This window comes from Aquisphaera insulae (assembly GCF_011064615.1).
Taxonomy (GTDB): Bacteria; Planctomycetota; Planctomycetia; order Isosphaerales; family Isosphaeraceae; genus Aquisphaera; species Aquisphaera insulae.
The window spans coordinates 1-95,363 of the sequence record NZ_JAALJH010000029.1 but is presented as its reverse complement, the minus strand read 5'-3'; the positions used below and the strand labels follow the sequence as shown (position 1 = coordinate 95,363).

The following is a 95,363-nucleotide window of genomic DNA, read 5'->3' as shown; positions in this document are numbered from 1 at the left end:
CCTTGGAAATCACGATGGCTCCCCTCTTGGGCAAGCCATGCGAGCATGGGCTCGCCCGCTCGTATCCCATGAATCGGCGGTCCGGTGCGTCTGCGCTTCGCTTGACACACCCTACAAAAGATGCGCATGTCCACGCCCGTGGATGGCGGATTTCCGAGCCCGGCGCGCGCTTCGGCCGGATGAGCCTCTTTTTTGCCATCCCCGCCGATCCCGCGGCCTGACGCGACGAGCCTGCGGTCACGCGAGACGCCTTGCCGCCAAGGCCCGGCGAATTCGCGTGGAGGTTCGCGGCATCGCGGCCCTCGACCGTCCGATCGAAAAGCGGTCACCTCGTCGAGATTCCTCTGGTCATCGCGGAGTCTCGCGCGGTATGGATTGAGTCGCTTTCCCGTGTCGGGTCGTGATCTCACATCCATGATGCTCTGCGTCGACTCCGGAGGTCCGAGGATGAAATCCCTTGCGCCGTCATCCGCGGAGGATGAAGCCCCGGTGGCTCCGGAGACGTTGCAGCTCGACGCGCAGGTGATCGACCGGATCGTCCAGCGCATGGGGGGAGTCCGGAGGATCCTCTTCATCACCGGCGCGGGGATCTCGGCGGATTCCGGATTGCCGACCTATCGCGGCCGGGACGGCATCTACCGGTCCGGGCGGTCGACCCCGGACGGCCTGACCATCGAGGAGGCCCTGTCCGGCCCGATGTTCCGGATGCGGCCCGAGCTGACGTGGCATTACCTGCTGCAACTGGAGCAGTCGACCCGAGGCGCCAGCCCGAATCGCGGCCATCGCGTGATCGCCGAGATGGACGGATATTTCGACGCCGTCTGGGTCCTGACCCAGAATGTCGACGGCCTCCATCAGCGGGCGGGTTCCCGGAACGTCCTGGACATCCACGGGAGCCTTCACGAGCTGCTCTGCCCCCACTGCGGCCATCGCCGGACCGTGACCGACTACGCCGGGCTCGAGATGCCCCCGCGCTGCCCCGATTGCGGCCGGATCGTCCGGCCCCGGGTCGTCCTCTTCGACGAGGAGCTCCCCGGCGACAAGCTCGCGCGGCTCTGGCAGGAGATCCGCGCGGGCTTCGACATGATCTTCACCATCGGCACCAGCAGCCTCTTCGATTACATCCTGGAGCCGATCCGGAGGGGTCGCGAGGCGGGCATCCCCACGGTGGAGATCAATCCGGAGACCACCTCGGCCACGCACCTCGTCGATTACAAGGTCCACGCGGGTGCCGCCGCGGCCCTCGACCAGATCTGGGAACGCTATCTCGCCTGGTGGCCGTGGACCTGACCTCGACCCCTCGGGCGGCCGATCCCGCCTGGCCTCAACCTCCCGGCGCTTCCTGGCCCGGGGGCTGGTCGAACTTCACGTCGCCGGGCTCCCTCCGCCTCGACTTGGCGGCCGTTTCGACCATCAGGTCAGCGTCGTCCTCCACCTCCGGGGCGGAGATGCCTTCTGGTTCCGGGGCGGTATCGGCCTCGGCCTTCGCGACCGTCCGCTCGGCCGGTTCCCGCGTCTCCGGATACTCGTAGTTGAGGATCGTCTGCACGAGCAGCGTGCCGAAAGTCGGGAGGTTCCCGGACTCGATCCCGGCGTGCTTCTTGAGCGTCTCGAGCAGCTCCTCCTTGCCGCGCTGGGTGGTGAGGAGCTCCCTCAACTCGTCCTCGCGTTGTTGTCGGTCCATGGCATGATCCCTGCGGAGAGGTTGTGCCTCGCGGTCGAGGCGGGATCCGGAATTCGCTTCGCCCGGGCCCTCGCAACGCAATTCCCGGGCCGGCGACCGCTCGCCGGCCAACCATCGCGGGAGAACTCCGATGATCCCAGTCGGGAACGCACCATGATCCGCTTCGGCCTCTGCTGCATCTTCCGCGAACAGCCCATCAAGTTCTTCACGACCACCGCCGCGGCCCTCTCCCGGCTCGATCGGCCGGCGGCCCTGAGGAAGATCCAGGCCCTCTGCCTGGCGAACGCGGAGTCGCTCCGGGCCGCGCTCGGATACTGCCAGGCGTCCGGGATCGGCTGCTTCCGGATCCAGAGCCAGATCATGCCGGTGAAGACCCATCCGACCCAGGGGTATGAGGTGGTCGACCTTCCCGAGGCCGCCGCGATCGAGGCCGCCTTCCGCGCCTGCGGTGCCTTCGCCCGCGACGCCGGCCTGCGGACCTGCTTCCATCCCGATCAGTTCGTGGTGCTGAACTCGCCGCGGCCGGAGGTGGTGGCGTCCTCGGTCCGCGAGCTGGAATACCAGGCGGAGGTCGCCGAGTGGGTCGGCGCCGACGTCATCAACATCCATTGCGGCGGGGCCTATGGCGACAGGCCGCGGGCGATGGCGGATTTCGCCCGCGGCCTGGAGCGGCTCTCCCCGCGCGTCCGGTCTCGGCTCACGATCGAGAACGACGACCGCACCTTCACCCCGGCCGATCTCCTGCCGCTCTGCCGGGCGGAAGGGATCCCGCTGGTCTACGACGCCCATCACCACCGCTGCAACCGCGACGGTCTCTCCGTCGAGGAGGCCACGGCGGCGGCCCTCGGCACCTGGGACCGGGAGCCGCTCTTCCACATCTCCAGCCCGATCGACGGCTGGGACGGCAAGGGGCCCCAGCGTCATCACGACTACGTGGACCCGGCCGACTTCCCCGCCTGCTGGGAGGGGCTGGACCTGACCGTCGAGGTGGAGGCGAAGGCCAAGGAGCTGGCCGTGCTGCGGCTGATGACGGACATCCGCCGCCGCGGAGACGAGCCCGCTCCGGGCAAGGGCAAGGTCAGGGCTGGGACTCGAGGACGAAGTACATCTTCAGGGTCGGCTGGGGGGTCGTCCGGGCGTACATGAGGCCCAGGTACAGCCCCGGCCCGATCTCGCGGATCTCGTCGCGGTTGCGGGCATACACGCGCGAGGTCTCGCTGTAGTCGAGGATCAGGCTGGGTGCGCCGTCGAGCCAGCTCTCCGCCTGGTAGACGCGGGCCTTGATGACGGGCAGGCCGAAGAACCGGTTGGTGGCGATCCCCGCCGCGGGGTCGTACGTCTTGCCCTGCCAGACGAGCCGCGTGCCGGCCGCCATCGCCTCGTTCCGGCGCGTGCCGGGAGCGAGGATCGCCGTCCCCTTGACGCGGCCGGCGGGGAGGCCGACGGAGCGTCCCTGGCGATAGAGCGCATCCAGCTCCGGCCCGCTCAGTTCCAGCAGCCGGGCCGGTGTGAGGGCCGGCTCCTGCGCCCCTGATTCAGCCGGGACGGCCGCGAGGACGCCGAGGGCCAGGGCCTGGAACGCTCGTCGCGGAAGCATGAACATAGGGGCATCCCGTTCGCGATGGGGGGTGGATTGGATCGGGCCCGAGGGATTGGTATCCCCATTCGTCGGCCAATGCAGCCCGGCCCCTTGAGCGAAAGTCGAGTGCGAGAAGACCGAGGCGGTGCGAATCGACCCTTGCGCGAGGCGAGGCATCCGGTCCCCTCACCCAACCGGGAAAACTGGACTTTCGTGTCCTTCCCTACCATAGGCGGATTCAAGGGGTGCTTCCAGGACTGCCACTCAGGCGCGTCTCGGCGTCGATGAGGAAGGCACCGGCCGCCGCGATGCGTTCGCCGGAGACGAGTCCCGAGAGGACGGGGTAGCGGTCGCCCATGCGCACGCCGAGCGAGACGGAACGGCCCTCGAAGATCCCGGGGCTGGACTCGACGTAGACGACTCGGGCCGATCCCGTGTCGATGACCGCCGACGCGGGGACGCACAGGACCATGTCGTCGGACGATGGCTCCTGGCCCCTCAGGTACGCGGTCGGGTTGGACTTCAGCTTGGGGATGCAGCCGGCGCAGCAAACCCGGACGGTCCGCCCGTCCACATCGACATCCTGCGCGCGACCCATCGAGCCGAGGGCGAGTCCGGAGACCGGGCAGAGCAGACGCTCCCGCGAGTCGCCTCTTACCGGCGAGAGGCGGAGCGTGACGGCGGCGAACATCCCGGGCCGGAGGCGATACCCCGGGTTATCGATCTCGAAGCGGACCGCGGCCGTGCGCGTGACCGCGTCGAGTGCCGGCGCGATCATCGCGATCCGCCCCGCGAAGGTCTCGCCCGGGAACGCCGGCACCGTTGCCTCGATCCGCCGACCGACCTCGACGCGTCCGAGCTGGTCCTCGAACACCTGGGCGAGGATCCAGACCCGGCTCAGGTCGGCGATCTCGTAGAGGACCTCACCCTCCGCGACGTACTGGCCTTCGAGGGCGGCCTTGCGGACCAAGTGCCCGCCGATCGGGGCGAGCAGGGGGAGGGCCTCGGCGGCGGGATTCCCCGCCTCGAGCGCCCGGATCTGGTCCTGCCGGATCCCCAGGACCCTGAGGCCGTCGGCGGCGAGCCGGACGCGTTCCTCCGGGTCGCCGGCCGGCGCAGCAAGGGTGCCGTCGCGCTCGCCCGCCCCGGCCCGTCGCGCGGCGATCGCATCGAGGTAGAGCCGGATCGCCTGCGCCACGTCGTAACCGTAGAGCTCGGCGAGGCGCTCTCCCTGCTGCACGATCACCCCTTCGGACCGGGCGTGGAGCCGATCGACGCGGAGGTGGCCCCGCGTGTTCGAGGCGACCTGGAAGCGGCGGCTCTCGTCGTAGCCGACGTAGCCGACGGTGGACCATTCCTCCTCGCGTCGGCCGAGGCCCACCTCAACGGTCCTCACGCCCGCCTGCGCAACCTGGCCGGGCGTCAGGCGGACCCGCGACGGCGAGCCGTCCGGGACGGCGGCCTCCCTTGGCTCCCGTCGCGCCAGCGGCATCCCGCAGATCGGGCATGACGACGGCGCCTCGAGGACCACCGACGGATGCATCGGGCAGTAGTGCTCGACGCGCCTGGCCTCCCCGCGATCCTGCCGGGGCGGGCGGCTCCAGGCTTCGATGCGGTAGGCGAGCGTATCCCAGTAGCCGAAGGCCAGCCCGGTGACCGCCATCACGACGATCATCCGAAGCCGCATCTCGACGACCTTGACGATCGCCCAGAACGACCGCCGCGGACCGCTCATGGTTATTGTCCTCGATGGGAGCCCAGCGGAGAGCCTCTCACTTGGCCGCGATGCCGTGCGGACGGGCCGGGCCGCCGGGGAATGCCGTGTCGAAATCGAGCTTGAAGCGCGGATCGCGGGTCAGCTTCCAGCGCTGCACGTTGAGGACGTGGACCTTGTGATCTCCCTCGAGCTGAACCTTGCCGGGGCTCGCCAGGGGGAACATGTCCTGGACCAGGAAATAGTCCGCGACGATCAGCCGCCGGCTGTCGTGCGTGAGCATGAGATTGTGGGGCCCCGATCCGAGGCCCAGGTTCGCGGAGGCGATCGGCCGCGGCCTGCGGCGGTTGGTCAGGTCCAGCATCACGACCTTGCCCGCCTGGAAGAGGCCGGTGATCAGCCGGGAGCCGTCGGCGGTGATCTGGAGGATCTGCGGCATGGGACCTTCCGGCACGTCGACCCTCGGGATGAGGTTGGCGAAGTCGAGGACCCTCTCGGCCGTGCCGGCCCTGGGGTCGATCAGGTAGAGATAGCCGTCGAACATCCCGGCGCTGTAGGCGAGGCCGTGCCGGTCTCCGGGGATCAGGCGGACGTCCATCATCCCGGCCCCGCCGGGCGCCTCGATGGTCCTCACGATCCGCCGCCGTTGCAGGTCCCAGACGCGAACCGTGCTCCGCAGGACCGGCGGCCCGGGCACGACGTCGAGCGTCGAGGCCGGCAGGATGAAGTCGCTGGTCAGCATCAGGTTCATCTCGAATCGGGCCGAGATCCCGTGCGGGTTGAGGCCGTCGAGCGGCGGGCTGGCCGGCCACGAACCGACGCGACGCAGGCGGCCGTCGAACTCGACGACCCTGCCGGGGGCGCCGCCGTCGGACGAGCCCATCTGGGTCACGAGGAATCCACCGCCGGGGAGCGGCAGGAAGTCGTCGGTGATGCTCGAGTTCGGGTCGGCCGTCGAGAACAGGAAGCGCGGGCACCTGGGGTTGGTCGTGTCGAAGAAGAAGATGCCGGGCTGGCCGCTCAGCACGCTCAAGAGCCCGCCGCACGCCAGGACCTTCCCGTCGGCCGAGAGGTGCATGTGGTGGGGCTCGTTGAAGGTGGCCCCCGGCCCGGGGAGGGGCACCACGTTGATCACCTTCCCGTACCCCGGCGAGACCGGATCGAAGTCGATCACGGCGAGGAAATCCGGGATCGAATGGTCGACATGGCCAGCCCAGACGTAGAGGAATTTCTCCTCGTCGTGGGCCATGGACGGCCGGCCGGCCGCCAGGAGGAGGAAGCCCAGGGCGGCGAGAATTCCGCGGGCTCTCCGGCCGCAGGATGGCCGGGACCGTGGTCGTTTCATGGGTCGCATCCTCTCGAGCAAGGCCCGCTCCACCGCGATTTCCTCGATTCCTCCGCGACTGGTTCCCGGGCGGCGGGACAACGCCTTCGTCGCGGAGCTCAGCTATTCCGATGGATCGGCCACGGGTTACGATGAGATCGCCCGGGGACTCTGCGCGCGGACCGATCGCAGCGCGCCGGGCGGGCGGCGGTCAGCCGGGAGGGAATCCGAATTCCCCCGTCGGGCTACAAGATCATCTGAAAACGGCGCGTCCTCAGGCTCAGATCTCGTGGGTATTTTCCTCCGATGCCATCGAACGACGACGAGCCGCTCGAACCGAGACAGCCCGCGGCGGAGCTGCTGCCGATCCTCTACGCGGAGCTGCACCGCCTGGCCGCGGCGCTCACGTCCCGGCTGCCTCCCGGCCAGACCCTCCAGCCGACGGCCCTGGTCCATGAGGCGTACATCCGCCTGATGAGGGACCGCGATCCCGGCTGGGAGGGCCGTCGCCACTTCTTCGGCGCGGCGGCGCGGGCCATGCGAGAGATCCTCATCGAACAGGCCCGGCGCAAGGCGGGGTTGAAGCATGGTGGCCGGGCGCAACGCGTCGAGCTGGCCGAGGGCCTGGCCTGGATCGAACCGCCGGCCGGCGAGCTCCTGGCCCTGGACGAGGCCATCCAGCAGCTCCAGGCGGAGGATGCACACCTCGCGGAGATCGTCCTGCTCCGCTACTACGCCGGGCTGAGCGTCCAGGAGACGGCCAGCGTCATCGGCATCTCCGTCAGCACCTTGAAGCGCGACTGGCGGTTCGCACGAGCCTGGCTGGCCGAGCGCCTGGGCGAGGGCCCGCCATGAGCGGCGACGCGGCATCCGGAAGGCCACGATCGGGGGAGCCATGACCGAGGCGGATCGCCTGCGGGTCCGTGCCCTGTTCGCCCGGGTGGCGGACCTGCCGCCCGAGGAGCGAGGCGCCTTCCTGGATGAGGCCTGCCGCGGCGAGCCGGAAATCCGCGAGAGGGTCGACCGCCTCCTCGCGTTCGATGCCCGCTCCGGCCCGGACGAGGACGGCTTCCTGAAGAGCCCCGTGGTCCGCACCCTCGGCGGCCCGCCGTCGGCATTCTTCCCGCTGCCGCAGGCCCCCGAGCCCGAGCTGCCGTCCCACATCAGCCGTTATCGCATCCTGCGACGGCACGGCGAGGGGGGCATGGGGACGGTCTACGAGGCCGAACAGGCCAACCCGAGGCGCACCGTCGCCCTCAAGGTGCTCCGCCCGAGCCTGCTCTCGCCGGCGCACCTCCTCCGGTTCGGCCACGAGGCCGAGATCCTGGGCCGGCTACAGCACTCCGGGATCGCCCAGGTCTACGAGGCCGGGATGGTCGAGGACGGGCGGCCTTACTTCGCCATGGAGTTCATCCGCGGGATGCCGCTGGACGAGTTCGCCCGCGACCGCGGGCTGGACGCGACGGCCCGCCTCGAGTTGCTGGCGCTCGTCTGCGACGCGGTGCAGCACGCCCACGACAAGGGTGTCGTCCATCGCGACCTCAAGCCGGGGAACATCCTGGTTGACGAATCCGGCCAGCCCAAGGTGCTGGACTTCGGGGTCGCCCACGTCACCGCGTCCGACATGCTGACCACGTCGAACCGGACCCAGACCGGCGAGCTGCTCGGCACGCTCAATTACATGAGCCCGGAGCAGATCGCCGGCGACTCCGCCGGGCTCGACGGCCGCTCGGACGTCTACACCCTGGGGGTCATCCTCTTCGAGCTCCTGTCGGGACGCCTCCCGTACCGCGTCGAGCGGCTCCCGGTCCACGAGGTCGCCCGGGTGATTCAGGAGCAGGAGCCGTCCCGCCTGGGAGCCCTCGACACGGCCCTCCGCGGCGACGTCGACATCATCGTCGCCAAGGCCCTGGAGAAGGACAGGACGCGGCGTTACGCCTCGGCGGGAGACCTCGCATCGGACATCCGACGCCACCTGCGGGGGGACCTCGTCCTGGCCAGGCCCGCCTCGGCACTCTATCAGCTCCGAAAGCTGGCGAGGCGCCACAAGGCGCTGGTGGCTGGTGCGGCGGGGATCTTCGCGGCCCTGCTGGTGGGGACCATCGTGTCGGTCCTCTTCGCGCTGCGTGCCGCGGAGAATGCGCGGGTGGCGAACGAGCGAGAGCGCACCGCCACCTACCAGAGCTACCGCTCGCGGATCGCGGCCGCGGTCGCCGCGCTCTCCCATCACGACGTCGCGGACGCGGCCCGGCAGCTCGATGCCGCCCCGCCGGCCTGGCGCGACTGGGAATGGCGCCACCTGAGCAGTCGGCTCGACGACAGCACGTTCGCGTTCCCGGCGATCGCCGGGGGCGACCGGTTCCTCATCTCCGATCCGCAAGGGACCCGGATCGCGTCCTGGACGCCGGCCGGCCTGAGCCTGTCCGATCTGGCGGGGAACGAGATGCTGTCTCGTTCGTCGCGGCTCGACGAGCCGTCTGGGCGTCGCCCCCCCCTGCCGACACGGAATGGGCTACGGCTCGTGCTGGAGCGCGGAGATGTGTATCACGGTAAACAGGCCCTGAAGCGATCGTCGCACGGCCGAGCCGGCAACCTGGTCCTCCGGGATGACGAAGGACGCGAGCGGACGCGGCTGCGGGGGCCCGAAGGGGCGGACGCGTCGCTCGTCTCCGTCAGTCTCGACGGGACGCAGGTGGCCGTCGTCTGGGTGAGCGACTCGGGATGGTCCCTCGCCCTCTACGATCCGGATTCGGGCCGGCAACGGGCCGCGCTCGTCGGGAAAATCGGCTATACCTGGGCGATCGCCTTCAATCCCGACGGCACGCGTCTGGCAACCGCCGAGGAGGATGGCGTGGTGCGGGTCTGGGATACGTCCGACGGCCGAATGATCGCCGAATGTCGAGGCCACGCACGCAAGGCGCTCAGCGTCTCGTTCCGCGGCGACGGCAGGCGGCTCGTGACGACATCGGCGGACGGGACGGTTCGACGCTGGGATCCCGCCACGGGCATGGAGGACGGGGCGCCCTACGAGCAACACTCGGGAGAGACCCTCGCCGCCGTCTACAGCCCCAACGGCGACTGGGTCGCCTCCGGCGGCACGGACCGGACCGTCCGTGTCTGGCGGACAACGGACCTGCACGACGTCGCGGTCCTGCACGGCCATACCGGGGTCGTCAGACAACTCGCGTTTGCCCCGGACGGCCGCCGGCTGGCCTCCGCGAGCCAGTCGGGGCGAGCCGGCGACACCGGGGACGGCACGGTGCGGATCTGGGACGTGGACCGCCACGCGGGCATGTCCGTGCTCAGGGGCCACACCAGCTACGTCTATCCGGTGGCGTTCAGTCCGGACGGACGGTCGATCGCCTCGGGGAGCTGGGACGGGACCGTTCGGCTCTGGGACGCGGCCACAAGCAAGAGCCGCGAACCGCTCGCGGAGGCGGGAGTCGTGCGGGATCTGAGCTTCGGCCCGGACGGCACCTGGCTGGTCATCGGCTGTGCTCCCGGCTCGCCATTGAAGGTCCGTGACGTCTCGACCGGCCGCCTCCGGAAGGAGTTGAAGGCGCCCGGGGCGCTCGGGATCCTGGCGATCGCCGTGAGCCCGGACGGGGCTCGCGTCGCGGCCGGGGACGCCGACGGCAACGCGACGATCGTGGACGTCGCGACGAGTGCGGAAGTCTTCTCCTTCCGGATGGCGCCGCTATGGGTCAAGACGGCGCTCGCCTACAGCCCGGACGGGCGTCTCCTGGCCAGTACCAGCGAGGACGGCACGGGGATCGACCTCCGAGACGCGCGGACTCACGTCCTGACCGCCCGGCTGACGGGCCATTCGGGCCATGTCCACTCCGTGGCCTTTCGCGGCGACGGGCACCTGCTGGCCTCCACGGGCGACGATCGCACCGTCCGGATCTGGGATGTGGCGACCGCGACGTGCACCGCCGTCCTGACCGGGCACACCGACGAGGTCTTCGCGGTCGCATTCCACCCCGACGGCACGCGGCTGGCATCGGCCGGGCGCGACCGAGCCGTCTGGCTTTGGGACCTCTCGACCGGCGAGGAGGTCGCCCGCCTGGAGGGCCATACCAACTACGTCTTCTCCCTGGCCTTCAGCCCCGACGGCACGACCCTGGCGTCCGGATCCGGCGACGGCACGGTCCGGACCTGGGATACCCGTTCGCCTTCGCGACGGCCGCCGGCGGGCTGGCCCTGAGTGCGACCCGGCCCTGGCGGGATCGGCGGCGGCCGTGGTCACTTCACGGCACGCCCGATGGGCTCGAGGAGCGAGCCGATCCAGTAGCCCAGCGAGGGGAACGCGGTGAGGACGAAGCCGGCCGCCGGGACGATGTAGGGGAGCAGGTTCGAGATCATGTTCTGGTCGAGCCTCACGGCGTTGGGCGCCGTCCGCGAGACCCGGCTGACGAAGTCGTTCCGCTCGATCTGGAAGAGGACCAGGAGGGTCGCCAGCACGCCTCCGAGGATGAAGATCCAGATCATGATCGCCATGAGCTGCTGGGGGTGGAACGGATACCAGGCGATGGCCAGCAGGAGCAGGATCGGCCCGTAGATGAGCTGTGCGGACATGCTCCGCAATGGCGCCGCGAACTGGCTGACGAGGTAGACGATCCGGAGCGCCAGCAGCCCCTCCGCGGCCGAGAGCCACTGCAGGGTGGCCGGATCGAGGCCGGCGCTGGCCGCCTTCTCGTCCGCCTTCTCCTCGGTCGAGGCCGGCACCGCGGGGGCCGCCGGCCCGCCCATGGATCCGCCGTAGGACTGCTCGAGCGTGCGGTGCGGCCAGGCCATCGAGATCACCGGCCGGACGCAGCCCGCGGAGACGACCTCGAACCGCTCCGCCTCGGACCCCGGCTCGTGGATCGCCACCAGGGCCCGGAGCGCCTCCTGGGCCGACGACCCGCCCCCCGCCGGCGTGACCCCCGATGTCCCGAGGAGGAGCCGGCACTGCTGCAGGGGGATCTCCAGGTCGGCGTCGTCGTGGAGCGAGGTCCGGAGGAACCGGCCGAACTTGGCGGCGACGCGCGGCGGGATCGAGCCGAAGGCGTCCGCCATCGGCAGCAAGGACACCTGCTGGAAGAGCTGCATCAGCGACTTCCAGAGCCAGAGGTAGCGCACCTGCGAGTACACCAGGAGGAGCAGATACCCCATGAATCCGGACATCACCAGCAGGTCGAAGATCCGGCCGTCCGGGGTCGTGATGAACCGCGGCCAGACGACCCCCCAGACGAACCCTAGGATCGACCCGACGGCCGCGATCAGGAGGCCGGCCAGCGGCAGGTTCTTGGAGATCAGGATGCTGACCGGATACTCGAGCAGGTCCACGCAGAACCGGAACCGCGCGTTCATCCGGGGGATGATCTGCCGCCAGGGCGAATCCTGGCTGAACTTCACCCCCTCGAGCGAGAGCAGGTCCACCCCGCGGCGGAGCAGCGGGTACGAGTAGATCCGCTTCAGCTCCAGGTACGCCCACCAGAAGATCGCGGCCCCCAGGCAGCCGACCGGGACGATCGGCGAGATCCCCCCCAGCAGGTGCGCGCTGCGATCCAGCGCCATCCAGTCGTTGGGCATGCTCGGTCGGAGCACCAGGAACTGGTAGAGCCGGTAGAGGATGCAGACGATCCCGGCGGCCGCGACGACGAACGTCAGGCCCCGGTACGCCGCCCCCTCCGCGGTCAGCCACCGATCCCGCCTGGCCGAACGGGCCCCCCCGGGCGCGGGACCGCCGTCCGCCGGAGCCGGCGTCGGAGCAGGCGCCGGGCCGGAGGGCTGGCGGCGGATCAGGGCCTCGCCGGCACAGAGCGTCAGCGGGGCCAGCATGCCCAGCATGGTCAGCACCCCGGCGGCGGCCAGGACGTAGATGTCCTTGCCGACGACCAGCCGGGCCTCCCCCTCGCCGGCCGGGGCGATTCGCGGCGGCAGCGCCACGTCCACCGGCGCGGCCAGCAGGCAGTAGGGGATCGCGGCGGAGGTCATGGCCAGGGCCACCAGGAACCCGCGCTTCCTGGGCCGGTCGTCGCGGGCCGTGTCGAGTCGCTGGAGGAGCGGGTCGAAGAGGCTCGTCCGGCTCGGCGGCGTGCGCGAGCCCCGCGTATGCGTGTAGAGGAACAGGCCCACCATCGCATAGACCAGGAACGTCCCCGCGCAGAAGACGAGCTTCCAGACGAGCGGGAAGTCGTAGCCGAAGCGGAGGTCGATCTTGGCCTCGGCCGCCGGATCCAGGCTCACCACCGCCGGGATCAGGTCCTCCGCCTGCGCCCTGAGTGTGGTGTCGCACTGGCTCAGCGAGAGGACCTGGAGCGGCCAGACGTTGAACTGCCCCACCTGGTTGATCCAGACTTGCGGTCGGCGATTGACCGAGTCCATGAAAGTCGCGACGAACGGGCGACCGTAGATGAGCAGGTCCTCCGCCTTGCTCGAATCCACCACCAGCCGGCCCTCGTGATTGGGATCCTTGACGGCGTTGAGCAGCATCAACCCGGCGTTGTACCGGCCCAGGTCGAACTCGTTGGCGAAGAGCCTCCGCTCGCTGGCCCCCTCGAAGGGAAACGACCAGACCTGCGCCCGGGCGTCCAGCGGATAGGACGACGCGATGATCGTGCCGCGAAAGTCGAGCGTGAATTGCGGGTCGGTGTATCTCAGGTCGCTGCCGACCAGGAAGATCTGCACGTCCGGGCAGTTCTCGCGGATCAGGCGGGTCAGGTAGATCACGTCCAGGATGTCGGTGGCGACGATCCCCAGGTAGCGAATGTCCTCGCTGGCGATCGTGGCCAGGATGTTGGCCAGGATCAGGTTGTCGGTCGCGATCGTCATCCGCGGTGAGAGAGCCGGCAGGCGGTCGTTCTGGCGGCCGGTCGGGGGGTCGAACGGGATGCTCACGCGGCCCTTCGGGGCCGTGGCCGCGTCGGCGTTGGCCTGGTTGGCGCGGACCTGGGCGATCTGAGACGGGAATGGGATCGAGATGATCTGCTTCGACGCTTCGGCCTTGCCGTTGGTCCCGTATCCCTGCCCGATCGAGGTCCCATAGCCGGAGCCCGATTCGACCAGGAGCGCGATCCTCCCCTTCGGCAACGGGGGGGCGGTCGGGTCGTCGTGGCCCGAGGGGTGGGCCATGTACCGGAAGAGCGAACGGAGCAGGATCTCGTCGGGGATCACCGTGGAGGAATAGAGCACCTTCGCGGGGAGGCTGTTGCGCTCGAACGACTCCTTGTTGACGGCCGTGGCGGCGCCGGAGCAGGTCCAGATCCGGGCGGACTCGCGGCCGGGCCGGGTGGCCCAGGTGCGGAAGACGCGGGTCATGGAATCCGCCGAGCCGGAGAACGTCGGGGCCAGGATCCGGATGGCCGGGTCGCGGTCGAAGTCCTTGAGGTTCCGCTTGAAGTCGAGCTCCCAGGCGATGTCCAGGCTGGTCGCCATCGCCTGCTGCTGGATGCCCCAGGTGGGGGTTTCGCCCACCAGGAGCAGGAGGAGCAACTGCTGGGGCTCCTGCTTCTTGTCCGGCTCCGGGGCCGGCCGGTCGATCCGGAAGAGGATGACGCCGGGCTGCCGCTCGTACTTCGGCCCCTTCGCCGGGGCGGCCGGCGGCAGGATGATCGCCACCGGCGCGGCCGTCGCGGGTGCCGGTGTCGCCGCCGGCTTCGATCCGGTGGCCGGTGTCGAGGCCGGCGCCGGGGCCGGGGCCGGCGTGGGCGCGGCCGTCGTGACGGTCGCGGCGGGTGCCGGCGTGCCCGTGTCAAGCCAGGGGTAGCGGAAGCGGTCCATGCTGTAGCCTTCCGACTCGATGGCCCGCTGGATCGCCTCCGTGGCCATGTCGAAGTCGTAGCCGAGCCGCGAGTCCCTGGGATCGGAGAGCGTGGCGATGAGCGTCGTGACCTGGTAGCCGTCGAGCTCCTTCACCAGGGCTTCCATCGAGGCCGGCGTGGATTCCGGATTGAGGAACTTGATGAGGGGTTCCAGGGATTCCAGGGCGTCGGCGTCCGCGACGGGCGCGGCGGGTGCCGCGGTGGACGAGGCGGCCGGCGGGGCCTCGGCCGTCTGGGCCGCCGAGCCGGACGACGAGCCCCCGGGCTTGCCCGACGACAGGTTGAACACGCTGACCGTCGTGGCCAGGAGCAGGACCAGGGTCACCATGGGGGCCTGGCCGCCCCCCTTGAGGGCGTCGGTCAGCTTCTTCGAGTCGGGCTCGGCCATCGTTGTCGTGCGAGGATCCTGATCCCGAGCATCCGGGCCCGGGCGAGTCGTGGTGGGTCACAGGGCGGTCGCCGGGTCGCGGGCTCGCCGGCTACTTCTTCCGCTTGAGGTCGAACGCGAACGACTTGCCGAAGTCCGTCTTGAATTCCTTCGGCCGCCCGGCCTCGCCGTCGCTGAAGCAGATCTTGAGCGTCCCCTCGTCGAACTTGTAGATCCCCTGCGCCTTGTAGCCCTTGGCGTTCGGCGAGGTGTCGGAGACGTCGAAGTCGATCCGCTTCTCCGGCTTCGCCTCGGAGTCGACCTTGATCCGCATGTCGTACGACCGGGTCGGGGTCTTGAGGGTGACGTGCTCGCCGTCGAACTTCCAGACGCTCTCGCCCCCGGTCTTCTCGTCGGTCGTGATCCACTCCCCCTGCATCGCCTTCAGGTCGCCCTCGATCTTCAGCACCGGCGCCTGCTTCGGCTCGTCCGCCGCGGCGATGAGCGAGAGGCCCACGAAGGTGAGGATTCCAGCAAGCGTCGCGCCGGGGCGAGAGATCATGGCGTACATCCCTGAAGAGGACCGGGGCCGTCGAGCCGACCTGACGGAAAGGGGTGAAGGCGGCGAGGTGTCATCCTAGCAGAAGGCGGCGAGGGCGTCGAGGAAGCTCGCGACCGCCTCACGGGGCCGGGAATCACCCCCGCGACGAGGCACACCCGGATGTCCCCGAAGGATTTCGGAGATGTTCCCCGCGAACGGCGGGGCAGTCGGGTTGACAGGGGCGGGGATAAGGAGTTAAATCGGCCCCGATGCGGGGGAAGAGGCCCGGGGAGGCGGCATCGGAGCGATCCGCGACCCCCCGGCGAGGTGAGGAGACTGGCCCCGGCGAATCGGCCGCGGGCTCATCCTTCCGCACCCGGGGCAATCGCCCCCGGCCCGGGACTCGCCGCGTGCGAGGCCGGGCCATTCCGCTCGCGGATTCAGGACGAGACAAGGGACTTTCAGGCGTATCAGGGATGACGCGGCCGCGGCGGGGGACAGACCGGTTCAGGGACGGGCCGGTCCCCGCACTTTCCGCCCGATGGGCGAGACGACCCCCGGCTCCTCCGTCGCCCCTGGCGCCATCATCGCGATTCGATCCTGCGCCGGGCCATGGGCTCGCCCGGTCCGCCGATCGATCGGGACTCGCGGTGCAGATCGACCAGGAAAGGGCCGGCCCATGGGGACAGAAATCCGACGTCCTGCCTCGGCGAGGCGACCGCTCCACGAGCGGTTCGTCGCGCCCGGCCCGAGCGGCGGGGCCGAGGCCGAGGCCGCCGATCGTCGCGGCCTCTACGCGGGAGAGCCCGAGGCCTGCCGGCGGAGGCTGTTCCCCTTCCTCCGGTCGATGGCCCTGCTCGGGCTCCTGCTGGCGAACTTCCATTATTACGAGATCGAGGGCCGGGCGTTCCTCGCCCTGATGACCCTGGCGACGGCCGCCCTGCCGGTCCACTACCTGGCCCCCTACCGGTGGAAGAAGCGGCTCTTCATCGCGGCCTCGATCGGCGGGCTCTACTGGGTGCTGGGCACGGCGCCCGCGACGGCCGTGGTGGGGATCTCCGCCTCCCTGATCGGCGTCTGCTACCTGCCGATCCGCTGGGGGGCCCGCGCCGCGATCGTCGCGGTCATGGCGCTGGGGATGGCCGTCGCCAAGGCGCAGGGGATGCTCGCGTTCATCCCGGCCACGGCCTGGCCGATCGCGGGGACCATGCTCATGTTTCGGCTCATCATCTACATGTATGAGCTGAAGCACGCGAAGAAGCCCGAGGGCCTGGCCGACACGCTCGGCTATTTCTTCCTGCTGCCGAATTACTGCTTCCTGCATTTCCCGGTGGTCGACTACCGGACGCTCCAGCGGGGCTACTTCGCGGCCGACGTGCACGCGACCCAGCTCCGCGGGCTGATGATGATGTACCGGGGGATGGTCCACCTCCTCTGCTATCGGCTGATCTACCACGACTACCTGATCCCGCCGGGGGACGTTTCCGGCCCGCTGAGCCTGGCGGGATACCTGGCCTGCAACTACCTGCTCTACCTGCGGGTCTCGGGCCAGTTCCACGTGGCCTGCGGCGCGCTCCACCTCTTCGGCTACCAGCTCCCGGAGACGCACCACCACTACCTGCTGGCGGCGGGATTCACCGACTACTGGCGGCGGGTCAACATCTACTGGAAGGACTTCATGGTCCGGGTCTTCTTCAACCCGGTCGTCTTCCGGCTCAAGCGGTGGCCCCAGCCGGCGGCCCTGGCGGTCGCGACCGTGGTCGTCTTCCTGACGACCTGGATCCTCCACGCCTACCAGTCGTTCTGGCTCCGTGGGAGCTGGGGCTTCTCGGTGCAGGACGCCCTGTTCTGGGGGATCCTCGGGGTCCTGGTGGTGATCAACGTCCAGCTCGACGCCCGGCGCGGGCCGGCCCGGGGCCGGGCGTCCGCCCGCAAGGACGCCGCGGAGGACGCCGCCGGCGTCCGGCTCCTGCACGCGGCGATCCGGGGCCTGAAGACGGCCGGGACCCTGGTGACGCTCGCCCTGCTCTGGTCGCTCTGGTACAGCCCCTCGCTGCCGGCCTGGCTGGTCATGATGCGACGTGGGCTCCTCGGCGCCTGACCTGTCTAGGAGGCTCTCGCGATGGCGACCATCCGGCCCGTCTCGATCTGGACCATCCGGCTGACCTTCCTCCAGGGGCTGGCCCTGCTGGCGCTGGCCCTGATCCCGCTCCCGCCGGCCTGGACCCGGCTCCGCGCCGCCGTCGATTCGGCGAAGTCGCCGGAGCTGAACCGCGCCGAGCGCGAGGTCCACGCGGCGGGCTACTACGAGGGCCTGATCGGCGGCGGCGACGCGCCGGAGGGGGCCCGCGGCGAGCTGGCGCTGCTCCTGATGGGCAAGCCCAGCGGCTGGGTCCGATTCAGCGACGCCAACGTCTCCCGGGTGCTCCGGGGGGACTTCCTCCAGTTCGAGCTCCTGCCGGACATCCGGCGGATCCTCTTCGGCCAGCCGTTCGCCACCAACTCCCACGGCATGCACAGCCCGGAGGTCGCCCTCGAGAAGCCGCCCGGCACGTTCCGGATCGCCGTCCTCGGGGCCTCGATGGACATGGGCTGGGGCGTGACCTTCCAGGAGACCTACAGCCACCGGCTGGAACGCTGGCTGAACAACCACAACCGGCTGCACAACCTGGCGCCGGGGCGTCAGTTCGAGGTGCTCAACTTCGCCGTGGCGGCCTACAGCCCGCTCCAGAGGCTCGAGTCGCTCCGGCGCAAGGCCATGGCGTTCAAGCCGGACCTGGTGATCTACTCCGCGACGATGCTCGACCTGCGGCTGATGGAGATCCACCTCTGCGACGCCCTGCGGACCCGGTCCGACCTGACGTATGACTTCGTCCGCCAGACGCTCGACGAGGCGGGCGTCACCCCCGACGAGCTGGCCGTCGAGGGGGACCGGCTGATTTACAAGGACGCGATCAAGGCCAAGGTCCAGCCGCGGTACTGGGACCTCTACGACCGGACCCTGGAGCGGCTGGCGGCGGAGTGCCGCGGCGCCGGCGTGCCGCTCCTGGTGGTGATCGTCCCGCGGGTCGGCAAGGCGGACGCGCCGTCGGCGCGGGCCGAGCCGGTGGCCCGGCTCAAGGCCCTGGCCGCCCACCACGCGCTGCCGGCCTACGACCTCACCGCCAGCTTCGACCGCTACGACCCGGCGAGCCTGGAGATCGCCGCCTGGGACGACCACCCCAACGCCCTGGGACATCGCCGGCTCTTCCTGGCCCTGGCCCGCTCGCTGGCCGGCGACCCCGATCGCTACCGCCTGCTCTTCCCCGCCGCCGGCCAACGGCCGGCGGGGGGCGCCGCTACCGATGATGTCGTGAACGAATGATATTTCCTTACTGGCCGCCGTCCTCCCCGGCTCCGGGGACCGAGCCGGACGCGCAGGGTGCGACGAACATGATCCACAGCCATCTCAGCCAGCTCCTGGAGGCCGCCGCGGCGAGGCGGCCCGACCACCGGGCCGTCGAGGACGAGCGCGACGGCGTGCTGACGTACGCGGGCCTGCTGCGAGGGGCGGACCGGCTGGCGGCGCGGCTGGCCCGCTGGGGGGCCGGCCGGGGCGACCGCGTCGGCCTCTGGGTCCCGAAGGGGCTGGAGGCCGTGACGGCCATCCACGGCGTGCTCCGCTCCGGCGCCGCCTACGTGCCGGTGGACCCGACGGGCCCGGCGGCCCGCGCCGCGGCCATCTTCGCCGCGGCCGGGGTCAAGGCGGTCGTGGTGGCGGCCGCCCTGGCCGAGTCCCTCCGCCAGGCCTGGACCGCGCCCGGGCCCCTGCCCCGGCTGATCCTGGTCGGCGACGCGGACGGCCCCCCCGGCGCGACGGCCGCGGCGGCCGGCGACGCCTCGTGGGCCGACGTCATGGCGGACGACGCCACCGCCCCCCTGCCCCCGGAGCGGGACGCCGACGACCTCGCCTACATCCTCTTCACGTCCGGATCCACGGGCGTCCCGAAGGGGGTCATGCTCTCGCACCGGAACGCCTTCACCTTCGTCGATTGGTGCCTCGGCACGCTCGGCCCCTGGGGCGACGACGACCGGTTCTCCTCGCACGCCCCCTTCCATTTCGACCTGTCGATCTTCGACCTCTTCGTCTGCTGCGCGAACGCGGCGACGCTCGTCCTGATCGGCGAGTCCGAGGCCCGCGAGCCGGCCCTGCTGGGCGAGAAGATCGACGCCCGGCGGATCTCCGTCTGGTACTCGGCGCCGTCGATCCTGGCCCTCCTGACCGAGCACGGCGGGCTCGACCGGCCGGGGCGGACGCCGCCGAGGCTGGTGCTCTTCGCGGGCGAGGTCTTCCCGATCGCGCCGCTCCGCAAGCTCCGGCGGCTCTGGCCGGCGGCGAATCTCTGGAACCTCTACGGGCCGACCGAGACCAACGTCTGCACGGCCCTGGCCATCCCCGCGACCATCCCGGACGACCGCGACGAGCCCTACCCGATCGGCACCGTCTGCCCGCCGCTCTCCGCCCGGGTGGTGGACGAGGAGGGGCGCGACCTCCCGGCCGGGACGCTCGGCGAGCTCGTCATCGCCGGCCCCGGCGTGATGCGCGGCTATTTCGGCCGGCCGGACCTCACGGCGCTCGCGTTCTTCGAGGACGCCGCGGGGGGGCGATGGTATCGCACCGGGGACCTCGTCATCGACGACGGCACCGGCTGCTTCCGGTTCCACGGCCGCCGCGACCGGATGGTGAAGAAGCGAGGGTATCGGATCGAGCTCGGAGAGATCGAGTCCGCCCTCTACCGCCACGACGGCGTGGACCGCGCCGCGGTCGTCGCGAAGGCCGACGACGCCGGGCTCTCCATCGCCGCGTTCGTCGCGCTCAAGCCGGCGGCGAAGAAGTCGATCATCGCCATGAAGCGGCACTGCACCACCTACCTGCCGCATTACATGGTCCCGGACTCGATCACCTTCCTGAGCAGCCTGCCGGCGACCTCCACGGACAAGGTGGATTACCAGCGGCTGAAGACCCTCGCCGAGGGAGAAGGAGCGGCGCGTTGAGCACGGCCCTGCGATCCCTCTTCCACTGGAAGTTCGCGTTCTACGAGCTGCTCCTGCCGGCGCTCCGGCTGCTCGGCCCAAGGCGGGCCGACGCGGCGCTCGGTGCGCTCGGCAGGGCCCACGCCCGGCTCTGGCCCCCGCGTCGCGCCGCGCTCCGCGCGGCGATCGCGGAGGCGAGCGAGGCGCTCGACCTCGGCGACCGGAATCCGGACGAGGAGTGGCAGGCCCTGGCGGCGGGAGCCTGCCGGTTCCTGGCCCGCGACTACCTGCTCGAGACCCGCTCCGACGAGGAGGCCCTGGGCCGATTCGAGGTCCATGGGCTCGATGCCCTCCGACGCGCCGGGGACCGGGGCCGTGGCGTGCTCCTGGTCGGCAGCCACTTCGGGGCCCACATCGCGGGCCTGCACTGGATCTTCCGCGCCGGGCTCCCCGTCCGCGCCCTGGTGCAACGGCCGCCGCACGTCTCGCCGACGCTCGGCCGCTACTTCGACGACCTCCAGCGGCCGGGGGCCGAGGACGACCTCTTCCTCCGCCGCGGGCTGAAGCCGGACGCCGCGGTGACCATCCTGCTCCGCGCCCGCAGGGCGCTCCGCGAGGGCCGGATGGTCTACCTCTGCGGAGACATCCCGTGGGAGGGGGCCAACACCCGGGCCGGCCGGATCCTCGGCCGCAAGCATCGCCTCCTGTCGATCTGGACCGACCTCGCCTCGCTCCTGGACGTCCCGGTCTTCCACGTCTTCTGCAAGCACCTCCCCGGCGGCCGCTACCGGCTGGACCTGGACGAGATCGGCCGGGTCCGGCACGGAGAGGAAGACGACGCCCTGGCGGACTACCTGAAGAACCTGGAGGGGCACATCGCCGCCAGCCCGGACCAGGCCGCCGCCCATCTCCTCTGGCCCTGCTATCATCCGGCCGGGTGCATCCCCGGCGACGACGCAAGCCTGACTTCGACGCCAAGGGCGAGCCGAAAGCACGCCGTGCGCAATCGCTGAATGTCGGTCTCAGGAGTTCCTGGCAAGCTTCGCGTTGTCCAGTCATGGGGAAGATGGCATCGGGTCCCCTCCCCCCCGTGTGGGGGAGGGTTAGGGAGAGGGGGCTACGTTACCACCTTCGACATCCGGGCAAGCCTTCGCCCGAGACGAGCCCCTCTGGTCCCCTCCCCCCCGTGTGGGGGAAGGTTAGGGAGAGGAGGCATCGGCCGCTGACACGCGAATAGCCATTCGTCGCACGGGATGATCGGGATCTTCAAGCTCTTGCGAGGCCGATGATGAGAAGCGAATGGCCTAGGACTGGGGCAGTGCTGCCTGGCGAGAGCGGTCGCCCCCTCTCCCTGACCCTGGGGTGTTGGAAAGTTGGCCTGTACGACGGGCGAGGCCTATCCCGGATCTGTTGCGCGGGATCGAGGCCTCCTTGAACATCCGGAGCCTGCCCGGGGCTCGGCAGGAGCCTCGCCCTCCCGAAGGGAGGCGTCCCCGGCCCGGGAGGGCGAGGCTCCTGCCGAGCCCGGCGCGAGCTGCCGACCGCGCCCGGGCCGTGTTCCCAGCCGCATCACGGGCCTCGGAAGGCGCAACAGAAACGGCCGAGTCCCGACCCCACCTCCGGGCCGGCAAGGCCCACTTTCCAACATCCCACCCTAACCCTCCCCCACGGTGGGGGGAGGGGACCAGAAGGCTCGCTCGTCGCCAAGGTGGAATCGGCTGTCGGAGGTGATCGCCCCGACTCCCTCACTTTGCCCCACGCAGAATGATGACCCATCTGTCCGGAATCGTTGTCGCCAGCCTGCTCGCGGCCTGCTTCGTGGCCGTTGACGAGGGTGGCGGCGCGTCTCGCCCGAGCAAGCCTTCCCCCGCGTGGCCGGCGGAGATCCGGGCCGAGCTCGAGCGGGTCGACGCCATGCACACGTCGATCGTGAAGGGCGGCTCCGTGGAAGGCTGGCGGTTCGAGACGGTGCGCGCGGGCTACCAGGAGTTGCTCAAGAAGGCGAACGGCCAGCCCGGCCTGGAGGACGCCCTCCGCGATCGCCTCGCCCGCGTCTCCCGCGATGAGCAGGCCGCCCGCGCGGCCCGGGAGATCGAGGCCATCCTGGCGAAGAGCCGGCGGCGCGACGCCGACGTGGCGAAGGTCCGCCGCGACCTCAGCCGGCTCGACCAGGCCCGGGCCCGCAGCTTCGACGCCATCGGCTTCATCCAGCCGTCCTCCCGGATCGTGGACGGCCGCAAGCTCTTCGTCCTGATCGGCCGCCAGGGAAAGGCCGTCGCGTTCCTCGACATCCCCCCCGGCATCAACCCCGGCCCCTACTACGCCAGCCGTGCCGGCGTCCGCGGCCAGGTCCGCTTCAACGCGGACCTCGGCGCCCGCCTCATCATCGTCCGCGACCTGGTCCGGCTCGATCTCGATTGAGCGGAGAATCCTGTCTCCCGCCCCCGTCTCGGCTCCCGCCCCCTTTCGTTTTCATCCCCCCTCTCTCCTGTCCTCCATCCGTGCCATCCGTGCCATCCGTGGTAGCAACTCCCCCACCCCATCACGTCTTTCTTATCTTCCTCCGTCCGCGTCCGTCCCATCCGTGGTTGCTTCCGCCATCGAATTCCAGATCGTGGGTGGAACCGACTTCTTCGCGATCACCCCGCATGATAAAACCAATCCATGCAGTCCTCATGGACTCCGTCGTCCTGGCCTAACGCTCCGGTCCATCATGGTGAAGCTCGAAGAACTGAAACCCGGGCTGTCGCTCCTCGGCCTGGAGCCCGCGGTCGTGGCCACGCTGGTGGCCATGGTCCCCATCGGCGAGGGGGCCGTCCAGGTCTTCTATCGCACGCCGGACGGGGTCATGAAGGAACGGCTGCTCGGGCGGCTCGACGAGGAGGGACTGAGTGTCGCGACCGTCGAGCGGCCCTGGTCGTTCGACGGCGACGCCGCCGCCTTCCAGTTGACGTGCGAGGCGAAGCGGATCGACCTCGCCTTCCTCTTCGACCCGATGATGGCGGTCCACACGTCGAACGTGGAGCCGCTGCCCCACCAGATCACGGCCGTCTATGAGTCGATGCTCCCGCGCCAGCCGCTCCGGTTCGTCCTCGCCGACGACCCGGGCGCGGGCAAGACCATCATGGCCGGGCTCTACATCCGCGAGCTCATCATGCGGGCCGACGCCCGGCGGATCCTGATCGTCGCCCCGGGGAGCCTGGTCGAGCAGTGGCGGGATGAGCTCCACGCGAAGTTCGGGCTCGAGTTCCAGGTCTATTCCTCGCTCCTGGCCGCCACCACGCCCAGCGGCAACCCGTTCGACGACCACCATCAGCTCATCGTCCGGCTCGACCAACTGGCCCGGAACGAGGAGCTCCAGGAGCAACTCTGCAACGCCGGCTGGGATCTCGCCGTCTTCGACGAGGCCCACAAGCTCGCGGCCCACTACTTCGGCGTCAAGCTCGAGAAAACAGGCCGCTTCCGCTTCGCCGAGCGGCTCGGGGCGCACGCGCGGCACCTGCTGCTGATGACCGCCACGCCCCACAACGGCAAGGAGGAGGATTTCCAGCTCTTCCTCTCGCTGCTGGACTCCGACCGCTTCCACGGCAAGTTCCGCGACGGCGTCCACAAGGTGGATGCCGCCGACCTGATGCGGCGGATGGTCAAGGAAGAGCTCGTCAAGTTCGACGGCACGGCCCTGTTCCCGGAGCGTAAGGCCTACACGGTCAATTACACGCTCTCGGACATCGAGGCCGCCCTCTACGAGGCCGTGACCGAGTACGTGAAGACCGAGATGGGCAAGGCCGACCTGCTCCACGGCTCGCGCAAGGGCTCCGTCGGCTTCGCCCTCACGGCCCTCCAGCGCCGGCTGGCGTCGAGCCCGGAGGCCATCTACCAGTCGCTCAGCCGCCGCAAGCACCGGCTCGAGAAGCGGCTCCGGGACGAGAAGCTCGGTGCGCGCAACCGCGTGCCGCTCGCCGACGCAATGGCCTTCGTGCCCGATGACGACGACGACCTCGACGCCCAGGAGCAGGAGGAGCTGGAGGAAACCCTCATCGACGACGCGACCGCCGCCCAGACCATCAAGGAGCTCGAGGCCGAGATCCTGATCCTGGGCGAGCTGGAACGCCAGGCCCTGGAGGTGGTGGGATCCGGCCGGGACCGCAAGTGGGACGAGCTCTCGAAGCTCCTCCAGAACCGGCCCGAGATGCGCGACGCGTCCGGCCGCCAGCGCAAGCTCATCCTCTTCTCCGAGCATCGCGACACCCTGAACTACCTCCAGAAGAAGATCGCCGGGGTCCTCGGCAACCCGGAGGCCGTCATCGCGATCCACGGCGGCACCCATCGCGACGAGCGGCGGCGGTTGCAGGCCCTCTTCCGGTCCGATCCCGACGTCCGGATCCTGGTCGCCACCGACGCCGCGGGCGAGGGCGTGAACCTCCAGAACGCCAACCTGATGGTCAATTACGACCTGCCGTGGAACCCCAACCGGCTCGAGCAGCGATTCGGCCGGATCCACCGGATCGGCCAGGTGGAGGTCTGCCACCTCTGGAACCTGGTCGCCCGCGAGACCCGCGAGGGGGACGTCTATCACCGGCTCCTGGAGAAGCTCTCCGCCGAGAGCGACGCCCTCCAGGGCCGCGTCTTCGACATCCTGGGCGAGGTCTTCGAGGGCACCAGCCTGAAGGACCTGCTCATCCAGGCGATCCGCTACGGCGACCAGCCGGAGGTCCGGGCCCGGCTCAGCCGCCGGATCGACCAGGCCCTGGATCGCGACCACCTGAAGTCGCTGCTGGACCGCAATGCGCTCGCCCAGGAGAGCATGAGTCCCGACCGGCTCTTCGCCGTCAAGGAGGAGATGGAGAAGGCCGAGGCGCGTCGGCTCCAGCCGTATTTCGTCCGGTCCTTCTTCCTCAAGGCCTTCGAGCAGCTCGGCGGCTCGATCTACCCCCGCGAGCCGGGTCGGTACGAGATCACCCACGTGCCGGTCTCGGTCCGCGACCGCGACCGCCGGATCACCGGCCGGAACCGCCGCGAGATCGAGCCGGTCCTGAAGCGGTACGACCGCGTCTGCTTCGAGAAGGAGGCCGTGCAGCCGGTCGAGAAGCCGGGCCAGGCGCGGGCCGTGCTGATGCACCCGGGGCACCCGCTGATGCTCGCCGTCAGCGACCTGCTGCTGGAGGAGCACGCCAACCTCCTGCGGCGGGGCTGCGTGCTCGTGGACCCGGCCGACGACGGGCTCGACCCCTGGCTGATGTTCCTGCTCACGCACGAGATCCGGTCGGGGGACGGCCTGGTCCTCTCGAAACGGCTCCAGTTCATCCGGGTGAACCCCGACGGCTCCACCTCGTTCGCCGGCTGGGCGCCCCACCTGGATTTCGAGCCGCTCAACGAGGCCGAGCGCCCGCTCCTGAAGGGCGTCCTCGCCGACGACTGGATCGACGCCGGGCAGGAACAGCGGGCGGTCGCCCGGGCGGCGGAGACGCTCGTGCCCGAGCACGTCCGCGAGGTCTCGGGGCGGCGGCTCGACCACGTCGACCGGACGCTCGCCGCGGTCCACGACCGGCTGAGCAAGGAGATCGCCTTCTGGTCGGACCGCTGGCTCCGGCTCAAGGATGACGTCGCCGCCGGCAAGGACGTGCGGCTCAACCTCGAGAACGCCCGCCGGACGGTCAACGACCTGGAGGGACGGCTCGAGAACCGGCGCCGCGAGCTCCTGGCCATGCGGCACATCATCAGCGGCACGCCCGTCGTCCTGGGCGGAGCGCTCGTCGTCCCCGATGGCCTGATGCGGGCGCTTCGCGGCGACGAGAGCGCGAAGGGCTCCGCGTACCTGGCCGACGCCATCGCCCGCGCCCGGATCGAGCGGCTGGCGATGGAGGCCGTGCGGAAGGCCGAGGAGGCGCGGGGCTGCCGGGTGGTGGACGTCTCGGCGGCGAAATGCGGCTGGGATCTCACGTCACACCCGCCCGCGATCGACGCCAGGTCGCCCGAGCCGCGGCACATCGAGGTGAAGGGCCGGGTCAAGGGGGCCGCCACGGTCACCATCACCCGGAACGAGATGCTCTACGCCTTCAACCAGGGGGACAAGTTCGTCCTGGCGATCGTCCTGGTCGGCGACGAGGACCGCGTCGAGGGACCGTACTACATCCGAAACCCCTTCGACCGCGAGCCGGGCTGGGGCGTGTCGTCGATCAACTACAAGCTGAGCGAGCTGCTCCAGAGAGCCGAGGCATGACGCCGATGGACCATCCCGTGATCGCGCCCAAGAAGCTCATCGAGGTGGCCCTGCCGCTGGATGCGATCAATGACGCATGCAAGCGAGAGGGGTTTATCTACCGAGGAAATCCATCGGCCCTGCATAAATGGTGGGCTCAGCGACCACTGGCGGCGGCACGAGCCGTGATCTTCGCGCAGCTCGTCAACGACCCGTCATGGCGATGGGAGGTGGAGCACTCGGGCGAAGCCCCTCCGGGCCACCTGAAGGCGAGTTGGGCCTCGAGCCGAAAGCGTCTTTTCGGGATCATCGAAGAACTGGTGAAGTGGGAGAACACGACGAAGGAATCCGTTCTGGAGCTCGCTCGAGAGGAGATTCGCAAGGCGTGGTGTGAGACCTGCGAACTGAACAAGGACCACCCGCGGGCGAAGGAGCTATTCAATCCGGCAAAGATGCCCGTCCTACACGACCCATTCGCGGGAGGCGGCTCGATCCCACTGGAGGCCCAGCGCCTTGGGCTGGAGGCCTCTGCCAGCGACCTGAACCCGGTCGCGGTGCTGATCAACAAGGCAATGATCGAGATCCCGCCGAAGTTCGCCAACCTCCCTCCTGTCCATCCCGGCGCGAGCAACGCTCTGATGGCTTGGCAAGGCGTCGCGGGCCTAGCCGAGGATGTCCGCCGGTATGGCGCCTGGATGCGCGACGAGGCGTTCAAGCGCATCGGCCATTTCTACCCGAAGGTAGAGATCACGAAGGTGATGGTCAAAGAACGGCCCGACCTCGTGCCCTACCAGGGCCAGATGCTGACCGTGATTGCCTGGCTTTGGGCGCGGACGGTCAAGAGCCCGAACCCGGCGTTTTCGCACGTGGAGGTGCCACTGGCCAGCACCTTCATCCTGAGCAGCAAGGAGGGCAAGGAAGCGTACGTTGAGCCCGTGATTGGCAAGAATGGCTATGAGTTCAAGGTGAAAGTGGGGAAGCCGCCGGCGGTGGCGAAGGGGGGGACATCATTCGGCAAGCAGAAAGGCTTCCGTTGTCTAATGTCCGATGCACCAATGACCTTCGACTATCTTCGAGGCGAAGCGATGGCCGGACGGATGGGTCAGAAGTTGATGGCGATCGTCGCGGAAGGGGATCGTGGGCGGGTGTACCTTGCGCCGACCACCGCACAGGAAACGCTCGCAGCCGAAGCAGAGGCGGCGTGGAAGCCGGATCTCAAGATTCCCGATCAGGCCCTCGGTTTTCGCGTACAACTGTACGGCATGCTGACGTTTGGTGATCTCTTCACTCCTCGTCAGTTGGTGGCATTGACGACCTTCAGCGATCTGGTCGGCGAGGCTCGGAAACGGATATGTCGCGACGCTATTGCGGGCGGGCTCCCCAATGACGATCACGGCCTTGACGCGGGTGGCGCTGGAGCCAGAGCCTATGCCGAGGCTGTAAGCCTCTACTTGGCATTCTCCGCCGATAAGATGACTGAGTACGGTTGTATGATCGTCCCTTGGTATAGCAAGGAAGACCGCCCGAAAGGACTATTCTCCCGACAAGCAATTCCGATGCTCTGGGATTTTGCGGAAGTGAATTTCTTCTCTGACATCGGAGGCTCCTTCGAGGGATCTGTAAAGATTGTGGCCGGGTCCCTTGAAGGCTGTCCTACCAGTGGTAATCAGACTAGCACAGCATCCCAGGCAGACGCCGCTTCTCTCGAGTCCATACCTAATCATTGTTTTATTTCAACCGATCCTCCCTATTACGACAATATTGGATATGCTGATCTTTCTGATTTCTTCTACGTATGGCTGCGCAGATCAATACGCCCAATTTATTCGCATATATTAGCTACGATATCAGTGCCTAAGTCTCAGGAACTTGTTGCAAATACATTCCGCCATGGGAGCAAGGAGACTGCCGAGCGGTTTTTCCTCGACGGCATGACACAAGTGATGCACAACCTGGCACTTCGGTCTCATCGCTCCGCGCCCATTTCCATTTACTACGCATTCAAGCAGTCAGAAACAGAGCTGACCGGGACTAATAGCACTGGGTGGGAAACGTTTTTGGACGCCGTCCTAAGGTCCGGTTTGGCCGTCACCGGTACATGGCCAATGCGAACGGAGAGGGCAGGCCGCTCACGGGATCTGGATTCCAACGCCCTCGCCTCCTCCATCATCCTCGTCTGCCGCCCGCGCTCGAGGGACGCCGGCACGATCTCCCGCCGCCAGTTCGTCCGGATGCTCAACGAGGCCCTTCCCAAGGCCCTGGACGACATGACGCGGCAGAGCGAGGGCAAGCCCTCCCCCGTCGCTCCGGTGGACCTCTCGCAGGCGATCATCGGGCCGGGGATGGCGATCTTCAGCCGGTATGAGGCGGTGCTGGAGGCCGACGGGACGCCGATGAGCGTGAAGACGGCGCTTCAGCTCATCAACCGGTTCCTGGCCGAGGACGACTTCGACGCCGACACCCAGTTCTGCCTCCACTGGTTCGAGCAGCACGGCTGGGAGACCGGCAAGTTCGGCGAGGCGGACACCCTGGCGCGAGCCAAGGGGACGAGCGTCGGCGGCGTCCAGCAGTCGGGCGTGATCGAGGCCGGCGGCGGCAACGTCCGCCTCCGCAAGTGGCGGGAGTACCCGGCCGACTGGGACCCGGCCACGGACAAGCGGCTCCCCGTCTGGGAGGCCCTTCATCAGCTCATCCGGGCCTACAACGCCGACGGCGACGCCGGCGGGGCGGCCGTGCTCGCCGGCATCGGGGCCCGGGCCGAGGCCGCCCGCCAGCTCGCCTATCGCCTCTACACCCTCTCCGAACGCGCCGGTCGCGCCGAGGATGCCCGGGCGTACAATGAGGTCGTCACCGGCTGGTCCGGCATCGAGGTCGCCATGAGCCGGACCACCCCCAGAGACCAGCAGGGCCGACTCTTCGACGACCCGGGAGCCGATTGATGCTGACCCGACTCCACCTCAAGAACTTCACCGTCTTCGCCGACGCCGACTTCTCGTTCGCCCCCGGCCTGAACGTCGTCGTGGGGGAGAATGGGACGGGCAAGTCTCATCTGCTGAAGGCCGCTTACGCCCTTCAATCCGTGGTCGCGCCGACGAGGAAACAAGACGTTCCGGCTCATCCGACGCAGCGATACCTCGAGTCCGAGATCGCCCGAAAGCTCCGGGCCGTCTTTCGCCCCGACGAGCTCGGGCGACTGGTGCGACGGAGCCACGATTCGGAACCCTGCGAAGTCGAGGCCCTGTTCCGGCCCAATCGTCCTGTCCTCAAGTTCAAGCTCCAGTACAGGTCTCAGGATGAGGTCGCCGTCCAGTTTCACCCGTTCATGTGGGAGAGGAAGCCGCCGGTCTTCTTCCCGACCCGCGAGCTCATGACCATATACCCCGGATTCGTCTCTCTCTACGAGACGACCGAACTTCCTTTCGAGGAGACCTGGAGAGATACGTGCATCCTCCTCGGCGCCCCACTCGCTCGCGGTGCGAAGGTGGTAAGAATCCAGGAGCTGCTTCGTCCGCTCGAAGAGGCCATGGGCGGACCGGTCATCCTCGACCACGACCGCTTCTACGTGAGGGGCAGGTCCGGCGACCTGGAAGCTCACCTGGTCGCCGAAGGGATGCGCAAGCTGGCGATGCTCGCCCGCCTGATCGCGAACGGTTCCCTGGTCGAGTCCGGCTCCCTCTTCTGGGACGAGCCGGAAGCAAACCTGAACCCGAAAATCCTCAAGCGGATCGCCCGGACCATCCTCCAACTGAGCCTCTCCGGCATCCAGGTCGTTATCGCAACCCACAGCCTGTTCCTGATGCGCGAGCTCGATATCCTGCTCCGCGGTTCCGAGTTCGCCACCGTGTCCCGCCGCTTCTTCGGGCTCCATCCCGGAGAGGCAGGTGTGACCGTCCGACAAGGCGAAGCCATCGAAGATGTCGGTGACATCGCGGCCCTTGATGAGGAGCTGAACCAGTCGGATCGCTACCTGGAAGCGGAGGCCGCCCAGTGATATCGATCACCGAGGGGAGGCTGACCTTCGATTTCCCGGACGGCTGGAATGCCATGAAGTATGACGCGTGGACCTACTACATCCGGTCTTTCCAGAGCGTCGGCGGCGGTTGCAAGGGGGTCGATCTGGTCGCCTTTCCATCCTCATCCCGGGATTGCCTCTGGCTGATCGAGATCAAGGATTACGAGGTCGCGCCCCGGCAGAAGAACCTGGAGCTCGTCGAGGAGATCGTGATCAAGGTGCGCGACACGCTCGCCGGCCTGGCAGCCGCCAGATGGCGGGCGACGAAGGAAGACGAGGCTGGGTTCGCGTCCCTCGCGCTGCAATGCCGGGACGTGAAGGTGGTGCTGCACCTGGAGCAACCCCGCAACCCCACGAGGTTGCATCCGACGGAAGACGTCAGCAAGCTCGTCCTGAAACTCAAGGAACGACTCCGAGCCATCGACAACCACCCCCGCATCGCCAGCCTGAACGACGGTCGGAGTTTCGGCTGGACCGTGCGCCGGGCGTGAGGACACAGGCCATGCATCTGAAGCCCTGGCGTGAGGTCGCGGTCCCCCACGGCGACGTGCTCAAGGGGACCTTCCTCCAGGCGGAGTTCGCCGCCGATATCACGGCGGTGCATTCGGGCAAGGCGGCCGGCGAGTACCAGGACGCGCGGGCGTTCTTCGAGCGGACCTACATCACCGAGGGGATGCGGCTGCTGCTGACCCAGGTCGCCCAGCGGCTGAGCGGGCGCGGGGGCGAGCCGGTCATCCAGCTCCAGACCGCCTTCGGCGGCGGCAAGACGCACACGATGCTCGCCGCGCTCCACCTGGCCGCGCGGAAGTGCCCGATCTCGGAGCTTCAGGGCATCCCCACCCTGATCGAGCGGGCCGGGCTCATGGACCTGCCTCCCACCCGGGTCGCTGTCCTCGACGGCACCGCCCACGCCCCGGGCCAGCCGTGGAAGCACGGCAAGACCACCGTGAAGACGCTCTGGGGCGAGCTCGCCTGGCAGCTCGGCGGCGGCGACGGGCTGTCTCTCGTGAAGGAGGCCGACGACAACGGCACCTCGCCCGGCAAGGATGTCCTCCGGACGCTGCTGGAGACGTTCGCCCCCTGCGTCATCCTGATGGATGAGCTGGTCGCCTACATCCGCCAGTTCCCGGACCGCGTCCCCCTCTCCGGCGGCACGTACGACAGCAACCTCTCGTTCCTCCAGGCCCTGACCGAGGCGGCCAAGCTGGTCCCCACGGCCGTCCTGCTGGCGAGCCTGCCCGAGTCCGACATCGAGGCCGGCTCGACCCGCGGCGTGGCGGCGCTGCGGGCGCTCGAGAAGACCTTCGGCCGGGTCCAGGCCCTCTGGAAGCCGGTCGGCAGCGAGGAGGCGTTCGAGATCGTCCGCCGCCGCCTGTTCGAGCCGATCAAGGACCTGAAGGCCCGGGACGAGGTCTGCCGCGGCTTCGCCGACGCCTACGTCGCCGAGGGGGCGAAGCTCCCGAGCGAGACCCAGGAGGGCCGCTACCTGGACCGGCTGACGCAGGCGTACCCGATCCACCCCGAGGTCTTCGACCGGCTCTACGAGGACTGGTCCACGATCGACGGCTTCCAGCGCACCCGCGGCGTCCTGAAGCTGATGGCCAAGGTGATCGCCCGCCTCTGGAAGGCCGACAACAAGGACCTCCTGATCCTCCCCGGCAGCCTGCCGCTGGCCGACGGCGACGTCCGCAACGAGATGACCTATCTCCTCTCCCCGGCCTGGGACGCGGTCATCGAGAAGGACATCGACGGCGACCGCGCGGAGACCACCGAGCTCGAGGGCAAGGAGCCGCGGTTCGGCCAGGTGAACGCGGCCCGGCGGGTCGCCCGGACGCTCTTCCTCGGCTCCGCGCCGGCGAGCGTGGCGGCCAGGCCCGGGATCCGCGGCCTGGACCGGGGCCGGGTCCTGCTGGGCTGCCTCCAGCCGGGCCAGACCACGGCGGTCTACGCCGACGCCCTGGGCCGGCTGGCCGACCGGCTCCACTACCTGAACAGCTCCGGCGACAAGGCCGCCGCCGCGACCCGGTTCTGGTTCGACGTCCGCGCCAACCTCCGCCGCGAGATGGAGGACCGAAAGCAGCGGTTCGACCTCAAGACCGACGTCCGCAAGAAGATCGAGGAGACCACCCGCAAGCTCCTCGCCAATGCCTCCCCCTTCGAGGGCGTCCACGTCTTCACGCCCCATTCGGACGTGCCCGACGACGGCGCGCTTCGGCTCGTCGTGCTCCCCCCCGAGCAGCCGTTCCTCAAGGAAGATCCCTCCCAGGCCGTCGGCGGCCTGCTCGAGCACCTGCGGATGCACGGTTCCCAGCCCCGGCACCGGGCCAACCGGCTCCTCTTCCTGGCCGCGGACGGCGTCGTGCTGAACCGGCTCCGGGACGCCACCCGGGTGGCCCTGGCCTGGTCGAGCATCGTCAATGACGTGAACGAGGGCCGGCTCAACATCGACATGATCCAGCGCAAGCAGGCGGAGAAGGAGGCCGCGGCGGCGGCGGCCGTGCTCCCCCGGGCGGCCCGCGAGTGCTTCCGGTGGCTCCTCTGCCCGGTCCTGGACGACGCGACCGAGACCTCGCCCCGGGTCGAGTCGTTCCCGCTCAACACGACGAGCGGCCACGCGGCCGAGGAGATCGAGCGGACCTGCCGCGAGAACGAGCTGGTCATCGACGTCTGGTCGCCGATCCACCTCTGCTCGAAGCTGAAGGAGCTCTACTGGAAGGGGGGCAAGACCGCCGCCGGCGCCATGGCCTTCTGGGAGGACTCGCTGCGGTATCTCTACCTGCCAAGGCTCAAGCACCGGCAGACCCTCGCCCAGGCCATCCGCACCGGTGCCTCGTCCCGCGACTTCTTCGGCACGGCCCTCGGCCAGGACGGCGAGACCTACCTGGGATTCCAGTTCGGCGACGGCAACGTCCAGCTCGACGACACCCTCCTCCTCATCGAGCCCGAGGCCGCCCGGCGGTATGAGGCGAAGCTCAAGCCGCCGGAGGGTCCGGTCGGCGGCAAGGGAGGCGAGGGTCCCGGACCCATCCCCGGAAGCGGCCCGGGCCCCATCATCACGCCTCCGCCGCCCCCCCCCCCGCCTCCGTTGAAGAAGCCGCGGGCCTTCCACGGTTCGATCGAGATCAAGCCCGCGGGCGCCAAGGTGAAGCTCGTGGAGGTCGCCGACGAGATCATCAGCCTGCTTGCCGGCGATTCGAACGCCACCTTGAGCATCACCCTGGAAATCAGCGCCGAGTTCCCGGAGGGCGCGTCCGATCAGGTGCGTCGCGCGGTGAGCGAGAACGCGGCGAGCCTGGGCTTCAAGACGCGGTCATGGGAATAGCCCCCGACTCCGGGCCAGCCTCCGTCCTGGTCATGGGTGCAGAAGACTTGGCTCCCTGGCGAACTGGTCCGATTCTGACGATCCTGCGGCCTGCCATCGGCATCCGGCCCGAAAAATCATCAGGGAGGCGAACGAAAAGTCCGAAACATGGCGCACTCTCCTTGTAGGGACTTCATTCGCAAGGAGCGTGCGCGCCAAGGGCCACCGGGACGCAGAGGCCGGGGAGATCCGCCGCGATGACATGCGGCCGGGACGATCGATGGGGACGCGTCGAGTCGAGGCTGTCGCGAAGGGACGGAGCCGGGCGGGTTCGTTCCACGCGCGAGCGAGAAGGCCGGGGCCGGGCAAACGATCCCGACTGGCGTACGATGCGATCGCGTCGCTTTGCCACGATCCATTTAAGACTCCGAGTGCAAGCCCGGACGAAGTTTCATGTCCCGGCGGGGGGGGAGCGAAGCCAATCGAAAACCGAGACCAGGCCCTTGCGACGCAAGGACTTGCGGCGAGGCTTTCGAAGCAGTCCGGGTGACGACCGAAGCCAAGCCGCGGCCCTGGATCCGAGACCTCGAGTGGCCGGGCCACTCCTCACTCCCCAACCCGGCCGCGAATCGATAGATTCAGAGGTCCCGGCGCGGCGATGGATGACGTCGCCCTTTTTGCCGGGAATCGGAGAGTCATGGCGAGCCGGCAAGATCAGGTCGAGACCCCGAAGGCCCATGACCATGCGGCCGAGCTGATGGAGAGGATCCGCGCCGGGTCGGTCCGGGTCGGGATCATCGGCCTGGGCTACGTGGGGCTCCCCCTGGCGCGGGCGTTCACGGAGAAGAAGGTCGCGGTCCTCGGCTTCGACGTGGACGCGTCCAAGGTGGAGAAGCTCGCGGCCGGCCGGAGCTACATCGGCCACATCAGCGACGAGACCGTCCGCTCGATGCGCGAGCAGGGCTTCGAGGCCACCTCGGACTTCGGCCGGCTGGGCGAGCCCGACGCCGTCATCATCTGCGTCCCGACCCCGCTGACCGAGGCCCGCGAGCCGGACCTGACCTACATCATCAGGTCCGCCGAGGCCATCGCCGCGCGGCTCCGGCCCGGACAGCTCGTCGTCCTGGAGAGCACGACCTACCCGGGGACGACCCGCGAGGTCGTCCTGCCGATCCTCGAGGCGAGCGGCCTGAGTGCCGGCCGCGACTTCTTCCTGGCCTTCAGCCCGGAGCGCGAGGATCCCGGCAACCCGCAGTTCTCCGCACCCACCATCCCGAAGGTCGTGGGCGGCCTGGACCCCCCGGCGCTGGAGCTGGCCGCGACCCTGTACGGGAAGGTCGTGGTCCGGGTCGTGCCGGTCTCCAGCCCGGAGGTCGCGGAGGCCTGCAAGATCCTCGAGAACACCTACCGCGCGATCAACATCGCGCTGGTCAACGAGCTGAAGGTCCTTTACGACCGGATGGGCATCAACGTCTGGGAGGTGATCGAGGCCGCCCGCAGCAAGCCGTTCGGCTTCAGCGCGTTCTACCCCGGACCCGGCCTGGGGGGCCACTGCATCCCGATCGACCCCTTCTACCTCACCTGGGTGGCCCGCAAGCACGGGATGGCGACCCGGTTCATCGAGCTCGCCGGCGAGATCAACACGTCCATGCCCGCCTACGTCGTCGGGCGGATTGCCGACGCGCTCAACGACGCGGCGAAGCCCCTCAGGGGGAGCAAGATCACGCTCCTGGGCATGGCCTACAAGAAGGATGTGGATGACCCCCGCGAGTCCCCGGGGTTCGAGCTCCTGGACCGGCTCCGCAAGAAGGGTGCGGACGTGGACTACAACGACCCGCACATCCCGACTCTTCCCCCCATGCGTCATTACCCGAACCCGGCGATGTCGAGCCGCGAGCTGACGCCCGAGTACATCCGATCTCGGGATGTCCTGGTTGTCGTCACCGATCATTCGGCCTATGATTGGCCGAGCATCGCCGCCCACGCGAGCCTCATCGTCGACACCCGCAACGCCCTGCGGGGCCTCGAAAACCTGCGTGCAAGGATCGTGCGCGCCTAGGATCGCCCGAACTGCACAATGTGATTGCAAGCGGTGCCAACTCTCCGGGCTCAAGGAGAAATCCGCCCGTCGGTCGATCGCGGAAGCCCCGGAACCCGGCCGGATTTCTCAATCCCCGTCGGGGTCACGGATTTTCCGCCTCGAGGTCGTGTCTCAAACGATTGCGCGTCTTCCACTTTTGGTAGTGGCACGGCCATTGCTAAATCTCCCGCGCTGGTTCCCGGGACGTCGGTTCGTGCGAGCCGGGCCGTAGCGATTTCAGACCGCGAGGAGCGTTGACCCAACGACATGGATCATTTCGCGGATACCGCCCTGGCACCGGCCCACGAGAGCTCCCTGCTGCTGACCCTGGAAGAAGTCAGCCAGTTGATCTCGCACTCGCACAATCCTCACGAGACGCTCGATAACATCGTCCGGCTGATCCAGAAGCGATTCGCGACGGACGTGGCCTCGGTCTACCTGATCGAGCCGGAATCGGGGGACCTGGTGCTGGCGGCGACGGTCGGGCTGGACGCCTCGAGCGTGGGCCGGGTGAGGATGAAGCTCTCCGAGGGGCTGACGGGACTGGTGGCCGAGCGGATGAGCCCGATCATGGAGGCGGACGCCTTCACGCATCATCGATTCAAGTATTTCCCCGAGGCCGGGGAGGATCCGTACCACTCCTTCCTGGGCGTGCCGGTCATCGAATCGGCGAGCATCCAGGGGGTGCTGGTGGTCCAGACCGCGGAGAGGCGGCCGTTCTCGCCCAACGAGATCCGGATGCTGATCACGGTCGGTTCGCAGCTCGCCCCGCTCGTCTCCGGGGCCCGGATGCTGGAGAGCGTGGCCGCCGCGCACGTGGACGAGGCCGCGGCGGACGCCGAGGACCGCGCCCGGCCGCCCCGGCGGCTCGACGGGCTCCCCCTGTCGCCGGGCTCGGGACTGGGGCGGGCCTATGTGATCGGCCAGAAGGCGGAGCCGGCGGCGGCCGCCGGTGCGACCGGCTGCGACCTCGCGGTCGAGGGCCAGCGGCTCCGCCGGGCCATGGACGCCGCCCGGGAAGAGATCACCCGGCTCAGCCGCAAGATTTCGCTGCTCGTCGGCGAGGATCACGGCGCGATCCTCCAGGCCCAGCTCATGATCCTCCAGGACAGCACGGTGGAGCGGGACCTGGCCGCCTGCCTCGGCCCCGACGCCTCCGCCGAGAGCGCCGTCGTCCGGACGCTCGACAAGTACATCGCCACCTTCCAGAAGCTCTCCAATCCGTATTTCCGGGAGCGGATCTTCGACATCAAGGACGTCTTCCGCCGGATCCTCTGGCACCTCCGCCCCACCGAGGACGAGGCGACGGACCAGCCCGGCGAGGGGCGGCTGATCCTGGTGGCCCATGAGGCGTCCGTGCTCGACCTCTTCGCGGTCGATCTCGATCACCTGGACGGTGTGGTCGTGGAGCACGGCGGGCCGCAGAGCCACGCCGTGATCATCGCCCGCAGCCTGGGGATCCCGATGGTCGGCCGGATCGAGGGCCTGCTGGACTGCGTGGAGGATGGTCAGCTCCTCCAGATCGACGGCACGGCCGGACGCATCGTCATCGACCCGTCGACGGACGAACGGGGCGAAGGGCCCGACGCGCGTGAACCCCGGAGCGACGTCGGCCTCAACGGCACCGCCCCACTGAACGGCGACCTCGGGGAACGGGGGCACGCGCGGCAGGACGCCGATCAGGGCCTTCCCGGCCTGCCCCGGGTGGAGGCCAATGTCAACCTCCTGAGCGAGGCCGCCAGGGTCTGCGCCTACGGCGCGCAGGGGGTGGGCCTGTATCGGTCGGAGATGCTCTTCCTGGCGCGGCGGACGCTGCCGACGGAGGAGGAGCAGTTCGAGATCTACCGCAAGCTGGTGGAGTCGCTCCACGGCCGTCCGGCGACGATCCGGACGTTCGACCTCCGGCCGGACAAGCTGGGGCAAGGCGCGGCCTCGAGCCAGTCCGCCGCGCAGAAGCTCGACTGGCGGCTCGTGCTCGAGTCCCCGATCTTGCAGCGGCTGTTCAAGGAGCAGGTCCGGGCCATCCTGCGAGCCGGCGCCTGCGGCCCGGTCCGGCTCCTGGTCCCCCTGGTGACGCGTCCGCGCCTGCTCGAGTTCGCACTCGAGACCGTGGAGGAGGCCCGCCGCGAGCTCCAGGCCGAGGGCCTGCCGTTCGACAGCCAGGTCCCGCTGGGGATGATGATCGAGGTGGCGGCGGTCGCCCCGATGGTCGAGGAATGGTCAAGTCGCGTCGATTTCGTGGCCCTGGGGACGAATGACCTGATCGCGTCGGCGATGGGGATTGGCCGGGAAGATCCGGTGGGTGCGCAGGAAGACGACTTGCTTCACCCGGGACTCGTGCGAATGATAGGAGAGATGATCGCCTCGGCCCATCGTGCCGGGCGTCCGGTCTCCGTCTGCGGCGAGATGGCCTCTCATCACGAAGGGGCCGTGGTCCTCGCCGCCCTCGGGGTGGATTCGCTGAGCATGGCGGTTGACCGCGTACCGGCCATCCGCCGGCTGCTCGCGAAGCGAGATCCGGGGAGCCTCTCGGCGATCGGCCGCGAGCTGCTCGAGGCGAGGACGGCGGAGCAAGTTCGCCGGCTCGTCTCCTGATCCGCGGCCAGGACTGACCTCGTCCCGAAACCGGCCCGTCCGGGGGTGAGCCATGAGTGCAACCAGGGTGACGCGTGCTGTCCGCTTCGCGGCGTTCCTCGCCGGCCTGATCGCCGCCACCGGGTCATCGGCCTGGGCCCAGGCCGTGGGGTTTGCACCGGGAGTAGGCGTCGCGCCCAGCGGCGCGATGCTCGGGGTGACGCCGGCGGTGGTGCCCCCCGGGACGTACGTCCGGATGGGGCTGAACGTGGGCTTCAACGAGGTCACCGGATTCACGACCGTGCCGATCCCGGCCGCGGTCAGCGGCGGCGGCGCGGCCAGCCCGGCCGCCCTCGGCGGGCTCCTCGGACGACTCGGCGGGAACGCCTCCGGAGCCATGGGAAATGGGGGGGCGGCCATCCTCAACGGCGGTCCATTCGGGACCATCGGCGCCGTCAGCGGCGTGGGCACCTACGGCGGCTTTGGGTACAATCTCGACCCCTTCAACTCGATGGCCGGCCTGAATACCTTCGGAGGCTATGCCGGTCCCGGCGCGGTCAACGGGTTCGGCGAGGTCCAGGGGTTCAATGCAGCCGGCAACTACGTCGGCGGGGGCGGCAACTTCGGGCCGATGCCCGGCTACGGCACCAACAATCGGGGCGGGGCGGGGCTCAACGGCGTCCCCGGCAATTTCATCGGCAGCCCGCTCGGCTCGAAGGGACGCAAGGCGGAGCTCCCCGCCGTGGGCCCGGAGGCCGAGGCGGGCCCGGCGTCCGGTGACCCCTTCCAGATGGCGCTCGAGTCCTCCCCTCAGGCCCGGACGGTCGACCCAGGCCAGGGCGACGGCACGGCGCCGCGGCGGCGGTATCCGGCGAGGGGCGGAGCGCGGGCCAGGGGCCGGACCTCCGCTCGAGCACCGGTCGAGAGCAAGTCGCACCGCGGTCAGGACGGGACATCACCTCCGGCCACCGCCACGCGATCGCGGCCCTGAGCCTTGGCCAGATAGAGCGCCGCGTCCACCCGTCGGAGGAGGTCCGTCCGGCCCTCGTCGGGGAGCGACTGGGCCACTCCGAAGCTTGCCGTCAGGAGGCGACTCCCCATCTCCGGGGGGGTCGCTTCGGGCGTCGCCCGACGCAGTCGCTCGGCAATCTGGGCCGCCGCCTGCACCCTCGTCCCGGGCAGGAGCACGATGAACTCCTCCCCCCCGAACCGGGCGACCAGGTCCAGCGGCCGGGACTGCAAGCGAAGGACCGAGGCGAAACGGGTGAGCGCGATGTCTCCGACCTCATGACCGAACGTATCGTTGACCAGCTTGAAATGGTCGAGATCGGCCATGATCAGGGAGAATGGACTCCCCGATCGGCGGGCATTCTCGAGCTGGGCGGCCAGCGCCGGATCGAAGTAGCGGCGATTGGCCACCCCGGTCAAGGGGTCGCGGTCCGCCGCTTCGCGGACCTGGCGGAAGGCACTCTCCACCATGAGGCTGGAGGTGGCGTCGGTGAATACCTGGGCGGCCCCGAGGACCGCGCCCCCCTCGCCCAGGACGGGGAGGGATCGAACGTCCACGGAGATCCTGCGGCCGTCCTTGTGACGGAGGAAGGCGCGCTCCTGCGTGGTGGACTTGTCGGTGATCGCCTTGAGCAGCGGGCAGCCTCGATCGCAGAGCTGGCAGCCATCCTGGGCCTGGTGATCGAGGAGCCCGTCGCTGCATCGCCGGCCGATGACCTCGGCGGCCGAGTATCCCGTGAGCCGTTCGGCGGCCTCGTTCCAGTAGACGATGTGACGCGACCGATCGACGTAGAAGACGGCGTTGTGGAGCTGGTCGAGGAGCCGCCGCGCGAAGTCCGACTCGTTCGTCCGATTCCCCGTCCCGGCACCGACCCGGACCGGCGGGGCTGACGACGTCGCGGGCCGTTCGCCCGCCGGGTCGGTGCACGTCGCGGCGGCCTCCACCGGCGGCGTTGACGGCGGATCGGCCTCGATCGCCGTAGGCATCGGCGGCATCGCGTCGATGTGACGCCGCTTCACGAGGGTCACCTGGTTGCCCGCCCGGTTGAAGTAGACCTCGTCCATGAACGACTTCATGAGCAGGAGCCCGCGGCCGCTGCACCGAAGCAGGTCCTCCGGCTCGATCGTCCGGCTGCCCCGCGAGGTGTCGAATCCCGGGCCCTCGTCCCGGATGACGAACGTCGAGCGGTCCGGGTCGTGGGCGACTTCCAGCCGGACCGAGCGATCGCGGTACGGGGCCTCGCTCGCTCGCCTCCGCACCTCGGCCTCGAAGCGGCGTTCACCGCCGTCGCGGAGCTCGGAGCTGACCTCCAGGTTGCCGTGGCAGATGGCGTTGCGGAGGGCCTCGTCGATGGCGATGATCACTCGCATCAGCTCGGCGGAATCCCACCGTGCGAGCCGGACCAGGTCCTCGCGGAGGATCTCCAGCATCGCCGGCACGAGGTCCAGGTCGTTGCCGATCGCATAGGTGGATTCCTGCCGCGAGAGGGCCTGCAGGCAGGCCCGCCGCCGATGCCCCGCGGCCGCGGTGCGGAGGGGCCGGGAGAGGACCGATTGCAGCTCCTGGGCGAGCTTGTTCTTGAGCACGTAATCGGACGCCCCGACCCGCAGGGCCTCCATCGCGGCGCGCTCGCTGCCGTGGGCGGTCATCAGGATCACGGGGATCTCGGCGTGCTCGCGGCGGATCGCCCGGACCAGCTCCAGGCCGTCCATGCCCTCCATCTGGAGGTCGGTCAGGACCACCGAGATCGCGTGATCGGCCAGCCGATCCATCGCCTCGAGCCCGTTGGCGGCGAAGACGGCCCGGCACCTCGGATCTCGTTCGACCAGCCTGCCCACGCGGAGCCGATCGACCGGGTTGTCGTCCACCACCAGGATGCGGACCAACGGCGGCCGCTCGACGGTTGGATTCTGTGCCGCCCCCATCCCCACCACGTCCGCCGACGGCTCGGCAACTGCATTCATCGGGAATCTACCCCTTGTGCGCTACTTAAATAGGAATACGACTATCGGAAGTCCATGGCCCCTGCCGCCGCGGGCTCGGCCTCGCACCCGACCTCGCGGCGGATCTCGTCGAGGAGGGCCTCGAGGGTCGCCGCGATCCCCGGGAGGCGGCCCCGGGCCTCCTGAAGGCGGCCCTCCTTGCAGAGCGATTCCAGGCCCTCCAGCGGGGCGAGCGACCGCCGCGAGAGGCAGAAGCCGACCGAGCCCTTGAGCGTGTGGAGGCAGCGGGCCGCCTCCGCCGTGTCGCCGGCGGCGAGGGCATCGCCGGCCCGCTCGAGCTGCTCCGGGGCGCGGTCGACGATCATCCGCAGGAGGTCCCGCAGCAGGTCCTCGTCGCCGCCGGCCTGCTCGAGCGCCGTGGGGCGATCGAAGAGCCGCGGGGCGGCGTCCGGCGGCGGGCGGTCGTCCCGCGGCGCGACGCCGAGCAGGGCCGTCAGCTCGGGGACGCGGATCGGCTTGGAGAGGTATCCGTTGAATCCGGCGCCAAGGCAACGCTCCCGGTCCCCGCCCATGGCGTGGGCCGTCAGGGCCACGACCGGGATGCCGCCCGCCCGATGGCCCTCGATCTCTCGGATCGCCGCCAGGGCCTGGAATCCGTCCATGCCCGGCATCTGGATGTCCATCAGCACGAGGTCGAAGCCCCCCTCGCGGAACCGCTCGACGGCCGCCTCGCCGTCATCCGCCACGACGGCGACGTGGCCGTGCCGGACGATCAGCTCCAGCAGGACCCGCTGGTTGACCGGGTTGTCCTCCGCCACCAGGATCCGCTTGACGCGACCGCCCGGCCGCCCGGCGACGGCCACCGCCGCCCCGACGTCGGGGCCGACGCCCGCGGCGGGGGACTCCGCCTCGATGGTCCCCAGGATCGCTCGCCGCAGGTCCGCCTGGCGGACCGGCTTGGACAGGATCGACCGGATCCCGAGCTGGCGCAGCGGCACGTCGACGCTCAGGTCCCCTTCGGAGGTGAGGACGATGAGGGGGAGGTCCGCCCCGCCCGGCCGCTCCCGGATCCGCCGGGCCAGCTCCACGCCGTTCATGCCGGGCATGAGGAGGTCCAGGAGGGCGGCCGCGAACGGAGGCTCGCCGCACGCGGAGGCCCCCAGGAACTCCAGCGCCTCGGCACCGCTCCCCGCCAGGGTCGGGATGGACCGCCACGATCGGAGGACCTCGTCGAGGATCCGCCGGTTCGTGGCGTTGTCGTCCACCACCAGGATCCGCCTGCCGGCGAGGTCGTCCGGGCTCCCCGTCGATGCCGGATCGATGACGTCCTCGGTCCGGCCCAGGCGGACGGTGAAGCGAAAGGTGCTGCCGAGCCCGGGCCGACTCTCCACCGCGATCTTCCCGCCCATCAGCTCGATCAACTGGCTCGAGATCGCCAGTCCCAGGCCGGTGCCGCCGAATCGCCGGGTCGTCGTGCCGTCGGCCTGCTCGAAGGGCTCGAAGATCCGCGCCTGCTTCTCCTCGGGGATGCCCACCCCGGTGTCGGTCACCGCGACGGCGAGGTGGAGCGCCTCGGCATCCGCCTTGCCGGCCTCCTCTTCCACCGTGACCAGGACCTCGCCCCGTTCCGTGAACTTGATGGCGTTCCCGACCAGGTTGATGAGGATCTGCTGGAAGCGATGGGGGTCGCCGACCACCGTCATCGGCAGCCCCGGACAGACCCGGCAGGCGAGCTCCAGCCCCTTGGCATGGGCCCGCTCCGCGAGGATTCGGAGCGTCCCCTCCACCGTCTCACGGAGCGGGAAGGGTGACGGGTCCAGGACCAGCTTCTTGGCCTCCACCTTGGAGAAATCGAGGATGTCGTTGATCACGGTGAGCAGCGACTCGGCCGAGTGCTTCACGATCTCGATGTACTCGCGCTGGCGGGGGTCCAGCCGGGTGTCCAGGACCAGCTCGGTCATGCCGATCACGCCGTTCATCGGCGTCCGGATCTCGTGGCTCATGTTGGCGAGGAACTCGCTCTTGGCCCGGTTGGCCGACTCGGCGAGGAGCTTCGCCGCGTTGAGGTTGGCGATCAGTCGGATCCGGGTCAGGCCCAGGGCCAGCTCGCCGGCCGCCATCTCCAGGGCGGAGAGCGCCGCGGGGGAGAGAGCGCGGCCGGACGCGACGGTCAGCACCCCCCGGAGGATCCCGTCGGAGACCATGGGCAGGCCGACGATCCCCTCGCCCGTCGCGGGCCGCCGGTCGCCGGAGCCGTCCATCCCGGGCCAGGATAGCTCGCCGGCAAGCGCCTGGAGCATGGCCTCCGCGGAGGGACGGGAGGTTGGCGTCCCGACGTAGGCGTCCCCCTCGAAGCCCCGCTCTCGCGTCGAGGAGACTCGGTCCACGAGCCGGACCTCGGCGGCCCGGGCCCGAGCCTGGTTCGCGTCTCCCGAGGGCATCGGACGGCCGGACGCCTCCTCCACCAGCCAGAATCGGGCCCGCGAGTCCAGGTGCTTCGAGAGGATGGCCGCGGAGCCCTGGAGCAGCCCCTCGGCGGACGGCTCTCGGGTCAGGACACCGCCGAGCTCCGCCAGCATCAGGGACAGCCGGGCCCGCTCCATCAACTGGGCCTCGTACCACTTCCGGGCGCTGAGATCGCTCATGACCCCCACGACGTGGCGCCGCCCTTCCAGCCGGAAGGCGGACATGCTCAGCTCGACCGGGATCTCGCGGCCGTCCCGATGGAGGACGGCCAGCTCGATCATGGCGCCGTCACCGTCCCCCGACGCGCCCTCCAGCGGCGCCGGCAGTGCGGCGCGGTAGGCGTCGCGGAGGCCGGCGGGGATCAGGCGTTCCTGGAGGTCCGCGCCCACCGCCTCCTCGCGGCCGAAGCCCAGGGTCCGCGTCGCCGCGTCGTTCCAGTAGGTGATCCGGCCGGCGTCATCGGTCAGCACGATCGGCTGGAGCGCGGCCTGGGTGATGCCGCGGAACTTCTCCTCCGACGCCCGGGTCCGATCGGCGATCCGCGCCTCGTGGTGGAGATGCCGCCAGAGGAGGACGATGCCGATGAGGACGAGCGACACCAGCGCGGTGGCCAGCACCTCCTCCCGGGCCGCTCCCCCGACCCCGTCGTCCACGTCGCTCCGCACGCTGACGATCGCCGCCGACCGCCCCGGCAGCCGGAGCGGGGCGTAGGCGACGAAGGCACTGGACCCGTTCGGCCCGGAGAACGGCCCGCGCATGACGCTGGCATTGAGGTCGAAGAGGGAGCCGAGGGTGCCGTCGGTCTCGCCCAGGATCGCGGCCCGGAAGGCCCCGCCGGGCCCCTCCTCCGAGCTGGCCAGGGAGGTCACGACGCCGGCCTCGCGGCGGAGGATGTCGATCCGACACGATCCGTCGTAGATCGACCGCACGGTCCGCAGCCGCTCTCGGACGCGTTTCAGGTTCAGGTCGGCCGCCGAGGCGCGGTCGTCCCGGTCACGCTCGCCCGGCCGCGCGACCTGGGCGGGATCGATCAGGATGGCGAGCGACTCCGCCAGCCCCTGGATCTCGCGCCGACGACGACGCCCGTCCGCGTCCCGGACGTCGACGAGGAACAGCATCCCCCCCACGAGCGAGGCCGCCAGGAGGAATGTCATCCGATAGGTCAAACGCCTGTCCATCGTTCGCACCGCCTGGATCGTCGGATCGGGACAGGCCGGCACCCCTGCGCGCGACGCCTCGCCGCGGCGGCGGGCGCGCACGTTCGATGCCACCCCACTGTCGGGGGACGGACCATCGCCTCCCATGCCGCGTGATCCGGACCAGGCCGTCGTCGCCGGTGCGCGTGATCCCGCGGCACCAGAACCCTAGGTCACGACTCGGCCGGCCGCCCGGGAAATCTGCGAGGCGGCCCCGAGGGCGGCGTTCAGGACGACTCGAGGAACCGCTTGATGAGCGTGACCTCGTTGCCCTTCTTGTTGTAGTGGAACTCGTCGACGAGCCCCCGGGCCAGCATGATGCCGAAGCCCCCCTCCCGCTTCCCCATCTCGTTGCGGATCTCGACGTGGCCGATGGGATCCTCGTCGGAGGCGGCGTGGGGGAGATTCCTGGGGTCGAAGCCCGGCCCCTGGTCCTGGATGATCAGGGTGATCTTCTCGGCGTCGATCCGGTAGGTGATCCGCAGGACGAGCTCGGCGTTCTTGTTGTGGCCCCACTCGATCGCGTTGCCCCCCATCTCCATGATCGCCTGCTTCAGGTCCTTCACCTGACGCTCGGTCAGCGGCGTGTGGGCGAACATGTCCGCGAGCATGTCCTGGGCCTGCTGGAGGTAGGTCAGCTCGCTGCGGATGTCGAAGTTGATCTCCCCCCGGGTCCCGCGATTCAGGTGCTCGTCGTGCCAGGCCAGGGCCTCGTCGATGGCCGCATAGAGCTGCGCCGGGGAGAACGGCTTGTGGAGATAGCCGTTGGCCCCGACCCGGACCCCCGTGAGCTGATGGTCCTCGTTGTGCAGCGCCGTGACCATCACGATGGGGATCAGGTTGGTCTCGCGGTGCCGCTTCAGCTTGTCGCAGACCGCGAAGCCGTCCATGTCCGGCAGCATGAGGTCCAGGAGGATGATGTCCGGCTTCTTCTCCGCCACCGCGGCCCAGACGCGGCTACCCGAATAGACCTGGATCGGTTCGAATTCGCGAGCCCGAACGAGACTGGCCAAGATGTCGTTGGTGTCGCGCTCGTCATCGACGATCAAAACGGTCCGTGGCATGGGCAGAACTCGATGGAACTTCGAAGGCTCAATCGGCGCTCGTCTGTCGCCACGAAGAATAACGTGGGCCTGGCCATTCTCACGCGCCCGGGCGAGCCTGGCAAGGGATTGGAAGCGATCGGCTCCCCCCGCGCGGGCGTGTCGGCAGCCCGCAAACTGCGGCGCCGCCCCCCGCGGTGTGCTTCGCCCGGGCATCGGCCGCACCGGAGCCGGCGCGAGTCGATCCGGAGGGGACCACGAGACGTCCTCGAATGATTTCAGTGTAGCGCCCTCGTCGCTCGTCTGTCCACCCCTCCGCCGAGCGGCCCTCCGGCCGGGTCCCACGGAACCCGACGGCACGGGCCGTCGCCGGGGGGCGAATCGAGCCCAGGGCTCGGCCGGGCCCGCGACCGATCCGCCCGCGCCAAGCGGGACGGCTCGTCGCCGTAACCCTTGCGAGAGTCGCGCCCCGCTCGCAAGAATAAAGGCCGCGGACGGCCCCGAGGGTCCGTCCCAGACTCTCTTCGCGATGCGTCGCACTGGATTCTCGCCCCATGAATCTGACCATCCGAATCATCGATTCCTTCGGCTATGCCATCTACGGAGCCCTCGCCCTGCTGGCGGTCTGGGGGGTCTACAACGGGATCCTCCTCTACCGGACGCTCGGCAAGAAGACGCTCGCCGACCCTCGCCCCCTGATCTCGCAGGTGCAAGAACTCTGCCAGGCTCGCAAGTTCGACGCCGCGATCTCCGTCTGCCAGAGCCCCGCGTACTGGCACAAGGCCCTCGCCCAGCTCCTGGCCGTGGCCCTGCAGAATCGGGACAAGGGCCTGGCCAAGATCCGCCAGCTCGTGGTCAGCGAATTCCACACCGAGGTCATCGCCGGCATGGAGAACCGGCTGGCGAGCATCTCCACGATCGTCCGGATGGGCCCGCTCCTGGGGCTGCTGGGCACGGTCGCCAGCATGATCGCCGCCTTCAGCCGGATCGGCGGGGCGGAGCAGGTGAACCCCCGCCAGCTCGCCTCGGACATCAGCCTGGCGCTCTGGGCCACCGGCGCGGGGCTGCTGATCGCCAACCCGATGATGCTCATCGGCAACGACGTCCACGCGCGGCTACGCCGCCTTCGTGACCGGACCGAGCGGCAGCTCCAGGACGTGCTCGAGATCCTCGAGCCGGCCGACCGCAACGGGGCGGCGATGCCGCCGGCCCAGGCCACGGCGACGCAGCCGGCCCGGGGCGGGAGGCATGAGCCGGGGCCGTCGCGCACGGGCTCCTCGCGGTGACCCCGACGACGACGGACGCGACCTGACAACACCACCAGACTGGCCCGACCGACATGCTCCTCCGCCGCGAAGCGACCGAAGAACGCGACGAACACATCGACATGACCCCGATGGTCGACGTGGTCTTCCAGCTCATGACGTTCATGCTCTTCTCCGTCCAGATGACCGGCGGCGAGAAGGTGGACGTCCCCCCCGCCCGCCACGGCGTGGGCGTGGCCGAGTCCCAGGCGATCTTCCTCACGTTGCTGAAGCCCGCCGCGCCCGGCGGCGAGGCCCGGCTGCTCCTGGGCCACGGAGAGGGGCCCGTCATCGGCCTGGACCAGGCCCGCAAGGCCGCGGCCGACGCCGTCCGCGACGGCCGCCGCAAGGTCATCCTCCAGGCCGACGGCGACGTCCCCCACGGCGAGGTCCTCAAGGTCGCCGCCGCCGTCTCCGAGGTCGAGGGGGTCACCATCCACGTCGGCGTCCAGGAGCCCCTCGGCTCGAAGTGACCGGCCGGGTCCATGCGGAGGCAGCCACCGTGGCGAACTGGGACGTCTTCCACGCCGATCGGCTCGAGCTCCAGCGGGATCTCGACGACGAGTCCATCCGCGCCGCCTTCGCCCGCGGCGAGCTCCGCGACGACGACCTGGTCCGCCCCGCGGGGACCCCCACGCCGTGGGCGCGGCTCGCCGACTTCCCCGAGCTGCTCGCCCCGCCCGCCGCACCGACGCCACCGCCGGACTTCGAGGAGATCCAGCCCGGATTCGAGTCCGAGCCCCCCGCCTCGCCGCCTCCGCCCCGGCAGCCGACCGAGATCCCCGACGCCTCCACCTCGGATGTCGCCTTCCCGGTCCTCGACCAGGAGATCACCGCGCCGCCTCCCTCGGCCCCGCCCCCCGCGGACGACCGTCGCGCCGTCGCCGCCGCCACCGGCTGGATCTGGCACGACGACGATGCGGACGAGGATGACGACCTCGACGACTCGGAGCTGGAGGAAGACGACGCCGGGGACGAATCGGACCTCGAGATCCTCGCCGACGAGGCGGACCTGGCGGACCTGGACGAGGTCCCGCGACGGCCCGCGATCCCCGCGCCCCCCCCTGCCCCGACCCGCGAGGCCCCGGCCCCGATCGACCTCGACGCGCCGCCGGATCTCGGCCCGGATGACCTCGATCCCGACTTCGGACGGCGTCGCCGGTCGGACGGGGGCGAGGTCGGCTCCAGCTCCAGCCGGTTGGCACTCCCGGTCGTGGCGTCCCGGGACCGCGACCACCTGGTGGCAGCCCCGCCCGACGACGACGGGGACGATGAAGAGGAGGGAGCGAGCTTCTCCCTCACCAGGTCGGCGCCCCAGAAGATCGAGGAGCTGGACCTGGCCCCGATGGTGGACGTCGCCTTCCAGCTCGTCCTCTTCTTCATGGTCACGGCGACCACGGTCCTGTACAAGACGCTCGAGATCCCCAAGCCCTCGGCCGACTCGCCGGCCCCCGCGGTGGCCCAGGGCCGATCGCGGTCGCTCGACGACCTCAAGGACTCCTACATCCTCGTCGAGATCGACGCCGCCGGGGCCATGAAGCTCGACCGCGCGCCGATCGAGGCCAATCGCGAGCAGCTCATCGAGCTCCTCCGCCGCGCCCGCGAGAAGACGGACCGCAAGGCGATGCTCCTCTCCGCGGACTTCTCCACCATGCACCGCAACGCGGTCCTCGCCTACGACGCCGCCAACGAGATCGGCCTGAGCATCGCCATCGCCAAGCCGGCGGCCCCGCAGGGCCCGGCGCCGACCTTGCAGCCGGGCGGGCCTCGTCCGGCAGGCCCCTCGCCGAAGGGGGATCCGTCCGGCAGGCCCCGCGCCACCGGTTGATCGTGCCGGATTCAGATCACGGCGAGCGGCTCGAACGTCCCGCCGAGGATGCCGGCGGACGGCACCCCCAGCCACCGATCCAGGATGGTGGCGTAGATGCGGCGGAAATCGATCGTCCAGATGAGGTCGCCGTCGCGAAGCTCGCCGAGACGGGGCGTCCGGCCGATCAGGCCCGGCTTGACGGCGGGCCCGGCGAGGATGACCGGCCCGGCCGTGCCGTGGTCCGTGCCCAGGGAACCGTTCTCCTCCGGCCGGCGGCCGAACTCGCTGAAGGCCAGCACCAGGACGCGGTCCGCAAGGCCCGCGGCGGCCAGGTCGTCGAGGAACGCCCTGAGGGCGCCGGCAAGCTCGTCGAGGAGCCTGGCGTGCGTCGCCAACTGGACCGAGTGGGTGTCGTAACCGGGCTGGATCGCGTAGAAGACGCGCGCCGGCGAGCCCGCCTTGAGCGACCGCGAAATCAGCTCCAGCCGCTGCGCCAAGCTCGTCGCGGGATAGCGGACGGTCCCCTCCTTCCCCCGCCCCGCGGCGGCCTCGAGCTCGGCGGCCGTGGCATAGGCCGAGGTGACCGTCCGATGCACGAACGCGTCCAGGTCGTCGCCGGCCGGTCCGATGCTGGCGGAGGTCGGGACCGGCAACGCCAGGGCCAGGTCGGACGCATCGGCGAACGACGTCGCCTGGGCCCGCCGGGACCAGAGGGCTCGCGGCAGCGCCTGGTCGCCGACGAGGACCGCGGACGGTCCGCCGGCACGCGGGCGATGCTCCGCGACGGCCGCATCGAGTGCACGGCCCAGCCAGCCGACCGATTCCTCGCGGGCGCTCGCGCGGTCCGGACGCGCGGTCTGCCAGATGGCCATGCTCTCGAAGTGGGATCGATCGGGGTTCGGATAGCCGACCCCCTGGACGATCGCCAGACGGTGCGACTCCATCAGGTCCGCCGCGGGCTTCAGGGCCCGATGCAGGCCGACGCCGTCGGCGACCTTGCAGAGCGAGTCCGCCGGCAGCCTCAGCCCCTTGCGGAGCTTGCCGTACGCCTCATCCCCGAACGGCACGACGGTATTGATGCCGTCGTTGCCGCCGTCGAGCTGGATCACCACCAGCACCCGGCCGTCCACCTCCGCCGCGGCGGCCAGGCCCGTCCGCGCCAGGAACGCGGGCACCGCCGGGGACAGCGAGAGGAATGCCGACCGCCGGATCAGGTCTCGTCGCGTGAGCATCTTGTTCTCCCTCGAGCGATGTCTTCAGACCTTCCGCCTCGTCAATCAACCTGCAATTCCGCCCCGGCCAGGAGCATCGCCACGGCCCGATTGAGCCGCGATGCTTCCGAGCCCGAGGCCCCGGCCGCGTGCCAGATCCGATCCGTCGCGGCCGGATCGGGAGGACGTCCCCCCAGCAGCTCCGAGAGATGCCCGAACGCCTCGCGGTCTCCTCCGGGACGGCCATGCCGCGCAGCCAGGCTGCGGAGGTCCGGGACGGACGGCGAGGGATTCAGGTGCCCGTCCGCGAGCGCCGCGGCGAAGTTCGCCCGGGCCACGACGCCCCGCCCGGTCAGCCAGGCGCGGCCGCCCGGCCAGCCGCCGACATTCGGCGGGAAGAAGAGGTCCTGGCCCATCCGGACCAGCCACTCCGCCAGCAGCAGGGTGCTCGGGGGCGGGTCGAATCGCTCCAGGGCCCGCACCGTGCCGACGACGAAGCCGATCGGGTCAACCACCTTCGCGTGCAGGTTCCGCGGCGAGAAAAAGAGCCTCGACCGGAGGACCGTCGCGACGCCGCGCCCGACGTGCAGGCCGTCGGCCCGGAGGATCGCGGCGAGCTCGGCTCGCGCGGGGGGATCCGCCACCCCCTCGCCGAGGAAGGTCGCGCAGAGCCGCCAGGCCAGGCGGTCCGCCGCGGCAGGCTGCGCGACCAGGTGATCGACGAGGGCCTCGCCGTCGAACCGATCCGTCCTGCCGAGGATCGTCTTCGTGCCCTCGTCGCGGTCCATGTCGCGGACGCGGAAGGCCCCCTGGATCACGGTCCGGCCCGTGAGGGCCCGGGCGGCCTCCTTCACGTCGACCTCGGTGTAATTGCCCACGCCCAGGACGAACAGCTCCATCAGCTCGCGGGCGAGGTTCTCATTCGGCTTCCCCTTCTTGTTGGATGGCGCGTCCAGCCAGACCAGGAGGGCCGGATCCTTCGCCATCGCGCGGACGAGGTCGGCGAACGGCCCGCGGGCGAGTCGCCGCAGCGTCTCGTTCTGGGCCTTCATCGCCGCCACGTCCTCGACCTTGAGCTGGCTGGTGGCGAAGTGGTCGTGTCCCATCAGCGTCAGGCGCTCGCCCAGCGGGTCGGGCGTGAACAGGCATCGATAGATCCACCAGGCCTGGAGCCGGTGCGGATCCGACGAGCCGGCCGCCGCGTCGCCGATCAGGGCGGCCACGCGGTCGAATTCCGCCGGGACGCCGTCCCTGCGGCACTCTCCCGCGAGCACCCGATCCACGGCCGGCCCGGGTCCGTCGGCGACGTCCCGTCGCAGCTCTCCCCACGTCGCCGCGAACCCGGCGCGCCGGCGGAGCGTCCAGGCCCGCTCGAAGGTCCAGGGGGCCGAGGGGTCCGGTCGGTACGGTTCCCAGGGCGAGGTCTTCATGCGTCGGTTCCTCCTCCCGCTGCTCCCGCTCGGGACGTCAGTCCTTGCCGAACTTGATCTCGCCCACGTCGGTCGTCTCGCCGGGCCGTACGGACGCCTTCTTGCGGAAGGCGACCCTCATCCGCGTCATCGAACCCGATGACTCGACGACCATCCCGTATTCGCAGCCGACCGGCACGTCGGTGACGACGAACCTCCCGCGCTCGTCCGTCGGGACCTGCCCGAGGCTGAGGGAGTAATCTCCGCCGGGGAGCGGATCGGTCCGGACCCGCGCCCCCTGCACGGGCGCCCCCTCGGCGTCGGCCACGACGCCGGTCATCGTCGCCAGCGGCTCGAGCGTCACCACGACGGGGCCGCCGGCGTCATCCTTCTCGCGCACCCGCAGGGCCTTGCCGATCTTCCGGCCGGTGTGGCGAATCAGGACCGTCCTCTCCTCGCCGGGGATGAGGTTCTCGACCGTGATCTCGGGCGACGTGGCCGCGGCCGAGTCGTGGGCCCCCTTGCTCGTGCGACCGAGCGCGAGGCTGCCGATCACGGGCTTCCCCTCGGCGTCGACGACCCGGAGCCGGACCGACGGGCCGGTCGCCGCCTGGAGATCCACGCGGACGGACCTGGCCCCCTCGGGCGGGTTGATCTCCTTCATGACCGTCGGGAAGAGCCTCCCGGCCGGGACCGGGCTGAAGTAGGTCTCGAAGTGCCCGTTCTTGCTCAGGCCCGAGATCGCCTCGGAGCCGACGCCCTGGCGATAGACGTTGTGATGGACTATCGCGCCGACGATGGCGCGGCCCGGCAGGCCGACCAGCCGGAACGAGCCATCCGGCTTCGTGACGTAGCGGTCCTGGATCAGGGAGTTCGTGCTGTTCCGGTCCGGCCCGAAGGAGGGATGCCCCTGAGCGAACGAGTTCTCCAGGAAGGGCAGGTAATGCAGCCAGGCCCCCGGCACCGGTTTGCCCGTGGCCTTCTCCGTGACCGTCCCCTCGATGAACACTCCCGCTGGCAGCGCCGCGTCGACGGAAACCGGCTTCGTCCCGGACGGATCGGGGATCGCCACGACCTGGACGAGATAGGGTTGATCGTCGTTCGGGACGATCACGATCCGATTCCCTTTCCCCCTGGGCATGCCGTTCAGGCGGAACCGGCCGCCCGCGTCGGTCACCGTCCGCTCCGCCATCGTCCCCACGAAGTCGGAGCCGGCGAACCGATCGCTCCGAACTCCCACCCCGGGCAAGGGCTTGCCCGTGGCCCTGTCCGTGATGAGGCCGACGACCGGCCGGCTGGGCACGGCGGCGTACACGAAGTCCGCCCCGTAGATCGTCATCGAGCCTGCCCCATACTGGTTGGGGAATCCCGGGGCCGGCAAGGGAGCCATCTTCCGCGTCGCGACCTCGATCTTCGCCGTGGCAATCGCCTCGCCCCGAATGGTCAGCTCGACGACGCGGTCCGCGTTCAGGCCCTCCAGTCGGAACCGGCCGTCGGCGTCCGTGACGGCCTTCTTGCCCTCGGCAGACTGCCGGGCCTGCCCGTCCATCTGCCCGTAGGCGATCCACGGCGCCTGCCCCTGCTTCACCGCGTCAAGCCAGGCCGTCAGATTCCCGGCCTTCGGGACGCTGACTCTGCCCCCCTCGACCGATGCGCCCGCCACGGGGCGGCCTTCCAGGTCCACGATCCGGCCCGTGACCGGGGCCGCCGGGGCGGGTGGATCGGCCGTGACGATCTTCTTGCCGGTGGCGACGTTGAAGGTGCCGAGATCGAGGACCTGGCCGGGCTCGAGCGACAGCCCCTCGGCGAGCGCGAAGGGGGCGAACGGGTCGGACTTCATCCGGACGCGAGCCATGCCCCCTTCGCGATAGACCAGCCAGAGTTCATAGATGCCGCCGGGCGCGAGGTTCTCGTAGCGGAAGCGGCCGTCGGCCCCGACGGGTACGGAGCCGAGGATCCGGTTGCCGAATTCCCGCTTCACCAGCGGCGTCAGGCGGGCGTCCACCAGGCCCGAGGCCGGCTTCCCCGCCTCATCCACCAGCCGGCCGGTGACCGTCGCCGTCGGCCGGAGCGTGAGCGTGATCTCGTCGCCGTCCTTCGCCCCGTCGGGCGGGATCATCAGCATGGCGCCGAGCTTCCGATCGCGGTCGTGGGCCACGAACGGCCGCTTCTCGCCCGGCTCGAAACCGGAGACCGTCGCGACGCTCTCCCCGTACAGGTTGGTGTCCAGGTCGCCGCCGCCAGCCCGCCGGCCGTTCACCGCGGCGGTCGTCACCGGCCGGCCATCGGGATCGACGAGCCGCACCCGATACGTAGCGCCCCGATCGAGCGCGAGGTCGCAGGGGAAGGAGGCCGAATCGACGGGCACGTCGATCTCCTTCAGGCTGTTGTACATGGCTGCGAAGATATGATCGTACGTGTTGAGCTGGCCGGCCGATCCGTCTCCCTCGATCTCGGATGCCCCGATCCCGACGCGGTAGCCGCCGTTCTCCAGCCGGGCCGTGACCACGCCGCGGCCCGGGAGGACCGGGATCCGGAAGCGACCTTCGGCGTCGGCCCGATACACCGACTTGATCGCGACCGAGCCGGACGTCTGGGAATCGAAGTTCGGGTAGTCCTTCGCCCGCTCGTTCGAGACCATCGGGAAGTAGTCCAGGAAGGCCCCTTCGATGGGCTTCCCGGTCCTGGCGTCGCGGACGGTGCCCTCGGCCCAGGTGGCATGCTTGAGGGCGATATCGAACCGGACCGGGGCCAGGCCCGGCGTGACGGGCACGCTGAGATCCCCGGTCACGAAGTAGGGTCGATCGAGGGGCGGATACACCGCGAGCTGGTGGCCGTCCTTGCCGGACTTGGGGAGGCCGACGAGTCGGTAGCGTCCCCCCGGGTCGGTCGTCGTGCGGATCAGGCCATCGACGTTGCCTCCCTCGCCCGAGAGGCGATGCGCGGTCACGACCGCGCCTGGGATCGGCTCCTTCGTCTCGAGGTCACGGACGACCCCCTCGATCGGCCGGGACGGCTCGACGGGGATCGCGTCGCGAGCCCCATAGGTCGGCGAGACGACGGTCGTGCCGTCGAGCGACGTCTGCGCGACGCCCTCGATCGGGCCCCTGTCCCGGCTGATGATCCGCGTCCGCTTGAGTGCCACCGACGGGCCGGTGATCTCGACCAGGGCCATGACGTCCCGGCCCAGGCCCTCGATCCGGAATCGCCCCTCCGCGTCCGTGACGACCCCGCCCGGCAGGAGCGGCTCGCCGCTCACGGAGAGTGACTTCTCCCCGGGGAATCGGTACGGGCCGCCGCGCGCGTCGGCCTCGCGACGGGCCTCGGGATCGGGGAGCCAGACGTTGAGGATTCGCACGGTCGCCCCCGCGACGGCTTGCCCCTCGAGGTCCACGACGCGGCCGGCCACCGGCTGGTCGCCCTCGGACAGGCGGATCGGCCGGCCCTTCACATAGACGCCCACGCCGAGTCCCGGCGCCGTCGCGAGGATCGAGCTCCCTTCCCCCTTTCCGGGCCTGGATTCCGCGAACCCGGCGGGCACATCGAACCGGCCCTCGACGTCCGCGGTCGTCTTCGAATACTCATAGGGACCGTCGAGGTAGACCCCTTTCTGGAACCGCGCCAGCGCCGGATCCGGGTGCGATCGCCAGGCCGTGACCTTCGCCCCCGGCACGGGCTTGCCGTCGGGGCCGATCACCTGCCCCCTCGTGATCTTGCCGCCCGATTCGTCCTCCGTCGCGCCCTCGGCCGCCACTCCCCGCCCACCGACGCCGAGCATCCCGGCGAGCAGGGTCCCGCAGAGGCCGGCCGCGAGCATCGCGGCGATCGCGAGCGTGCCGACCCGGATCGAGAGGGAGCGGCGATCGTCGAGGATCCGCACGACGCGGCGGGAGAGCATCGACCGCAGGGAGATCATGCCGACGCCCGCGGGGGCGACCGGCAACAGGGTCCGCCCCGCGAGGTCCAGGAGGTGGCCGGCGTAGTGCGCGCGGTCGGCGCCGAGGTGGACCACGACGTCGTCGCAGACCTCCTCCGCGGCGGCCTCGATCCGCCTCGAGAGGAGCCCGAGCAGCGGCTGGACCCAGCCCGCGGCGACGGCGACGCGGCGGAGCAGGTTCCAGAGGCCGTCGCGTCGAGACAGGTGCGCCAGCTCATGCGCGAAGGTCTCGCGGAGCCCGACGTCGTCCTCCTCGGGGATCAGGATCGCCGGCCGCCGCAGGCCGTCGAGGCATGGGCTGGGGAGGAACGGGCTGCGGAGGACCTCCGGCGCGGCCACCGCGAGCCGGCCCGCCAGCTCCCGGCAGAGCCGATCCGCATCCCCGCCGGCCGGCACCGCGGCCGACCTCAGCCGGGCCATCCGGCGATGGCCGACGAGCAGTCGGATGCCCAGGATGGCGGAGCCGAGGAGCCAGAGCGGCAGGGCGACCGCGGGGACGATCGCGGTCATCGGGATCGGCGGCTCGGCGGGCCGGGGCGAGGCGACGGACCCGGCGATCGGGGCCGGCTCGACCCGGACCTCGGCGGGCGAAGGGGAAGGCGCCGCGGGATCGGCAAGGGGAGCCGGCGTCAGGGCCGCCGATTCGGGCTCGCGCTCGTCCGTTCTCCGGGCGAGGTCGGATCCGCCATGCGTCGATTCGGGACGTATCTCCGCGTCCGGAGCCGGCTGAGAGAGCCGGATCGTCAGGCCCTCGTAGCCCGCCGCGGCCAGCAGGGCCGAGGCGAGCGGGCAGACGAGGACCGCCGCCAGCGTCGTCCTGTAGACGGCCGACTGCACGGCGGGGCCGCACCTCCTGAGCAGGCGACCGGCCGCGAGCCCCACGGCCAGCAGGACCGTCGATTGCAGGAGCCAGGTCAAGGCCGGGCCCGCGAGGGCCGTCATCAGCGTGAAGACGCTCCGCGACATGCCATCACCCCTTCCTCTTCGTCTTGCCCGCCCCCGTGTCTTCCCCCCGCCGCTCGTCGATCAGTTGCCGGAGCTCATCGAGCTCCTCGCGCGAGACCTTCTCCGTCTTCAGCAGGTGCGCGACGAGGCCGCCGACGCTGCCGCCGAAGACCCGCTCCAGCAGGTCGCGGGTGGCCGTCCGCCTGGCCCGGTCCTCCTTGAGCTTCGCGAAGAAGACGAACGTCCGCCCCTCCGCCTCGTGCCCGACCGCCCCCTTCGCCTCGAGCTGGCGGAGCAGCGTCTGCACCGTGCTGTGCGCCAGCGGCTCCTCGCCCGACTCGTTGAGCGCGTCGGTGATCTCCCGGGCACTCGCCCGGCCCCGATCCCAGAGCACCTGCACGATCCGGAACTGAACCCGCCCAAGTTTCATCTCGCCCACGTCATGGCCCTCCTCGCCGATCATCGACTCGGGTAAATTTACCTGAGTAGACGACACGGGTCAAGGAGGTTCTCGACCGGGAGGCTTCATTTCCGGGCACGAGATGAGAGATCGCCTGGGCCACGAGCCTCGAGGGTGGTCGACCGGGGCTCAAGGAACGGGCCTTACAGCGGGAGGAACGTCACCAATCCCGCGAGTTCCTTGGAATCCGAGCAGGTCAGCACCATGTGCAGCTCGACGACAAGGACGCCCAGGCTCATGCACTTTTGTGGCGAGAATATGATGCCGGGGAAATCGCGCGCCTGCCCCTGCCAGGTCGAGGCGATCTTCAAGAAATCCCGATCTTGCGTGAAGAGGATGCGGCCCAGTGAAACCGCACGTTCGAGGAGGACTTCATCATCCTCGGTGGTAGTGCCGTCCTCCTGACTGGTCAGCACATCCAGGCCGCGTCGCCGCAGTCCCTCGCTGATGACGAGGGGAACATGCACGTCCATGTACAACGAGAGCGGCATCTTCAGGGCCTCCGAGCCGCCCACCGCGCCTCGAGAACAACCCGGGAGATCCTCGACTTCCTCAGGTCCTGACCGATCGGTTCAGGAGCTTCGGTCAACTCGTTGAGCATGGCCTCTTCGTGGTCGTAGAAGTAGGTGAGTACCGAGTAGACCTGCTCGGGACGAAGGTCCGGATGCTGGCGCAGGATCTCCTCTGCCGACCAGCCATAGTGGAAATGTTCCCCGGCGATCAAGAGCACCTTGTAGCGCGTCCCGTCAATCCGAACAACGCCATCGGCATCTTCGGAGAGATGAGGATACCGGGTCGTCGTGCTCATCGTGGTCGCTCCGCAGATGCTGGAAAATCGACGCCGGCCCGAGACAAGGGTATGGTCGGTGTCATGATGAAGGATAGCGGGAATCGTACTTCCCCGTCAAAACGACGGCTGCACACCGGGCGAGTTATGATTGTCCGAGGATGACATGCGCGGCCCGCCCGTCGAATTTCAACGCTTACGACCCACCGCGGCCGGCTTCACACGCGTTCTCGACCCGGACAACCGCCCTGCATCCTATCAAGTGAATGCCAACGAACCTGGAGAGAATCGTCTTGCTCCACGTCGAGCCTGCCGATATCCTCCTCCAGGTATTCAAACGAACAGGAGACCGCCATGAATCCGATCGAGTCCCTGAGCGCACGCGCCGGCAACTGGCGCGGCGTGAATACGCTGGAAGACCCGAACACGGGGAAGCCGGAGGAATCACCGTCCAAGCTGTCGGTGGTGCCGGTCCTCGGCGGCCGGTTCGTGCGGCTGGACTATGTCTGGTCGTACCAGGGGAAACCGCAGGAGGGCTCGCTGCTGGTGGGATTCGACCCGAAATCCGGCGAGATCTCCGGCCACTGGATCGACACCTGGCACAACGGCCGCAACGTCCTGGCCTGCAAGGGCAAGGCGACGCCGGAGTCCGATCCGGCGAGCTCCTTCGGCATGCTCGGCTCGTACCCCGCGCCGCCGGGCCCGGACTGGAACTGGCGGATCGAGATCGACACCGGCGAAGGCTCGTTGCGGATCAGGCACATCAACATCATCCCCGAGGGGACGCCCTATCCGGCGGGGGACTATCCGGCCGTCGAGGGGATCTACGAACCCGCATGAACGAGGGACGAAATCCATGGCCGTGAATCGGATCAGCGGATCGTTCGAGGTGAAGATGAGCCCCCAGGCCCCGGCCGAGGGCGTCGGCGACCCGACCGTGGGCCGGATGGCCCTCGACAAGGTCTACTCCGGAGACCTCGAGGCGACCGGCAAGGGGGAGATGCTGGCGACCCGGACCGACGTCCCGGGCTCGGCCGGGTATGTCGCGATGGAGCGCATCTCCGGGACCCTCTGCGGCAAGTCCGGCGCCTTCTCCGTCCAGCACGCCGGTCTCATGAACCGGGGCACGCCGAGCCTGACCATCACGGTCGTCCCCGACTCCGGCACCGGCGAGCTCGCCGGCCTCGCGGGGACCATGGCGATCCGGATCGAGGGCAAGGCGCACTTCTATGATTTCGAGTTCACCCTACCCCAGGACGACTGACCCGGGACCGAGGACCATGCCCGAGACGCTCCCCGCCTACTTCATCGGCCACGGCAATCCGATGAACGCCCTGCAGGACAATGCCTGGACGGAGGGCTGGGCGAAGATCGGCCGCCAGACGCCCCGGCCGCGGGCGATCCTGGCGATCTCGGCCCACTGGTTCGTGACGGGGACGGGCGTGACGATCAGCACGGCACCGCGGACGATCCACGACTTCGGCGGCTTCCCGCGCGATCTCTACCACGTCCAGTACCCCGCCCCCGGCGACCCGGACCTGGCCCGCCGGGTCGCGGCGATGCTCGCCCCCCTGCCCGTCGTACTCGATGAATCGTGGGGCCTCGACCACGGGACCTGGTCGATCCTGACGCACACCTACCCGAAGGCCGACGTCCCGGTCGTCCAGCTCAGCATCGACGCCACGCGACCGGCCTCGTTTCACCTGGAGGTCGGCCAGCGACTGGCCCCGCTCCGCGGCGAGAGGATCCTGATCCTGGGCAGCGGCAACCTCGTCCACAACCTTCGCGCGTACGCCTGGGGCGAGGCGACGGCCGGGCCCTACGACTGGGCCGCCCGGTTCGAGGAGGAGGCCAGGAAGGTCATCGTGGCCGGGGAATTCGACCCGCTCGTGCATTACGACAGGCTCGGCCGCGACGCCATGCTCTCGATCCCCACGCCCGAGCATTTCTTACCACTGCTCTACGTCCTGGGCACGAGGCAGGCGGGCGAGGCTGCGAGCTTCCCGATCGAGGGTGTGGACGGGGGGTCGATCTCGATGCTGTCAGTGCAGGTCGGCGGGCCGGCGTGAAGGCGAATCTCGTGTCAATCTCACGGCCTGATCCAGTCGTCGAGACGAAGGCCAGGGATATTGCGATAGTCAAAGGTGTTATGGGTGACCAGGGTCAGGTTGTGGACCAGGGCCCCTGAAGCGATCATCAAGTCCGCGGTCGGGACGGAAATCCCCTGGGTCTGTAGACTTCCTCGCACCTGCCCGAATGTCTCAGCGCACGCCGAGTCGAAGTCGATGACCCGGACTTCCTGGCGGAGGTCAGCGATCAGTCCCAGGAGGCGGTTGACCTGCGAGTGCTTGTATGCCCCCGCGTAGAGCTCAGCCAGGGTCACACTCGAAACGGCGAGCTGTCCGACGTGCTGGATGAAGCGATGCGCCAATTGCGCCGGCCGCCGCATGTGGGCCGAGCAGGTATCCGAGTCGAGGAGGAAGCTCATTCGTCCTCCAGCTCGAGCGACCGAGGCCGTCGGTCATCCTTCCGGGCCCGGTGGATTTCCTCCATGATGTCGTCCCATTCCTCGTCGTCGCGGAGGGCGCCTTCGGTCCGAAGGAGTCCGTCTCCCGGATGGTCTGAGACTCGAGGGACCATCCTCACATCCAACTCAACCTCTTGTCCCTCGACCATTCCGAGTGATTCGTGCAGTTCGATCGTCTGACCGCGGACCCTACCGCGGATGGTTCTCATCGTCATAACCCCCTCGATCACGTTGCTGGTGCCGGGCATCTGGCCGGGTGGAGATCGACCGAGAAACGGTATGCTTCCAGCTCAAGTACATACCAGGGGTAGGCTCCTCCGGCAACTCCCGCACGGCTTGACCGGGAGGCTCGACCATCGGACCGGATTCCCTGACTCGTGCTCGTTTTTTTTGAACCGCCCCGTTCCATGCCGCGACTGTAGGTCGGATGGCACGCACGACGCGACAGATTGAGGATGAGCGACTGGCCCTCCGGTGCCGGCTCGGCGAGCCGGCGGCGTTCGCGGAGCTGGTGGCGCGGATGGAACGGCCGCTGCTCTACTTCGCCCGGTCGATCGTCCGCGACGACGACGCGGCGCTGGACGTCCTCCAGGCGGTCTGGATGACGGCCTTCCGCGGGCTCCGCCGGCTGGAGGAGCCTTCCGCCCTGCGGACCTGGCTGTACCGGGTCACGCGCGGGCACGCCGTCAGCCACGTCCGCCGCGACGTCGCCAGGTCCTCGGCGGAGCGATCGCTGGCCGAGGAGGTCGAGGCGACCTCGGCCGCCGAGGACGATCGCTTCGACGCCGAGGATGCCGCCGCCGTGCACCGGGCCCTGGACGCCATCGACGTGAGGCACCGCGAGGTGCTGGTCCTCCATTTCCTGGAGGACATGTCCGTGGCCGATGTCGCGACGGTCGTCGGCTGCCCGCCGGGGACCGTCAAGTCGCGGATCTTCCACGCCAAGAGGGCCCTCCGGGAGGCGCTTCGGCGTCAAGGCCATGGGAACTGAGAGAACACCCGAACCCGAGCCCCTCGGCGACCGCCTCCTCGACCAGTGGGAGCCGCCGAGCGGCACCTACCTGTCCTACCGAAAGGAGATCGAGACCATGCTCGCGACCCAGGAAAAGGCGCTCCTCCGCGAGAGGCGCATGACCAGGGCGATCTGGATCTACATCGTGCTGCTGACGACCGTGCTCCTGACCGGCAGCGGCCTCCTGATGTTCCACAAGGTGGAGGGCACTTACGTCGCGGTGACGGCGGTGTTCTGGTTCCTGTTCGGCGCCGTCTTCCTGTTCCTCCACCAGATCAACCAGAGCCGCTTCGAGGTGATCAAGGAGATCAAGGGCGTGGAGCTGAGGCTGGCCGCCCTGGAGGAAACGCTGGCCGGGCGGGGCGAGGGTCGGGGCAGTCCGGGGGCGTGAGCTCACGGCCCGAGGCGTTTCCGCAGCGCCGCGAACTCTGGAGTGCTTCGGAAGGCGTCGAGGTCCGCGTCCTTTGCGAGCAGGTCCGCGAGCTCCTTGCGGGGGAACGCGGAGTCGGACGCGACCCGGTCCAATAGAGCAAATGCCAGGCGGCGGCATTCGGCAAGGGTCTCGTCCTTGCGGGGTGCGGCAAGGGCCGGGTCCTTCGCGGCGGAGGCGGCGATCAGGCCGAAGACGCAGGCGAGGTTGTAGAGCGACTCGCCGTCCAGGCCCTTGCTTCCTGCATTCGCGATCTCGCGGGCGGCGGCGATCGCGGGCTCGTGACGGCCGGAGCGAGCCAGGTACATCGCCCGCTGAAGCCTCATCGGGAGACGAGCCTTCTCGTCGCCGTCGCGGATCTGGGCATCGAGGTGGAGGATCGCCTCGTCGAAGCGATTCAGCGCGGCGAGGGTGCCGATCAGGTTGCTGCGAGATCCCTGGAGGATGTAGATCGTCTCCCTGTCATGGGGGACGATCCTGTCGGCGGCCTCGAGGGCCTGCACGCAGCGGACCCGAAGCGGGAGCGCGGCGGCCGGCCCGGACACGGCCGCCACCGTGTTGCTCTCGTTCAGGAGGATCACGCCCAGGCATTTCTGGGCCGAGCCATCGCCCGGTGACCGTTCGATGATGGGCTCGATGATGGCCCGGGCCTGCTCGAAGCCGGCGCGGGCCTCGGCAGTCTTCCCGACCTTGGACCGGGCGTCGGCGAGGTCGCCGTGGCCGTGGGCCAGGAGGATTTGCAGGGGCTGATGCTCCGGGAAATCGCGGGCGGCTGCCTCGATCTCGCGGAGTCCCCGCGCATAGGCCGCCTCCGCCTCCGGCCAGCGGTGGGCGAACCAGTAAAAGGACCCGAGGTTGCTCCAGGCCCGTGCCAGGCCTGAGCGCGGCTTGACCAGCCGGGGATGGCGGCGGACGAGCTCGGTATCGGAGTCCACGGCCTGGCGGAGCATGGCCTCGGCTTCCTTCAGGTCCTTCTCGGTGGCTCCCGGCCGATTCTGGATGGCCAGGCCCAGGGCGTTCTGGCAGGCGGCCAGCGCCTCCTGGTCCTGGTCGCCCCTGCGATCGGCCGGGACGGCCTTCCAGAGGTTCTCCGCGCGGCGGAAGTGCTCCATCGCCTGATCTTGGAGGCCGGCACGCCCGTCGGCCAGACCGAGGTTATGGTGCGCCCGGGCGAGGTCGGACCGGTATTTCTCCGGCTCTGAGGCGAAGAGCTCCTCGAGCATCGCGACGGCCTTCTCGCAGTAGCTTGCCCCCGAGGCGATGCCGAAGCCATCCTTCTGGGAGGCGACGCTGAAATAGACGGCGGCGAGCCGGCCGCGAATCGCCGGATCGGCGGCCGCCGCCGGCTCCCAGAGCTCCACGATCCGGAGGAAATTCGCCCGCCCCTCCTCGGGCGAGACCAGCTCCGCCAGCCCCATGTGGGCGCGCGCGAGCTCGTCCCGGATCGGGCTGGAGCCGGGCTCCGCGGCCAGGAGCCCCTCGAGGATCCCGATCGCCTCGCGGAACTGTCCCTGGGCCTGCGAGAACTCCCCGAGGGCCGCGTGGATGGCCGCGATACCGAGGTGGGCGCGACCCATCTCCTGGCGGATCGCCGGATCGGACGGATTCCGCCGCCGCAGCGGCTCGAGCCGGTCGATGGCGTCGCGGAGCAGGTCGCGGCGCACCGGCTCTGCCTCGGGGGTGCCGGAGAGCCGCTCGTCGGCCACGCGGACCAGGAGCAGGCTGATCGCGGCCAGGGCGTCGCGGGCGTTCGCCTCGGCCTCGGCGCGGGCCTCGAGCAGCTCCTCGTTGGTGCGTTCGAGCCTGCCGTTGAGGCGGCTGAGGACGACGTTGTGGACGACCCCGCCGGCGAGCAGGGCGATCGCGGCCAGGGCGACGAGCGCCACGCCCGCGGCCATGGCCTTCTGCCGCCGGGCCCAGAGCCACGCGCGTTCCCAGGCGGGTACCGGGCGGGCGACGATCGGACGCCCCTCGCGGTGGGCCTTCAGGTCGTTGGCCAGGGCCGTCGCCGTCGCGTATCGCCGCTTCGGGTCCTTCTCCAGGCACTTCAGGCAGATGGTCTCCAGGTCCCGGGGCAGGTCGGGCCGGAGCCGCCGCGGGGGGACGACGTCGGCGCCTCGGACCTGGAGCAGCGTCTCCACCGGGGACTCGCCGCGGAAGGGCGGCCGGCCGGTGAGCGCCTCGTAGAGGATCGCGCCCAGCGCGTAGATGTCGGTCGCCGGCCCGATCCGCCTCGGGCCGCCGTCCACCTGCTCGGGGGCCATGTAGCTGGGGGTCCCCACCATCGCGCCGCTGTCGGTCTGGTGGGAATCCCCGGCCACCAGCCGGGCCAGGCCGAAATCGGCGATCTTGGGCTCGCCCGCCGCCGTCAGGAGGACGTTCGCCGGCTTGAGGTCGCGGTGGACGACGCCTCGCTCGTGGGCATGGTTCACCGCCGGCGCGAGCGTCTCCACCAGGGCGGCGGCGCGATCGGCCGGCAGGGGCATGCCGCCCAAGGCGCGGTCCAGCGTCCCGCCCGGGACGTACTCGAGCGCCAGGAAGGGGCGGCCGTCGTGCTCGCCGACCTCGTGGATCTGGACGATCCCGGGATGCTGAAGCCGGGCGATCGCCTCGGCCTCGGCCCGGAACCGTTCGGCCTGCCGGGCGCTCGAGTGGGCGCCGTCGAGGATCATCTTCACGGCGACCGTCCGGTTCAGCGACCGCTGTCGCGCCTTGTAGACGACGCCGGTCCCCCCGCGGCCCAGGACCTCGAGCACCTCGTAGTCCGGCATGTCCGCCGGGCCGGGAGGGACGACGACCGGCGGACGCCCCGAGGTCTCGGTGTCCTCGAACGGGAGCGCGGAGTCGAGCTCGAACTGGTCGCGGATGTCGTCGGCCAGCTCGGGGAAGCGGCTGACGTACTCCGCGACGGTCGGGTTCTCGCCGTTGATCCGCCGGCGGAGCAAAACCTCGTGATAGATGAGGCTGAGGATGACCTCGCTGTCCCCCCGGCCCTCACCCTCGCGCGGCAGGTAGGCCTCCACGGGCGCGCGGACCCCGCGCTGCCAGTCCACGCTCTGGGAATCGAGCAGGATGGTGAGCTTCCAGGACGGGCCGTCGAGGGGATCGCGGGCCACGGCGGGCCGATCCCCGGAGGAGGGGGGATCCCAGGATCCGCTTCCCCCCTGACCGGGGGGGTGTTCTCGATCGCCGCTGCGAGCGGCATGCGCCCGCTCCGACTCGCCGCCGGTGCGGGGGAGAGTCGAATTCTCTCCGGGTCGCCGCGGGGGGAATTCCGGTCCGGCCACTCACCCCTCCCATCCGAGCTCGCGCGCGACCCGGTCGAAGGCCCTCTCCAGCCGCTTGCGGACCGCGTCCGGGCCGCCGTCGAGCCGGGCGGCGATCTCGGACCACTCGCAGCCCGCGGCCCTCATGTCGGAGATCGCCCGCTCGTCGTCGGAGAGGCGGACGCGGACCATCTCCACCATCTCCCTCCAGGCCACCTGCTCCGTGACCGAAGGGCCGGGCGCCGGCCGGTCCAGGACCGCGGACACGCCGCCGGGCGAGGCGACGGCCCCCACCTCCACCCGGCGGGTCACGTTCGCCTTCCGAGCCTCGGTGGCCAGCTTGTTCCGGGCCATGATCTCCAGCAGTCGGACGAGCTGTGCGGGGCTCTCCAGGTCGAATTGCCCCAGGCTCAGCCGCGCGAAGAAGCTGGCCAGCACCGACTGGCAGATGTCCGCGGAATCGTAGAGCCGCCGGAGCCGGCTGTCCCGGATCCGGAGGCGGATGATCCGCCTCAGGTGGGGCTCATAGGCCCTCACCAGCTCGATCGCCGCCCCCGCGTCGCCCGCCCGGAAGCGATCCAGCAACGCCACCAGCCCCGGCACGCGTTCATCGTTCATCGGCACCCCTCGGGAGGGAGGTAACGGCCGAACGGACCAGACGTCGGACTTGACCCTGGATGCAAATTAGGAACATCGATGTCCGGTCGCGCCACCCCGGCGCGTTTAGACCTGAGGAGCCAGGGTTCACCCCTTCGTTCTGGTCTTCGGACGGAAGGAGGGTTGACGGCCAGTCCGGATTCGCGGCGCACCCCTCGCCACGACCCCGGCGGTTGCCGCCGACCCTACAAGCCCTATTGTTCCCGCAATCATCCAAGCTTTCCAGCCCGGTCCGCGACGTTTTGCGGACGTCCCCCAAGGTGGCCACCATGTTGCGTCCGAACCACACGCGATCTCCTCGGCAAGGCGGTCTCCTCTCCCGGTCCGCCCGCCGGCCCCGCCGGCCCGCGATCGAGCACCTGGAAGACCGCCTGATGCTGGACGCAAGCTCCGCGACCTCGCTCCCCGCGTCGATCGTCGTCGGCCGTACTCTTTCCACGTACACCACCTCGGGGGTCGTCAACAACCAGGTCACCATCACCTATACGGTTTACAACCAGGAGGCCAAGGCCGAGTCCGGCGTCCTCCTGAGGACGAGCTTGCAGCCCGGGGTGACCTACTCGAGCGCCTCACGGCCGCCCGACCGCAGCGGCCAGGACCTCGCCTGGAGCCTGGGCACCCTTCAGCCCTACGGCCGGGCCAGCGTCTCCGTGACCGTCTCCCTCGCCGACTCCGGGACCCTCCAGCTCGACGGCGGCGCCTCCGCCTCCGCCACGGTGAACGGTGCCGGGGTCTCCGACGCCACCGCCGCGGCCGCGCTCACGGGCCGGACGATCGACGCGTCGCTGCTGGCGTCCACGCCCGACGCCAACACCTCCGACCCGTACGTCCAGGAGCAGGCCGCCAGGCTCGATTACGACCCGGCCCGGATCTTCGACTTCCTCCACACCCAGGTCGGGTACGAGTCCTATGCCGGCTCGCTCCGGGGCGCCCGCGGCACCCTCTGGTCGGGCGCGGGCAACTCGCTGGACGTCGCCAGCCTGGGCGTCGCCCTGATGCGGGCCTCCGGCATCCCCGCCCGCTATGCATCCGGGACGCTGCCGTACGCGCAGGCCCAGTCGCTGATCCTGTCGATGTTCCCGGCCTACTCCCAGACCGCGGGCTACCTGCCCGCCGGCACCACGACCGCGAACCCCGCCAACGACGGCACGCTCCTCTCCGAGACCACCAACCACACCTGGTTCCAGTACGACACCGGTTCCGGGATGAGCAACGCCGACCCGCTGATCGCCGGGGCTACGGCCGGCCAGTTCTTCACGTCGGCCTCGAGCATCTTCTCGGAGGTCGCGGACTCGCTCCGCCAGAAGGTCCAGGTCCAGGTCCAGGCCGAGACCCTCAACACCGCCAGCCAGGCCTTCGGCCTGTCCGGGCTGTCGACCTCGACGGTCCTCGACCTGACGTTCAACACGGTCGACCTGGTGGGGCATCCGCTGACGATCGGCAACCTGGTCAACTCGCAGTCGCTGGGGACGCCGGTCTTCACCAGCACGACGAACGTCTACACGCCCTACGTGATCGTCGCCGGGGACGGGATGGATCCGTCCTCCGACCGGGTGATCACCGGCACGTCGTTCCAGGAAGTCCGGACCAACTTCCCGCTCGGGAGCACGATCCTCACGGGCCTCTTCCTGACGCTCACGGCCACCACGCCGGGCGGATCGTCGCAGACCTTCAACCGGACGCTGGCGGACCTGATCGGCCCGGCGGCGCGGCGGAATGGTGGCTCGGCCTCGACGGCGGCCGGGGCCGATCCGCTGGTCTCGCCACTGGACCTCTGGACGATCGACGCGGAATCGAGCCTGTACAACCCGCACGCGATCCAGGCGGCGGCCCCCCAGCTCGCGGCCCTTCAGGCGGCCTTCACGGACTTCTCGGACCGGCTGGCCGCGACCCCAGCCGGCGCCGACCGCGACGCCCTCTCGGCCCAGGTGATCGACCGGTTCAAGGCCGTGCTGATCGCCATGCAGCGGAGCCGCCTGGCCGAGTTCCAGCAGGTGTCCGACACCTACACCCAGGCGATCGCCGCCGCCATGCACGTGCGGGCGTACCTGGATGCCCCGAAATTCATCATCGCCTCGAGCGAGACCTCGGCCGCCCAGGACGGCTCGGTGCGGCTGGAGCTGGGCCTCGACCTCCTGAAGGACGACCTCCGCGTGCTGGCCGCCCCGGGCAACGCCCAGGCCGCGACGATCGGATTCAATTACGACCGCGGGATCATGGAGAGCCAGGTGGAGAGCGACGTGCTGGGGGACGCGACCGCGGCGTCGACCGCCACGATCACGGTCGGCGTCCCGCTGGGGACGCCGGCGATCTTCGCCGCCGCCAAGGCGCAGGGGATCCCGCTGGTGACGCTGACCCCGGACAACCCCGGGGCGGTCGACAACCTGAACGTCCCGGCCGGCCCCAAGGCCCTGATCGCCGCGGCGCTCGAGGCCGGCAAGGTCGTCCTCGTCCCCGCTCAGCCGGTGGGCGTGGGCGGGACCGGCCGGCTGGCCTGGTATGAGATCGACCTCTCGACCGGCGAGACCTCGGGCGTCCTGGAGGACGGCAGCCACGGCGCGATCGCGGAGTTCGTCGCCAACCAGCTCTGGAACCCGACGAGCCAGAGCAATCAGTTCGCGGAAGGGGTCTTCGCCGGGGCCTCCGCCGGCACCTTCGTCAAATTCATCATCTTCCTGCTCAAGATCTACAACGGCTATGTCATCGACAACGCCCACATCCCCGCCGCCGACGTCCTGAGCAACCTCAAGAATTACCTGTCGATCGTGCTCCAGCTCATCACGAAGGAGCTGGAGATCGCCCTCCTCGGCAAGCCGCCGCTCTTCGTCGCCGGCTTCTCGGTCGCCTACCTGGCGGCGATCAAGTTCTCGTTCGACCCCGCGGCCGTCGGCTACCTGGGCGACGCCGCGCCTCGGCTGCTCCCCGCGAACCCGAACACCGCCACCGCGACGGCCACCCCGGGCCCGACCCTGGCCGCCGGGGCGGTCTCCGCGAGCCTGCCGACGAGCAGCCTCCAGGTCGTCGGCAACGCGACCGCGACCTGGCAGACCTCCAGCCTCGTCAGCCTGCCGGTCGCCTCGCTCCAGGCCGGTTCCGCCCAGGTGAAGGACGCGGCCGGGAACGTCGTCGGCTCCGGCGCGGCGGTCCTGGCGGCCGGTGCCGTGGTCGGGGCGACGGTCGCCGGATCGGTCGCCTACTCGCTCAGCGGCCTGGGCACCCTCTCCTTCTACGCGACCGACGCCGGGGGCCTCTCCGTGGCCGGCGAGTGGGGCTCGTACCAGGCGGCGCTCTCGGGCGCCGCGGCGATCACCCTCACGACGGACCGGCTGACGGTGGGGGGCGTGGCGCTCCCCGCCGGGACCTACACGATCGTGACCTCCGCGGCCCAGGTCGCCGGATCCGGCGCCGGGGGTTCGCCGGACTTCGCGGGCGCGGCGACCGTCCAGGCGACCGGCGCCGCGGTGACCGTCGATCCGGCCGGCGGCGGCACGCTCAACGTCGGCGGCAAGGCGCTCGACCCGGCGGGCGGCCTGGGCCTGTCGGGCTATAGCGGCTCGATCACGGTCGCGGACGGGAGCGGACCCGACGCCGTGACGATGAGCGGCACGGCCTCCGGCGTCCTCCAGCTTTCCGCCCCGACGACCCCGCTCCCCGCCGACCAGAACACGGCCGCCGTCATCCAGGCGGGCATCCCCACCAGCCTGGCCGGCAAGTTCGACCTCACCGCGACCGCTCCCGAGGGCTGGTCGGTCGCCGTGGACGACACCGGGCGGATCACCGCGACGCCCGCCGCGGGCCTCCAGTCGGGCACGGTCCCGATCCTGCTGATCGCGCGGTCGGTCGACGATCCCGGCCTGGTGGTCCGCCGGCTCGTGGACGTGACCGTCGCCGCGACCGCCCCGGGGATGACCCTGTCCGTGGCCGCCGACCCCCTCCTCAGCGTCCCGGTGGACACCGGCACGGGTGCCGGCGCGACCGCGCTCGGGTCGGCCTTCGCCGGCGTGCTCCTCCCCTCCGCCTACCGCGCGAGCCTCCACAACACGGGCTCCGCGGCCGACACCTACACGCTGAGCTTCGCCGACGTGCCGTCCGGCTTCAGCGTCGTCTCGAGCCTCGCGAGCGCGACGATCCCCGCCGGGGGGACCTCGATCGTCGGCGTCTACCTGATCCCGACCGCCGGCCAGCCACTCCCCGCGCCGGGGACCGTGCTGACCTTCCGCGTCACGGCGACCAGCAACACCGCGTCGTCGATCACCCAGACCCAGGTCGTGTCGTTCACCGTGCCGGCGGTCCACGACGTGGCCGTGGACGCGACCGCCACGAGCGTCGGCACGACGCCCGGCTCGCCGGTTACGGTCACCGTCACGGTCACCAATCGGGGCAACGTGGCGGAGTCGAACGTGACGCTCTCGTCGACCACGGCCGCCGGCCTCCAGCTCGACGGCCTGGCGCCGCTGACCGCCTCGCTGGCCCCCGGGGCCTCGATCACGCGGACGATCGCGCTGACGCCCGCCGCCGCCACGCCCCTGAACAGCTCGCTCGCCGCGACCGTCACCGCGACCTACGGCGACGCGGCGGCGCCCTCCGCGAGGTCGGTCGCCCTGACCGTGAAGACCGTCGTCCCGGGCGCCGATGCGATCTCGGCGGCCGCCAACGCCGCCGGCCAGCTCGGCAACAGCGGGCTGGCGAGCCGGCTGACCGACCTCGCCGCGGCGCTCACCGGCCTGGTCCAGGATCCCTCGAACGCGGTCGCGAAGGGGCAGGCGCTGGCGGCCCTGGACGCGGTCCAGGTCCTGGCCGCGGCCGACGCCTACCTGACCGCCAGCCTGGCGACCCTCGCCGCCGACCGCGCCGCCCTGGCCGCCGCGACGACGCCCCAGGCCACCGCCGCGGCCGTCGCGACGATCGGCCAGGACGTCGGTTCCTTCGCCAAGATCCTCAACGATGAGGCGTCCTACCGATTCACCCTCGGCTTCGTGACCAACACCCAGACGGCCCGGCCCCAGGTCCCGACCTCCTTCGAGATCGTCCTCCAGAACACCGGCAGCAAGACGACCACGTACGGCCTCTCGATCGCCGGCCTGCCCGCCGGCGTGACCGCGAGCTTCTCCCAGCCCTCGATCACCCTGGCCCCGGGGGCGGTCACGCCCGGGTCGGGCCAGCCGACCGTCACGGTCACCCTGACCTCCACGTCGACGACCGAGCTCGATCCGTTCACGTTCCAGGTCGTCGCGACGGTCGACGGGGCGACCGAGATCACGCGATCCGCGACCGGCTCGCTCACCGCCCGGCAGGAATCGGTGACGGTCGTCTCCGTGGATCCGGCGGTCGCGTACACGGAGCCCGGCGGCCGCGTGGAGATCACCGCGAGGGTCCTCAACGCGGTCAATCAGGCTCGCACCGCCAAGGCCTATTTCGTCGCCAGGGATTCCGGCGGCAACGTGCTCTTCACGTCGAGCCCGGTCAGCTTCTCCCTGACCGTGCTGACGACGCTCCAGACCGTGGACATGGGGGCGCTCGACACGACCGGATACGCGAAGGGGAACCTCACGATCCAGGTCGTCATCACGGACACGGCCGGCACCCCGATCGACGGCGCGACCGGGACCGGGACGCTGCTGGTCGGCAGCCCGGTCTCCCTGACGACGACCGCCACCCCGACCTCGCTGCCGGCCGGCGACGGCACGACCACGGTCACGCTCAACGTCACGGCGACGCCGGACGCATTCAGCCCCTTCCGCCTCGTCGGCCAGACGCCCATCAGCGGGGCCGTGGCGAACGTCGTGACCTACGGCCAGTACGCTTACGTGGCGACGTCCAGCGGCTTCGACATCGTGGACGTGTCCAATCCCGCCAGCCCCGCGGTCCTCTCGACGTTCAACACCGGCATCCCCGACAACACCAATCTCGGCCTGGAGCTGAAGGGGAGCCAGTTGATCGTCCGGGCCACGCCGACCAGCAACGGGCCGACGTCGGTGGTGCTGGTCTACTCGCTGGCGAACCCGGCCACGCCCGCGCTCCTCGGCCAGACCAGCATCCCGAACCTGTCCTTCATGGGCGGTCCGACCGTGGTGGGGAACACGGCCTACCTGAACTCGGCCTGGTATCGTTACTACATCTTCAGCGGGCAGATCTTCGCCCAGTTCGGCGAGCTGGTGCCCATCGACCTCTCCGACCCGACGAACCCGACGGTCGGGACCATCCTCTACGACAGCCCGCCCGATCCGTCGACCGGCTACCCCGACGGCACCACCCACATGTGGCAGCAGGCGGCGGTCGGCGATCACCTGCTCTACATCGCCAGCACGACGGAGACCGGCGGCGACCTGAACGGCACGGGCAAGCTCCTGATCGCCGACACGACCAATCCCAACGCCCCGACTCTCGCGGGCAGCCTGCTGGTCCCCGGGATGGGGCAGATCACGGGCGTCACCATCGACGGCAACCGGGCCATGATCATCGGCTCGTCGCAGAGCTGGGGCGGCGGGGTCGTCGGCCTGACCGGCAAGGTCGTGATCGCCATGCTGGACATCTCCAACCCGACGGCCCCCACGATCCTGAGCACCCAGACCCTCGATCGGGACGCGCACAACGTCATGTACCTGTTCCCGGTCGGCGGCGGCCTGATCGGGGCGGGGACCATCGGCACCGGCACGGACACGCCGAACATGCTCGTCCTCGACCCGGCCGACCCCATGAACGTCGGGGTCAAGTCGTTCAGCGTGCCGGCCGAGCTGAAGGGGGCCTATCTCTCGGGCGGGCTCCTCTACACGAGCAGCACCTCCGGCCTGATCATCTACACCCTGGCCACGGCCACGTCGGTCCCGGTGACGGCCTCGGTCCAGGTGCCGAAGGGGACGGGCGTGAGCGTCGTCCCCGGGTCGTTCAGCCTGGCGCCGACGCAGGTCATCACGGGGGCGGCCTACGACACCTACACCTGGGACCTCACCCTCGATTCGACGATCACGACCCGGTCGATCACCTGGCAGGAGGCCGTCACCGGGCTGGCCCCGGGCCGTTCCCGGCAGGTCACCCTGGGATCGACGGCCGAGTTCACCAGCAGCGGGACCGCCGGATCGGTGGCCGCCCCGGCCGTGACCGTCGCGGGCCAGCAGATCCTGACGCTCAACCCCGGCGAGAACTCCGCCTCCCCGGGCCAGACGGCCTACTACACGGTGAACGTCTCCAACCCCACGACGGCGAGCGTCACCTACGCCCTGGGGATCTCCGGCGTCCCCGCCTCGTGGGCCAACATGGTGGCGACCGTCACCGTCCCGGCCGGCGGCAATCAGGACGTCACCCTGGCGCTCAAGACCGATGTCTTCACGCCGACGGGGAGCTACGGCTTCAGCGTCCTGGCCACGGCCGCCGGGATCTCCGGCACCGTCGGCGGCAGCCTCACGCTCTTCGGCACGGCCGCGGCGCCGGCCGCCGACGCGCACGGCGTCGTGGTGGCCCTCTCCCCGGCGAATGCGACGGCCGGCCCGGGGACCACGGCAACTTACACGGTGCGCGTGACCAACACCGGCACCGAGTCCGAGACCTTCTACCTGACCGCCGACCTCCCCGACGGCGTCTACGGGACCTTCGATCAGAACTGGATCACCCTCCTCCCCGGCGCCACGTCGGCGCGGGACGTGATCTTCCGCGCGACCCCCACGCAGGGGGCGGCCGCGGGGACCTTCCCGGTCGTCGTCACGGCGACGTCGAGCGGCGGCTCGTCCGTCGCCGGCACCGCGACCGGCTCGCTGACCGTCGCGGCCCAGGGGGTCCGGCTGGATCTCGATCCGGGCAGCGCCGCGCCCGGGTCGTCGTATCGCCTGCTCGTGACCAACACCGGAGCGATCACCGAGACGTATGACCTGGCCCTCGCCGGCCCGGCCGGGCTGGTGGCCGCGCTCGACAGTTCGTCGGTCACCCTGGCGCCCAACGCCTGGCAGTACGTCACGATCCGCACGACCTCGCCGAACCTGGCGCTGCCGGGCTCGCTGCCGCTGGTCGCCACGGCGATCTCGCGAACCACGCCCGGCGTGAAGGCGATGGCCCAGGCGGACCTGACGATCCCGGAGACGACGGGATTGTCCGCCGTGCTCTCCCCCGCCTCCCAGACCTTGACGGCGCCGGGGACCGGCTCGTTCCTCATCAAGCTGGCCAACACGGGGAACACCGATGACTCGTACAGCGTGACCATCGTCGGCACGACCGGCGGGGTCACGGCCGCCCTGATCGGGACCGACGGCCAGTCCGTTCAGGCACTCTCCCTGGTCCGCCTGGTCGGGCTCGCGACCGGTTCGATCCCGCTGAACGTCTCGATCGCGGGGGCCGGGACCGGGACCGTCACGGTGGAGGTGAAATCCCTCTCCACCGGCCAGACGACCACGCTCACGGCCACGCTGACCGCGGCCTCGCCGGTCATCCCGACGACCGAGGACGGCCCGCAGGTGGTGCTGGTGCAGCGTTATGGCATCCACATGATGCCCACGTCCATCGTCCTCAGCTTCGACCGGCCGCTCGACCCCGTGAAGGCCACCGACGTCCGCGCCTACACGCTGCGGAACGCCGCCGGCCGGAGGATCGTCATCGCCAGGGCCATCTACGACCCGACGAGCAACACCGTCACCCTGAAGCTCAAGAATCGCATCAACTTCCATCGCAACTACACGCTCGTCGTCGACGGCGCCAGCCCCCGGGCCCTGGTCGGCGCCAATGGCCAGCTCCTCGACGGCAACGCCGACGGCTCCCCCGGCGGCGACTACCGTGCCCGGATCACCTGGCGGAACACCGTCCTGCCGGCGGCCTGGAAGGCCAAGCACATGCCGGCGAAGCACGCCCACGCCAAGCCCGCCCATCAGCACGGCACGAACCAGCCTCACGGCGCGAAGTGACGGGCCGCCGCGCCCGCCGGTTCGCGAATCCGTCCTGGCATCAGTCCCCCATCCCCGGGACTGATGCCAGGATTCACCCATGATGATTCTCCGACACGTCGACTTGAAGACGACCGGGGCTGGAATACTAAAAAATTAAGATACCGGTCGTCGTGTCGGACGCACGACCGCCCCGGGGTCTGTCCCCGGGGGGGCCGAGCCCTGAGGATCGGCCGTCTTTCCGATCGCACGGTTCGGAACGCCCGGCCCGACGAGCTTCGGCTTGCACGGTCGGCGGGAATCCCAAGAAGAAGGCAATAGCTGATGCTCCATCTCCGAGGTCTGATCGCGGCAGCGGTTCTGGTTCTCGCCACGTCCGGCACGAGCCGGGCCAGGGCCGACAGCATGCTGGGCATCGCCGGCAACTACGGCGAGTTCATTTTCGGCAGCTCCACACGGTCCAATTCGGACAGCCGCGGCCCGGTTGCGGTCGGCGGCGATGCGACCTTCTCGAGTTTCGGGATCGCGCACTCGAGCAATTCGAGCTCCTCGAGCTTCCCGGTCCCGAACACGCTGGTCGTGGGCGGGAACCTGAAATGGACCAACGGCGAGCTCGCCACCGGGACGGGCGTCGTCGGGGGCACCATCACCGATTCCGGCGTGGGGGGCTCGATCACCCATACCAGCACCCTGCCGATCGATTTCTCCGCGGTGAAGACCGACCTTGTGGCGATCTCCACCGCGCAGTTCAACGCGAGCGATCCCTACGTCACCCGCGAGTACAATTACAAGCTCACGTTCGGCAGCTCGTCCGCGACCGGCCTGCAGGTGTTCAACGTGCTCGGCAGCGAGATGTCGGGCGCGTCGGAGTTCCACGTCAATGGCAAGGCCGGCTCGACCGTGATCATCAACGTCGACGGCAACGTGTCCAACTGGACCGGCGGCTTCTTCCTGGATGGCGGCATCACCTCGTCGCACATCCTCTGGAACTTCGTCAATGCGACCAGCGTGAACATCAACGGCATCGGCATCGACGGGACGGTCCTGGCCACGAAGGCCAGCGTCACCTTCAACAGCGGCCAGCTCAACGGCTCGCTGATCGCGGACTCGCTGACCGGAGGCGGCGAGACCCACATCGACCAGGGGGGCATTTCCGGCGGCGCGGATACGCGATTCACCGGCCAGCTCGTGACGCCGGCGGTCCCCGAGCCGGCCAGCGTCGTGATGTTGGGCTCGGCGGCGGTCTTCGGGCTCGGCCTCGCCGCCCGTCGCCGACGCGATTGAACGGCGTCCGGCGAGGGGAATGGCCCTCCCTTCCCCTCGCCGCCGTTCCGCCCGACCGGGCGGGTCCAGGGACAGCGGCCGGCGATTGGGGTATGATCGCGCGTGCTCGACGCGACGCGATGCGTCGTCTGACCCTGGGAGGGCGGCCGGGTGTACGATGAACAACAGCTCTCAGCCGGGAAGCCGATCCGGGAGCCCTCGATCGAGTCCCCGCCGAAGGCGACCGTCTTCGTCCTCTTCCTCCTTTCCTGGGTTCTCTACCTGATCGCCGAGCTCGTCCTCGGTTACGGACTCTGCCGACTCCTCGGCATCCAGGGGCGAGTCTTTCGGGACTGGGGTGTCGCCCTCTCGACCCTGAGCTTCGTCCTGGCGAGTCTCACGGTCGATCGCATCTTCCGCTGGCACGGCCTCTCGCGAACCGGCACGACGGTCGAGGTGTGGTATCGACCCGATTTCGAAGCCATTCCCGAGGGCGCGGGCGAGGGACGAGTCGAGGTCCATTTGAACCCCCGGCTCTTCTCCCTGCTGGGCGTGGCCTGCCTCGCGTTCTGCCTGCTCATGATCGCGATCACCTGGATCGACCTTCGCCACGGAGACCAGGCCCTCTGGGGGATTCTCCTCATCGGGATCTCGGGACCCGGAGCGCTCGGCGCCATCGGCTGGTTCCGCCGTCGGGCTCGCGGCAAGCCCGAGGCGTGGGCCGACGCCTCCGGATACATGGGCTACGCCCCCGGGCTCCGCGTCGGGCGTCGATTCGTCCCGTGGTCGGAGGTCGCCGCCTGCACCGTCAGGACGCGCCACGACATCTGGGGACAGCCCATCCACACGGCCGTCACCCTCTCGGATGCAAGTGGGAAACCGCGGGTGGTGAGCGCCTTCGATTCTCAGCTCAGCGAGGATCCCGCCCTCCTCATCAAGGCCATCAAGGCCCATCTTCCCGGGCCCGGCCCTGGCCTCGAAGACTGGTGAGCCTGCGCGGGACTTCAAGGAGATTCCGCTCTCCGAACATGCGCACCGCACCGCGATGCCACGCCCCACCTCCTCCCTTTACCCTCGAGTTCCCTCCAGGAAAGAAAATCTGGGCAAACTACGGGTTTTACGAACCCAGTCCCGTGAATCCTCGGTTAGAATGGATTGGTTAATTCGGTGGACGAGTGACTGTTCATCGTTTCCGGACCGCTTCGTTGATCTTCGTCCACCGTTCGCGGCCGAATCGCGACACCGGACGGGATTTCCGACGAGGTTGTTGCGACCCGGTCCGATTCACACTACGATGATTGATTGATTCCACGATGGAAGTCCAAGGAACGATGGGTAAGCTGCGGCTCGGGTCCGCTCACATCCTGGCAAGGTGCGGAACGAGGGCAACTTCGGGAGTCGTTCCGAGAGCTTGATTGATAGGGCATTTCGCGGGGTGATTGATCGTCGCGTGAGGCCGCAGGGGTGGATTGGCCCCGGTTCGGACAGCTTGCGTGCCGGCTCGCGACCCGGCAGCGGATGCGCTTCCTCCGTACATGACTCCCAGGTACAGGACTCTCGAATGAGCCTCTTCGGTCGGGCAAGGCGGCGGAGTCGGATCCGGGGGAAGGGGCCGCGGACCGCACTCCATTGCGAGCGGTTCGAGGAGCGTGTGCTGCTGGCGAACTTCCTGGTAACCAACACCGCCGCCACGGGCGCGGGCTCATTGCGACAGGCCATCCTGGGGGCGAACGGCGCGGTCGGCCCGGACACGATCGCGTTCAACATCCCCGACAACGGCACGGGAATCTATCGGATCGACCTGGCGGCGGCCACCGGCGTCCTGCCGGCGATCACGGGTGGGGTGACGATCGACGGCACCAGCCAGGCGACCTTCCTGGGGAAGGCCGCGGTCGTCGAGATCAACGGCGGCGCCTTGCCGTCGGGGGACGGCCTGACCCTCGCCGCCGGGTCGGACGGCAGCCTGATCGACGGGCTGACGATCTTCGGCTTCAACGGCAACGGCATCCTCGTCCAGTCGAACGGCAACACGATCGGCGGCACGGCGGCCGGCGGCGGCAACGTCCTGCATTCCGACGCGGTCGGCGTGAACCTCGGCGCGGTCCAGAACAACGTGCTGCTCGGGAACCTCATCGGCACCGATTCCAGCGGCACGAACTTCGGCGGCATGGCCCGCGGGATCCTGGTCGCGGGAGGGTCGCTCAACACGATCGGCGGTTCGGCGGCCGGGGAGCGGAACATCATCGACTTCGCGACGGCCGCGGGGATCGAGCTCGACTCCGCCGCCGCCGCGAATCGGATCGGCGGCAATCTCATCGGGACGGACGCGACCGCGTCGGTCGATCGCGGCAACGCCGTCGGCGTGCTCGTGAGCGGGGCCACCAACACGATCGGCGGGGCCAACGACGGCAACACGATCGGCTTCAGCAGCAACGCCGGCATCCTGATCAGCGGGACCTCGGCGGCCACGAACCGGGTGGAGAGCAATTTCATCGGCACGAACGCCGCCGGCGCCAACCTGCACAACCTCTTCGGCGTGCAGATCGACAGGGCGGGCGGGAACACGATCGGCGGCGCCGCCGCCGGCAACCAGATCGATTTCAACACCGGCGCCGGCATCCTGATCACCGGGCCGACCTCGGCCGGCAACCTGATCGGCACCAACCTCATCGGTACGAACTCGGCCGGATCCGCCAATCGCGGCAACGCGTATGGGATCCAGATCCTCAACTCGAGCGGCAACACGATCGGCGGCGCCGCCGGGCTGGCCAACACGATCGGCTTCAGCACCCAGCAAGGGGTCTCCGTCCTGACGGGGTCCGGCAACCTCGTCAGCCGCAACCTCTACGCGGGGGGATCCGGTGCGGCGACGGACATCATCGTCGCGCCCGGCGCCAACAACGGCATCGCCGCGCCGGTCCTGAACAGCGTGTCGGTCGACCAGATCGCCAGCACCCTGACGCTCTCCCTCAGCCAGCCGGCCGGCGGGACCCAGCCGGTCGACCTGGAAGTCTACAGCCTGGGGGCCGGTGGTTCGCGGACCTTCCGGACGACGATCAGCGGCCAGAGCCTGACGACCACGCCGCAGCAGATCACCCTCCCCAACGTGGCGGGCATCACGACCGCCGACACGATCCTGGTCACGGCCACCGACGCGACGCGGAGCACCTCCCCCTTCTCCAACGCCGCGAGCATCGGCAACGCCCTGGTGGTGACGACCACGGGCGACAGCGGCTCGGGGTCGCTCCGGACGGCCATCACCGACGCCCTGGCGGCCTCGAACCCCGTGATCACCTTCAACATCCCGGGCGCCGGGCCGCACGTCATCACGCTGAGCACGCCCCTTCCCGCCCTCACGAAGCCGATCATCATCGACGCCACGAGCCAGCCCGATTACGCGGGGACGCCCACGGTGATCCTGATCGGCTCCTCGCTGGCCGGCTCGTCCGACGGAATCGTCCTGGGGACGGGCTCCGGGGGGAGCGAGGTGAAAGGCCTGGCCCTGGGCGGATTCGGCGGCGCCGCGATCCGCGTCCAGACGAGCAACAACCGGATCGCGGCCAACTTCATCGGCGTCGACACCACCGGCAAGGCCGCCGGCCCCGGCAACGGCACCGGAGTCCTGATCGACGCCGGCTCCGGCAATACGGTCGGCGGCTCGGCGGCCGCGGATCGGAACGTCATCGGCCTCAACACCACGGGGCTCTCCCTGGCCTCGGGCGGCAACGTCGTCCTGGGCAACTTCATCGGGGTCGCCGACGCCGCCACACACGACAGCGTCGCCAACTCCACGGGCGTGTCGATCTCCGCGGCCGGCAACACCGTCGGCGGCTCGGCCGCCAACATCCTGGGCTTCAACGGCACGAGCGTCCTGGTCGCCGCCGCGGTCACGTCCGCCGTCGTCTCGAACAACTTCATCGGCACCGATGCTTCGGGCCACAACCTGGGCGCGGGGGGCCTGTTCGGCGTCCGCGTCCAGGGCAACAACGGCGTCATCTCCGGCAACACGATCGACTTCCTCGGCTCCGGCGCGGCGATCGCGCTGGAGGGCGGCTCGAACGCGGTCACCGGCAACAGGCTGGGGACCCGCGGCGTCGCCGGGTCGCCCCCCACGTTCAGCAACGCCATTGACGTGGCCGTCACCGGCTCCGGCAACACGGTCGGCGGCGCCACGGCCGCCGCCGCCAACGTCATCGGCTTCGCCTCCGTCGCCGGGGTCCAGATCGGCGGTGGAGCGGCGAATACGGTCGTCCAGGGGAACTTCATCGGCACCGACGCCTCCGGCGGCATCCTCACCAACAACATCGGGGTCCAGGTCCAGAGCGGGAGCGGCAGCTCCGTCGGCGGCCCGGCGGCCAGCCAGGCCAACGTCATCGCCAACTACGCCATCCAGGGCGTGTCGATCCTGGCCGGCAGCGGCAACCTCGTCAGCCGGAATCGCTACGTCGGCGGGCCCGTGCCCACCGCCGACATCGCCCTCGCCCCCGGGGCCAACGGCAACATCGCCGCGCCGGTCCTGGCGAGCGCCTCGCTCAGCGACTCGAACACGAAGCTGACGATCGCCGTCAGCCTGCCGGTGGCGGGCTCTCAGCCGGTGAATGTCGAGGTCTACATCGGCGGGACCTCGCGCGTCTACAGGACGACCGTCGCCGGGGCGATGCTGTCGACCTCCTCTCAATTGTTCACCTTCGACGTCGCCGGGATCTCGATCAGCGATTCCATCCTGGTGACGGTCAGCGACGGAGGCGGCAACACCTCCGCCTTCTCCAACGCCGTCTCGATCGGCAGCGCGCTCGTGGTCACGAGCACCGAGGACGGCGTCTCGGGGTCGCTCCGCTCGGCGATCCTCAACGTCATGGCCGGTATCGGCACGGAGATCACGTTCGCGATCCCCGGGGCCGGCCCGCACGTGCTCACGCTCGATGCCCCCCTGCCGACGATCACGACCGGGATCACCATCAACGGCACGAGCCAGCCGGGCTATGTCGCCACGCCACTGATCCTCCTGGTGGGCTCGAAGCTGTCGGCCGCCTCCTTCGGGATCGATCTCGGCGCGGGCTCATCCGGGAGCACCATCGAGGGGCTCTCGTTCCTCGGATTCGCGGGCGCGGCGGTCCATGTGGGCTCGAGCGACAACGTCATCCGGTCCAACTTCGTCGGCGTCGGCCTCGACGCGACGGGCAAGCTCCTCGGGCCGGGCAACGGGACCGGCATCGTCGTGGACGCCGGCTCCGGCAACACCATCGGCGGGGCGGGCCTGGCCCGCAACGTGATCGGCGGCAACGCGATCGGCATCTCCCTGGCGTCCGGCGGGAACGTGGTCGCGGGCAATTTCATCGGCGTCGCGGACGCGGCGACCAGGGACAACATCGCGAACACGACCGGCGTCCAGGTCTCGGCCGCCTCCGGCAACACCATCGGCGGGACGACCGCCAACACGTTCGGCTTCAACGTCACGAGCGTGCTCATCGCCGCCGCGGCCAGGGACACGGTCGTCGCCAACAACTTCATCGGGACCGATGCATCCGGCGCCGATCTCGGAGCCGGGACGGTCAACGGCGTGAACATCCTGGGCCAGGCCAGCACGATCGGCGGCACCGCGAGCGGCACGGCCAACGTCATCGGCTTCGCGTCGGGTGCGGGGATTCGGCTCGGCGCGGGCGCCACCGGGAACTCGGTCCAGGGGAACCTCATCGGCATCAGCTCGACCGACCTGGCCACGGCCGCGAGCCTGCCCAACAACATCGGCGTGCTGATTGACGGCGCCGTGGACAACACGATCGGCTCCGCGAAGGGCGCCGAAGGTTCCGCGGGCGGGAATACCATCGGGGGCAACGCGGGCGCCGGCATCTCGGTCGCCTCCGGGACGGCGAACCGGATCAACGGGAACCTGTACCTGAAGGCCAACGGCCCCTCGCAATCGCCGGTCCAGTCCTCCGACATCGTCCTGTCCGCGGGGGCCAACGGCAGCCTCGGCAGCCCCGGGCTCCAGGCCGCCTCGTACCAGAATCTGATCGTCACCGCGACCGTCGCCGTCACTCCGCTGGGGACGGCCGCCCCCCTCTTCGAGCTGTATCAGATCACCGAGGACCCGACCACGCACGCCCCCCTGCAGCGGCGATTCCTGACCCGGGCGACGGGGACGCCCAGCCCGGACGGGCCGAGCCATTCGTACGACGTCAAATTCGACGTCCTCGCCGATCTCACCGGCAAGTCGCTGCTGGTGACCTCCACCCAGGACGACAATTCCGCGGGCACGGACCTCTGGAGCACGTCCCCGTTCTCGAACGTCGTCATCGCCCAGGCCCCCAACGTCGTCAGCACCGTCGCGAACACGGGCACGGGCTCGCTCCGGAATGTCATCGTGTACGTCAACGGCCTGGGGCAGGCGGCCGACGGCACGATCAAGTTCGATCCCGACCTGTTCGGATCACCCCAGGTCATCGCACTCCAGTCGGCCCTCCAGCCGATCACCCACCGGGTGACGATGGACGGACTGGGTAACGCCCGGCTCACGCCCGCCGACGCCGGGAGCACCTTCGACGGCCTTGTCCTCGCCCCGGGCTCGGATCAGAGCGTGATCGCCGGCCTGAGCCTCTTCGGCTTCAGGGCCGGGTCGGGCCTCGTGATCAACTCGGGCGGGAACCGAATCCGCGGCAGCTATTTCGGGATCGATCCCGACGACCCGCTCGCCAACCACGGCAACGCGATCGGAATCCTCCTCGAGGGGGGCGCGGGCAATACGATCGGCGGTGAGGCCCTCGCGGACCGCGTCTTCGTGGCGGCGAACGGCGTCGGGATCCGGATCGCGGGCAATCCCGACGGCCGCTCGGGATCCCGATCGAACACGATCGTGAACACGACGATCGGCACGACCGTGGCCATCGACAACAAGAACAACGGCAACAAGGGGGACGGGATCCGGGTCTCGGACTCGACCGGCAACACGATCGGATCCGCGACCACCGACAACGCGCTTCGGGTGCTGATCTCGGGGAATGGAGGGGGCACTTCGGCCGATGCCGGCATCCACATCACGGGGGCCGGCTCGTCTGGGAACGTGGTCGCGAACTCGCTCATCGGCACCAGCCCGACCGGCAACTCGGGCGGCGGGAGCTATGCCAACCGGATCGGGGTCCTCCTCGATAGCGGCGCGAACTCCAACGCGATCGGCTATTCCGCGGACCTGCCGTGGGCAGCGGTAGGCCCGGTGGCCAACGTGATTTCCGGCAACCTGTTCGCCGGCGTCAAGCTCGACTCCGCGGACAGGAACCAGGTCGCGGGGAACCGGATCGGCACCGACCTGACGGGCACGGTCCCCCTCGGCAACGGGGCCGGCCTGTCCGACAGGGGGGGAGGGATCTGGCTCGATGGCGGGTCGGGGAACTCGATCGGCGGGGCCTCGGCGGCGGAGCGCAACACGATCTCCGGGAATTCCCGGGACGGCATCTACATCTCGTTCAGCTCGCCGCCCTCGGCCGGAGCCGTCGCCAACACGATCCTGAACAACCTGATCTCTCGGAACGTGCTCAACGGCATCCATCTCGTCGGCGACCTCCGGGGCGCGGGCCCTGGCTCCTCGAATCCCCCGGCCGCCACGCTCGTCGTGGTCAGCGGGAACCTGATCGGCACCACGCCGGACGGCAAGCAGGTCTACGATCCCGTCACGGCGATCTCGCAGGGCAATGGCCTGAGCGGCATCCTGCTCGAACAGGCCTCGGGCGCGACGACGAAGGGTGGCTCCGTGCCCGCCGCGGCCGTGACGGGGAACACGATTTCCGGAAACGGGCTCAGCGGCGTCACGATCCAGCACACGGCGGGCGTCGCCAACGGCGTCGTGGCGAATGTGTCGGTCGGCGGCAATGTCATCGGACTCGCCGCGGACGGCGTGACCGCGATCGACCCTCAGTTGCGACCTGTGGGCAACGTGCTCGACGGCATCCTCATCGACGGCGTGCAGGGGGTCACCGTCGGTGTCAGGCCCCTCCCGGGCTCGCTCCCGGCGGGCCCTTCGAACGTGATCTCGGGGAACCTCGGCCGGGGGATCGAGATCCGCGGGGCGGGGACCGCCGGCGATCCGATCGTGATCTCGGGGAACTACATCGGCACCGACCGAAGCGGCGAGGTCGTCTCGCCCACCGGCTCGGCCGCCTCCACCGTGGGTAACCTGTCCGACGGCATCTTCCTCCTGGGGGCCCCGAACGCGGAGATCGCCTTCAACCTGATCTCCGCCAACCGGGGCGCCGGGATCCACCTCGCCGGCGGCGCGCAGACCGCCGCGCTGACCATCCGGGGGAATTACATCGGCACCGACCGGTCCGGGGCCCTGGTCCAGCAATTGACCGATCCGACCAAACCGGCGAGCGGCGGCAATCCGCCGCTCGTTCCCGCCGTCTACTTCGGCAACGGGTCCGATGGGCTCTTCCTGGATAACATCAAGGGCGGGGTCACGGTGGGAGGGACCGCCGACTCCGACCGCAACCTGATCGCGGGGAACCGGGCCAACGGCATCGACCTGCTCCAATCCCGGAACGTGGTGGTCCAGGGGAACTGGATCGGGACCAACTCCGCCAACGCCCGGGGGCTGGGGAACTCCTCGAACGGGATCTTCATCAACGGGTCCAGCGAGAATACGATCGGCGGCGACGTGGCCGCGGCGTCGAACGTGATCGCCGGCAACCTCGCCAGCGGGATCTTCATCTCCGAGGGGAGCGACGCCTCGAGCTCGACGCGACTCGAGGCCACCCGGAACCAGATCAGGAACAACCTCATCGGCCTGGGCATGAAGCCGGACTCGAACGGCAACCTGACGAACCCCAATCGCGTCTCGGGCCTGGTCATCAGCGGGGGGACCTACAACGAGGTCTCCGGCAACACCATCTCGGGGAATCTCCTCTACGGGATCCTGCTGGCCAACAACGCCGATTACAACACGCTCGAGCTCAATTACATCGGCACGGACAGGGACAGCCATCCGAACCTCGGGAATACCTCGGAAGGGATCTTCCTCATCGGCGGCAGCGACTCGAACACGAATGCCGAGGCGGTGGGCAATCGGATCGCGCAGAACACGATCTCCGGCAACCAGGGCAACGGCATCCACCTCTTCGGGACGAACACGGCCGGCAACACCATCTCCGGGAATCTCGTCGGCCTGGACGCGACTGGCAAGAAGATCCCGAACCAGGGGAACGGCATTTACCTGGACAGCACCGGGCTGAACGCCACCGCGACCAGCGGCGCCCTCCTGGCCGGCCCCAACAGCCTGATCGGCAACGTGATCTCCGGGAACGGCCAGCACGGCGTGCTGATCTATGCCACCGAGGCCACGCCCAACCCCGCCCAGGGCCAGTATCGCAACATCCTCCGCGGCAACTTCATCGGCACCGACCAGCGGGGTACTCACGGGGTCGCGAACGGCGGCAGCGGCGTGTTCATCTACGGCTCATCCCAGAATGACATCGGTGGCGTCGACGGCGGCTCCGGCGGCCAGCTTGCGTCGGCCATCACCCTGGGAGTGTCCCAGGGCAACCTGATCTCCGGCAATGCCCAGGCCGGCATCACCCTCTTCAGCCCGGTGCCGAACCTGCCGACCTCCGGCAACACCATCCAGGGGAACTTCATCGGCACCGACGCCGCCGGCATGGCGGCGGTCCCCAATTCCGACGGCGTGGACATCCTCAGCGCCCAGAGGAACCTGATCGGCGGCGTGGGCTATCAGAACCTGATCTCGGGGAACAGCGCCAGCGGCGTCTACATCACCCAGCTCACCGGCATCGACGCGACGGGCAACCACGTCGCGGCCAACTTCATCGGCACCGACCGCACCGGCTCGGCCCGGCTCGAGGGCTCTCCCCAGGTCCAGGGGGTCTTCCTCGACAACGTCTCGGGGAACCTCATCGGCGGCGCGGACGACCGGACGATCGACGGCAGCAACGTGCCGCTCACGCCCCGCAACGTGATCTCCGGCAATGCCCAGGCCGGAGTCCGGATCGGCGCGACGTCGTTCGGGAACCTGATCGAGGGGAACTACATCGGCGTCGGGCGGGACGGGACAAGCCCCTCGAGCGCGGCCAACCTCACCAACGTCGTGGGGGTGCTGATCGCCGATCAGGCCCACGGCAACGTCATCGGCGGGGCGGCACCCGGCGCGGGGAACCTCATCACCCAGGGAAACCTCCGCGACGGCAACACCGGCAAGGCGACCGAGGCGCTGACGTCGACCACGGCCGTGAACATCGGCGTCGAGACCGTGGGCCCGGGGGTCACCTCGAATTACGTCCAGGGGAACCTGATCGGCCTCGACGCGACGGGCCGCCCCGTCTTCAGCGCGGGGGGCGTGGTGGTCAACCAGATCGGCGTCCTGATCAACGGCTCGCCGAACAACATCATCGGCGGGGCCTCGAGCGACCCGAACCGGCAGGGCCTCGATCCGGTCGGCTTCGCCCCGGCCACGGTGCGGAACGTCATCTCCGGCAACGCCCAGGCCGGCGTGGAGATCACCGGGCCGAACGCCACGGGCAACCTCGTGCGGGGGAACTTCATCGGCACCAACATCGCCGGCACGGCGCCGCCCAGCGTCCCCTATTCCGTCCCCACCCAGATCGTCGGCGTGTACATCCTCAACGCCCATGACAACGTGGTCGGCGGCCACGGCTTCGGCAACCTGATCTCGGGCAACCAGATCGGCGTGACCGTAGCGGGTCCGGCGACCGCCTCCGCGTCGTCCGGCGCGGCCGGCAGCAACCTCGTGCAGGAGAACCTCATCGGGACCGACCGATCCGGGATGGCCGCCCTGCCGAACCTCGAGTTCGGGATCTTCGTCAACGGCTCTCCGAACAACCTGATCTCGCACAACCTGCTCTCGGCCAACGGCCTGGCCGGCGTGGAGATCTCCGGCGGCGGGTCCCAGGTCGGGGGCTCCCAAAGCGCGACCGGCCTGAACGACACGATCTCCGGGAACCTGATCGGCACCAACATCCGCGGAGAGAAGGCCTTCCCCCGGGATCCCGCGGACGTCAACGCGACGACGAACCCGATCATCTCGACCGCCGGCAACCCCGTCTACTACGGGCTCCAGTTGCACGGCGTCGTCATCCTGGGGACGTCGACCAACAACGTTGCCGACAACCTCATCGCCGGCAACATCTATGTCGGGGTCTACATCACTCGCCGCGACTTCGACGGGACGGTGTACGCCCTGCCCGTGAACAACCGCGTCCAGACCAATCAGATCATCGCCAACGGCATCTACGGCGTGCTCCGCTACGACGCGCCCCAGAACGCCGTGGCCCAGGGACGGGCCAAGACCCGCCGCGGCAAGCCCACGGGCGCCAACACGTTCGTGAACAACCCCATCGCCCTGGCCGATTACATCACCGGCCTCAATTCCCGATCGAAGCAGCGGACGCTCACGTCCACGCTCCTTCCGACGGGCCCCGCGACGTCGACCGCGTCGGCCAGCCCGAGGCCGACGACCGGCAAGGCCCACCCGAAGGGCCCGAAGGCGCGACGCAAGGGGTGAGGCGTCCTCGCTACGGGGTCCGGGCGCCCGGCTGGACAACCGGGCGCCGTTCACCCATAGTGAAGGGGCGGCCGGGCCGGCCGCGGCCCGGGAGAATCGGCCGTGAGGGCTTGCCCGCCGGGGCGGATCCTTCGGCCCTCCGAATGACGCATCGGGAGCGCCCTGTTCATGACTGCGCCTGCGACGATCGACCTCCGCGAGTACATCCGCAACATCCCCGACTTCCCCAAGCCGGGGATCCAGTTCAAGGACATCACGCCGCTCCTGTCCAGCCCGCAAGCCTTCCGCTCCGCGATCGATCAGGTCGCGGACCACTTCAAGGGCCGGGACATCGACGTCATCGCCGCGGCCGAGGCCCGCGGCTTCATCTTCGGCGCGCCGCTCGCCATGGTGATGGGGGCCGGCTTCGTCCCGATCCGCAAGCCCGGCAAGCTCCCCTACGCGACGATCGCCCAGGAGTACCAGCTCGAGTACGGCAGCGACCGGCTCGAGGTCCACTCCGATGCGCTCGGCAAGGGGCACAAGGTCCTGCTCCTCGACGACGTGCTCGCCACCGGCGGCACGATGAAGGCCTGCATCGATCTCGTGGAGTCCACCGGCGCCCAGCTCGTCGCCTGCGCCTTCGTGATCGAGCTTTCGTTCCTGGGCGGCCGGGCGAAGCTGTCGCCCCCCGAGGTCTTCAGCCTGATCACGTATTGAGAGCGATCCCGTCATGAACGACGCCTGGCTGGCCGACCGGATGAAGCAGATCGACGCCTCGGGCATCCGCAAGGCGTTCGAGATGGCCCGGGCGATGAAGGACCCGATCGACCTCTCGATCGGCATCCCCTATTTCGACGTCGACGATCGGATCAAGGACGCGGCCTGCGCGGCGATCCGCGAGGGCCGCAACCAGTATTCCGTGACGCTCGGGATCCCGGAGCTGCGCGAGCAGATCCGAGGGTCGTTCGCCCACCTCGGCCATGCCGACCGCGACGTGATCGTCACGTCCGGGACCGCCGGCGCCATGCTGCTGGCCCTGATCGCGACCGTGAACCCGGGCGACGAGGTGATCGTCCTCGATCCCTACTTCGTGATGTATCAGCATCAGGCGACCATGGCCGGGGGCAGGACGGTGGTGGTGGACACCTACCCCGACTTCCGGCCCGACCCCGCCCGGGTCGCGGCGGCCATGACCCCGCGCACCAAGGCGGTGGTCGTCAACAGCCCGAACAACCCGACCGGCGTGGTCGCCTCGGCGGACGACCTGAAGGCCCTCGCCCTGCTCTGCAAGGAGCGCGACGTCCTCCTGATCAGCGACGAGGTCTACGGTTCGCTCTGCTTCGACGGCGAGTTCCGATCGCCGGCCGAGTGGAACGAGGACGTGCTCGTCGTCGACGGCTTCAGCAAGGCCCTCGGCATGACCGGCTGGCGGCTCGGCTTCGCGCACGGGCCCTCGCGGCTGATCCAGGAGATGGCCAAGCTCCAGCAATTCACGTTCGTCTGCGCCCCGACACCCCTGCAATACGGGGTCGCCCGCGCGATGGGCGGGGAGGCCACTCTCGACTTCTCGGGCCAGGTGGAAGCCTACGCCCGCAAGCGTGACATGGTCGTCGAGGCCCTGTCCGACTTCTACGAGCTCTCTCGCCCCGCGGGCGCCTTCTACGCCTTCCCCAGGGCCCCGTGGGGCACGGCCTCCGAGTTCTGCGCCGAGGCGATCCGGCGCGAGCTTCTCGTCATACCCGGCAATGTCTTCAGCCGCCGCGACACCCACTTCCGGATCTCGTACGCCACATCCGACGAAACGCTCCGGCGCGGGCTGGATGTGCTTCGCTCGATGGCAAGAAAGAGCTAGAGCTCTGCCAACACTCGGAATTCGGGATTCAGGACAGACAGGAATGTCTGTCCCCCGCGTTTAAAGCCAGGTGGGTCCGAGATTTCGGAGGACAGGCATTCCTGCCTGTCCTGCCGCCAATCCGAAAGGCAGGGCGCGACGGGACACTCGATCGACTCAGGCACTTTCTTTCTTGCGTTCGCCCTTGGGGGTGGTCAGCGGCACCGGGGTGCTGTCGAAGAGGTTCTTCTCCTTGCGGACGACCTCGGCGGTGACCAGGAACTTGCCCTTGTCCTTGGACGCCCGGTCGGGGAGCTCGAACATGATGTCGAGCATGATCTCCTCGACGATCGACCGCAGGCCGCGGGCGCCGGTGTCCTTGGCCTTGGCCATCTTGGCGACCTCGGCGAGGGCGTCCGGTGTGAACTCGATGTCGGCCCCTTCCATCTCGAAGAACCGCTTGTACTGCTTGACCAGGGCGTTCTTGGGCTCGGTCATGATCTGGATCAGGGCGCTGACGTCCAGCGGGGTGAGCGGGCAGATCACGGGGAGCCGGCCGATGAACTCGGGGATGAGGCCGAACTCGAGGAGGTCGTCGGAGGTCACCTTGCCGAGGAGCTCGCCGAGCTCGGTGTGCTGCTCGGCCTGGGACTGGCTGCCGAAGCCGATGGTCTTCTTGCCGACCCGGCGGGCGATGATGTTCTCGAGGCCGGTGAACGTGCCGCCGCAGATGAACAGCACGTTGCTGGTGTCCATCTGGATGTACTGCTGCTCCGGGTGCTTGCGGCCTCCCTGGGGCGGGACGTTGGCCACGGTCCCCTCGAGCATCTTCAGGAGCGCCTGCTGCACCCCCTCGCCGGAGACGTCCCGCGTGATGCTGACGTTGTGCGTGGTCTTGCCGATCTTGTCGATCTCGTCGATGTAGACGATCCCGCGCTGGGCGGCCTCCAGGTCGAAGTCGGCCGCGTGCAAGAGCTTCAGGAGGATGTTCTCGACATCCTCGCCAACGTAGCCGGCCTCGGTCAGCGTGGTGGCGTCGCCGATGGCGAAGGGGACGTTCAGGATCCGCGCCAGCGTCCGCGCCAGCAGGGTCTTGCCGCAGCCGGTCGGGCCGATCAGGAGGATGTTGGACTTGTCGAGCTCGACTTCCTGGTTCGGCTCCTCGCCGTGCACCAGCCGCTTGTAGTGGTTGTGGAGGGCGACCGCCAGGACCTTCTTGGCCCGGTCCTGGCCGATCACGTAGGCGTCGAGCTGGTCCTTGATCTCGCGCGGGGTGGGGATGTCCGTGAACAGGGTCTTGGGGACACCGCGACGGCGCCGCTCCTCGTCCAGGATCGACTGGCAGAGCTCGATGCAGTCGCCGCAGATGTAGACGTCGCCCGGGCCCTCGACCAGCGGGCCGACATCGCGGAAGCTCTTGCGGCAGAAGGAGCAATAGGCGTTCTTCTTGGTCCCGCCCGTCGTACCCGACGACACGGAGCCCCCCCCGCCCGTCCGCTTTCCTCCCCCGCCCGAGCCGCCCGAGATGTCCTTACCCGATGGCATGCATAACCCCTTCATCGCTGCCAGACTGACACGAAACCGACCGAAACCGGCGGAGCTGGAGCCTGGCACGGCCTTCCCTGCCTCGACTCTTCTCCGGTCCCGCCGCCGCCCGGCCGGTGGAGAGGACGCGGATCGCCGCGACAGGGCCCCGGGCTTTCTCGGACCCGGGCCCGCTCCGCCCCCTCCTCCGGATCTTGGCGAGAGGCCGCCCGCGCCGTTCTCGACGCGGAAACACGTCGTCAGCGCCAGAATCCCCGGGCGGCGATAACTTCCCGTGCCGAGCACGCTCTCCCATCTTGCATTCTAGAGCACCCTCCGATAACGAGCAAGTGCGCTCGGGCTGATCGCCGGCGGCGCCGACGGCAGAACCGGGAGGTCCACCTCCGGCGCGACCCGGCCCGGCGTCAGCCGGCCCTGGTTTGCGCCCCCGCGGCGTCGCAGAGCAACACGCGTGCACCCCGAGGCCCTACCATCCCAGCTTCTCCGGGTTCTCCAAGATCCACCGCGTCAGCTTCCGAGCCGGAGACCCGAGGGTGAGCGCCGTCAGGTCCGCCGGCGCGACCCAGCGGGCGTCGGTCATCCCCGACCCGGGTCGGGGCCGGTCGGCGCCGGAGACGGCCCGCGCGGGATGGACGCGCACGAGGACCCTGTGCTTCGTCACTCCATAGGTGAGCGTCCGCAGCTCCGGGCCCACCTGAACGTGCACACCCGTCAACTGCATTACGCCATCCGCCAGGTCCATCGGCCCGGCGACGGCCGGGCGTCCGGCGGGATTCGCCCCTTCCAGGTGCAGGGTCGGGAACTCCCAGAAGCCCGCCCATAGGCCCGATTCCTCGCGGCGGACGACCAGCAGCTCCCCCGATCGTTCCACCAGGATGGAGGCCTCGGCCACGGCCAGGGGGGCCGGCTTCGGGGCCACGACCGGAAGCCGATCCTGAATCCCCTGCCGCCGGGCCTCGCAGAGTGCCGCCAGAGGGCAGATCAGGCAGGCGGGGGCCTTCGGGGTGCAGACCGTCGCTCCCAGGTCCATGAGCGACTGGTTGAACCGACCGGCCCCGGTTTCGGGCACGAGCCGACCGGCGGCCTCCCAGAGCCGCTCACGAGACCTCGACGAGCGGACGTCCTCTGTCCACCCGAGCAATCTCGCCAGGACTCGCTGGGTGTTCGCCTCCACAATCGGCTCGGGCCGGTCGAAGGCGAATGAAAGGATCGCCCCGGCCATGTACCGCCCCACGCCCGGCAGCGCGCGGACGGTGTCCACGTCCGCCGGGATGGTCCCCGCGTGCCGCTCCACGATCACCTTCGCCGCCGCATGAAGCTGCCGGGCCCTCCGGTAATATCCCAACCCCTCCCAGGACTTCAGGACGTCAGCCTCGGGGGCGGAGGCCAGGCTTTGCACATCCGGGAATCGCTCCAGGAATCTTGCAAAATAGGGAATCACGGCCGCCACCGTCGTCTGCACGAGCATCATCTCGGAGAGCAAGACCCGATAGGGATCCCCCTCGCCCCGCCAGGGGAGATCCCGCCCGTGTTCGTCGTACCAGGCGGCTAGACACTCGCGAACCGAATCACGCCACCCCTCGGATCGATCCAGCCGTCCGGCTTTCTTGCTACTCAAATCGGGAGCCTCACCGATGGATTTCCTGGGTTCATCCGGCCGCTCGACGACACAGCGTCCGGAGGGCCAGAAGCCTTAAAAAAGCCTAGCTCGACGCAGACCCGAGAGTTTACGGGGAGAAAATGGGAGGAGAAGCTAGCACGTCCGCCTATTGATGTCTCCCAGCTTCTCTAAATTTTCCAATTGACTTTCATGCTACAGACCATACATTGCATTGTCGGGAGAAAGAAAGCATCGATATCCCTAATAAGAAAGTTGATCCCGAAGATGAGATCTACCGAACCGAATCGCAACCGTGTGGTCTATCCGAGATCGCCGTCGAGTCGACCGATCTTCGCCGTTGCCGAGCGGCTCGTCGAGATCTGGAGTCGCAATCGGCGGGCCCTGGCGACGCTGAAGACGCTGGAGCATCGGGCGGACCGGGTGAGGATCTACATGGAGGGCGCCGAGGCGAACCTCGAGCTCGCCCGGGCCTGTCTGGTGCGGATCCGCGAGCAGCGCCGCGAGCAGTTCGCGGTCCTGCGGACCGGACATCACGACGCCCTGAAGGTCTTCGAGTTCCTCAAGGGCCTGGAGTCGTCGGCCGCGGTGCGGTCGGAGGCGTCCCCCTCCTGCACATTGACCGCCCTCACCGAGACAGCGGCGGACATGCCCCGCCCCGCCGTCCCGATCCCGTTCCCGGCCGCATCCCCCTCCCCGACGCCCGCCGACACCACCCCCAAGCGCCGACGGTACGCCTGAATCCCCTCCCGCCGCCCCGCCGATGCGTCACGATGCCGCGACGTGTGATCGAAGGTCCAACGACATGCACCTTGAATGACCCAGTGACCGCAACTCCGTTCGCCGTCGTGGACGAACGAGAACAATTCGAAGATGCCTTGCTCCTCTCTCGCCGAGGAGGTGGACTCGTGGTTGACGTCGTTTCGCGTCCCCATCGATCGTGTCCGGACGATCGTCGAGGCTTCTCGCCTCGCACCAATCCCAATCGACAGGCGTCGAAGGCCTTGCCCGGGGCCGAGGACTCGGCCGCCCGCGCCGGAGCGGGTCAGCTTCAAGGGCCGGCCGCGGACTTCCCGGAGCGTTGCACCCCGCGACGCCCCCGCCAGCCCCTCAACGAGGACCAGAAGAGCCTCGCCGACCGCTACTTCCCCCTGGCGGTCAGGATGGCATGCGAGATGACCGAGAAGCTCCCCCGCCATGCCGACGACTGGCAAGAGTCGGCCTTCGTCGCGCTGGTCGAGGCGGCCCAGGTGTTCGACCCCGATCGGGGTGTCGACTTCGCGGCGTACGCCCGCATCCACATTCGCGGGGCCCTGGCGAACACGCGGAGCGAAATCCGGGGCGGCAAGCCGGGGGCCCGGCCGCAAGGGCGCGTCCCGCACACCTTCTATGACTCCGACCTCGAGGAGGATGCGACGCTCCAGTTTCGCCAGGCCGAGGGCTGCGTCGGGGCGGAGCTCGAGTTCGCCGAGCGGGTCGAGCGATTGTCTCGCGGGCTCCCCGACCACCAGGCACGCACCCTGCGCTACATCTACCTCGACGGGATGTCGCAGCAGGAGGCGGCGGCCCGGATCGGCTGTTCCGAGCCGACGCTGTCTCGAATCCATCAGAGGGTCCTGACGAGGCTTCGCCAGGACCATGCCCTCAACCTCTGCGCGTAGAGACGCGCCACCCGCTCCGCAGCGTGCGGATGCGGCGGCGGGATCGCGGCAGTCCCGGGGCCAGGCCCCTGACCGCCACGATCCCGCCGCCGTTTTCGGCGACGGCCAGCCGCTTGATCGATCAGGCGGCACGATCGGTCGACATCGACGGCGAGGCGTATCCGGCCAGGAACTGGCGGATCGAGCCGACGACGAACCGCTGCTCCGCATCGGTCAGCTCGGGATACATCGGCAAGGCGAGCGTCTCGCGGGCCGCGGCCTCCGCGTGCGGGAAGTCCCCCTGGCGATGGCCCAGGGCCGTGAAGCAGACCTGCAAGTGGAGCGGGATCGGGTAATAGACGTCGGTGCCAATCTTACGGGCCGCGAGATGCTCGCGGAGCGGGTCGCGGAGCACGGCCGGCACCCGGATCACGAACTGGTTGTAGACGTGGAAGTGCCCCGGGCGCTCGTGCGGGATCGCGACCGTTTCCTCCAGTCCGTGCGAGGCGAAGAGGCTGCGATACCGATCGGCCGCCTCGCGGCGAAGCGCCGTCCAGGCGTCCAGGTGCCGCAGCTTCACCCGCAGGACGGCCGCCTGGAGGGCGTCGAGGCGGGAGTTGAAGCCGACCTCGTGGTGATGGTAGCGAGGCTCCATCCCGTGGACCCGGAGCCGGGCCAGGCGGCGTGAGAGCGCCGGGTCCGCCGTGGTCATCATGCCGCCGTCGCCGAAACCGCCGAGGTTCTTCGACGGGTAGAAGCTGAACGCCGCGACGTCGCCGAGGGTCCCGGTCCGATCGCCGTGATAGGCCGCGCCGATCGCCTGGGCCGCGTCCTCGATCACCGCGAGCTTGTGCTTCGCGGCGACCTCCCGGATCGGATCCATGTCCGCGGTCTGGCCGTAGAGGTGGACCGGGATGATCGCCCGCGTCCGGTCGGTGACGGCCGCCTCAATCGCGTGGGGATCGATGTTGAACGTGTCCGGCTCGATGTCAACGAAGACCGGCTTGGCCCCGGTCCGCCAGATCGCGCCGCCGGTGGCGAAGAACGTGTACGGCGTGGTGATGACCTCGTCTCCCGGGCCGATGTCCAGCGCCATCAGGGGGAGCAGCAGGGCATCGGACCCGGACGCACAGCCGACGCCGTGCTCCACGCCGCAATACGCGGCGACCTCCGCCTCGAGGCCGCTGACCTCGGAGCCGAGGACGAACATCTGGGACTCCAGCACCCGCATGACGACCGGCTCGATCTCGTCGCGGATGGTCTGGTACTGGGCCTTCAGGTTGAGGGCCGGGACTCCGGCGGGCTCGTGAGATGCGCTCAAGGCGATCACTCCTTTGATGCCACAGGCGGTACGCGAATTGCGCACGCGTGCGAAATGCACTTCTGGGCAGGTCTGCGAGGTTCTCCCTCCGTGGAGAAGATCGGTCGGCGAACCCTATCTCTTCACAGGATTTGTGTCAATGCTGTGCTGCCGGCCCTCCGTCCCGG

Annotated in this window: 56 protein-coding genes; 34 read left to right on the top strand and 22 right to left on the bottom strand. The window is 69.6% G+C overall.

All coding sequences use genetic code 11. The features are described from left to right. A partial coding sequence (locus G6O54_RS37365; protein WP_205678864.1) for a hypothetical protein occupies positions 1-221 on the top strand: 221 nt, incomplete at its 5' end. Between the two features lie 226 nt (positions 222-447). Next, positions 448-1,290, top strand: coding sequence for an NAD-dependent protein deacylase (locus tag G6O54_RS17015; RefSeq protein ID WP_165226852.1), 843 nt, complete (start codon positions 448-450; stop codon positions 1,288-1,290). A gap of 34 nt (positions 1,291-1,324) precedes the next feature. Here the strand turns inward: G6O54_RS17015 and G6O54_RS17010 are convergent, their stop codons facing one another. After that, positions 1,325-1,684 (bottom strand): hypothetical protein, encoded by a 360-nt coding sequence (locus G6O54_RS17010; RefSeq protein ID WP_165226851.1) that lies wholly within the window; start codon positions 1,682-1,684, stop codon positions 1,325-1,327. A 153-nt stretch (positions 1,685-1,837) separates the two neighbouring features. On the opposite strand from G6O54_RS17010, the gene uvsE reads away from it, so the two are divergent. Then, positions 1,838-2,830 carry a UV DNA damage repair endonuclease UvsE gene (uvsE, locus tag G6O54_RS17005; RefSeq protein WP_165226850.1) on the top strand — a complete coding sequence of 331 codons (993 nt, stop codon included), beginning with the start codon at positions 1,838-1,840 and terminating at the stop codon, positions 2,828-2,830. On the opposite strand, the gene G6O54_RS17000 is transcribed toward uvsE, so the two are convergent. From G6O54_RS17000 to G6O54_RS16990, 3 genes are all read right to left on the bottom strand, one after another. After that, positions 2,763-3,281 carry a hypothetical protein gene (locus tag G6O54_RS17000; RefSeq protein ID WP_165226849.1) on the bottom strand — a complete coding sequence of 173 codons (519 nt, stop codon included), beginning with the start codon at positions 3,279-3,281 and terminating at the stop codon, positions 2,763-2,765. The genes uvsE and G6O54_RS17000 overlap by 68 nt on opposite strands. A 220-nt stretch (positions 3,282-3,501) precedes the next feature. Continuing rightward, positions 3,502-4,998 (bottom strand): heavy metal-binding domain-containing protein, encoded by a 1,497-nt coding sequence (locus tag G6O54_RS16995; RefSeq protein ID WP_165226848.1) that lies wholly within the window; start codon positions 4,996-4,998, stop codon positions 3,502-3,504. 37 nt (positions 4,999-5,035) lie between these two features. Further along, positions 5,036-6,322, bottom strand: coding sequence for a selenium-binding protein SBP56-related protein (locus G6O54_RS16990; protein WP_165226847.1), 1,287 nt, complete (start codon positions 6,320-6,322; stop codon positions 5,036-5,038). A 285-nt stretch (positions 6,323-6,607) separates the two neighbouring features. Here G6O54_RS16990 and G6O54_RS16985 point away from each other — a divergent pair, with 285 nt between their 5' ends. Continuing rightward, complete coding sequence (locus tag G6O54_RS16985) at positions 6,608-7,156, top strand: ECF-type sigma factor (RefSeq protein ID WP_165226846.1); 549 nt, start codon at positions 6,608-6,610, stop codon at positions 7,154-7,156. A gap of 40 nt (positions 7,157-7,196) precedes the next feature. Next, the gene (locus tag G6O54_RS16980; RefSeq protein WP_165226845.1) at positions 7,197-10,508 is read left to right on the top strand and encodes a serine/threonine-protein kinase; all 3,312 of its coding nucleotides are present in this window, start codon (positions 7,197-7,199) and stop codon (positions 10,506-10,508) included. A gap of 38 nt (positions 10,509-10,546) precedes the next feature. Here G6O54_RS16980 and G6O54_RS16975 read toward each other — a convergent pair whose 3' ends face one another. Together G6O54_RS16975 and G6O54_RS16970 are read right to left on the bottom strand one after the other, a co-directional pair. Beyond that, positions 10,547-14,497 carry a hypothetical protein gene (locus tag G6O54_RS16975; RefSeq protein ID WP_165226844.1) on the bottom strand — a complete coding sequence of 1,317 codons (3,951 nt, stop codon included), beginning with the start codon at positions 14,495-14,497 and terminating at the stop codon, positions 10,547-10,549. 91 nt (positions 14,498-14,588) lie between these two features. After that, the gene (locus tag G6O54_RS16970; RefSeq protein ID WP_165226843.1) at positions 14,589-15,038 is read right to left on the bottom strand and encodes a TIGR03067 domain-containing protein; all 450 of its coding nucleotides are present in this window, start codon (positions 15,036-15,038) and stop codon (positions 14,589-14,591) included. Between the two features lie 658 nt (positions 15,039-15,696). On the opposite strand from G6O54_RS16970, the gene G6O54_RS16965 reads away from it, so the two are divergent. The 13 genes from G6O54_RS16965 (at position 15,697) to G6O54_RS38530 (ending at position 39,187) form a co-directional block, all read left to right on the top strand. Beyond that, a complete protein-coding gene (locus G6O54_RS16965; protein ID WP_165226842.1) occupies positions 15,697-17,118 on the top strand; it encodes a hypothetical protein in 1,422 nt (473 codons plus the stop codon). 21 nt (positions 17,119-17,139) lie between these two features. Beyond that, positions 17,140-18,381, top strand: a complete 1,242-nt coding sequence (locus G6O54_RS16960) for an SGNH/GDSL hydrolase family protein (RefSeq protein WP_165226841.1) — start codon at positions 17,140-17,142, stop codon at positions 18,379-18,381. A 68-nt stretch (positions 18,382-18,449) separates the two neighbouring features. Beyond that, positions 18,450-20,051, top strand: coding sequence for an amino acid adenylation domain-containing protein (locus G6O54_RS16955; RefSeq protein WP_165226840.1), 1,602 nt, complete (start codon positions 18,450-18,452; stop codon positions 20,049-20,051). Next, positions 20,048-21,043: an LpxL/LpxP family acyltransferase gene (locus tag G6O54_RS16950; protein ID WP_165226839.1), complete on the top strand. Its 996-nt coding sequence runs from the start codon at positions 20,048-20,050 to the stop codon at positions 21,041-21,043. Before G6O54_RS16955 ends, G6O54_RS16950 begins: the two co-directional genes overlap by 4 nt. Positions 21,044-21,797: 754 nt before the next feature. Next, positions 21,798-22,451, top strand: a complete 654-nt coding sequence (locus tag G6O54_RS16945; RefSeq protein ID WP_165226838.1) for a hypothetical protein — start codon at positions 21,798-21,800, stop codon at positions 22,449-22,451. Positions 22,452-22,743: 292 nt separating this feature from the next. Then, positions 22,744-26,250 carry a helicase-related protein gene (locus G6O54_RS16940; protein ID WP_250846939.1) on the top strand — a complete coding sequence of 1,169 codons (3,507 nt, stop codon included), beginning with the start codon at positions 22,744-22,746 and terminating at the stop codon, positions 26,248-26,250. 5 nt (positions 26,251-26,255) lie between these two features. Further along, on the top strand, positions 26,256-29,168 hold the full coding sequence (locus tag G6O54_RS16935; RefSeq protein WP_205678865.1) for a DUF1156 domain-containing protein: 2,913 nt from the start codon (positions 26,256-26,258) through the stop codon (positions 29,166-29,168). Then, positions 29,168-30,220: an AAA family ATPase gene (locus G6O54_RS16930; protein ID WP_165226836.1), complete on the top strand. Its 1,053-nt coding sequence runs from the start codon at positions 29,168-29,170 to the stop codon at positions 30,218-30,220. The genes G6O54_RS16935 and G6O54_RS16930 overlap by 1 nt, the downstream gene beginning before the upstream one ends. Next, positions 30,217-30,732 (top strand): cysteine--tRNA ligase, encoded by a 516-nt coding sequence (locus tag G6O54_RS16925; RefSeq protein WP_165226835.1) that lies wholly within the window; start codon positions 30,217-30,219, stop codon positions 30,730-30,732. Before G6O54_RS16930 ends, G6O54_RS16925 begins: the two co-directional genes overlap by 4 nt. Positions 30,733-30,743: 11 nt before the next feature. Next, entirely contained in the window at positions 30,744-33,563 is a 2,820-nt protein-coding gene (locus G6O54_RS16920) for an ATP-binding protein (protein WP_250846938.1), read from the top strand. 676 nt (positions 33,564-34,239) lie between these two features. After that, positions 34,240-35,601 (top strand): nucleotide sugar dehydrogenase, encoded by a 1,362-nt coding sequence (locus G6O54_RS16915; protein WP_205678862.1) that lies wholly within the window; start codon positions 34,240-34,242, stop codon positions 35,599-35,601. 288 nt (positions 35,602-35,889) lie between these two features. Next, positions 35,890-38,217 (top strand): phosphoenolpyruvate--protein phosphotransferase, encoded by a 2,328-nt coding sequence (locus G6O54_RS16910; RefSeq protein ID WP_165226834.1) that lies wholly within the window; start codon positions 35,890-35,892, stop codon positions 38,215-38,217. 52 nt (positions 38,218-38,269) lie between these two features. Then, positions 38,270-39,187, top strand: a complete 918-nt coding sequence (locus G6O54_RS38530) for a hypothetical protein (protein ID WP_165226833.1) — start codon at positions 38,270-38,272, stop codon at positions 39,185-39,187. Here the strand turns inward: G6O54_RS38530 and G6O54_RS16900 are convergent. The 3 genes from G6O54_RS16900 to G6O54_RS16890 all read right to left on the bottom strand — a co-directional run bounded on the left by G6O54_RS16900 (position 39,139) and on the right by G6O54_RS16890 (position 45,874). Next, on the bottom strand, positions 39,139-41,169 hold the full coding sequence (locus G6O54_RS16900) for a diguanylate cyclase (RefSeq protein ID WP_165226832.1): 2,031 nt from the start codon (positions 41,167-41,169) through the stop codon (positions 39,139-39,141). The two genes, G6O54_RS38530 and G6O54_RS16900, sit on opposite strands and share 49 nt — an antisense overlap. A gap of 41 nt (positions 41,170-41,210) precedes the next feature. Then, positions 41,211-44,792, bottom strand: coding sequence for a response regulator (locus G6O54_RS16895; protein ID WP_165226831.1), 3,582 nt, complete (start codon positions 44,790-44,792; stop codon positions 41,211-41,213). A 245-nt stretch (positions 44,793-45,037) separates the two neighbouring features. Then, positions 45,038-45,874, bottom strand: a complete 837-nt coding sequence (locus tag G6O54_RS16890; protein WP_165226830.1) for a response regulator — start codon at positions 45,872-45,874, stop codon at positions 45,038-45,040. Between the two features lie 533 nt (positions 45,875-46,407). On the opposite strand from G6O54_RS16890, the gene G6O54_RS16885 reads away from it, so the two are divergent. From G6O54_RS16885 to G6O54_RS16875, 3 genes are read left to right on the top strand one after another with little or no spacing between them, the layout of a single operon-like run. Beyond that, on the top strand, positions 46,408-47,139 hold the full coding sequence (locus tag G6O54_RS16885) for a MotA/TolQ/ExbB proton channel family protein (RefSeq protein WP_165226829.1): 732 nt from the start codon (positions 46,408-46,410) through the stop codon (positions 47,137-47,139). 53 nt (positions 47,140-47,192) lie between these two features. Beyond that, positions 47,193-47,630, top strand: coding sequence for an ExbD/TolR family protein (locus tag G6O54_RS16880; protein ID WP_165226828.1), 438 nt, complete (start codon positions 47,193-47,195; stop codon positions 47,628-47,630). A gap of 29 nt (positions 47,631-47,659) precedes the next feature. Beyond that, on the top strand, positions 47,660-48,985 hold the full coding sequence (locus G6O54_RS16875; RefSeq protein WP_165226827.1) for an ExbD/TolR family protein: 1,326 nt from the start codon (positions 47,660-47,662) through the stop codon (positions 48,983-48,985). Between the two features lie 11 nt (positions 48,986-48,996). On the opposite strand, the gene G6O54_RS16870 is transcribed toward G6O54_RS16875, so the two are convergent. From G6O54_RS16870 to G6O54_RS16845, 6 genes are all read right to left on the bottom strand, one after another. Further along, a complete protein-coding gene (locus tag G6O54_RS16870; RefSeq protein WP_165226826.1) occupies positions 48,997-50,199 on the bottom strand; it encodes a DUF1501 domain-containing protein in 1,203 nt (400 codons plus the stop codon). 41 nt (positions 50,200-50,240) lie between these two features. After that, positions 50,241-51,608 carry a DUF1800 domain-containing protein gene (locus G6O54_RS16865; protein WP_165226825.1) on the bottom strand — a complete coding sequence of 456 codons (1,368 nt, stop codon included), beginning with the start codon at positions 51,606-51,608 and terminating at the stop codon, positions 50,241-50,243. Between the two features lie 37 nt (positions 51,609-51,645). Beyond that, positions 51,646-56,490: a M56 family metallopeptidase gene (locus tag G6O54_RS16860; protein ID WP_165226824.1), complete on the bottom strand. Its 4,845-nt coding sequence runs from the start codon at positions 56,488-56,490 to the stop codon at positions 51,646-51,648. Between the two features lie 4 nt (positions 56,491-56,494). After that, on the bottom strand, positions 56,495-56,899 hold the full coding sequence (locus tag G6O54_RS16855) for a BlaI/MecI/CopY family transcriptional regulator (protein WP_165226855.1): 405 nt from the start codon (positions 56,897-56,899) through the stop codon (positions 56,495-56,497). 173 nt (positions 56,900-57,072) lie between these two features. Beyond that, entirely contained in the window at positions 57,073-57,420 is a 348-nt protein-coding gene (locus G6O54_RS16850) for a DUF5615 family PIN-like protein (protein ID WP_165226823.1), read from the bottom strand. Positions 57,421-57,422: 2 nt separating this feature from the next. Beyond that, the gene (locus G6O54_RS16845) at positions 57,423-57,737 is read right to left on the bottom strand and encodes a DUF433 domain-containing protein (RefSeq protein ID WP_165226822.1); all 315 of its coding nucleotides are present in this window, start codon (positions 57,735-57,737) and stop codon (positions 57,423-57,425) included. Between the two features lie 333 nt (positions 57,738-58,070). Here G6O54_RS16845 and G6O54_RS16840 point away from each other — a divergent pair, with 333 nt between their 5' ends. From G6O54_RS16840 to ygiD, 3 genes are read left to right on the top strand one after another with little or no spacing between them, the layout of a single operon-like run. Then, the gene (locus tag G6O54_RS16840; protein ID WP_165226821.1) at positions 58,071-58,556 is read left to right on the top strand and encodes a DUF1579 family protein; all 486 of its coding nucleotides are present in this window, start codon (positions 58,071-58,073) and stop codon (positions 58,554-58,556) included. Between the two features lie 16 nt (positions 58,557-58,572). Next, positions 58,573-58,980: a DUF3224 domain-containing protein gene (locus G6O54_RS16835; protein ID WP_165226820.1), complete on the top strand. Its 408-nt coding sequence runs from the start codon at positions 58,573-58,575 to the stop codon at positions 58,978-58,980. Positions 58,981-58,996: 16 nt separating this feature from the next. Then, a complete protein-coding gene (ygiD, locus tag G6O54_RS16830) occupies positions 58,997-59,785 on the top strand; it encodes a 4,5-DOPA-extradiol-dioxygenase (RefSeq protein WP_165226819.1) in 789 nt (262 codons plus the stop codon). 20 nt (positions 59,786-59,805) lie between these two features. Here ygiD and G6O54_RS16825 read toward each other — a convergent pair whose 3' ends face one another. Together G6O54_RS16825 and G6O54_RS16820 are read right to left on the bottom strand one after the other, a co-directional pair. Further along, positions 59,806-60,204: a type II toxin-antitoxin system VapC family toxin gene (locus G6O54_RS16825; RefSeq protein ID WP_165226818.1), complete on the bottom strand. Its 399-nt coding sequence runs from the start codon at positions 60,202-60,204 to the stop codon at positions 59,806-59,808. Continuing rightward, positions 60,201-60,491: a hypothetical protein gene (locus G6O54_RS16820; protein WP_165226817.1), complete on the bottom strand. Its 291-nt coding sequence runs from the start codon at positions 60,489-60,491 to the stop codon at positions 60,201-60,203. The genes G6O54_RS16825 and G6O54_RS16820 overlap by 4 nt, the downstream gene beginning before the upstream one ends. 179 nt (positions 60,492-60,670) lie before the next feature. Here G6O54_RS16820 and G6O54_RS16815 point away from each other — a divergent pair, with 179 nt between their 5' ends. Further along, entirely contained in the window at positions 60,671-61,234 is a 564-nt protein-coding gene (locus G6O54_RS16815) for an RNA polymerase sigma factor (protein ID WP_165226816.1), read from the top strand. Beyond that, positions 61,224-61,646, top strand: coding sequence for a hypothetical protein (locus tag G6O54_RS16810; RefSeq protein ID WP_165226815.1), 423 nt, complete (start codon positions 61,224-61,226; stop codon positions 61,644-61,646). The genes G6O54_RS16815 and G6O54_RS16810 overlap by 11 nt, the downstream gene beginning before the upstream one ends. 2 nt (positions 61,647-61,648) lie before the next feature. Here the strand turns inward: G6O54_RS16810 and G6O54_RS16805 are convergent, their stop codons facing one another. Both G6O54_RS16805 and G6O54_RS16800 read right to left on the bottom strand, forming a co-directional pair. Beyond that, complete coding sequence (locus G6O54_RS16805) at positions 61,649-64,801, bottom strand: serine/threonine-protein kinase (protein WP_165226814.1); 3,153 nt, start codon at positions 64,799-64,801, stop codon at positions 61,649-61,651. Positions 64,802-64,972: 171 nt separating this feature from the next. Continuing rightward, positions 64,973-65,569, bottom strand: coding sequence for an RNA polymerase sigma factor (locus G6O54_RS16800; RefSeq protein WP_165226813.1), 597 nt, complete (start codon positions 65,567-65,569; stop codon positions 64,973-64,975). A 308-nt stretch (positions 65,570-65,877) separates the two neighbouring features. Here G6O54_RS16800 and G6O54_RS16795 point away from each other — a divergent pair, with 308 nt between their 5' ends. From G6O54_RS16795 to G6O54_RS16770, 6 genes are all read left to right on the top strand, one after another. Then, positions 65,878-74,493 carry a transglutaminase domain-containing protein gene (locus G6O54_RS16795; RefSeq protein ID WP_165226812.1) on the top strand — a complete coding sequence of 2,872 codons (8,616 nt, stop codon included), beginning with the start codon at positions 65,878-65,880 and terminating at the stop codon, positions 74,491-74,493. A 303-nt stretch (positions 74,494-74,796) separates the two neighbouring features. Beyond that, positions 74,797-75,756: a choice-of-anchor A family protein gene (locus G6O54_RS16790; RefSeq protein WP_165226854.1), complete on the top strand. Its 960-nt coding sequence runs from the start codon at positions 74,797-74,799 to the stop codon at positions 75,754-75,756. A 150-nt stretch (positions 75,757-75,906) separates the two neighbouring features. After that, positions 75,907-76,725 (top strand): hypothetical protein, encoded by an 819-nt coding sequence (locus G6O54_RS16785; protein WP_165226811.1) that lies wholly within the window; start codon positions 75,907-75,909, stop codon positions 76,723-76,725. Positions 76,726-77,296: 571 nt separating this feature from the next. Beyond that, entirely contained in the window at positions 77,297-87,259 is a 9,963-nt protein-coding gene (locus G6O54_RS16780) for a right-handed parallel beta-helix repeat-containing protein (RefSeq protein ID WP_165226810.1), read from the top strand. Positions 87,260-87,427: 168 nt separating this feature from the next. Then, positions 87,428-87,958, top strand: coding sequence for an adenine phosphoribosyltransferase (locus G6O54_RS16775; RefSeq protein ID WP_165226809.1), 531 nt, complete (start codon positions 87,428-87,430; stop codon positions 87,956-87,958). Positions 87,959-87,971: 13 nt separating this feature from the next. Next, entirely contained in the window at positions 87,972-89,093 is a 1,122-nt protein-coding gene (locus G6O54_RS16770; RefSeq protein WP_165226808.1) for a pyridoxal phosphate-dependent aminotransferase, read from the top strand. 156 nt (positions 89,094-89,249) lie between these two features. Here G6O54_RS16770 and clpX read toward each other — a convergent pair whose 3' ends face one another. Both clpX and mutY read right to left on the bottom strand, forming a co-directional pair. Further along, on the bottom strand, positions 89,250-90,617 hold the full coding sequence (clpX, locus tag G6O54_RS16765; protein WP_165226807.1) for an ATP-dependent Clp protease ATP-binding subunit ClpX: 1,368 nt from the start codon (positions 90,615-90,617) through the stop codon (positions 89,250-89,252). Between the two features lie 466 nt (positions 90,618-91,083). Then, on the bottom strand, positions 91,084-92,235 hold the full coding sequence (mutY, locus tag G6O54_RS16760) for an A/G-specific adenine glycosylase (RefSeq protein WP_165226806.1): 1,152 nt from the start codon (positions 92,233-92,235) through the stop codon (positions 91,084-91,086). Positions 92,236-92,502: 267 nt separating this feature from the next. Here mutY and G6O54_RS16755 point away from each other — a divergent pair, with 267 nt between their 5' ends. Together G6O54_RS16755 and G6O54_RS16750 are read left to right on the top strand one after the other, a co-directional pair. Continuing rightward, positions 92,503-92,976 carry a hypothetical protein gene (locus tag G6O54_RS16755; RefSeq protein WP_165226805.1) on the top strand — a complete coding sequence of 158 codons (474 nt, stop codon included), beginning with the start codon at positions 92,503-92,505 and terminating at the stop codon, positions 92,974-92,976. 167 nt (positions 92,977-93,143) lie between these two features. Next, entirely contained in the window at positions 93,144-93,896 is a 753-nt protein-coding gene (locus tag G6O54_RS16750; RefSeq protein WP_165226804.1) for a sigma-70 family RNA polymerase sigma factor, read from the top strand. A 121-nt stretch (positions 93,897-94,017) separates the two neighbouring features. Here the strand turns inward: G6O54_RS16750 and G6O54_RS16745 are convergent, their stop codons facing one another. Then, positions 94,018-95,196 (bottom strand): DegT/DnrJ/EryC1/StrS family aminotransferase, encoded by a 1,179-nt coding sequence (locus G6O54_RS16745; RefSeq protein WP_250846936.1) that lies wholly within the window; start codon positions 95,194-95,196, stop codon positions 94,018-94,020. Positions 95,197-95,363: the final 167 nt, after the last annotated feature.

Excerpts from the sequence above, each read along its gene's own strand:
- G6O54_RS16995 (WP_165226848.1), bottom strand. The coding sequence starts at position 4,998 with ATGAGCGGTCCGCGGCGGTCGTTCTGGGCGATCGTCAAGGTCGTCGAG.
- G6O54_RS16835 (WP_165226820.1), top strand. The coding sequence starts at position 58,573 with ATGGCCGTGAATCGGATCAGCGGATCGTTCGAGGTGAAGATGAGCCCC.
- G6O54_RS16990 (WP_165226847.1), bottom strand. The coding sequence starts at position 6,322 with ATGAAACGACCACGGTCCCGGCCATCCTGCGGCCGGAGAGCCCGCGGA.
- G6O54_RS16850 (WP_165226823.1), bottom strand. The coding sequence starts at position 57,420 with ATGCCGCTCTCGTTGTACATGGACGTGCATGTTCCCCTCGTCATCAGC.
- G6O54_RS16900 (WP_165226832.1), bottom strand. The coding sequence starts at position 41,169 with ATGAATGCAGTTGCCGAGCCGTCGGCGGACGTGGTGGGGATGGGGGCG.
- G6O54_RS16945 (WP_165226838.1), top strand. The coding sequence starts at position 21,798 with ATGACCCATCTGTCCGGAATCGTTGTCGCCAGCCTGCTCGCGGCCTGC.
- G6O54_RS16770 (WP_165226808.1), top strand. The coding sequence starts at position 87,972 with ATGAACGACGCCTGGCTGGCCGACCGGATGAAGCAGATCGACGCCTCG.
- G6O54_RS16975 (WP_165226844.1), bottom strand. The coding sequence starts at position 14,497 with ATGGCCGAGCCCGACTCGAAGAAGCTGACCGACGCCCTCAAGGGGGGC.
- G6O54_RS17010 (WP_165226851.1), bottom strand. The coding sequence starts at position 1,684 with ATGGACCGACAACAACGCGAGGACGAGTTGAGGGAGCTCCTCACCACC.
- G6O54_RS16865 (WP_165226825.1), bottom strand. The coding sequence starts at position 51,608 with ATGAAGACCTCGCCCTGGGAACCGTACCGACCGGACCCCTCGGCCCCC.
- G6O54_RS16825 (WP_165226818.1), bottom strand. The coding sequence starts at position 60,204 with ATGAGCTTCCTCCTCGACTCGGATACCTGCTCGGCCCACATGCGGCGG.
- G6O54_RS16910 (WP_165226834.1), top strand. The coding sequence starts at position 35,890 with ATGGATCATTTCGCGGATACCGCCCTGGCACCGGCCCACGAGAGCTCC.
- G6O54_RS16755 (WP_165226805.1), top strand. The coding sequence starts at position 92,503 with ATGAGATCTACCGAACCGAATCGCAACCGTGTGGTCTATCCGAGATCG.
- G6O54_RS16775 (WP_165226809.1), top strand. The coding sequence starts at position 87,428 with ATGACTGCGCCTGCGACGATCGACCTCCGCGAGTACATCCGCAACATC.
- G6O54_RS16885 (WP_165226829.1), top strand. The coding sequence starts at position 46,408 with ATGAATCTGACCATCCGAATCATCGATTCCTTCGGCTATGCCATCTAC.
- G6O54_RS16915 (WP_205678862.1), top strand. The coding sequence starts at position 34,240 with ATGGCGAGCCGGCAAGATCAGGTCGAGACCCCGAAGGCCCATGACCAT.
- G6O54_RS16845 (WP_165226822.1), bottom strand. The coding sequence starts at position 57,737 with ATGAGCACGACGACCCGGTATCCTCATCTCTCCGAAGATGCCGATGGC.
- G6O54_RS16970 (WP_165226843.1), bottom strand. The coding sequence starts at position 15,038 with ATGATCTCTCGCCCCGGCGCGACGCTTGCTGGAATCCTCACCTTCGTG.
- clpX (WP_165226807.1), bottom strand. The coding sequence starts at position 90,617 with ATGCCATCGGGTAAGGACATCTCGGGCGGCTCGGGCGGGGGAGGAAAG.
- G6O54_RS16930 (WP_165226836.1), top strand. The coding sequence starts at position 29,168 with ATGCTGACCCGACTCCACCTCAAGAACTTCACCGTCTTCGCCGACGCC.
- G6O54_RS38530 (WP_165226833.1), top strand. The coding sequence starts at position 38,270 with ATGAGTGCAACCAGGGTGACGCGTGCTGTCCGCTTCGCGGCGTTCCTC.
- G6O54_RS16860 (WP_165226824.1), bottom strand. The coding sequence starts at position 56,490 with ATGTCGCGGAGCGTCTTCACGCTGATGACGGCCCTCGCGGGCCCGGCC.
- G6O54_RS16985 (WP_165226846.1), top strand. The coding sequence starts at position 6,608 with ATGCCATCGAACGACGACGAGCCGCTCGAACCGAGACAGCCCGCGGCG.
- G6O54_RS16965 (WP_165226842.1), top strand. The coding sequence starts at position 15,697 with ATGGGGACAGAAATCCGACGTCCTGCCTCGGCGAGGCGACCGCTCCAC.
- G6O54_RS16800 (WP_165226813.1), bottom strand. The coding sequence starts at position 65,569 with ATGAACGATGAACGCGTGCCGGGGCTGGTGGCGTTGCTGGATCGCTTC.
- G6O54_RS16955 (WP_165226840.1), top strand. The coding sequence starts at position 18,450 with ATGATCCACAGCCATCTCAGCCAGCTCCTGGAGGCCGCCGCGGCGAGG.
- uvsE (WP_165226850.1), top strand. The coding sequence starts at position 1,838 with ATGATCCGCTTCGGCCTCTGCTGCATCTTCCGCGAACAGCCCATCAAG.
- G6O54_RS16870 (WP_165226826.1), bottom strand. The coding sequence starts at position 50,199 with ATGCTCACGCGACGAGACCTGATCCGGCGGTCGGCATTCCTCTCGCTG.
- G6O54_RS16815 (WP_165226816.1), top strand. The coding sequence starts at position 60,671 with ATGGCACGCACGACGCGACAGATTGAGGATGAGCGACTGGCCCTCCGG.
- G6O54_RS16810 (WP_165226815.1), top strand. The coding sequence starts at position 61,224 with ATGGGAACTGAGAGAACACCCGAACCCGAGCCCCTCGGCGACCGCCTC.
- G6O54_RS16895 (WP_165226831.1), bottom strand. The coding sequence starts at position 44,792 with ATGGACAGGCGTTTGACCTATCGGATGACATTCCTCCTGGCGGCCTCG.
- G6O54_RS16960 (WP_165226841.1), top strand. The coding sequence starts at position 17,140 with ATGGCGACCATCCGGCCCGTCTCGATCTGGACCATCCGGCTGACCTTC.
- G6O54_RS16855 (WP_165226855.1), bottom strand. The coding sequence starts at position 56,899 with ATGAAACTTGGGCGGGTTCAGTTCCGGATCGTGCAGGTGCTCTGGGAT.
- G6O54_RS16890 (WP_165226830.1), bottom strand. The coding sequence starts at position 45,874 with ATGCCACGGACCGTTTTGATCGTCGATGACGAGCGCGACACCAACGAC.
- G6O54_RS16980 (WP_165226845.1), top strand. The coding sequence starts at position 7,197 with ATGACCGAGGCGGATCGCCTGCGGGTCCGTGCCCTGTTCGCCCGGGTG.
- G6O54_RS16780 (WP_165226810.1), top strand. The coding sequence starts at position 77,297 with ATGAGCCTCTTCGGTCGGGCAAGGCGGCGGAGTCGGATCCGGGGGAAG.
- G6O54_RS16935 (WP_205678865.1), top strand. The coding sequence starts at position 26,256 with ATGGACCATCCCGTGATCGCGCCCAAGAAGCTCATCGAGGTGGCCCTG.
- G6O54_RS17000 (WP_165226849.1), bottom strand. The coding sequence starts at position 3,281 with ATGCTTCCGCGACGAGCGTTCCAGGCCCTGGCCCTCGGCGTCCTCGCG.
- G6O54_RS16940 (WP_250846939.1), top strand. The coding sequence starts at position 22,744 with ATGGTGAAGCTCGAAGAACTGAAACCCGGGCTGTCGCTCCTCGGCCTG.
- G6O54_RS16920 (WP_250846938.1), top strand. The coding sequence starts at position 30,744 with ATGCATCTGAAGCCCTGGCGTGAGGTCGCGGTCCCCCACGGCGACGTG.
- G6O54_RS16790 (WP_165226854.1), top strand. The coding sequence starts at position 74,797 with ATGCTCCATCTCCGAGGTCTGATCGCGGCAGCGGTTCTGGTTCTCGCC.
- G6O54_RS17015 (WP_165226852.1), top strand. The coding sequence starts at position 448 with ATGAAATCCCTTGCGCCGTCATCCGCGGAGGATGAAGCCCCGGTGGCT.
- ygiD (WP_165226819.1), top strand. The coding sequence starts at position 58,997 with ATGCCCGAGACGCTCCCCGCCTACTTCATCGGCCACGGCAATCCGATG.
- G6O54_RS16820 (WP_165226817.1), bottom strand. The coding sequence starts at position 60,491 with ATGCCCGGCACCAGCAACGTGATCGAGGGGGTTATGACGATGAGAACC.
- G6O54_RS16795 (WP_165226812.1), top strand. The coding sequence starts at position 65,878 with ATGTTGCGTCCGAACCACACGCGATCTCCTCGGCAAGGCGGTCTCCTC.
- G6O54_RS16840 (WP_165226821.1), top strand. The coding sequence starts at position 58,071 with ATGAATCCGATCGAGTCCCTGAGCGCACGCGCCGGCAACTGGCGCGGC.
- G6O54_RS16880 (WP_165226828.1), top strand. The coding sequence starts at position 47,193 with ATGCTCCTCCGCCGCGAAGCGACCGAAGAACGCGACGAACACATCGAC.